95 protein-coding genes and 1 pseudogene (1 of these 96 running past the window's edge) are annotated in these 115343 nt (G+C 61.4%); 64 read left to right on the forward strand and 32 right to left on the reverse strand.

Annotated features, from left to right (window positions below; genetic code table 11):
- Positions 1-280 (forward strand): annotated as a pseudogene (locus IVB01_RS31305) (IS5/IS1182 family transposase); the annotation flags it as partial.
- 120 nt (positions 281-400) lie between these two features.
- Here IVB01_RS31305 and IVB01_RS31310 read toward each other — a convergent pair.
- Positions 401-1138: a metallophosphoesterase family protein gene (locus IVB01_RS31310; protein WP_247279672.1), complete on the reverse strand. Its 738-nt coding sequence runs from the start codon at positions 1136-1138 to the stop codon at positions 401-403.
- Positions 1139-1732: 594 nt separating this feature from the next.
- On the opposite strand from IVB01_RS31310, the gene IVB01_RS31315 reads away from it, so the two are divergent.
- Both IVB01_RS31315 and IVB01_RS31320 read left to right on the forward strand, forming a co-directional pair.
- Entirely contained in the window at positions 1733-3163 is a 1431-nt protein-coding gene (locus IVB01_RS31315) for an undecaprenyl-phosphate glucose phosphotransferase (protein WP_247450068.1), read from the forward strand.
- A 721-nt stretch (positions 3164-3884) separates the two neighbouring features.
- A complete protein-coding gene (locus IVB01_RS31320) occupies positions 3885-4091 on the forward strand; it encodes a hypothetical protein (protein ID WP_247279493.1) in 207 nt (68 codons plus the stop codon).
- Positions 4092-4202: 111 nt separating this feature from the next.
- Here the strand turns inward: IVB01_RS31320 and IVB01_RS31325 are convergent, their stop codons facing one another.
- The 6 genes from IVB01_RS31325 to IVB01_RS31350 all read right to left on the reverse strand — a co-directional run bounded on the left by IVB01_RS31325 (position 4203) and on the right by IVB01_RS31350 (position 11854).
- Positions 4203-4829: a hypothetical protein gene (locus IVB01_RS31325; protein ID WP_247279494.1), complete on the reverse strand. Its 627-nt coding sequence runs from the start codon at positions 4827-4829 to the stop codon at positions 4203-4205.
- A gap of 55 nt (positions 4830-4884) precedes the next feature.
- On the reverse strand, positions 4885-6210 hold the full coding sequence (locus IVB01_RS31330) for a hypothetical protein (protein WP_247459405.1): 1326 nt from the start codon (positions 6208-6210) through the stop codon (positions 4885-4887).
- A 222-nt stretch (positions 6211-6432) separates the two neighbouring features.
- Complete coding sequence (locus IVB01_RS31335; protein ID WP_247279496.1) at positions 6433-7074, reverse strand: hypothetical protein; 642 nt, start codon at positions 7072-7074, stop codon at positions 6433-6435.
- Positions 7075-7142: 68 nt separating this feature from the next.
- Complete coding sequence (locus tag IVB01_RS31340) at positions 7143-9560, reverse strand: polysaccharide biosynthesis tyrosine autokinase (protein WP_247279497.1); 2418 nt, start codon at positions 9558-9560, stop codon at positions 7143-7145.
- Between the two features lie 643 nt (positions 9561-10203).
- A complete protein-coding gene (locus tag IVB01_RS31345) occupies positions 10204-11187 on the reverse strand; it encodes an NAD(P)-dependent oxidoreductase (RefSeq protein ID WP_247279498.1) in 984 nt (327 codons plus the stop codon).
- A 388-nt stretch (positions 11188-11575) separates the two neighbouring features.
- Positions 11576-11854: a hypothetical protein gene (locus tag IVB01_RS31350; protein WP_247279499.1), complete on the reverse strand. Its 279-nt coding sequence runs from the start codon at positions 11852-11854 to the stop codon at positions 11576-11578.
- 473 nt (positions 11855-12327) lie between these two features.
- On the opposite strand from IVB01_RS31350, the gene IVB01_RS31355 reads away from it, so the two are divergent.
- On the forward strand, positions 12328-13398 hold the full coding sequence (locus IVB01_RS31355) for a glycosyltransferase family 2 protein (protein ID WP_247279500.1): 1071 nt from the start codon (positions 12328-12330) through the stop codon (positions 13396-13398).
- Between the two features lie 26 nt (positions 13399-13424).
- On the opposite strand, the gene IVB01_RS31360 is transcribed toward IVB01_RS31355, so the two are convergent.
- Positions 13425-14705 carry a hypothetical protein gene (locus tag IVB01_RS31360; RefSeq protein ID WP_247279501.1) on the reverse strand — a complete coding sequence of 427 codons (1281 nt, stop codon included), beginning with the start codon at positions 14703-14705 and terminating at the stop codon, positions 13425-13427.
- Positions 14706-14836: 131 nt separating this feature from the next.
- Here IVB01_RS31360 and IVB01_RS31365 point away from each other — a divergent pair, with 131 nt between their 5' ends.
- The 6 genes from IVB01_RS31365 (at position 14837) to IVB01_RS31390 (ending at position 22389) form a co-directional block, all read left to right on the forward strand.
- On the forward strand, positions 14837-16030 hold the full coding sequence (locus IVB01_RS31365; protein WP_247279502.1) for an acyltransferase: 1194 nt from the start codon (positions 14837-14839) through the stop codon (positions 16028-16030).
- A gap of 148 nt (positions 16031-16178) precedes the next feature.
- Positions 16179-17525: a glycoside hydrolase family 16 protein gene (locus IVB01_RS31370; RefSeq protein ID WP_247495167.1), complete on the forward strand. Its 1347-nt coding sequence runs from the start codon at positions 16179-16181 to the stop codon at positions 17523-17525.
- A 177-nt stretch (positions 17526-17702) separates the two neighbouring features.
- Positions 17703-18803, forward strand: a complete 1101-nt coding sequence (locus tag IVB01_RS31375) for a glycosyltransferase family 61 protein (RefSeq protein ID WP_247279504.1) — start codon at positions 17703-17705, stop codon at positions 18801-18803.
- Between the two features lie 13 nt (positions 18804-18816).
- Positions 18817-20364 carry a lipopolysaccharide biosynthesis protein gene (locus IVB01_RS31380; protein ID WP_247279505.1) on the forward strand — a complete coding sequence of 516 codons (1548 nt, stop codon included), beginning with the start codon at positions 18817-18819 and terminating at the stop codon, positions 20362-20364.
- A 5-nt stretch (positions 20365-20369) separates the two neighbouring features.
- Complete coding sequence (gene gmd, locus IVB01_RS31385) at positions 20370-21452, forward strand: GDP-mannose 4,6-dehydratase (protein WP_247279506.1); 1083 nt, start codon at positions 20370-20372, stop codon at positions 21450-21452.
- Complete coding sequence (locus IVB01_RS31390; RefSeq protein WP_275974791.1) at positions 21433-22389, forward strand: GDP-L-fucose synthase; 957 nt, start codon at positions 21433-21435, stop codon at positions 22387-22389. Before gmd ends, IVB01_RS31390 begins: the two co-directional genes overlap by 20 nt.
- A gap of 94 nt (positions 22390-22483) precedes the next feature.
- Here IVB01_RS31390 and IVB01_RS31395 read toward each other — a convergent pair whose 3' ends face one another.
- Positions 22484-23284, reverse strand: a complete 801-nt coding sequence (locus IVB01_RS31395; RefSeq protein WP_247279507.1) for an FkbM family methyltransferase — start codon at positions 23282-23284, stop codon at positions 22484-22486.
- 412 nt (positions 23285-23696) lie between these two features.
- On the opposite strand from IVB01_RS31395, the gene IVB01_RS31400 reads away from it, so the two are divergent.
- On the forward strand, positions 23697-24824 hold the full coding sequence (locus IVB01_RS31400) for a polysaccharide pyruvyl transferase family protein (protein WP_247279508.1): 1128 nt from the start codon (positions 23697-23699) through the stop codon (positions 24822-24824).
- 10 nt (positions 24825-24834) lie between these two features.
- On the opposite strand, the gene IVB01_RS31405 is transcribed toward IVB01_RS31400, so the two are convergent.
- The gene (locus IVB01_RS31405) at positions 24835-26499 is read right to left on the reverse strand and encodes a putative Ig domain-containing protein (RefSeq protein WP_247279509.1); all 1665 of its coding nucleotides are present in this window, start codon (positions 26497-26499) and stop codon (positions 24835-24837) included.
- 292 nt (positions 26500-26791) lie between these two features.
- On the opposite strand from IVB01_RS31405, the gene IVB01_RS31410 reads away from it, so the two are divergent.
- Positions 26792-27610 (forward strand): glycosyltransferase family 25 protein, encoded by an 819-nt coding sequence (locus IVB01_RS31410; RefSeq protein WP_247279510.1) that lies wholly within the window; start codon positions 26792-26794, stop codon positions 27608-27610.
- Positions 27611-27667: 57 nt separating this feature from the next.
- On the opposite strand, the gene IVB01_RS31415 is transcribed toward IVB01_RS31410, so the two are convergent.
- A complete protein-coding gene (locus IVB01_RS31415) occupies positions 27668-28717 on the reverse strand; it encodes a glycosyltransferase (protein ID WP_247279511.1) in 1050 nt (349 codons plus the stop codon).
- A 108-nt stretch (positions 28718-28825) separates the two neighbouring features.
- Between IVB01_RS31415 and IVB01_RS31420 the strand changes: the two genes are divergently transcribed.
- On the forward strand, positions 28826-30022 hold the full coding sequence (locus tag IVB01_RS31420; RefSeq protein ID WP_247279512.1) for a glycosyltransferase: 1197 nt from the start codon (positions 28826-28828) through the stop codon (positions 30020-30022).
- Here the strand turns inward: IVB01_RS31420 and IVB01_RS31425 are convergent.
- Positions 30011-31009, reverse strand: coding sequence for a glycosyltransferase family 2 protein (locus IVB01_RS31425; RefSeq protein WP_247279513.1), 999 nt, complete (start codon positions 31007-31009; stop codon positions 30011-30013). The genes IVB01_RS31420 and IVB01_RS31425 overlap by 12 nt on opposite strands.
- A 927-nt stretch (positions 31010-31936) precedes the next feature.
- Here IVB01_RS31425 and galE point away from each other — a divergent pair.
- From galE to IVB01_RS31455, 6 genes are all read left to right on the forward strand, one after another.
- A complete protein-coding gene (gene galE / locus IVB01_RS31430) occupies positions 31937-32935 on the forward strand; it encodes a UDP-glucose 4-epimerase GalE (protein WP_247279514.1) in 999 nt (332 codons plus the stop codon).
- Positions 32936-32973: 38 nt separating this feature from the next.
- On the forward strand, positions 32974-34092 hold the full coding sequence (locus IVB01_RS31435) for a glycosyltransferase (protein WP_247450075.1): 1119 nt from the start codon (positions 32974-32976) through the stop codon (positions 34090-34092).
- A complete protein-coding gene (locus tag IVB01_RS31440) occupies positions 34089-37019 on the forward strand; it encodes a trifunctional glycosyltransferase/class I SAM-dependent methyltransferase/polysaccharide deacetylase (RefSeq protein WP_247495168.1) in 2931 nt (976 codons plus the stop codon). Before IVB01_RS31435 ends, IVB01_RS31440 begins: the two co-directional genes overlap by 4 nt.
- Entirely contained in the window at positions 37016-38011 is a 996-nt protein-coding gene (locus tag IVB01_RS31445) for a glycosyltransferase family 2 protein (protein ID WP_247279517.1), read from the forward strand. Before IVB01_RS31440 ends, IVB01_RS31445 begins: the two co-directional genes overlap by 4 nt.
- Before the next feature lie 59 nt (positions 38012-38070).
- Positions 38071-39855 carry an ABC transporter ATP-binding protein gene (locus tag IVB01_RS31450; protein ID WP_247279518.1) on the forward strand — a complete coding sequence of 595 codons (1785 nt, stop codon included), beginning with the start codon at positions 38071-38073 and terminating at the stop codon, positions 39853-39855.
- 230 nt (positions 39856-40085) lie between these two features.
- Positions 40086-45323, forward strand: coding sequence for an Ig-like domain-containing protein (locus IVB01_RS31455; protein WP_247279519.1), 5238 nt, complete (start codon positions 40086-40088; stop codon positions 45321-45323).
- Here IVB01_RS31455 and IVB01_RS31460 read toward each other — a convergent pair.
- A complete protein-coding gene (locus IVB01_RS31460) occupies positions 45310-46779 on the reverse strand; it encodes a lipopolysaccharide biosynthesis protein (RefSeq protein WP_247279520.1) in 1470 nt (489 codons plus the stop codon). The genes IVB01_RS31455 and IVB01_RS31460 overlap by 14 nt on opposite strands.
- 401 nt (positions 46780-47180) lie before the next feature.
- Here IVB01_RS31460 and IVB01_RS31465 point away from each other — a divergent pair, with 401 nt between their 5' ends.
- Entirely contained in the window at positions 47181-48821 is a 1641-nt protein-coding gene (locus IVB01_RS31465) for a hypothetical protein (protein WP_247279521.1), read from the forward strand.
- Positions 48811-49269, forward strand: a complete 459-nt coding sequence (locus IVB01_RS31470) for a DCC1-like thiol-disulfide oxidoreductase family protein (protein WP_247279522.1) — start codon at positions 48811-48813, stop codon at positions 49267-49269. Before IVB01_RS31465 ends, IVB01_RS31470 begins: the two co-directional genes overlap by 11 nt.
- Before the next feature lie 45 nt (positions 49270-49314).
- Here the strand turns inward: IVB01_RS31470 and IVB01_RS31475 are convergent, their stop codons facing one another.
- Entirely contained in the window at positions 49315-50478 is a 1164-nt protein-coding gene (locus IVB01_RS31475; protein WP_247279523.1) for a glycosyltransferase family 2 protein, read from the reverse strand.
- 615 nt (positions 50479-51093) lie between these two features.
- The gene (locus tag IVB01_RS31480) at positions 51094-51384 is read right to left on the reverse strand and encodes a hypothetical protein (protein WP_130211929.1); all 291 of its coding nucleotides are present in this window, start codon (positions 51382-51384) and stop codon (positions 51094-51096) included.
- Between the two features lie 991 nt (positions 51385-52375).
- Here IVB01_RS31480 and IVB01_RS31485 point away from each other — a divergent pair.
- Both IVB01_RS31485 and IVB01_RS31490 read left to right on the forward strand, forming a co-directional pair.
- Complete coding sequence (locus IVB01_RS31485; RefSeq protein WP_247279524.1) at positions 52376-53671, forward strand: acyltransferase; 1296 nt, start codon at positions 52376-52378, stop codon at positions 53669-53671.
- Positions 53672-54019: 348 nt separating this feature from the next.
- The gene (locus tag IVB01_RS31490) at positions 54020-54910 is read left to right on the forward strand and encodes an aldose 1-epimerase family protein (RefSeq protein ID WP_247279525.1); all 891 of its coding nucleotides are present in this window, start codon (positions 54020-54022) and stop codon (positions 54908-54910) included.
- An 8-nt stretch (positions 54911-54918) separates the two neighbouring features.
- Here the strand turns inward: IVB01_RS31490 and IVB01_RS31495 are convergent, their stop codons facing one another.
- Positions 54919-55767: an MBL fold metallo-hydrolase gene (locus IVB01_RS31495; RefSeq protein ID WP_247279526.1), complete on the reverse strand. Its 849-nt coding sequence runs from the start codon at positions 55765-55767 to the stop codon at positions 54919-54921.
- 271 nt (positions 55768-56038) lie between these two features.
- Between IVB01_RS31495 and pgm the strand changes: the two genes are divergently transcribed.
- From pgm to IVB01_RS31515, 4 genes are all read left to right on the forward strand, one after another.
- Positions 56039-57685, forward strand: coding sequence for a phosphoglucomutase (alpha-D-glucose-1,6-bisphosphate-dependent) (pgm, locus tag IVB01_RS31500; protein WP_247279527.1), 1647 nt, complete (start codon positions 56039-56041; stop codon positions 57683-57685).
- A 354-nt stretch (positions 57686-58039) separates the two neighbouring features.
- Positions 58040-59089, forward strand: coding sequence for an aromatic ring-hydroxylating dioxygenase subunit alpha (locus IVB01_RS31505; protein WP_247279528.1), 1050 nt, complete (start codon positions 58040-58042; stop codon positions 59087-59089).
- A gap of 5 nt (positions 59090-59094) precedes the next feature.
- Positions 59095-59847: a GntR family transcriptional regulator gene (locus tag IVB01_RS31510; protein ID WP_247279529.1), complete on the forward strand. Its 753-nt coding sequence runs from the start codon at positions 59095-59097 to the stop codon at positions 59845-59847.
- 10 nt (positions 59848-59857) lie between these two features.
- Positions 59858-60838 (forward strand): PDR/VanB family oxidoreductase, encoded by a 981-nt coding sequence (locus tag IVB01_RS31515; RefSeq protein ID WP_247279530.1) that lies wholly within the window; start codon positions 59858-59860, stop codon positions 60836-60838.
- Between the two features lie 214 nt (positions 60839-61052).
- On the opposite strand, the gene IVB01_RS31520 is transcribed toward IVB01_RS31515, so the two are convergent.
- Both IVB01_RS31520 and IVB01_RS31525 read right to left on the reverse strand, forming a co-directional pair.
- Positions 61053-63014 (reverse strand): EAL domain-containing protein, encoded by a 1962-nt coding sequence (locus IVB01_RS31520; RefSeq protein ID WP_247279531.1) that lies wholly within the window; start codon positions 63012-63014, stop codon positions 61053-61055.
- A gap of 303 nt (positions 63015-63317) precedes the next feature.
- Positions 63318-63683 carry a nuclear transport factor 2 family protein gene (locus tag IVB01_RS31525; protein WP_247279532.1) on the reverse strand — a complete coding sequence of 122 codons (366 nt, stop codon included), beginning with the start codon at positions 63681-63683 and terminating at the stop codon, positions 63318-63320.
- Between the two features lie 170 nt (positions 63684-63853).
- Between IVB01_RS31525 and IVB01_RS31530 the strand changes: the two genes are divergently transcribed.
- From IVB01_RS31530 to hemC, 3 genes are read left to right on the forward strand one after another with little or no spacing between them, the layout of a single operon-like run.
- Positions 63854-64444, forward strand: coding sequence for a TetR/AcrR family transcriptional regulator (locus tag IVB01_RS31530; protein ID WP_247279533.1), 591 nt, complete (start codon positions 63854-63856; stop codon positions 64442-64444).
- 55 nt (positions 64445-64499) lie between these two features.
- Complete coding sequence (locus IVB01_RS31535; RefSeq protein ID WP_247279534.1) at positions 64500-66125, forward strand: choline dehydrogenase; 1626 nt, start codon at positions 64500-64502, stop codon at positions 66123-66125.
- 26 nt (positions 66126-66151) lie between these two features.
- A complete protein-coding gene (hemC, locus tag IVB01_RS31540) occupies positions 66152-67132 on the forward strand; it encodes a hydroxymethylbilane synthase (protein ID WP_247279535.1) in 981 nt (326 codons plus the stop codon).
- A 169-nt stretch (positions 67133-67301) separates the two neighbouring features.
- Here the strand turns inward: hemC and hemE are convergent, their stop codons facing one another.
- Positions 67302-68336 carry a uroporphyrinogen decarboxylase gene (gene hemE / locus IVB01_RS31545; protein WP_247279536.1) on the reverse strand — a complete coding sequence of 345 codons (1035 nt, stop codon included), beginning with the start codon at positions 68334-68336 and terminating at the stop codon, positions 67302-67304.
- Between the two features lie 106 nt (positions 68337-68442).
- On the opposite strand from hemE, the gene IVB01_RS31550 reads away from it, so the two are divergent.
- Positions 68443-68658, forward strand: coding sequence for a hypothetical protein (locus tag IVB01_RS31550; RefSeq protein ID WP_247279537.1), 216 nt, complete (start codon positions 68443-68445; stop codon positions 68656-68658).
- A 171-nt stretch (positions 68659-68829) separates the two neighbouring features.
- Positions 68830-70734: a diguanylate cyclase gene (locus tag IVB01_RS31555; protein ID WP_247495169.1), complete on the forward strand. Its 1905-nt coding sequence runs from the start codon at positions 68830-68832 to the stop codon at positions 70732-70734.
- Positions 70735-70743: 9 nt separating this feature from the next.
- On the opposite strand, the gene IVB01_RS31560 is transcribed toward IVB01_RS31555, so the two are convergent.
- Together IVB01_RS31560 and IVB01_RS31565 are read right to left on the reverse strand one after the other, a co-directional pair.
- On the reverse strand, positions 70744-70962 hold the full coding sequence (locus IVB01_RS31560; protein WP_346015457.1) for a SlyX family protein: 219 nt from the start codon (positions 70960-70962) through the stop codon (positions 70744-70746).
- Positions 70952-71704, reverse strand: a complete 753-nt coding sequence (locus IVB01_RS31565) for a rhodanese-related sulfurtransferase (RefSeq protein ID WP_247279539.1) — start codon at positions 71702-71704, stop codon at positions 70952-70954. The genes IVB01_RS31560 and IVB01_RS31565 overlap by 11 nt, the downstream gene beginning before the upstream one ends.
- A gap of 200 nt (positions 71705-71904) precedes the next feature.
- Between IVB01_RS31565 and ggt the strand changes: the two genes are divergently transcribed.
- The 5 genes from ggt (at position 71905) to IVB01_RS31590 (ending at position 78105) form a co-directional block, all read left to right on the forward strand.
- Positions 71905-73491: a gamma-glutamyltransferase gene (ggt, locus tag IVB01_RS31570; RefSeq protein WP_247279540.1), complete on the forward strand. Its 1587-nt coding sequence runs from the start codon at positions 71905-71907 to the stop codon at positions 73489-73491.
- A 160-nt stretch (positions 73492-73651) separates the two neighbouring features.
- Complete coding sequence (locus tag IVB01_RS31575) at positions 73652-74266, forward strand: (2Fe-2S)-binding protein (protein ID WP_247279541.1); 615 nt, start codon at positions 73652-73654, stop codon at positions 74264-74266.
- Between the two features lie 4 nt (positions 74267-74270).
- Positions 74271-75287, forward strand: a complete 1017-nt coding sequence (locus IVB01_RS31580; RefSeq protein WP_247279542.1) for a xanthine dehydrogenase family protein subunit M — start codon at positions 74271-74273, stop codon at positions 75285-75287.
- Positions 75288-75289: 2 nt separating this feature from the next.
- Positions 75290-77581, forward strand: coding sequence for a xanthine dehydrogenase family protein molybdopterin-binding subunit (locus tag IVB01_RS31585; RefSeq protein ID WP_247279543.1), 2292 nt, complete (start codon positions 75290-75292; stop codon positions 77579-77581).
- A 59-nt stretch (positions 77582-77640) separates the two neighbouring features.
- A complete protein-coding gene (locus IVB01_RS31590; RefSeq protein ID WP_247279544.1) occupies positions 77641-78105 on the forward strand; it encodes an FKBP-type peptidyl-prolyl cis-trans isomerase in 465 nt (154 codons plus the stop codon).
- A 151-nt stretch (positions 78106-78256) separates the two neighbouring features.
- Here IVB01_RS31590 and IVB01_RS31595 read toward each other — a convergent pair whose 3' ends face one another.
- Positions 78257-78475, reverse strand: coding sequence for a CsbD family protein (locus IVB01_RS31595; protein ID WP_247279545.1), 219 nt, complete (start codon positions 78473-78475; stop codon positions 78257-78259).
- Between the two features lie 129 nt (positions 78476-78604).
- On the opposite strand from IVB01_RS31595, the gene IVB01_RS31600 reads away from it, so the two are divergent.
- From IVB01_RS31600 to IVB01_RS31610, 3 genes are all read left to right on the forward strand, one after another.
- A complete protein-coding gene (locus IVB01_RS31600) occupies positions 78605-79117 on the forward strand; it encodes a cupin domain-containing protein (RefSeq protein ID WP_247279546.1) in 513 nt (170 codons plus the stop codon).
- A 129-nt stretch (positions 79118-79246) separates the two neighbouring features.
- Positions 79247-79675: a VOC family protein gene (locus IVB01_RS31605; protein WP_247279547.1), complete on the forward strand. Its 429-nt coding sequence runs from the start codon at positions 79247-79249 to the stop codon at positions 79673-79675.
- Positions 79676-79709: 34 nt separating this feature from the next.
- Positions 79710-80198 (forward strand): VOC family protein, encoded by a 489-nt coding sequence (locus IVB01_RS31610; protein ID WP_247279548.1) that lies wholly within the window; start codon positions 79710-79712, stop codon positions 80196-80198.
- A 118-nt stretch (positions 80199-80316) separates the two neighbouring features.
- Here the strand turns inward: IVB01_RS31610 and IVB01_RS31615 are convergent, their stop codons facing one another.
- The gene (locus tag IVB01_RS31615) at positions 80317-81495 is read right to left on the reverse strand and encodes a hypothetical protein (protein ID WP_247279549.1); all 1179 of its coding nucleotides are present in this window, start codon (positions 81493-81495) and stop codon (positions 80317-80319) included.
- A gap of 2 nt (positions 81496-81497) precedes the next feature.
- Positions 81498-82199, reverse strand: a complete 702-nt coding sequence (locus IVB01_RS31620) for a FecR family protein (protein WP_249797227.1) — start codon at positions 82197-82199, stop codon at positions 81498-81500.
- Between the two features lie 198 nt (positions 82200-82397).
- Here IVB01_RS31620 and IVB01_RS31625 point away from each other — a divergent pair, with 198 nt between their 5' ends.
- Entirely contained in the window at positions 82398-83678 is a 1281-nt protein-coding gene (locus IVB01_RS31625; protein WP_247450094.1) for a phospholipid carrier-dependent glycosyltransferase, read from the forward strand.
- Between the two features lie 57 nt (positions 83679-83735).
- On the opposite strand, the gene IVB01_RS31630 is transcribed toward IVB01_RS31625, so the two are convergent.
- Positions 83736-84377: an OmpA family protein gene (locus tag IVB01_RS31630; RefSeq protein ID WP_247279552.1), complete on the reverse strand. Its 642-nt coding sequence runs from the start codon at positions 84375-84377 to the stop codon at positions 83736-83738.
- Positions 84378-84748: 371 nt separating this feature from the next.
- On the opposite strand from IVB01_RS31630, the gene IVB01_RS31635 reads away from it, so the two are divergent.
- The 3 genes from IVB01_RS31635 to IVB01_RS31645 all read left to right on the forward strand — a co-directional run bounded on the left by IVB01_RS31635 (position 84749) and on the right by IVB01_RS31645 (position 86621).
- Positions 84749-84985: a hypothetical protein gene (locus IVB01_RS31635; RefSeq protein ID WP_247279553.1), complete on the forward strand. Its 237-nt coding sequence runs from the start codon at positions 84749-84751 to the stop codon at positions 84983-84985.
- Between the two features lie 119 nt (positions 84986-85104).
- Positions 85105-85350, forward strand: coding sequence for a hypothetical protein (locus IVB01_RS31640; RefSeq protein WP_247279554.1), 246 nt, complete (start codon positions 85105-85107; stop codon positions 85348-85350).
- Between the two features lie 104 nt (positions 85351-85454).
- Positions 85455-86621, forward strand: a complete 1167-nt coding sequence (locus IVB01_RS31645; protein ID WP_247279555.1) for a crosslink repair DNA glycosylase YcaQ family protein — start codon at positions 85455-85457, stop codon at positions 86619-86621.
- Positions 86622-86624: 3 nt separating this feature from the next.
- Here the strand turns inward: IVB01_RS31645 and IVB01_RS31650 are convergent, their stop codons facing one another.
- Both IVB01_RS31650 and IVB01_RS31655 read right to left on the reverse strand, forming a co-directional pair.
- On the reverse strand, positions 86625-86789 hold the full coding sequence (locus IVB01_RS31650; RefSeq protein WP_247279556.1) for a zinc-binding dehydrogenase: 165 nt from the start codon (positions 86787-86789) through the stop codon (positions 86625-86627).
- A gap of 137 nt (positions 86790-86926) precedes the next feature.
- Positions 86927-87778 (reverse strand): oxidoreductase, encoded by an 852-nt coding sequence (locus tag IVB01_RS31655; RefSeq protein ID WP_247279557.1) that lies wholly within the window; start codon positions 87776-87778, stop codon positions 86927-86929.
- A 116-nt stretch (positions 87779-87894) separates the two neighbouring features.
- Here IVB01_RS31655 and IVB01_RS31660 point away from each other — a divergent pair, with 116 nt between their 5' ends.
- Positions 87895-88446 (forward strand): TetR/AcrR family transcriptional regulator, encoded by a 552-nt coding sequence (locus IVB01_RS31660; protein WP_247279558.1) that lies wholly within the window; start codon positions 87895-87897, stop codon positions 88444-88446.
- Here the strand turns inward: IVB01_RS31660 and IVB01_RS31665 are convergent.
- The gene (locus IVB01_RS31665) at positions 88443-88877 is read right to left on the reverse strand and encodes a DUF2809 domain-containing protein (RefSeq protein ID WP_247279675.1); all 435 of its coding nucleotides are present in this window, start codon (positions 88875-88877) and stop codon (positions 88443-88445) included. The genes IVB01_RS31660 and IVB01_RS31665 overlap by 4 nt on opposite strands.
- A 77-nt stretch (positions 88878-88954) precedes the next feature.
- Between IVB01_RS31665 and IVB01_RS31670 the strand changes: the two genes are divergently transcribed.
- The 10 genes from IVB01_RS31670 (at position 88955) to IVB01_RS31715 (ending at position 103208) form a co-directional block, all read left to right on the forward strand.
- Positions 88955-90277: an MFS transporter gene (locus IVB01_RS31670; protein WP_247495170.1), complete on the forward strand. Its 1323-nt coding sequence runs from the start codon at positions 88955-88957 to the stop codon at positions 90275-90277.
- 276 nt (positions 90278-90553) lie between these two features.
- Positions 90554-91660, forward strand: a complete 1107-nt coding sequence (locus IVB01_RS31675) for an efflux RND transporter periplasmic adaptor subunit (RefSeq protein ID WP_247279560.1) — start codon at positions 90554-90556, stop codon at positions 91658-91660.
- 179 nt (positions 91661-91839) lie between these two features.
- Complete coding sequence (locus IVB01_RS31680; RefSeq protein WP_247279561.1) at positions 91840-94977, forward strand: efflux RND transporter permease subunit; 3138 nt, start codon at positions 91840-91842, stop codon at positions 94975-94977.
- Positions 94978-95011: 34 nt separating this feature from the next.
- The gene (locus IVB01_RS31685; RefSeq protein WP_247279562.1) at positions 95012-95611 is read left to right on the forward strand and encodes a TetR/AcrR family transcriptional regulator; all 600 of its coding nucleotides are present in this window, start codon (positions 95012-95014) and stop codon (positions 95609-95611) included.
- Positions 95612-95785: 174 nt separating this feature from the next.
- Positions 95786-96409: a flavin reductase family protein gene (locus IVB01_RS31690; RefSeq protein WP_247279563.1), complete on the forward strand. Its 624-nt coding sequence runs from the start codon at positions 95786-95788 to the stop codon at positions 96407-96409.
- A 318-nt stretch (positions 96410-96727) separates the two neighbouring features.
- Positions 96728-98995, forward strand: coding sequence for an acyl-CoA dehydrogenase (locus IVB01_RS31695; RefSeq protein WP_247279564.1), 2268 nt, complete (start codon positions 96728-96730; stop codon positions 98993-98995).
- On the forward strand, positions 98995-100278 hold the full coding sequence (locus IVB01_RS31700; RefSeq protein ID WP_247450098.1) for an acetyl-CoA C-acetyltransferase: 1284 nt from the start codon (positions 98995-98997) through the stop codon (positions 100276-100278). Before IVB01_RS31695 ends, IVB01_RS31700 begins: the two co-directional genes overlap by 1 nt.
- Positions 100279-100280: 2 nt before the next feature.
- Complete coding sequence (locus IVB01_RS31705; protein WP_247279566.1) at positions 100281-102377, forward strand: 3-hydroxyacyl-CoA dehydrogenase NAD-binding domain-containing protein; 2097 nt, start codon at positions 100281-100283, stop codon at positions 102375-102377.
- A 7-nt stretch (positions 102378-102384) separates the two neighbouring features.
- On the forward strand, positions 102385-102795 hold the full coding sequence (locus IVB01_RS31710) for an acyl-CoA thioesterase (protein WP_247279567.1): 411 nt from the start codon (positions 102385-102387) through the stop codon (positions 102793-102795).
- A gap of 221 nt (positions 102796-103016) precedes the next feature.
- The gene (locus IVB01_RS31715; protein ID WP_247279568.1) at positions 103017-103208 is read left to right on the forward strand and encodes a hypothetical protein; all 192 of its coding nucleotides are present in this window, start codon (positions 103017-103019) and stop codon (positions 103206-103208) included.
- A 230-nt stretch (positions 103209-103438) separates the two neighbouring features.
- Here the strand turns inward: IVB01_RS31715 and IVB01_RS31720 are convergent, their stop codons facing one another.
- Positions 103439-103891 carry a nuclear transport factor 2 family protein gene (locus IVB01_RS31720; protein WP_247279569.1) on the reverse strand — a complete coding sequence of 151 codons (453 nt, stop codon included), beginning with the start codon at positions 103889-103891 and terminating at the stop codon, positions 103439-103441.
- A gap of 153 nt (positions 103892-104044) precedes the next feature.
- On the opposite strand from IVB01_RS31720, the gene IVB01_RS31725 reads away from it, so the two are divergent.
- On the forward strand, positions 104045-104731 hold the full coding sequence (locus IVB01_RS31725; RefSeq protein WP_247415708.1) for an HAD-IA family hydrolase: 687 nt from the start codon (positions 104045-104047) through the stop codon (positions 104729-104731).
- An 87-nt stretch (positions 104732-104818) separates the two neighbouring features.
- The gene (locus tag IVB01_RS31730) at positions 104819-105667 is read left to right on the forward strand and encodes a DeoR/GlpR family DNA-binding transcription regulator (protein ID WP_247279571.1); all 849 of its coding nucleotides are present in this window, start codon (positions 104819-104821) and stop codon (positions 105665-105667) included.
- Here the strand turns inward: IVB01_RS31730 and IVB01_RS31735 are convergent.
- Together IVB01_RS31735 and IVB01_RS31740 are read right to left on the reverse strand one after the other, a co-directional pair.
- Positions 105664-106086, reverse strand: coding sequence for a type II toxin-antitoxin system VapC family toxin (locus tag IVB01_RS31735; protein ID WP_247279572.1), 423 nt, complete (start codon positions 106084-106086; stop codon positions 105664-105666). The two genes, IVB01_RS31730 and IVB01_RS31735, sit on opposite strands and share 4 nt — an antisense overlap.
- Positions 106086-106340, reverse strand: coding sequence for a type II toxin-antitoxin system Phd/YefM family antitoxin (locus IVB01_RS31740; RefSeq protein ID WP_247279573.1), 255 nt, complete (start codon positions 106338-106340; stop codon positions 106086-106088). The genes IVB01_RS31735 and IVB01_RS31740 overlap by 1 nt, the downstream gene beginning before the upstream one ends.
- A 284-nt stretch (positions 106341-106624) precedes the next feature.
- Here IVB01_RS31740 and glpD point away from each other — a divergent pair, with 284 nt between their 5' ends.
- The 7 genes from glpD to IVB01_RS31775 all read left to right on the forward strand — a co-directional run bounded on the left by glpD (position 106625) and on the right by IVB01_RS31775 (position 114402).
- The gene (gene glpD, locus IVB01_RS31745; RefSeq protein ID WP_247279574.1) at positions 106625-108175 is read left to right on the forward strand and encodes a glycerol-3-phosphate dehydrogenase; all 1551 of its coding nucleotides are present in this window, start codon (positions 106625-106627) and stop codon (positions 108173-108175) included.
- Entirely contained in the window at positions 108172-109311 is a 1140-nt protein-coding gene (locus tag IVB01_RS31750; RefSeq protein WP_247450104.1) for an ABC transporter ATP-binding protein, read from the forward strand. Before glpD ends, IVB01_RS31750 begins: the two co-directional genes overlap by 4 nt.
- 12 nt (positions 109312-109323) lie before the next feature.
- Positions 109324-110409 carry an ABC transporter ATP-binding protein gene (locus tag IVB01_RS31755; protein WP_247279576.1) on the forward strand — a complete coding sequence of 362 codons (1086 nt, stop codon included), beginning with the start codon at positions 109324-109326 and terminating at the stop codon, positions 110407-110409.
- Positions 110409-111383 (forward strand): sugar ABC transporter permease, encoded by a 975-nt coding sequence (locus tag IVB01_RS31760; protein WP_247279577.1) that lies wholly within the window; start codon positions 110409-110411, stop codon positions 111381-111383. Before IVB01_RS31755 ends, IVB01_RS31760 begins: the two co-directional genes overlap by 1 nt.
- Positions 111383-112189 (forward strand): carbohydrate ABC transporter permease, encoded by an 807-nt coding sequence (locus tag IVB01_RS31765; RefSeq protein WP_247279578.1) that lies wholly within the window; start codon positions 111383-111385, stop codon positions 112187-112189. The genes IVB01_RS31760 and IVB01_RS31765 overlap by 1 nt, the downstream gene beginning before the upstream one ends.
- 10 nt (positions 112190-112199) lie before the next feature.
- On the forward strand, positions 112200-112529 hold the full coding sequence (locus tag IVB01_RS31770; RefSeq protein ID WP_247279579.1) for a DUF2160 domain-containing protein: 330 nt from the start codon (positions 112200-112202) through the stop codon (positions 112527-112529).
- A 130-nt stretch (positions 112530-112659) separates the two neighbouring features.
- Positions 112660-114402: an ABC transporter substrate-binding protein gene (locus tag IVB01_RS31775; protein WP_247279676.1), complete on the forward strand. Its 1743-nt coding sequence runs from the start codon at positions 112660-112662 to the stop codon at positions 114400-114402.
- Between the two features lie 224 nt (positions 114403-114626).
- Here the strand turns inward: IVB01_RS31775 and IVB01_RS31780 are convergent, their stop codons facing one another.
- Positions 114627-115343 carry the 3' portion of an alkene reductase gene (locus tag IVB01_RS31780; RefSeq protein ID WP_247279580.1) on the reverse strand. The gene runs 384 nt beyond the window's last position, so the window shows 717 of its 1101 coding nt (coding positions 385-1101); its start codon lies beyond the right edge, outside the window; its stop codon occupies positions 114627-114629.

The raw sequence follows: 115343 nt of genomic DNA on the forward strand, positions 1-115343 counted from the left end.
TTACAAGTTCAGGGTGTTCACGTCAGGGCAGAAGCGGCGGGTGACGCCACAGATCACGCGCGAGCTGCGAAGGCGGTCCGCCGTCGAACCGGTCATCGGCCATCTCAAATCCGAGCATCGAATGGGCCGCAATTATCTCTGGCATCGCGAGGGCGATGCCAGCAACGCCGTCCTCGCCGCCGTCGGCTACAACTTCCGCCGCCTGATCTGCTGGCTCAGGCTCTCGTTGTGGCAAATCCTGGCCATCCTCTTCGCCCGACCCCAAATCAATCCAGCCTGAATTCAGGGTTCTTCACGGACGACCAACTAGGCCAGGCGCTTCACCTCTGAGCGCCGAAGCCCATTCGACGCTCGCCGCGGAAGGGCTTTGACAGGCAGATGGCAAGCGGTTGGGACCATGTCACACCGCGAGCATGCGACTTCCCTGGATGCTCATCAGGGTGAGATTGCCGGTCGCATAGGCGCCGGTATCGATGTTGGCACGGTTATTTCGCACGTCGGCGTTCCGCACGGGCGTGTGACCGTGCACGATATATTTGCCGAAATTCTTTTTGCTCTCCAGGAACTCCTCGCGAATCCACAAAAGATCGTTCTCCTGCTGTTCGGATAACGCCACGCCCGGTCGAACGCCCGCATGCACGAAGAAGAAATCCCCGCACGTAAAGCTCAGCCGCAAATTGTCCAGGAATTCCAGATGCTCAGTCGGCATTGCGCGAATCAAATCGCGCAAGATCGATGTCGGCTCGTCGCGCTTCAGATCCGGCGGGGCGAGCCCGTAAGACATCAATGTCTGGGTCCCCCCGACGGCAATCCAATCCTCGAACAGCGAAGGATCTTCGAACACGCTCACCAGAAATGCCTCGTGATTACCCTTGAGGAAGACCGCATTGCCCCGGCGACTACGCTCGACCAGGATGTCGAGGGTGGCGCGCGTATCCGGGCCGCGATCGATGTAATCGCCCATGAAAACCTCGATCGCGTAGCGCGGGCGACTGCGAGCCACGTCGGCGTCGATCACCCGCAACATCGGCTGGAGCAGATGCGCACAACCATGAATATCCGAGATCGCATAGATGCGAACTCCCTCCGGCAGGTGCGGCTTATGGATTGGCCGACGTGGTCGGGCGAAAGATATCATGGCGCACAATCGATCAGGTGGTCGAGAAACTTCCCCAAGTCGCCGGCACCTGAGAACTCCCCATCTGATGCGAACAACGTGCGGTGGATGGAGTAGCGGTCCTCGTTCTCCGGCTTGATCACGCCAAAAGAAGGGCGGAACTTCTTGCCTCCTCTGTTTGCGACGGGTTCCACCGGTCCGGGGAAATTGCAACGCTGAGCTGGATACCGTGGCAAAGATGCATGGCTCATTGCAAATTTCGTGATGCATCCACAGATAGAAATTCATCCATGTTCCCGCAACTGACTCCTCGCGCTCTCGCGACAGGATGGGCGCCTGAAAGATGAGCGAAGACGCGCTCGCGTGACCGTTAAAGCATCGCGGAAGATATGGAACTTGATCCAAAATACGGCAGCGCCGTCGCTGATATGTCAGCACTATGACGAGAGCGTCAGCGCTTGTCGATGCGCATTTCGACGCGACACATCATGCGTGCAAAAGTTTTGCATGCAGCGCCACAATGTCGCTGCGATCACTTAACACCCTCCGTTTGGGAAGCGGTAAATCTTCAGCATCATAATGACCGCCAGGCACTCTCCACACGTAGAGGATCGAATGGCTGTTGCCACTTATAGCTCTGATAGCACCTATGCGATGTCCTCCGCACGGGGCACGGCTCTTCAGAAGCCTTTTCAGCTTCTCGTGATCGCGGCCGACCTCTTGCTGATCTTGCTCTGCTACGCGATGGCGTCGGAACTTTATAGCGTCGCCACGCCGTCCTCTGGAGACGGAGCGCCCATCGGCGCCGGACTGATCGTCAGCGCAGTGTTCGTTGCAATCGCCTATTTTCAGGGTGTCTATGCAACGCACCGTTTGCTGAGTCTGGTCTGGCAATTGCGCAAAGCGATGATCATTTGGCTGGTGTCATTGACAATCCTTGCGGTCGCGGCGTTTCTATTGAAATCGTCGGACAATCTGTCCCGCGGCACGTTCCTGATCTTCACCGGAGTTGGCGGCGTTGGGTTGCTCAGCCTGCGCTTTGCGTGGCAGTGGGCGCTCGGCACGAGCTTTGCCAAGGGCCGATTGGTCGATCGCAAGGTTGCCCTGCTCAGCCTGAAGCCGCTTGATTTCACCTCGAGCCGTTTCAAGGACCTGCGCAAGAACGGATTCGACGTGGTTCGCCATTTCGTGCTTCCCGCTAACAACCATGGGACCGGCTGGGAGAGGCAAATCCGGGATGTTATTCGCCAATCCCGTGCAGCAGATGTCGAGGAGTACCTGTTGGCGGTTGATTGGAACGAGCTGCCGTTGTTGCAGCAACTCGAACTGCACTTGCGCGCTGTACCTCAGCCGATCCGTCTCTTGCCGGATAATTCGATCGCTGATCTGGTATCGCGCCCGTTTTTGCCGGTCAGCGGCACGGTGGCAATTGAGATTCAGCGACCACCGCTCAGCGTGTTTGAACGTCTCCAGAAGCGCTGCCTCGACGTCGGTCTGGCGTTGTTTTCGCTAGTGGCCCTAGCGCCAGTGCTGATCACCGTCTCCATTCTGATCAAGCTGGATTCGCCTGGGAGCGTGATCTTTCGACAGTCGCGCCGCGGCTTCAACGGCAAGCCGTTCGACATCTGGAAATTTCGCAGCATGTATGTGTGCGAGAATGGTCACTCGATTACTCAGGCAACCAAGAGGGACGCACGCGTCACGAGGATCGGGCGCTTCCTCCGCATGACCAGCATTGACGAGTTGCCCCAGCTCTGGAACGTGCTGCGCGGCGACATGTCGTTGGTCGGACCACGCCCACATGCGCTTGCCCATGACAACTATTATGACGAGATCATCAGCAACTACGTATACCGCCACCACATGAAGCCGGGCCTCACGGGCTGGGCTCAAGTTAACGGTTTCCGGGGCGAAACGCCGACCATCGACCTGATGGAAAAGCGGGTAGAATATGACGTTTGGTATGTAAGGAATTGGAGCATTTGGCTCGACCTGAAAATCATGGCGCGCACGGCGGCTACCGTCATTTCCCAGGAGGCGTACTAGGTCAGTGCAGGCTGCCTTGGCGGCGCGGCGCGGACTCATAGGCGCTGAGCTAGATGCGGATTGAAGCGAGAGCTCCCTTTGGAGCCTTTGAATCAGGCGTCGCGCCAATCACCAAGCTTCAGGTCTTATGCCTACGCGTCCTGTTCCACAGCCGCACAATGGCCTCACGTATTGCGACCAGCCGGGCCATCAAGACGAAAAAGACTCCCGTTGCGAGTGATCCGAGAGCGTGGCGAAGGGAGAATTGTTCGTTGTGATCGAGCCGGTCTTGATGCTTTTCGATCGGGACCGGCACAAGGATTGTTCCTGACCTGTTCAGCCGCGATCGCGACCCGCGGGAAGGAACCACGATGAGCACGAATAAAACGTTGAGCAACAGCCAGATGCTTAATATGGCAAGTACCGTCATCCAGTCCCACCGAAATGCAAGATCAAGTATCGGGTTAAATTAACCGTCGGAACCTCAGAAGGAAAGGGTGCACGACGCGGTTGAGGCGTCGGCTGACTCCTTCCAGCCGACGAGTTCCAGAGATACTCTATCTCGATCATCTCAGCCCGCCTTCATCAATCCGTCCAAATCGGCTACGACAATGATCGTCGTTTGTGGACTCCGTACGATTACGGTCGGCGCTGGAACCATGGATCGCGCGAGCGCTAAGCCGCAGGAAGCGCTTTGCGTAGGATCCTTCGGCGTTCGGGGCGCAGCGGATGAGCCGGAACGATGTTCGAGCTGCTCGGAGCCCCTACGCACCGCGCTCAGCTTGCGCACAGCCGCGAACCCGTCTGGATCAAATGTGACAAGAAGCCGTTTCGGGCTGCGGTGGCAATCGCCATGTCTAGCGCACGAGAATTGATTGTAAAGGAAAACGCGCAGTGGTGCGCCAAGCACGACGATTTGCCTGAACGATCGAAGACCCGAATCCCGTGACGAAGCGGTAAACTCCGGCATCACCACGTATCGATCTGGTCAGGTTGAGAAGGCCTGGCTCAACTAGGCCCGGGCGACGGCAGCGAAGCGCGCCCACTAAACGCCACGAGGTCAACCGCGCAGTGTCGCCAGAAAGGACGGGTCAATCGATTCAACTGCATCTTCCAGGAAGGCCTTGCCCAGTTTTGATGCCCTGCGATAAGCGGACACGAGTGCCGATCTCGACCCAGGTCGGCGTATCAGGATGAGCCGAACGTCATTGCGTACGAGGTCCTTGACATCGGGAAGGGCAAGCGCATCGAAGCGGGTCGCAATGTCGATCCGCGCCGGCATCAATCGCGCGTCGTTTGGTGCGACGAAATATGCCATCTTCAAGGCCTCGACCACGACCGGATCGTGCGGGTCGCGCTGGACCTGAAGCAGCGCCAGCGCCAGCCATAGTTCAGGATTGTAAGGAGAGGTCGAGAGCGTCCGCCTGAGGCGGCCGAGAGCGTCGGTATGCGCTATTGATCGCAGGATCGTGGGCCTTTGCTGGCCAGACTCAATTGTCTGCAGCGCGGCGACCGATCCATGATTACCTTCCAGCTCTGATCCAAACGGCGAGCGCGTTCCCAACAATGTGGGCGCGTCTTCAGTCCACCGCGCCCCAATCTCGGCCGCATCTGCGGAAAATGTTGTCCGGCTCAGCGCCGGCACCTCCGCTATGGCCGACACAATCGCATAGGATCCGACCGCCAAGGCCAACGCCACCAGAAGAACGCGAAATCTGCTCGATGAACTCATTGTCGATGCATTAGTTCAACATACGGCGCGCGGAAGCCGCCGAGTGGTTGGCGCCACTGGTCCGTCCCACTGATTGTGCAAGTCCAACTCCGACCATCACCGCCACGATTGCTTGAATCGCGGGGTTTGAGAGGCTTGAGTCAAGAAAGCTCTCGCAGAGTACAACGACAACGGCGGCGGCCGCGGCGGCCGCGAAAAAGGAATCACGTCCTCGCCGAACGGCGCCGCGAAAGCTAACGAGGAAAAACTGGACGGCGAAGGCTGCTAGGATGGCGCTCGCCAATCGTCCCGCCTCGACAGCCATCAAGACTGCGGTGGAGGGAGGGGCTGCCAGCGCAGCGCCGAACTCCTGATAGGCTCTCGAAATCAGCCTAAAGGTTCCGAGACCATGCCCCCACGTCGGTGCATCAGAGAGCAGGTGCTTTGCCGGCGCAACTGCTTCCGGGGGGAGGCTGACGAATCCAAGGAGGCCCAAGCCTCCGGACCGAGAGTGCGACGCAGCCATCGCGCTGGCGATCGCTGCAAGGACCAAGAACAATAGCGCCGAAGGCCAAGACCGAAATCCCAAGCGCCGGACAGCGGCAATGAACACGAGGACCATCAATCCGCAGCCAGTAACCGCCGCCAATGCGCGTTGTTCGAGGGCGGCAAGTGCGGCGAATGCAACGACAATTCCTAACAGACCGCAGGAAACGCCGACCCACAGTAGGGGCGAGGCCAGATTGTGGATGTTCTGCTGGTGCAGGTGGCGTTCGAGTGCCCGGGCGACGAGCGCGCCATTTGTCAATATCGCAAGAGCGGCTGCTGCCGGAAACAGATTCGTAGCTACGCCGGACTGGGGAATGATTCCGGCGAATAAATCGAGCCGGCCGAGTAGGAACTCGACTGACATGAGGGTCGTCACTGCGCTCAATACGAACAGGATCGTTTCGGCCATACGGCGATCCCTGGTGATGACGACGGTCGACACCAGGAGCGACACGTCGACCAGATAGAGGAACAGGCTGTGCAACGTTGCGCTCGTATCAACGCTGATGCGGGCCGGCAGCGATGGCTGATTCAATGCGATCGAAGTCGCCGACCAGATCGGGTTCGCAAGCGAAGACATCGGAAAGATTTGCAACGTCATCCAGACGACCGGAAGCAAGAATATGAGGAGAAATTGCTTCAGCAACTGCGCGGCAGACGCGATTTGCGCCTCCGGACCTCTTGTTGCCATTGCCATCATCAACGCAGTAGCAAGTGAAATCACATGCTGTGCGAAGGAGCCGCTTGTGAGCGCCAAGATCGGAGTCGCGGCGAGCAATGTGATTAAAAGCCAGGAAGCGATGAGCACTCGGAGAACCGTGAGACGTGGAAGCGGGAATGGAATGCAGCATTGCACAAGTGGGACATTGATACGCGTCGCATAGCCGAGCTTGGGACGCCACCGTCGTCTCGGTGATGGATGGCCGGATAGAAGCCACCATGACGCATCATCACAACGCGGCCTGCCAACTGGTCACATGCATTCGGTTTGCGGAATTCGCTCTGCATGACAGTTCCGTGACCGGCTAAATTATCGAGCATGGCAGTACTGCGACAAGTAACGGAGAGCCGTCGCCAGTCCAGCCATCGGCACCGAACCGCGGATCCCGGTCGGTGTGGTCCCAATTTCAACCTCAAGCTCGTTTGCGGTTTGCCAGTCGCTAGCAGCAAGCTTCGAGGCGTCGGCGGGTAGTAGGAGCGCGACGCCGCCCTGGATCACAGATGCCTGGAACTCTGCGCGCTTCTCTCCCGCTATGAGGGCTACGTTCGGTCGCGCCGAGCGGGACAGTGGCTCGAGTACAATGAGTACAATTTCGATGCCACCTTTCCCGCATTGCAGGCTCAGGCCAGCAAGGCGCGTATCCGACTTGGCACTATCGACGACATGCATCACTGAAATGGCATCGGCGCCGCCGTCTGGATTTTTGCTCTTCACCAGTCGCCATCCGCCCTCAAGCTGTGTCGATTGGCTGCCGGACTCGATCTGCTTGAACGCCTCTTCGTCACAACGTCGACGCTGCTCGGCGCTGGTCCCAGACCCGCAGTTCAGAATGCCCGGACGCACCGCCTCGGCTCGACCGGGAGCCGTCGTCATCAAGAGACCAGCACCGAGCAGGACTGAGCGCACCATCAGAAGCGCCGACCTAACATGCGCTAGCGCCAAATCATTCATGTTGTATCCAAGGGCCCTGTCAAAAATCGGGCAAGCGCTGCCCGCCGCTCCGGATCAAGCATCTGACGTCAATCGACGTAACCATACCTCTTGTAGTATCGATTGCGATAGTAGGCTGCGCCATACGTATCGTATCGGCTCATCACCGACACGTTCACCTTGTTAAGAACCGCACCGAGCATCCGCTCGCGCACAACCGGCGTTTCGCCTAGCACGCGCTCGACGATATCGATTTTCGATTTCGCCCATTCGATGACAAGGATATAGGAATCAGCCAACCCCCCGGTCGCCCGAACGTCGACGACCGGCGCCAGCGGGCTAAGATCGAGAACGATGCGATCAAAGTGCTGCCGTAGTTGCTGGAACAGGTCGTCCATCTGTTGCGAGGCCAGCAGGTCGCTCGAATTCGAGAAGCGCGATGTGATGGCACAAGGAAGAAAATGTAGATTCGTCTGCGGGTCTATCCAGACCACGTCCCTCCAGTCGGCTTGGCCGATGACGACATGGATCAAGCCGTCCTGCGCAGCCGGAGTAAGCCTTGCGGTGAGGCTTGGGTTGCGGATGTCGCCATCGATCAGCAGCGTACGGCAGCCGCTTTGCGCCAAGGTCTGCGCCAGCGCTTCGCTGATGGTTGACTTTCCCTCGTTCGGAAGAGCGGAGGTAATCCCCAGGACCTTGTTGGACCCTGCACCGAAATTTGCGAAATCGCTGGCGAGCTTGATCGACCGAAATCCCTCCGCGAAGCGTGAAAACGGGGCATTGATCACGTGCCGCCCGACGCTCTCCTCGGTTGAAAGCAGACGGTCGCGATGCGACTGTTGGTGGCTGAACGCGGGCGCGGGCCCGTGGAGTGGCAAGGTCGTGCCGGATCCCCCGTGATTCGGTGATGCCTGCTGCGGTTTGGGCTTGTCGCGTTTGCCGAATCGCCAGGCCGCTTTGCCCGATTGAGCGGAATTCGCCTTGATGGCACCCTGCTCTATGACCGGAATCGAAGCGAGACATCGGGTATCCACGAACTTCTCGACCTGCGAAACGGTACGGAAGACGCGATCCATCATATCAAGCAGGATTGCCACGAGAGCTGCGAGAATCGACCCACCCACGATCGCCGCAAGCAGGATGAGTGTCGTTCTTGGCGACGTCTTGTTGGGAAGAGTCGACGCGGCCTGGCTGATCACCCTCGCTTCGGTAATGGGAAACGACTGCTGCTGAACCGAGACCATGTACAGTTGCAGGAAGTTGTCAGACAATGCGCGAGCGCTCTGAGCGTTGCTTTCCAGATCTCTCAGGATGATCTGGGCCTGGCTGGTATTATTCGAGACCGCGATCGTATCGTTCAAGCTCTTCTGGCTGGACTCTTCGCGCGCCTTGGCAATTTCAAGGTCACTCTTGTAGACCTCGGCCGTGCGTCGCAGTTCGTCAATGATCGAGCGTCGGATTTCACGCATCTGATTGCGTAAATTGACAACCGCCAGATGTGTCGATCCATACCGGTTCGACCAATCGGCCTGCTTGGCCGCGTACTCGAGATAGGTCTGGCGCAATTTGGTGATGACCGGGTTGGCCATCGTCTCGCTCACAGTCGCCAAATCATTCAGAATGACCTTCGAATCGTCGCCGTCTGCATTCAATATCGCGGTGATGCGTTCGAGCTTAGCTTGTGCCTCCGCACGCTGGCTACGCGCAGTCGTCAGCGAAGTATTGATTTCAGCGAGTTGCTGCTCGGTGAGCAGTCGCCCGCCGGCGTCGACGATGTTGTTCTTGGCCTTGAAATCCGCAACGGTGCGTTCGGCGGAAGACGCCTGCGAGCGCAATTCCTTCAATCGGTCCTGCAGCCAGACCGCCGCCCGTCTCGATGCCTGATATTTCGATTCCAACGAATCCACGATATAGCCGTCGGCGACTGCGTTGGCGATCCGCGCTGCCAACTCCTGCGACAATGCCTGAAAGGAGATCTCGATAACATAGCTCACGCCGACGCGCTTGATGCTGAGGCCGCTCGCAAAGCGAGCGAGTGCTGCGCGCAGTATTTGCTCTTCCGTGGGCGGGGTCGACTCGGAGAATATTCCGGTAATCGCGCTACTGATGCTGCTGAGCAATCCGCCGCCGTCGCTCATGAAGTCTGCCGACTCCGCAAGTTTCAGATCCTTGATGACTTTGGAGGCGATCGCTTCGGACTTGAGAAGTTCGACCTGACTGTCGACCATCGCCGAGTCGATCGGGTTGTCTGCGCCGCTCGCGGGCGCTTGCGTCTGCAGGCCCTGCATCTTGCGGCTGTCGATCATCAGGATCGCCGTTCCGGTATATCGCTTCGGTGCCGTGAACACGTAGACGCCGGCAAGACAGATGCACAGGAGCAGCGTGAAAATCATCACTGGATACTGGCGGCTCATCAACGCAAGCGCAGAGGAGATGGTCTGCTCCAGCGATGGGGCCTCCCGCGCCGTGTTTTCGATCTCGCGAGATGTGATCTTTGTTTGAAGCATCCGGCCCGCCCTACTTAGATCTCTGTGAATGCGGCATCAGGCTGGCCTTGCCGCGCTGAATTCGTGCAAAAAGTGCCGCGTAGAAGATCCCTGTTGGTCGAATTCGACATGACGGATGCGGTGATCGACGCGCGGCGCTCGAGAATTGGCTAGTGCCACCGAGGCTCTCTTGTCAAAGCACCTAGTCGGTTCGTGCGACACGTTATTGGTCAGAGAAGTTTCGGCAACGCTGCAGGGCCACCGTAGGTACCGCTTGCCGCAAAATCGTCATAATGCCCATCTCCGTCAACTTTGCCAAAAAAAGCGACTTTCAAGATCGAGACAATTCACGCCGCCTGAGAAGATCATGGTTCGCCCACGAATTGGGCAGGATTCCACGAATGCTACGTGCCGACCCGGTGGACAGCGTCCGACCGGTCTCGAATTCTGCGATGCAATATCGACCTGAGTGTGACGGACAAGCATGAGATCTTGCAACTGCCACAGGCAAGGCGAATCGGGTCTCGCGGTTACGACCGAGCACGCGACGCCGGAATCCGAACGGGTCTGGTTTCGGATCCGCTATGGTGGCGAGAATCGGCCTTGAAGTTCCACCGGTGAATCTCCGATCTCCGGACACTTGAAGGATCCAGCCAACAAAACCTCAATCAAAATCCTTGATGGAGGATTCCCGATTCCAATCCACAAGCGAGCTTGCCAGATCGTACTCGAATTTGAACCCGCTTGCGATCAGATGCTTCGGCAGAATGTTCGTAGAAAACCACAACTTCTTGATCCGGTCACGATTGATGCCGGTCTTGATGCCGACAGCCTGCAGCACCTCGAATGGAAGCACGGCGAGATTCATTAGCCATACCGGAATCGTTATCGTCGGCTTGGGGTAAGCGGCAGTTCGAGAGAAGGCGGAGCAAATCTCGCTGATGGTATAACGGTCCTCATAGCAGAAATTGTAGATCGACAGACCGTCGTTGCGAGACGCCATGAAGAACATCGACGAGACCAGGTCCTTCACGTAGCCGCACGACTTGATGGTGTCGGTTCGGCCGGGATAGATGAAGGTCCGCCTTTCGAGAAGCCTCGACAATCGCGTGAAATTGCCTCGCTCGTAGCGCCCATAGATGACGGCGGGGCGCACGATGGTCAGCCGCCTGTCCGGGTCCTCCGATTGCCATAGACGATGGATCGCTTCGGCCGAGAGTTTGGAGCGTCCATAGGCACTGACTGGGACCGGCGTCGCATCTTCGGTAAGTGGGGTCTCGGTCGGACCGTAGACCGATATCGAGCTGGTAAAGATGACATTCCGGCTGCCAGTGTCTCTCGCAAATCGGCAGACGTGCACCGCACCCAGCACGTTTGTATAATAATAGTCGCCGTCCGGATGACCTGGGGTGACATGGACTGCAGCCAGGTTGAAGATGTCGGCAGGCAGTCCGCCTGCGAGCTTCGGGTCGATTGGCTCACGGACATCATGATGGACATACTCGACGCCTTCGACGTGCGCCCTAGGCTTCCCGATATCCACTGAGACGATTCGGTCGTAGCGGCCGGAAGCGAGCATCCGCGTCATCAGATGTGTACCGATGAAGCCTGCGCCTCCGAATACAATAGCCTGGGTGGGATTGGACATGTGCGCGATGGTCAACTTGAGTGAAGGTGCTGAGTCAACGGCGACAAATTTCGGTCAAGGCTCCCTGACAATCGAGCGCACGCATTGGAAAGCGGCACGCCCTGCCGTTGCAAGGGTTGTGCCCAGAAAGAACAAGATTGCTTGATGTGCAGTGCGCCCGCTCGCGACCGCGAGCGCTTATGCTGCTCGACATCAGTGAAGCGGGCAATTTGGGGCAGCAATTGGTCAGTCATGCGTTTCTCATGTAGCGATAACAAGATCGTTACCGACAGCGCGTGTGACATGCTCGGAATCATCGGTTCCATCTGGGCGATCCCCAATGCGGTGGCGCTGACTCAAGCGGCAACGCGAATAGATGGGAGGACGGACTGCTCGTCTGAACAACGACTCAATAGAGCTCGCGATACTCAAATTGGAAGTTCGTTGATCCCGCCGCGATCCCCAATAATCTTTGCAGCTTCTGGTAACCTGCGAGCGGAACGACGATGCAATCGGAACTTCCCGCGTAGCAAACCCGAACCCGGATCGATTGACCGCAGATGTTTTGAACCAGCACAATCTGCTCGATGATCTTGGGGTTGTTGGCTTGAGGGTGCGTCACCGGATTGACTGATATGCAAAGCTTTCCGTCCACTGTCGTGTGATTTGGAGCGAAGGTACCTTCCATCGGTCGAATCGAACTCGAAGGCCGAGTGGAAATGCCGGAGCCGCCATACATCGGAGGAGATGTGCGACCGAAGCCGGAAATTTGAGCAACGGCCGTCGTTGTGAGGAGCGATGAAGCGATAGCTACACATACCGCCACATAACCGTCTGAGCGCCTAGATCGGTTATCATGCATCTTCACTGCTCTGCACATCCATGATGGTTGGGGCCAGCTCTCGAAAGAAGCCGCGGTTGTCGGCGGCAGGATAGAGTTGCAGTTGCGGCAACAGAATGACAGGTAAAATAGTTCCCGGGATTGCAGGCGGGAATCTTGCCTCTTCCTTGCGCTTGAAAACACGTGCTAGAGGCTGCACCTTCCTGGGGTAAGTGTCTGACGCCCGTCGACTGTGATGTTCTGTCGGCCGTCATGCGACGTACTTGCAACGCGAGTATTCTAGGCGGCGAATGTTGAAGGAGATACCAGGACACGCTGTGTTGCCGGAAGTCGAACCGGCGACCCTGCCGCGCCTCTCGGTCGTCATTCCGAACCACAATTACGCAGCTTATGTGGGATCCGCGATCCGCAGCGCGCTGGACATACGATGGCCAAACGTCGAAGTGATCGTCGTCGATGACGGGTCGACGGACCATTCACTCGACGTCATCAACGAATTTGCAGACGAAGTCACAATCATCAGCCAGTTGAACGCCGGGCAGATGATGTCATGTGTGAACGGCTTTCGCAGGTCTTCCGGCGATATCATCATATTTCTCGACTCGGACGATGCCTTGCATCCTGATGTCATGACGGAGATCGTATCCGTCTGGTCCAAAGCCGCGAGCAAATATCAGTTTCAGATGCGCGTGATCGATGCCGAGGGGCAGCCGACCGGAAACGTCCTGCCGCAGTACTTCTCCTGTCCGTCCTCGGAGGACGTCCGCAAGTGGATGGCAACCACCGGCGCCTATCCGACGCCGCCCGGGTCGGGAAATGCCTACCCGAAATGGTTTGTCGAGCGTGTCTTCGGCTTTGAATCCGACTTCGTTGATCGGGCTCCGGACAGTTATCTTTTGGCGGCCGCTCCTGCATGTGGCGAGATCGTAACGATCACCAAGCCGTTGGCAGACTACCGCGTGCACGGCCTCAATCACGGGGCTTTCCTTCAACTCGACGATACCCGCTTTGCGAGAGAAATCGACCTCACGCGGAGGCGATACAAATTCTTTTCCGAGATCGCGCGCGCGGAGAAGCTGCCGGTTGCGCCCGATGCGCTCAAGAGCAATTTGATATTTCTTTGTTTGCGGATAGCGTCGTTCAAGCTGCGGCCGGACCTTCATCCAATCGCGGCGGATAGTTCATTGAGCATCGCTGTCGATGCGCTTGGAGCGGCTGCGTCGCCGCAAGGTTTCTCAAGATCGCAGCGCATATCGCTGCTGGCTTGGATCTTCTGCACCCTGATCAGTCCGCAATACTTCCGTCGTGCCCTGGTGAGTTTGCGCTACGTGCCCGCCCAGCGGCCGAAATGGTTGCGCGCTTTGCTCGGTCGATTCCGCATCATTCGATGATCGGGCGCAGGGCTGGGACACTTCGGTCAGACGGCAGCTTTGGGACGGATCGACCTCAGGCCGGCGCCTGGCGGCTGCGACCATACGCACAGCATTGCCATCATGATCAGAAATGGAGCCATGGCGAGGTTGCCGCCGCCGAGCTGATAGCAGGCCAGCATTGTCAATGCGAGCATCGAGTTGTCTTTCCTGAATATCGAGAGGATGAGATAGAACAGGAAAATCAGTAGCCCGATAATTCCGTAATCCGCGACGAGCTTGAGAACGGGATTTCCGCTGCCGCCAAAGTAGGCAGGCGACCGTTCCAATCCGCCAGGCCCCGAGCCGATGAGCACTCTATCGGTCCGAAAGAGATAGTCCCAAGTCTGTAGTTGTGCGACGTAGCGAGCATAGCCGCTCGACTTGGTTGAACTGAATTCATCAAGTCTACTAACGATGGGATCAAAAGGTTCCGGTGCAACGAGGTACGTTGTGCCAATCGTCAAGGCAACGGCCGCCCCGATGGCGATTACCCGCAGTGATTTGAGCGGAGCAATCAGGGGATAGGCACCAAGGGACACGACGAGCACCAGGAGGCCCGATCCGGACCGAGTGAGCACGTACGAGATCGCGTACAACGGAAGATAGGCAAGTCGCCGCAAAATGAACACATCGACGACCACACCTATAGCGAGCAATTGGGACAGCGCTCCCGGCTCCATCGGGAAAAAACCGTTCGCGCGCCGATTCAACGACCCATAAAATTCCACCGCATTTTGATTGTAGGCGGACTCGACGAGGACCGGATCGAGCGCCGGGATTGCATCCTTGAACGAGAAGATGCGTATTCCGCCGAATTGAAGAACGATCTGGACGATTGCCAGAACGGCGCACAGCCGAACATAGAACAGGAAGACGGGAAGGACCGCCTCGTTCGAGAATTTCGTCGAGGGTCCGAACAGGAAGATCGAATTCGTGACAAGAACCATCGCAAGTGATGCCGGGCTGGTCTCGACACCGCGATCGGGAGATTCGGCTGCGGCGACCGCGCTGAAGAGAAACCAGACGACGACGAGTCCGAATGCGAGAGTCTGCGGCCCGCGAATGCTCACCAGACCAACCCACCATCCCCACGCCACGAGCGCGAAGAATCCGAACAGCGAAAAGAAGATCTGTCCGGTCCCGATGAGGAGCCCGAAGCGCTGCATGCAAATGCACAGAATGAAGGCGATATGCGCGAAAATGACGCTGTTGGTCTCGTCGCTTGACGCTGCTGCAGCGCGCTTGTTAGACGAGGTTCTGGCTGGGAATGTGTCGAGGCTCACCATGTTGGGACTCGTCGATTACTGTCTCTTGGCGCCTTGGTTGCGTCTGGGCACAGGGTAACGATCGCGATCGACCTTGGTCTCTCTCGTGAGGCTGTTCACCCTCTATACTCGAGCCTGTAGCGACTTCCCACATGGAACACAACGCGAGCGCAAGATTTAACCCTTACGTTCATGGTGCCAGAGGTTTGTTTTGCCTCATGGTATTCGTCTATCACGTCGTTCATTCCGGACTGCCCACGTTCGATCTGTTTGCCAGGGGGCCGTTGGGAGAAGCGCTGCAGACCGGGAAATTCGGTGTCGAGTTCTTCTTCGGCATCAGTGGAATCGTGATTCTGCCAAGCCTGTATCGGGCATCCTCGGTCGTGACCTTTATTCTTGATCGCTATGCGAGGATTCTTCCTGTGCTCTGGGCGACCGTGATCGCGATCGCGAGTTTTGGCTGGCTTTCAGGAAGGGGTCCAAGTCTGCTGCTGGTTGGTGCAAATCTGTTGGCGCCGCCTCCATTCATTGACATCATCCAGATCAATCCCGCCGCGTGGTCGCTCGGATACGAATTCCTGTTCTATGGAGTATGTGCCGCCGTCTTCCTGATCAGCGGCGTCAGTCGGCCGCTGGCCCTGGCATTAGCCGTCAGTTCGCTGATCTTGCTCGTGTACTATCCCCGCGCGCTCCTGATGATTGGTGGCGTGCTCATTGCGGAGAAGTACCTATCGTCGACCTTGTTGCAATCCTTGGCGAAGTACCCGGCGATCTTCTTTGTGCTATTCCTGGCTGTCTGGAGAGGCCTCGAGCTTGCCAGCGCAACAGACTACGTTGGCTTTGTGACGCCGGCACATTTGTCATTCCATGACTGGATCTCTGCTTTTCCATTTCTTGTTCTTGGTGGCGTCTTCGGGACTATTTTCCTGCTTGGCGTGTCCGGAGGAAACGGTCTGTTCGGAAGAATGCTGCGTTGGCAGGTGATGCAATGGCTGGGAACGATCAGCTTCAGTTTTTATCTCTGGCCGCCGATCGTCATGGCTGGGGTCAAGCTGATCATGTATCGAACGGGCATGGTCGATGCATTGGGGAGCGGATCGCAACTTTTTTTCCTCCTGGTCTCGCTTCCGCCGTCGCTTATCGTTGCGACGGTCAGCCATCGCTTCCTTGAAGTGATGGTGACGGGACAGATTCGAAAACGGCTCGATAGGGGCTCGGAAGAGAAACCGGCAGTCCGGCCGATCAATCAAGCACTCGACGGCACTCAAGGAGGGAACCTGATCGGGGAACAGTCAAATGTTCTTGATTGTTCGACAAGTCACCGCCCCAAAACGATCGCAAGTTAACTGTCTATTTGGGAAAAAGCCGCAGAGCCGTGCGCTCGATTGTGCCGGTTTGCGACGTGGCAGCGTTACCGCTGCCATCGTCTTTGCGCATTGGGCCGGCACAGCGTTTCCCAGCCGGACTAAGAGCCGAACCGAAAGGATCTCGTTGATGATCGCAGCCGTGCGCACGCAAGTCCTTTGTGTCGCCTCGATAGTCGTTGCACTCGGATCCGCGACGCCGGCCTGGTGCGCTGGCTGGGAGCTAGTTTTTTCGGATGAGTTCAACGGCGACAAGCTTGATCGGACCAAATGGGCCACCCGATACATCTACAACAACGAAACGATGGATCGTTTCAACGATGAAAAGCAGCGTTACCGCGACAACCACGTGATGTCCGAGGGTGCGCTGAATCTGATTGCAAACAAGAATGAAGGGGCGGACACGTTCGATTCCGCGATGATCCGGAGCCATCAGACATTCTACTACGGCTACTATGAAGCGCGGGTCTTTCTTCCGAATGCGCGGGGATCGTGGCCGGCATTCTGGCTCGAAGCCGACTACGACATCGATGGAAAGTTCTGGCATCCGCCGGAGATCGACATTTTCGAGTACGTCATCAATGGCGTGGAAGACAAGCCGAACATGCTGCACTCGAATGCCATGAGTAAAGATAAGTGGACGCCGCAGTCCTATACGTATGTGGACAGCTCGTTCGTGCTCAGGTTTCAGGACATGGTCAGCAAGGAGGATCTGAACAAGGACTGGCATATTGCCGGCTTCGTTTGGGCTCCTGACCGCATTTCGTTCTTCTGGGACGGTCGTCTCGTCTACACGCGCATGTACCAGTGGCTCAGGAAGGACGGCCAACTGGGGCCGCCGGCGCACATCGATCTCAATTTCGCTGTCGGCGGAGCAGCGTGGGCCGGTCGGCACGGGATCGATGATGCGGCTTTCCCGCAAACGTTCAAGATCGACTACGTTCGCGTCTGCCAGTTCACGTCCTCTGAGCGGGGAAGCCGAAAATGCGGTCCGAGCGACGTGACACCGGATCCGAATGATTTTGGATATAAGGCAGCGCTCAACGACATGCCCAAGCCGACATTTCTCAACGTTACGAATGTGGTGGCGGATAAGAAGCCGAATGCGGGGGTGTTGTCACTGAGCACAACCGACCCGCTCAAGATCGAAATTCCGGTCAAGATTCCGGACGACTATCCGACAAATCGAACGATTCATGCGTACGTCTTCGATGCAACAACCGGCGCGATGGTCGCATCGGCAAAGAAGCCGCTACAACAGGTCTCTCGCAAGGACGCGGAAGATGGCGTCAGTGTGATCGAATTTGCGCTGCCGGCCGTACCGCGTGAAGGGAACTATCTGCTGGGCAGCAAACTGACGGCTGAAGTCGCGGGCGAGGTCGGCCCCAAAGAAGTCCCAGTTGCTTGCGACACCACGGTGATCCAACCAAAAAAGGCCAGATCTTGCCGTCTATTGTCGCTGCATGTGCGCCGCTGATCGGAGGGGTGCATCCAGCGTGAGCACAACTCCGTGGATCTGGATCAAGCCGAGCACCACTGATTGCGATCGGCACGCTGTCCGAAGATCGGTCTGAATTTTGCTTTGGCTGTGGCAGGTGAGGCCTCATGCGGGCTTGCCTGTCACGATCAGTGTCTCTTGCATGGGTAGTCGTCCATGAACTCAAAGGTTCGCGCCGTCAGGCAAATCCTCCGTGGTGCATTGCGCGGCAGCCCGAGCCGGCTTTGTGATCATCGCACGTGGCGAAGTGAACATCCGCATACCTGGCTGACTGCCGTCGAGGAAGAGGTACTGGCGCGGAAGGCGCCGGTTCGATTCGGCAGCCGCGACGCAGGTTTCGGTGAAAGCGTTGACAACAGAATGCCCGAGCTGGGCATTCTCCGCCTGGACAAGGCCCGAATCCTCGGTCCCGACGGCTGGCTCGTGACGGAGGATGGATCGCTGCTCTACGAGAGCACCTGGTACGGATCGTCGTTCTCGCGCCATCCGCGATCAGTTGCCTACGGGACGCCGCTGCCGCTAAGTGGCACCTGTCTCTCGCTGGCGAGTGATTTCGCCGGAGGAAACTATGGGCACTTCCTGCTCGATTGCCTGGGACGCTTGGCGCTGTTTCAGAAAAGTGGCCTGTCGCTCGATGATGTCGATTATGTCTATTTGCCCAAGCCTGCGTCCGAAACGGCAGCCAAACTCGTTCGCCAGCTTGGAATTCCAATGCGCAAGTGCGTGTGGGCAGGCCAGGAGGATATCCAGGCCGATCTCGTGATTGGCACTTCGTTTCCAGGCTTGCGACGGAATTATGCGCCTTGGCTTACGGAGTTCTTCCGCTTGCAGCTAGCCAAGTCGCCGCTTCGTCACGACAGGCGCGTATACGTTCCGCGCAAAGGACAGAGGAAGGTTGCTAACGAAGAAGAGCTGATGCCTGCACTGAAAAAGTTCGGCTTCCAGATCTACGAATTTGACCACGTCGAGGATGAAGCGGCGTTTTTCGCGGAATGCTCGATTGTCGTTGGCCCACATGGTGCAGGGCTGACCAATCTCGTATTCTGCTCGCCTGGAACGCAAGTCCTGGAGCTGATTCCCTCAGACCACGTGCATCCCTACTACTACACGATCGCAACGTCCGCCGGCGCGGACTATTCCTACATCGTGGGAGACAGCAAGGGGACGCGCCCGCAGGGCGCGTTTGGGCCCAGTCCATTCGATTTCGAGGTTGCGCCTGACATCTTCGAGCGCGCACTGGAAACCATATGCCAATGAACGAGCATTGAAAATGGTCGCTCTTGGTGCGCGTACGCCGCTCCCTTTGTCGAAAAATTCAATCGCCATCGGAGCTGCCTGGATCGGCGTGAGCCGGCTGGTGGTTGCCAGTCTCGGCTTCCTGAACACGCTCGTATTGGCTAGAATGCTCACGCCGGAAGATTTCGGCCTGGTTGCTGTCGCGACGGCCATCATTGCTGTTCTGACATCTATGACTGAACTGTCCCTGGCATCGGCCCTCATTCACCACAAGGATCCAAGTGAAGATCAATTCCACGCCGCGTGGACGTTGGGCCTGGCTCGTGCCTGCTTGCTCGCACTCCTGCTGTCGTTGCTTGCTTATCCGGTGGCATTGTCCTACGGCGATGGCCGCTTGATTCCAATCCTGTTGGTCCTGAGCTGTTCGATTGTAATATCCGGCCTTCGAAACCCGATGCTAGCGATGATGCAGCGTCAACTCGTCTTCTGGCAGGAATTTGTGACGAGCAGTAGCCGGGCGCTCGCAACCATCCTCGTCTCCTCCGGGATCGCCATTTGCTTCAGTAGCTACTGGGCGCTGATCGCCGGGGCCGTCGTCGCCAACTTCATCGATGTGGTTGCCTCTTATTTGATCCAGCCGTTTCGGCCGAAATTCCGGATAAAGGGTAGCCGCTCCCTATTCTCGTTCTCTGTGTGGCTATCGCTCGGACAGGCCGTCAGCACGCTGAACTGGCGTTTCGACCAGATCATCATCGGATATTTTCTTGGGAAATCCACCCTGGGTGGATATGTGCTGGGCAGCGACCTGGCCGCCACGCCGACAAGAGAAGCAACAAATCCGCTCGCCGGGACGCTGTTTCCCGCGTTCGTGAGGCTGAGGGACGACAAAGCCGCCCTTCAACGAGCTTATCTGTCGGCGCAATCAATGCTGTGTGTGATCGCCTTTCCGGCCGGGTTCGGCTTCGCGTTGATCGCCGATCAATTCGTTCCGCTCGCGCTGGGTGAGGCCTGGGCAGGCGCGACAATCGTGATCCAGCTCCTCGGTGGTGCAATTGCGTTGCATACGCTCAGCGCGACCGTCCAACCCCTTGGTCTCGCGCTTGGGCAGACGCGCAGGTTATTTCATCGCGACGTTGCGATCCTAATCGTGAGGCTGCCTGTCATTGTTGCCGGCTTGTGGGTAGGGGGGTTACTTGGCCTGCTGGTCGCTCGCGTGGCGGTTACGCTCGGCGGTGTCGTCTACAACATGGTCCTGGTCCGCGAACTGATTGACGCTTCTGTCTCCCGGCAATTTCTCGTGAATCTGAGGACCGCTTTGTCCACCTGCACGATGATCATTGTCGGTCTTCTGACCAATTGGGCTTTCATTACATTTCTTGGCCATGAGTCTCACGTCTATGCTCGGTTGATTGCCGTTGTTCTCGTGAGCGCTCTTGCCTATGTCGGGTCACTTTTTGGAGTCTGGCGAGCGACAGGCTCGCCGGCCGGGCCCGAGCGTGAGATCCTGCGAATCCTGGGCGCAATCGCCGACAGGTTTGGAAAAACTGGGAAAGTCATCGATGAGAATCGAGTGGTCGGGTGAGCAATATGAATGAAAGATCGAAGCGCTGCGTCGCGCTGATTACGGGCGTCACGGGTCAGGACGGTGCCTATCTCGCCGAGTACCTGGTCGGCCTGGGCTACGCCGTTCACGGCATCAAGCGGCGATCGTCCTCATTCAACACCGCCCGTGTCGATCATCTTTATCAGGATCCGCATGCCGGCAATGTGCCGTTCCTGATGCATTACGGCGATATGACGGATTCGACAAACCTGATCCGTCTAATGCAGCAGATCCGGCCAACAGAGATCTATAATCTGGCTGCACAGAGCCATGTGGCGGTCAGTTTCGAGAGCCCGGAATATACCGCGAACGCGGATGCGATTGGAACGCTGCGGCTATTGGAAGCGATCCGCATTCTCGGCATGGAGAGGGAGACGCGGTTCTATCAGGCGTCCACCTCCGAGCTCTACGGCCTCGTGCAGGAAGTGCCGCAGAAGGAAACGACCCCCTTTTACCCGCGCTCCCCTTACGCGGTGGCGAAGCTCTATGCCTATTGGATCACGGTGAACTACCGCGAGGCCTACGGCATGTTTGCCTCGAACGGCATTCTCTTCAACCACGAGAGCCCGATCCGCGGCGAAACCTTCGTCACCCGCAAGATCACGCGTGCCGTTGCCCGCATCGAGACGGGTCTCGAAGAGACGCTGTATCTCGGAAATCTCGAGGCCAAGCGCGACTGGGGCCACGCCAGGGATTATGTCGAAGGCATGCACATGATCCTGCAGGCCGAGCGGCCTGACGATTTCGTGCTGGCAACCGGGGAGACACGCTCGGTGCGCGAATTCGTGGAACTCGCCTTTGCCGAAGTCGGCCGCAAAATCGAATGGCGGGGCAAGGGCGTCGAGGAATCCGGTATTGACATGAAGTCAGGCAGGATCGTCGTGCGGGTCGACCCGACCTATTTCCGTCCCACCGAGGTCGATCTCCTGATTGGCGATCCCAGCAAAGTGCGCGAGAAGCTCGGCTGGAAATCCAGGACCCCTTTCGCGCAACTGGTCAAGGAAATGGTGGCGTCCGATTTGCTCGAGGCCAAGCGAGAGGTTGCCAATGGCAAGCGCTCTATTTGAGCTGGCAGGCAAGACCGTCTTCGTCGCCGGCCATCGCGGCATGGTTGGCTCCGCGTTGGTGCGACGGCTCGCGGAGGAAAATGTCGAGTTGCTGACGGTGTCGCGGAGCGAGGTAGACCTGCGTGACCAGGCCGCCGTCGATAGATGGTTCGCTGCAAGGCGTCCGCAAGCAGTGTTCCTTGCTGCCGCCAAGGTCGGTGGCATCGTCGCCAACAATACGTTACGCGCCGAGTTCCTCTACGACAATCTCGCGATCGCGACCAACGTCATGCACGCCGCTCATGTTAATCGATGCGAGAAGCTGATGTTCTTTGGCTCCTCATGCATCTACCCCAAACTCGCAGTCCAGCCGCTGCGCGAAGAGTCGATGCTGACTGGTCCGCTGGAGCCGACCAACGAACCCTACGCGATCGCCAAGATCGCCGGCATCAAGATGGTCGAGGCCTATCGTAGCCAGTACGGTTCAAATTTCATCAGTGTGATGCCGACCAACCTCTATGGGCGCGGCGACAATTATCATCCAGAATACAGCCACGTCGTCGCGGCGTTGATCCGCCGCTTCCATGAGGCCAAGACGTCGGGAGCGAAGAACGTCGTGGTGTGGGGCACCGGCACGCCGCGGCGCGAATTCCTCTTTGTCGACGATCTGGCAGACGCCTGCATCCACCTGATGAAGACCTATTCGAGCGGCGAGCTCGTCAACATCGGCACCGGCGTGGACATTGAGATCGCCGAATTCGCCCGCCTGGTCGCGGAGACCGTCGGCTATTCCGGCGAGGTCAGCTTTGACACCTCGCGCCCCGACGGCACCCCGCGCAAATTGCTCGACGTCAACCGGTTGGCGAAACTGGGTTGGCGAGCCAAGACCCCGCTCGAGGATGGGCTCAAGCTGGCCTATCAGGCATATCTCGGCGAGAACCGGCAGGCGGGAGAGTAGGCAGCGCACTTCTGCCATTGCGAGCTAACGGTCGCGCATCCGCGCGCCCGTTGTCCGCAGCTGGCGCGATGCATCGGCGCGGCCACGGAGGCGATCACTCCGGAGCGAACCAGCATTTCGGCAGCACGACATCATCCCTGTTGGCGACGTTTCTCCTGTCGAGGTCGTGAGGAAATCTTCTCGCAGGCGTTCGGCGAGAGACGTGATCCTTGCGCAAGAACGAGAATTCCATGATCGGCGGGACCTTGAACTCCCTGTATTCGATGGGTTTGAAGTAATTATTCGGGTGAATGTGTACGACGTCGAAGTGCTTGGTGATCTTCTTGAAGACAGCGCCGATCAGCTTGAGACCGATGGGATTGAGAATTCTATTCATGGAATGGAATTCGATGATCATGATCCTGAAGCGCTTCAGGTCGTCGCAGCTCGTTTCGATGAGAACCTCGTATTCGCCGCCTTCAATGTCCATCTGGAGGATGAGATCGCCGGTCCGAGGGCCCTTTCTCGACATCCAGTTCTCTAAAGTCATGAACTTGGCGTTGTTTTCGTTTCCGAGGAATTTCTTTTCGAAATCGAGTAGGTCATTGCGGATCGCGGGTGCATCCACCGAGAAGTCAGCGAGGAAACATGGGATGCCGCGTTCGGCAAGGCCGAGCTCGAAGTCAGAGACGTTGTAGACGCCCGGCGAAAAGCAACCGACGCAGCCATCGAGGTCGTCCGGAACCAAATAGCCGCCATCAGCCGATCCGCCCAGTCGAATCAATTTCTTGTCCGTCACGACAGGGAAAAGGTCCCGGAAGAATTCCCTGAGATCCTCCTCCTTTGAGGTGCCGGATATCATAAAGTCGTTATCAAGCAGGCGGGCCTTTACGTAGTCTTTCCACAAACCGATCATGCGGTTGACTCCGAGCTCGCTAGCGCATCTGGGTGCAGGCTTGCTGCAACAAGCGGCATTCCCGCAGGCTCGCTGCCTATGTTCGTTGCGATCAACACATTTGCCTGCCTTAAGACTTCAATAGATTCGATTCTTGTCATGAATATGTGCGGTGTTGTCGCTAATCGGCAGCGGTGCCGAGACTTGCCTTTTGGCTGCTAAGCCGATCTATTCCGTGCTCTGGAACCCGGTCAGCTTCCGCATCGGCGAGGGGACACCGAGAGAGGCACGAGAGCGTGAGCGCGAAAGATCGAATGACTGACCGGGGAAGCTCGCAGCGCAGCCGTCCGGCGTTCTCGCTGGCGGCACGCAGATGCGTCGTTCGCACAACCATAGCGGGTACCTGGCGCAATGGCAGAAGTGGATTAGTCGAATGGGAAGTTTTGCCGATGCATCTAAAGCCGTTCGATGCTGTGATGCGACCGACGGGACCGAACTCAGGACGATGGCCGAAATTCCCATGAAGGACTCCCGTACACTGATTGCAGAAATGCAGGATGAGATCGAAAAGGTCATCGGGCCTCATCTGGAGGGTGTCGAGGATTTTGCGCTGGTGGATTTCCCCAACCACTCGAATGTGGGCGACAGCGCCATATGGTTGGGTGAAGAGACCTATCTGCAGAGGAAGCTAGGCCGAGCCCCGTCCTACGTCTGCACCTATGACACCTGGTCAAAGGAAGAGTTTGAAAGAGCCGTTCCTGTCGGACCGATCCTTATCCATGGTGGAGGCAATTTCGGCGACCTGTGGCCCAGCCATCAGGAGTTTCGGCTCAGGCTTCTGTCGGAGTTTCCGGATCGCCAGATCATTCAGTTGCCGCAAACCATACACTTCTCCTCGAAGGCAAGTCTCAACCGCGCCGCGGAGATCATCAACTCGCATAAAAAATTCCGGATTCTGGTCCGCGACGTGCAAAGTTTGAATATCGCGACAACGGAATTTACTGCGCCCGCCGATCTCTGTCCGGACATGGCGTTCTGCCTGGGGGCGCAGAGTTCGCCAGCGGCAGTAACCAGGAAATTGTTGCTGCTGCTCCGAACAGATCACGAGAAGGTGGAGCAAAAGCGTTTTCCGCCGCTCCCGAATTTTGCGGTTGTCGAGGACTGGCTCATCGAACAACGAGGCTTGGGAAAGTGGTTGTTTGTCAAGGCGCTGCTCGAGACGGCGCTCCTCTTGCTCAAGGGCAGGACGCCGTCGGAGCTCGACGTGCGCATTCGGTGGTTTCACCTGCTCGCGTCGAACCGTGTAGCCCGTGGAATGAGGCAGGTTGGATCGTCGGCCTACGTGATCACGGACCGGCTTCACACGCACATCTTTTGCGTGTTGCTGAATGTGCCGCACTCGCTCCTTGACAACAATTATGGGAAAATCAGCACGTTCGTCGATGCGTGGAGCAAGCCCTTCGAAAAGTTGAGCCGGCCGCTGAGCACGAGTGTGGACGACGCCCTCGCAAACTTTCTGAATATCGGCCAGGGCAGTTCGGCCCCCACGGATCAAGGTTGACGGTCGAGCATCATCCTCCGTACGGGCGGTTCGCCGGATCGTGCGCGTGGACGGTGAAAGTTGTCGTTCTCTTTGTTGTCTGGCCCGCATTGTTTGCGCAGGAGATTGTCAGGTTGCTGACCCCCGTCGCCGTTGGAGCGCCATTGATCAGTCCGGTGGAACGGTCAAAGGCGAGCCCTTGCGGCAGTCCTTTGACGGACAAGGTCTTGGGCATCATGGCTCCGACATCGCACTCCGCATAGATATCGTGGCGGTAGCTGTCGCCTGCGGCGGCTGAAAGGGGGCGCGTCGTCACACGCGGGCCGCGATTGATCGAGAATCGCAGGGGCTCCATCGTTGAACCGTCAGGTTTGTAGCCATAAACGACGACATGAGACCGCCCGGCATTGCCTTCGGCCGTGAAGTCCGCCTTGATCGTGCGCGACGCCGGATCGTAGGAAATTCCTTCTGGGAATTGCGTAAACGTCGTCTGCTCCGTCATACCCGGTTCGGAGCTGTCATAGGGTACGACCTGGACGAATTCGGTAACGCTCGCATCGCCCCAAAGGGCCTTGGCGCTCGGCAGCACAATCTTGCCGTTGCCGTCGTAATCGACATTGAGATCTGCGACCGAAACCAGCGGCTTCCAATGCTTGACGCCTGTCGTCCGCCAGCCGCGGATCCAGTCGACATCGAGATAGGCGCCGGTCGCCGAGCTGGCCCACGCTGCGGCGTCATACGCCTCGCCCGCGAACGTGTTGTTGAATACGTGTGACGTCAACAGCACAAATGAGGGCATATTCTTGGTATTGGAATCCACGGCAAACTGGGATCGAAGGGCGCCATCGACGTAGAGTTGGGTGTTTGCGCCGTTTCGAAAGACAAAGCTGAAGACGTGGAACGCGCCGTCCATATAGTCGAAGGGTCCGGCGCTGTTGTCGGTCGAGATCGCCCCCGAGGTATGGACGATATTACTGAAGTGCATCCCTTGGGAGTTGCACTCCAGATCCCACTCGTTGCCGGTTGGATTGAGCACGGGTGCGACCGAATAGGTCCAGAACGCGGGGTGAAAGCCGGCCGGATTTGTAAGCCTGGGGCTGAACCGGCCACGTATCTCGACGATGACGGCGTTGGCGGTCGGGTAGTATGCAAACGCCCCGGCAGTATGGATCATCGCAGAGAGGTGCGGCCGCACGCCTCCATTGATGGACCGGTCGGTCGGCGTAAGGAATTCCTCCTCGCGCGCTGTTGCCTTGCGCGCTCCGAGGCGCAGCACCGAGCCGGAGATCAACATGTTGTCGAAGCCAACCGCGACGCCGCGGTTGCGGTCCTTGTAGCCTGTGGTCAGCGGGTCGGCATCAAAAGCTGTCCCGAGCGACGTGGTATTGCCGCGGATGCCTGGATGATAGGCGCCAGTCGGAAAGAACTTGCCGCGAGGGTTTGCCGGACCCACGATATCGAGAGTGTTGAATTCATCACCCCACGACAGGGTATAACCCGCATACAACCCACTGCCATTCTGGCCGACGACGGCGCCGCCGACGACCTGGCTGCGTTCCTTAAACAGCGGGATGAACTGCAGGCGCTGTCGCAAACCATCATTGATAGCGGCAAGATAAAGGACTGAGGCACTGACAACCAATGATGCGACGAACAATGCTGCAATGGTGCTGGTGAATCGATGCTTTGATGGCATTCGCGCCTCTTTGCCTGAGACCGTCGCGACTTTCGCGAGGTACATAGTCACACGTTTGTGAGGAGCCGTTGGTTCGATCCAAGGCCTCCGAATGCGGACCGCTTTAGGTATAGCCGCTCAACGTATAGCCGCGGATTTCGCCGTGCTTTTACGAAACAAAAATATGAAATGGCCACCAGCATGGCAGCGGCCGGGCAGGTGCCGCTCCTTGTCAGCACAGACAGGTTCGCGGTAATCGTTTGGAGATCACGTGCAAAACGGTTCCCAATCAAGATGTCGGACTGATCGATCAATGGGCAGCAATCTCAGAATTGTGGCGATTAGTTTGGCCGGTTCCGTGCGCCGCGAGCGCGCGCGTGCAAATCTGGAGTCGCTTGAGATTCCATGGACCTTCTTTGATGCACTGCGTGTGCCCGCCAAGGGGCTCCCGCAATATGATGAGGCGCTGGCCATCCGCTTTTGGGGCAGGGGCCTTTCACGTGCCGAGATCGGCTGCGCGGCGAGTCATATGAGCATCATGGCGCAACTCGCAGCGTCAGACACCGACAATTCATGGACACTTGTGATCGAAGACGACGTCATCCTCGATGCCGGCTTCAGCTTTCGATCGCTTCCTGACATCTGCAAGGCTGCCGAGATCGGCTATCTCCGGCTGTATGGGCGACACATGGCGCCGTGCAAGCACGTGGCCTGGCTGGATCAGCGGGAATTGGTGCGGTTTGAGCGTGCACCAATGGGAACGCAGGCTTATCTGATTTCCGGCCGTGCCGCGCGTCGATTTATCGACAGTGTGACAACGATCCATCGGCCAATCGACTGGGAGATGGACCGCTTCTGGGCAAATGGCCTCCACAATTATGCCTTGTTTCCTTTTCCGTGTCTTGAGCTGACGCTGACATCTTCGATCGTAAAGGCGGCGGAGTCGGTTCACGGGCCTACTGCGCTCGATAGAGCGGCTCGGTTTGCGTGGAAATCAAAGGAATATGTTCTGCGCCTGACGGAAAATCTCCGTCTTCGCCAGTCCGACAGGCGGATTCGCGCCCGCCTCGCTGGCGCATCCAGTCTTTCCGGACCAATGCCGGAGACAATTCGTACGATTGAAAGCGTGTGATCGACGAGGCGTGGGACGAGATCTGACGAGGCGGGTTGCCTTTGCGCCGTTGCCCACTCAGGCGGGCTTGCGCCGGATGACACTTCCGAACCTGACGAGCGGCCGCAGGAGTTCTGCCCTGTTGAAGCGGAGCATGATCAGCCGGTACGCAAGCCAGGAAGGGCTCAAGAACAGCCCTGTGAACCAGACGATATGAGAGGCGGCTGCGCGCCAATCTGTTGTCGTGGTCAGCGCAAGCCATATCCCACGGCGCAGAAGTGAACTCGACGTGTCCGCGTCCTGCCCAACATAGCGCAGTCCCAATTTACGCGACGCGAGGCGATAGTTGACAAAGACGATCTCGTTATCGATCGGCCTTGCCGCTTGCACGTGCATGGACTTCTTGTCGCAATGTGCTTTCAGGATATCGAACTCTGCGACGCGGAATCCGATCTGTCTAGGAAAATCCGGAAAGCGCTGCGCCCGCCCCTTCGCGTCATTTCGGCTGATATTTCTGCCATGGAGCCGATATTGCCCCAGGATTTCCTGCACCGTGACCACGTCTCCGTAAAGAGGCGCTATCGTATTGAGGGCGCCGTCATATCCCACGGGCGGATTGAGCGGGACGACCTGTCGAAGAAACGCTCGGGAGTACGCATTTCCTGACATGACTGGCCAGATGTACGTTCCCGATCGTGTAAATTCTGCGTGCACATCGTCTGGCGCGTAGGATTTAGGAAACGCACAAAACGAGCGCCCAAGTCGCCTGCCGGCCCCGTCGATGATGTCCAGATTGAACTGAACTTTCGAAACACCTTCACGCCAGTGAGCAGCGACGTTTTCGACCGCCGTCGGCATCAGGATGTCATCCGCATCAAGGAACAGCAATACATCGCCTGTCGCTGCGCGATACCCAACTTCGAATGCTGCGATGTTGCCCTGATTTGCCTGAAATATGGCTCGAATCCTGTCACCATAGCCGGCGATGATCTGGCGGGAACCGTCGATCGATCCGTCGTCGACGACGACGATCTCGTCCGCCGGACGGGTCTGATTCAACGCGCTGTCGATTGCCAATCCGACATACCGTTCGTAATTGTAGACTGTTATGACGATGCTGATCTTCAACGCGTGTCGCTCACAATTTTGCAAGTGGCAGAAGAAGCTATCAATCCATGCCTTGATGAGCCAGAAGTAATTTCACGGTCCGCAAATCATCGTTGGTGAGGCAATCGCATGAAAATCGCTCTGATCGATCCGTCACTGTTTACTTGGCCATATGATCTTAAATTAGCCAAAGGATTGACCGATATTGGGCATGCGGCCAGCATTGTCGGGCGCCAGATTGGGCAGAAGCCTTCCGTTGATGAGGACCTCTTTCTTGACCGGCATTTTTATCCGGGATTGCAGTCGCGCTTTTTCAAGAAACTTCCACGCAATGTGCAGCTGGGGCTGAAGGGCCTCAGTCACGCTGAATCAATGACACGGCTGATCAGGCGCTTCAGGAGGATGCCGCCTGATGTGATCCATTTCCAATGGGCACCGCTGGCGATCGTCGACAGCCAGTTCATTCCCATGTTCAGAAGGGTCGCGCCAACGGTTCTGACGGTTCATGATTCGAATCCGTTCAATAACAATCCGAGCTCGCGGATCCAGCGGATTGGCGCGTTCAGCATTCTGCACTGCTTCGACCATCTTATCGTTCATACGACCGTTGCACGCGATCGCCTGCTGCGCGTTGGTATCCCGGACGAGAAGATATCCGTTATCGCGCACGGATTGCTGACGGATCATATCACCCGACCGGCCGACGAGCCCTCGGCCGGAGATGGGCGCGTTCAAATACTCCTGTTCGGCAAGATAAAGCCCTACAAGGGAGTCGACGTCATGCTTCGCGCGCTTGCGCTGCTTCCCCGAGAGGTCAGGGCGAATTGCGTGGTGAAGGTCGTGGGCTGGCCGGAAATGGCGATGGAGCCGCTGTTTGCGATGGTGAAGGATTTGCAGCTCGAAGATAATGTCGAATTCGACCTGCGTTTCGTTCCGGAAGATGAAGTGACCTCTCTGGTCGCGCGCGCCGACATCCTGGCTTTTCCGTATCGGGATATCGACGCATCCGGCGTGCTGATGCTGGCGATCGCGGGGGGACGTCCGATTGTCGCGTCGAACCTTGGAACGTTTTCAGAATGGCTGAGCGATCGGGCAGAGGGGACGCTCGTTCCTCCAGGTGATCCCGCCGCATTGTCCCGGACGCTCGAGCGCTTGATCAGCGACCCTGATTATCGAAACCGCAAGAGTCAAGGAATGTTGGAGCTGCGAGACTCCGTGCCGACGTGGACCTCGATTGCACGCCTGACCGAGGCCGCCTACGCGAAGGCGGGCCGGCGTGTGGGCACGCCGGCCAGTGCCCAGGTTCTGCAGCGTTCAGGAAACTGAAGGGGTCATCTGCCAGGTGGTCTGGCGGATCCACAGGATACCCCAGAAAAAGCCAAGTGCCCACGCGAAGTGCATCACGACGGCGGCCGGCAGTGCAAGCAGCCCGCAAATTGAGCGATGTTTTACTGCAATCATCATTGCGGTCAGCGCCAGTATCGCCAGATAGACCGCCGGAAATGTCAACAGCAGCGGTGCAGCCGGCGCCAGCACGATGGCGCCCAGCATCAATGCAACATGAGTGGGCACCAGGAATTGACGCAGTCGCAACGATCCTGGATGCCGTCTCACCGTTCTCGATCGACCACGACCGTAGTTGAAGTACTGCTTCGCCAGGCTCAGAAAACTCGATCGCGGTCGATATGAAAGGCGGATGTCCGAATCCAGAAATATCCGGCCGCCGAGTGCACGCAGCCTGCAGTCAAACTCTGCGTCTTCATTATGAGCGAAGGTCTCGTCGTAACCACCAGCCCTGCGGAACGCGTCGATGGTCATCGCCGCATGATGCCCGTGATCGACAAAGCCGCTTTGCTTTCCGCCGCGATGTGCCGATCCGCCCGAACCGACCTTGGTGTCCGAGACCCATGCGACGGCCTTTTGCAGGCAGCCGTCACCACGCGAGTCCATGGGGACCACGACCGAGTCGGCTTGGCGCTCGTCCAAGGTCTTGAGGAGGCGCGAAACATAGTCGGCCGGATATTCGCAATGGGCGTCACACCGCACCAGGACCTGCGCCGCAGCACCATAGACCTGTACGGCTAAATTGACCCCGGCACTCTGCAGCCGCTGGGGATTGCGCAACAGATGGAGGCCGCCAATCTCGTTGGCGAGCTGGCGGACAATGTCAGGCGTCCCATCGGTGCTGCCGCCATCTGCAACCACTATTGTGCGATCTTCGTGGAGATTGTCCTGGGCCAGGTTACGGACAACGGTCTCGATATGGGAAGCCTCGTTCAAAACAGGTATGACGATCAGGACGTTTCTGGACACGGTTTAGCTGCCACTTGCCATTGTTTGCTTAATCCATTGGCAGGCGCGAGAATGTTCCTTGATGCACGCCAAAGGAGGCGTGGACGGTCCGCTAAAAGAATGGCCAACTCGTGACTGCTTCTTTGATGCATCGTCAGAAAGTGGGCTTACCGATGGTGCCTTAAAATGGGCGATCTATTCTGCGTGAATCGTGAATAGTGCGTGCCCGATCGCTCGAAGATCGGAAGCGAACCTGACCGGAGTGATATGTGAGAGTTGTTGTTGCTGCCCTCGCTTTGTTGCTGGCGTTGTGTCATCCTGCATCGGCCGATCCGATGACGTTGGATTTTTCATGGCGCGGGGCGCGCGGCTGTATCACGCTGTTCCCAAATCCGGAGATGCGTCTGCGTAACATTCCCGCTGGTGCCACTTCGATGACGCTCACACTTGCGCAAGGTACTCGCGAAATGGGAGGCCAGGACGTTCCGGTTCCCGGAAATGGCCTTGTGCCGTCGGGGACGATACGGACATTTGGTCCTTGCAAGCCGGGTCTGTATGAATGGACCGCCCTCGTGAAGTCATCGACGGGACAGGTTCTATCGGAAGCGCATCAGGCGCGATTCTATCCCGCGGACGAGACCGCAGCGAAGCAATAATTTCGCAACGTCAATCCTCGTGTTGCACCGTTTCGGGTCTTTGCAACTGCGCGTGGCAGCTCCACGCGTCTGCGCGCAGCCGATTGATCGTACGAATGAAGCCACAATCCATCTAGATAAGAATTGACTGGAATTTGGAATATTGGAGATCAAGAACGAGATCGTGCTTCGGGACAAGGAGTTGAGTGTTGTTGGCGCGAAGGTTGATGAAGACGCGTAACGATGTCGCCGGTCCGACAAATCTCGGTAGTCCCCCACCTCCGATCGATGTGGGGCGCGCGGACGCGGCGAGATGAAAAAGACCGTTCTGGTCACCGGCGGTGCGGGCTACGTCGGCTCGCATTGCTGCAAGGCGTTTGCGATGGCGGGCTGGAACGTCGTGACGCTCGACAATCTTTCCCGGGGCTGGCGCGATGCGGTGCGCTGGGGACCCTTGGTCGAGTGCGATATTCGCAATTCAGCCGGCGTGCGCGCAGTGCTGGAAACCTACAAGCCGGACCTCGTCGCGCACTTTGCGGCGCTGGCTTATGTCGGCGAATCCGTGGCCGATCCCGCCATCTATTACGACAATAACACGAGAGGAACGCTTGCCCTCCTGGAGGCAATGCGAGCGGCCGGCTGTTTGCGCGTGCTCTTTTCCAGCACGTGTGCCAGTTACGGAGTACCCAAGCACACCCCCATAGACGAAACACATCCGCAGGCGCCGATTAATCCCTATGGTTGGTCCAAGATGATCATCGAGCGTATGCTGGAGGACTTTGGTCGTGCGTACGAGATGTCGTCGGTTTCGCTGCGCTATTTCAACGCGGCGGGCTGTGATCCTGACGGCGAGATCGGTGAGCGCCACGAACCGGAGACGCATGCCATTCCGCTGGCGATCGAAGCGGTGCGCCGACCCGATCGGCCTTTCACCATTCTGGGAACGGACTTTCCGACGCCGGATGGAAGTGCGATCAGGGACTATATCCACGTCAATGACCTAGCGCAGGCGCACCTTCTCGCAGGTGACATGCTGGTGGCTCGAGGCGGTACTCATGTCTTCAATCTCGGTACGGGGGTCGGCACGAGTGTGCTCGAACTAGTAGAGGCCGTGAAGCGTGTCTCCGGAAAAGACCCGGTCGTCAGTCGCGGCCCACGCCGCGCGGGGGACCCGCCCATGCTCGTTGCCTCCTTTGCCAAAGCCAAGCGGGAGCTCGGTTGGAGCCCGCGGCAATCCGAGATCGATTTCATTATCGAGACTGCACTGAGGTGGAGCGATAGCAATCCGTCGGCATATTTCGCACGAAGATGATCGATACCCCATTCGCAGGAATTGGATTGGGAAGGGGCGTGACGCATCTCTCCGTGACGTCGGCGTCCGATGTTGCGGAAACGACGTTGAGCGATGGCATGACGGTGTTCTGGCGCGCCAACCAGCCGATCGGCCATGTGCTGATGCATGAAGGCCAAATTGCGGACGCCAGGATCGATCACATCGACGACGGCTTTCTGTCAGCCGTCGACTCCAAGGTGCGAACTCCGACAGAAATGAGACTCTCGGCGAGCGTGGTGATCTGCACGCGCGACCGTCCGGACGAGCTGAGCAAATGCTTGTCGTCGCTGCCGAGGCAGACCCATCCTCCAAGAGAAATCATTGTGGTGGACAATGCATCGCGGGATCGGCGGACGCGGGATGTCGCGTTGGCCGCGGCAGCAACTTATATTCGCGAGGATCGACCCGGTCTGGATATTGCTCGCAATACCGGCGCGCTCCAGGCGACCGGAGATATTGTCGCCTATACGGACGACGATGTGCTGCTTCACCCGGGTTGGCTGGAGCAACTGACATGTGCGTTTGACTCTCCCCAGATCGGTGCGGTGACGGGACTGGTGCTTCCGGCCGAGCTCGCGACCGAGGCGCAACGGCACTTCGAGACGTATTGGGGATTTAACAAAGGCTATCGCGAACAGGATTACGACAGCGCGGCCTTCCGATCGCATCGCGGTCGGGTCCTTCCCGCGTGGGACATCGGCGCCGGAGCAAGCATGGCATTCCGGCGCGAGGTGTTTCAGGCCGTCGGACTTTTCGATGAGCGACTGGACGTCGGTCAGGCCGGCTGCTCGGGGGACTCGGAATACTGGTATCGATTGCTCGCGGGCGGCTACACCTGTCGTTATACTCCGGCGTCGGTCGCATTCCATTTTCACCGCAGGACGATGGACGGCCTGGCCAGCCAGATCTATCACTACATGCGTGGTCATGCGGCAGCGCTTCTGGTGCAGTATGAGCGAACGGGTATCTCGGCGAACCGGCGTCTGGCCTACTATTACAAGCCGCGTTGGTACCTCTCTCGGCTGCTCCGGAAAGTAATGGAAGGAGACAGCATTCGCGACCGCTTCCTGAAGGAGGAGGTGACCGGATATCTCGCCGGATTGCTGTTCTATCATCGCCGAAGGCTTCGCAGATGACGGCCCATCCGCGTACGTCTGTCGTGATCGCCGCACGTGATGCTGCAGAGACCATTGCTGAAACGCTTGACAGCCTGCTCGCGCAGAGCGCCCCTTACTGGGAGGCGCTTGTCGTGGATGACGGTTCGATCGATGCCACGGCCGCGATCGTTGCTGAATATGCGGCGCGGGATTCCCGCTTTCGTGTTCTGCAGTCTGGCGGAGGAGGCGCTTCAGGTGCCCGCAACAAGGGAATTGCAAGCGCGCGCGGCGAACGAATACTGTTCCTTGACAGTGACGATTGGATTGATCGGTCCTTCCTTGCCCGGATGAATGCTGCGCTGGATCTGGATCCTTCGGCGGTGGCCGCCTATTGCAACTGTTGCCGGGTTATGCCTGACGGCAGTGAAACTCCCGTGCGCTGCGATCCGGCTATCCATGACAACGCGTTCGAGCGTTTCGCTCGGACGTGTGCCACGTTCATCCATGGCGTGCTTGTCCTAAAGAGCGCTGTTGCAAAGGTCGGTGGCTTTGAGACCAGCCTCCGCACGTGCGAAGATTGGGACCTGTGGCAACGGATCGCACGCTGCGGCGGCAGGTGGATCCATGTCGACGAGAAATTGAGCTATTACCGGACAAGCGACCGTTCACTGACGCAAGATGTGAAACGGATGCTGGCCGACGCGCGGGTGGTCATTGCCCGCGGATTTTCGAGTGATGACCGCGTCAGCGGGCCGGCACCCGAACATAGGGCGGGAGCGTCAACTGCATATGGCAGCGCCGAGGCAGCGTATGCGTATTTCATGCTCTGGTGTGCCGGATTTGATTGCGGCCGCAGGAATGCCAGCGATCCAACGCTGGAAACGCTGAGCGACATTCCAAAGACCGAGACAACGGCGGACTTCATTGCCGCTGTTCTGCTCGATGCCGTGATGGTCGGGGCAAGAACGGTACCCGCCAAGCTGGCGGAACGGTGGCCGCAATACGGGGAGGGCGTAACCAACCTCATTTCAGCGATCGGTCGCGCATGGAACGATCCGGCGGCAGGGCGAAAGTGCCAATACCGTTTTGAGCGCAAAGTGCTCGACTATGACGATCTTTCGGCGCCCAGGGTCCTCACGTTGACGTTCGGCACGCGCGTTGACCTTCGCCGTATCGGCACCATCAAGCCGATCGGGACTATTGATCGATTGTACGTCTATCTCTGTGACGGGCCTCGCATCCTGACGCTGCTCGATATTGGTGCCCTCGGCACTGTCGACAGCCGCTTCTGGATCGCGCTGGCCGCCGATGGCCTCGTTCACTTGCAGGTCAAAGACCAGATCGGAAGGCTGGTTCGGGCAAAAATCGCACTTCACAAGCGGACCGCACGACTTCAAACTTTCATGCGAGACGGCCGAGATACTCACCGGGGGCGGCTACGCGAGTTGGCCTCGCGGGCTTCATGTGAGGCGCGGTCGCGAGCCATCTCAGGCATCTCCGCTTCCAGCAGTCCTATGCGATGTGCCAGGCGATCTCGAGACACCGCACGCAAGCAATTTTGGGAGGAGTTCTTCGAGCAAGAGGATCCCTGGAACTACGGTTCGTCGTATGAACAGGAAAAGTACACTCGGCAGCTCGAGCTTCTGCCAGACCAGCCAATAGATCGCGCGCTCGAGCTCGCGTGCGCGGAAGGACACTTCACGCGCCAATTGGCCCGCAGGGTCAGACGCCTGTGTGCCGCCGATATTTCAACCAAGGCGCTCGGTCGCGCTCGTGTCCGATGCAATGGGCGTCAGAACATCGAATTCTCTCAATTGGATTTATCCGCCGATCCGCTCCCACAGGACGTCGATCTGATCGTCTGCTCCGAGGTCCTTTACTACCTTAATGACGAGGCCGAACTAGAATCGGTCGCGAGGCGACTGGTGCAGGCGCTGCGTCCTGGCGGTTACCTTGTGGCGGCCCATACCTTTGTCCTGAAGGACAACATGTCGCGAACGGGGCTCGACTGGGAGAGCCCGTATGGGGCGGAGACCATCACGCGGATTATCCAGGGCGTACCCGGACTCGCCCTGGAGACATCGATCGAGACGGAACTGTACCGTATCGATCGGTTCAGGCGGTTACTCCCGGGCGAAGCCGCCGCTGACATACAGGTGAAATACGCGGCTATCGAGGCGCCGATTGAGGTCGAGGTTGCGCGGTCCATCGTGTGGGGTGGGGCTGTGGCGCGCAGGTTTGACGTCACCCAATCCGAAAGACGCACGCACGCCCCGGTCCTGATGTACCACCGAGTTGCGGTTGAAGGACCAGGTGAACTGGCCCGCTACCGCCTGTCTCCCGATGCGTTCCGGCAACAGATGCTGTGGCTTCGCCGCAATGGCTATCACACGATCAATTCGGATCAGCTCGCCTGGTTCGTGGCAAGCAATCATCCGTTCGTCGGCAGGCCGGTGCTGATCACCTTCGACGATGGGTACGACGATTTTGCCGAGCATGCATGGCCGATCTTGCAAGCAAACGACTTCTCGGCAGAAGTCTTCGTTGCGACCGATTTCGTGGGAAAGCGGGCGGAGTGGGATGCTCCGTTTGGAGAGTCCGCTTCGCTGCTTGGGCCGACGAGGATCGCTGCGCTTGCCGCCAAGGGCATATCCTTTGGCAGCCATTTGGCGAGTCACCCGCGCAGCGAGCAACTTGCGACCCGGACTCTCGCCGAGGAATTGACGCGATCTCGCGCCCAGTTGGAACAGTGGCTTGGGCGATCGATAACGTCGCTTGCCGCGCCTTTTGGCTCTACCGATCAGCGGCTTGAAATTCTCGCCGCCGAATGTGGTTACAAAACTCTGTTCAACACGGTCGGACGGGCCGTAACACTGAAGGACAATCTGTTGGATCTGCCGCGAATTGAGGTCAGAGGCGATTTTACGCTGGACACATTCGCTCGTTGCCTGGAGCAGTACCAATGAATACGGGGGCGCTCCTGGTCAGCGTGGTTATTCCCGCCTTCAACGCCAGTGCAACGATCGACGAGACGCTTCGCAGCGTCAGATCCCAGTCGCACCGGGAGCTGGAAATCATTGTCGTGGACGACGGCTCCACAGACAACACGGTCGCAGTTGTCCAGCTGCATACGGCTCAGGATTCGCGAATAACAATCATAGAACAGCGTAATGCGGGGGTCGCTGCCGCCCGGAATGCGGGCTGGCAGGCGGCGGGCGCGGACTTCGTCGCGTTCATTGATGCCGATGATCTCTGGACGCCCCGCAAGATTGAGCAACAGCTTCAAGCCTTGCTTGATGCAGGAGAGCGGACCGGTCTTGTCTACAGCTGGTATGACTGGATCGATGCCGATAGTCGCGTAAGTGCCAGGTCCGATCCCGTCTTTCATGCGGGCGAGGTGCTGGACTATCTCTGTCAGGGAAATTTCATCGGCAACGGCAGCTCGGCGCTGGTCCGCCGGGAAGCCCTCATAGCTGCGAAAGGTTTCGAGAGCGGACTCAGGGCATCGGGGGCGGAAGGCTGCGAAGATCTGCTGTTCTATTGCCGTGTCGCGGAGGCGTACCACTTCGCGGTCGTGCCCAAGTATCAGATTGGCTATCGGTACCTCCCGAACAACATGTCAAGCAACAAGACCCGAATGTTCCGGTCGTGGATGCTGGTCGCGGATGAGATCATGACGCGACACCCTGAGCGCACGGCGCTCCTAGACCTGGGCCTCAGAAACTATGCGCGTTGGCTGCTTCGGAGAGCTCTGACGGGCGGTCAGTTGTGGTACTTCGCTTCAATCTTTGGACTCCTTTTCAAACGGAATCCCTTGCTCGCGCTCAGGGTCGCCGCGCACGATGTGCCGCGTGATACCGTCTCGGAAATCCGGTGGAAATGGCGCCATGAGCGTCGCAGGGCGGTTCGACCTTCGGCGTCGTTGTTTGCCATCGGCGATCCAACTCAATCGCTATGACAGAGCACGCGAACAACATACGAAGACCGAGAGCTGCTCGCCACGCTGCATTGGTCGAATTGTTCAAGCTGCTCAAGCTTGCTCCACTGCCCGGTTGGGTGACGCCCGCGCTGATTGTGCTTGGCCTCGCGACATCGTTGGCGGAGACGGTCGGGATTACTCTCGTGCTCCTGTTCTTCTATTTCGCCATGGGTCAGGTGGAACTTGCAACGTCGACCAGTGGCCTCCTAGGCGAAGCGCTCCGATATGCGGCGAACTGGTTTCACAGCTCGACCGAAACTGCTGTCGTGCTGCTCCTTCTCATCATTGCTCGCGGTGCTCTTTCCTTTATCAACACACTAATCAGTGCGCGTGTTGGAGAGAAGATCAATGAAGTCGCGCGCAACCGTGTCCATCTGCAATATCTGTCAACTTCGTATTCGTTCTTCCAACGCCATGACGAAGCATATCTCATGGAGGTGTTGGGAACCGAGACTTGGGTGATCTCCGGAGCATACGCCAGTCTTACCCGCATTATCGTGAGTTCGTGTTCGGTTTTTCTCTTCGCGTCCTTTCTGTTGGCGCTCTCGATCAAAGTCACGGTCCTCGCCCTCGTCGCCTTGATGATTGTATCGGCCGGATTGCGCCATCTTTCGTTGCCCATGCAGCAGTTGGGTGCCGGCGTAAAGCTGGTTCATCAAAAGCTGGGTGAGCATATGCTGATGACACTCCAGGGTATGCGCACGATCCGCGCGTATGGCCAGGAGGAGATTCACCAGAAACGCTTCGAGCAGGCTTCGACGCAGGCCCGACAAGTCGCGCTGCGCCTTGCGCGCCTATCCGCCCTGGTCTCGCCTCTGACGGAGGTGGGGTATCTTGTCGTGCTGTTTCTCGTCGTCGCGTTCGCTGATTTATTGGGAATCGGCTTCGCGACGAGCCTGACCGCGGTCGCGTTGCTCTATCGATTGCAGCCGCATATGCGAGATCTGGAAGGGAACTTGCTGTATATGGCGCAGCTCGAGCCGCAGCTTCGGTCCATCAGACATATGCTCTCGATAGATGACAAGGAGTACCCGAACGCCGGGCACGTTGCCGTGGCTAAACTGGAGAACGGCATCTCATTTCGCAACGTGACATTCCGCTATGATGCCGGTACGGAGCCCGCTCTTTTGGATGCTTCGTTTGACATTCCTGCGGGGAAGACCACTGCGCTCATTGGAGCCAGTGGGGCGGGCAAGACCACGATCGTAAATTTGTTGTTGCGACTCTATTCGGCCAACAAGGGTGTCATACGGGTTGATGGGCGATCCATCGAAGACGTTCGTCGAACCGATTGGCTCGGCATGCTCGCGATTGCGGGCCAGGATGTCGACCTGGTCGAAGGCACGGTGATCGAGAACGTTCGGATGGCCAAGAATGACGCCTCCGAGGAAGAGGTTCGGCAGGCGCTGCGGGTCGCGGGCATTTCAGAGGTCGTCGAGGCCTTACCGGACAAATACGACACCTGGATAGGACAGCATGGCCTGCGCTTCTCGGGCGGTCAGCGGCAGCGTCTTGGTCTTGCACGAGCGATTGTGCGCAATCCGAAGTTCCTCATCCTCGACGAAGCGATGAGCGCGCTCGATCTGACACTCGAGGACAGCATTCGACGCGCGATCCAGCTACAATTCAAGAACCGAACCTTGTTGCTGATAACACATCGCCTGGATTCAGTGCGTGATGCGGACCACGTGGTGTGCATTGAAAACGGCCGCGTTCGCGCTGAGGGCCCTCCCGCGAAGGTCCTGGCGAGTCGAGGAGCGTGCGTAACAGGAACTTCGCAAGATGATGTGCTCACTTACCGGATGCGGAATACGGTTCCCTAATCGGAACCCAGCGTGTTCGGCGCTCGCCCGATGAATGACGGCCCCTGCACTGAGCCTGCTTGATGCAGGCAGCGCGGACTTCACATGAGCCCGTAGCATTACGGTGTCTCCGCAGAAATCTCCAGCCGTCAGCTGATTCTCTCGGCATGCGTCAAATTGCGTCGAATCCATAAGGCTCTTTTGAACGCGTGCATAGTTGTGTGCCACCTAAAAGGAGCACGCAATCCATCATGACCATTATCACTGGAAGCGCCGGTGCTGACGTTCTGTTTGGCGGTACCGGAAATGATGTTCTGACCGGAGGAGCAGGCAGCGATACTTTCATCGTCTCGAAGGGCTATGGCTCCGATACCGTCACTGATTTTCAGGCGGGCTTCGGCGGCGATGTGTTGCGATTGCAGAACTACGGCTTTGCGACGTTCGCCAGTTTCCTGGCAGCGGCCACCCAAGTGGGCTCCGATACGGTTGTAACGCTGTCGTCGACCGAAACTCTGACGCTGCAGAATGTCGCGCTTTCGACCTTGGTTGCAAGCAATGTCGCGCTGGACAATCCGCTGCCAGCGAGCGGAACGGCATGGAATTGGGCGGGTACCGTCCCTGCGGGCGGCACGCTGGCGACCGGAGCGACAAATGATGGCATGGAGGCCGGCGGCACGGGCGTCACGCTGATCGGCGGAGCAGGGGACGACACCTACTATGTCTATGACCACAACACTAAGGTCGTCGAGCAGGCCGGAGAGGGCATCGATACGATCCGCGTCTGGAACATCAACGGATACAGCCTTGTCAATGCGCCGAACGTCGAAAACCTTGTCCTGACAGATAGCGTTCCGTCTCCCGCCACCGGCAATGATCTCAACAACATCATTGTCGGCAATGCCGGCGACAACATGATCGACGGCGGACGGGGGAACGATGTGCTGACCGGTGGGGCCGGTCGCGACACCTTTGTCGTGAGAGCGGGCAACGGCAACGACATCGTCACCGACTTTCAGGCGGGTGCGGGCGGGGACATCCTGCAGCTCAACAACACCGGATTCAAGACGTTCGCCGATGTCACGGCGGCCATGAAGCAGGTGGGCACAGACCTTGTCCTGACAATCGCTGGCGGCGAAACGATAACGCTTGAAAACACCAGTCTCCAGAATCTCACGGCCGGCAATATAAACATCGTCAGTCCCCTGACCGGATTGGTCCAGACCTTCAACAACGACTTCAACACGCTGTCCGCGGGGCAGGATCCCAGCCTGACCTGGCGCACGAGTTATGCCTGGAGCGGAGCGGCAGGCTACGGGCTGGCCGGCGAACAGGAAGTGTATGTCGATCCCAGCTTTTCCGGGCTGCCGGCAACTCAGGCGTCAACGTCGCTTGGGCTTAATCCGTTCTCGATTCAGGACGGCCACCTTGTCATCACGGCACAGCCCTTGCCTGCGAGCGCCACGCCTTATACAGGCAGCGCCATTTTCTCGTCGGGCATGATCTCGACCCAGAACAGCTTTACCCAGACCTACGGCTATTTCGAGATGACGGCCACGCTGCCCAGCACAAGTGGCGCGTGGCCGGCGTTCTGGATGCTGCCCAGCACTGCCAATAACCTCAACACGGAAATCGATGTGCTCGAAGCATTTGGTCAAGATCCTGACCAGGCGCATTGGGCCATTCACTCACCCTACGCGCCCGCGACGAATGGGGGTTGGGCCAATACGGCCAACCTGACGACCGGAGAACACACGTTTGCGCTCAAATGGACGCCTTACGACCTGACGTTTTTCGTGGACGGGAAGGAGGTCGCGCAGCAGGCCACGCCCGCCGACATGAATACGGCGATGTACATGATCGCCAACCTAGCGATGGGCGGGAGCTGGCCGGGCAACGCCGCTCCAGGATCGACGCCGACGATGACCATCGATTCAATCAAAGCCTATCAATTGCCGGAGTACACGCTTGCGAACTACACCCTGCTCACGAGTGGCGGGTCGACCAACACGATCGTGGGAAGCGCAGCTGTAGACACGCTGACCGGCACGTCCGGCAATGACCTGATCGGTGGTGCAGGAGGCGCGGATGTCATGACTGGCGGCGCCGGCGATGACACTTATGTCGTGACCGATGCCGGTGCGAAGATTGTCGAGGCCTATGGCGGAGGCATCGACACGGTCAACTCCTCGGTGACGTATACGCTTTCGAGCTACGTCGAGAATCTGACGCTCACCGGTTCGGCGGCCATCAGCGCCATCGGAAATATTCAATCCAACATCATCATCGGAAATTCCGCGTCTAACGTGATCACCGGCGGGCTCGGCAATGATATCCTGACCGGCGGCGGCGGTATGGATACTTTCGTATTCAACTCCGGCGATGGTTCGGACATCATCACCGACTTTTCTCCGGGATCGGGCGCCGCTCACGACGTCGTCCAGCTCAACGGCTTTGCCTTCACCTCATTCGCCGACGTGCAGGCGGCGATGACCCAGGTCGGAAGCGACGTCTATCTGAAGTTGACCAGCCAGGACACCTTGGTGTTCCGCAACACGACGGTCTCGGCATTCACCAGCGACGATTTCCAATTGCCAGCAACGCTCCCGGTCGGCGGGACGATCACGTCCTGGATTAGCGGGAAGGCGAGCAGCCGCATGGTGTACGGCACCGCGGCGAACGACAAGCTCTCGGCGGTCAATAGCGATGACACGCTCGTCGGGGGGAACGGCGACGATACCTACGTCATCGGAAGCGCGAACCAGAAAATCATCGAGAATCCCGGCGGCGGCATTGACAGCGTGGAGGCGTGGACGTCGTACACACTGACGGCGAACGTCGAAAACTTGACGTTGATGATGGGCGGGCTCGCGGGCGTCGGTAACCAATTGGCAAACCGTATGGTCGGCTCGAGCGGTGACGACGTCCTGGATGGCGCCGGCGGGAATGACTGGCTCTCTGGAGGATCCGGGAACGATACGTTCATTCACTCTGCAGGCAGCGGCAACGATACGATCGCGGATTTCCACGTCTTCACGAGCGCGACCGCTGAACACGACAAGCTGATTCTGAAAGGTTACGACAGCGGCGCCTATTTGACCCATGTGAACGACGTGTGGACCGTTCGCTACGCGGGTGGAGCAGATACGCTGCGCATTGCGGGCGTCACCAGCTTGACGTCGGCCGACTATTCATTCGTTTCCGCGACGAATTCGCCGATGGCGATGACATTTATCGCCGTGCCGACGATCTCGGCGGTCAACGACAGCGGCTCGATCGTATCGGGCCTGATCAATACAAATCATCTGGTCCTCACGGGTCGCGCGCAGGCAGGTGTAACCGTCAAGGTTTTCGACGGGACAACTCAGATCGGCACGGCGACAGCCGATGGCAATGGTAGCTGGAGCATGGCGACCGCATTGCTGGCCGAAGGCGGCCACACCTTTGCCGCCGCAGCGATGGACGGCGTCGGCAATCTCACCGCGCTCTCAGCCGGGGTGAATGTCACCATCGATACGGTCGCCCCGAACGTGCCCAAGCTCGCGTCGTTCTCGCCAGACAGCAACGTTGCCGGCGATGGCGTCACCAATGTCAACCACGTGAATTTGACTGGAACCGCGGACGCCGGGAGCACGGTGCAGGTCTTCGACGGCGCGACGATGATCGGAACGGCGATCGCCGATACCAGCGGAGCATGGTCCATTGCCACCGCAACGTTGGCGGACGGTAATCACACGTTTACCGGCAAGACTGCCGACGCCGCCGGCAACGTCAGCGCTTCCTCCGGTGCGTTGAACGTCACGGTCGACACGCGTGCCCCGGTTGCACCTATCCTGACCTCGGGCGCACCTGGAGCTTCTAGCGCAATAATCGTGTCCGGCACGGCAGAAGCCGGAAGCACTGTCCGGCTGTACGAGGGCGCGACCTTGCTCGGCACGGGCGTCGCGGCGACGAGTGGGGCCTGGAGCGTCACCACCGGATCGCTCACGGCAGGGCAACACAGCTTCACCGCCACCGCCACCGACATCGCCGGAAATTTGAGCCAGGTTTCGAATGCTTTCAGCTCCGCCGTCGGTACGGTGATCGAAGCGGCCGGAACGACATCGCTTATCAAGTCGGGAAGTAACTTCTACCTTTCGACGGCCAGCTCATCGGTGATCTTGAAGAATGGCGGAACGGCGGTTGTCGCGGGGCAGCTGGGCTCGTGGGTGCCAGTAGCTGCGGAAGCGTCGTCGAACGGCTATCTCGTCGCGTGGAAGATCCCCTCGACCGGTCAGTTCGCGGTCTGGAGCACCGACAGCAACGGCAATTTCGTATCCAACTATCTGAACAAGGTGTCCGGCACCGACCCGGCTCTTGAGTCGAGCGAGACCCTCTTTCACCAGGATCTCAACGGTGATGGCCTGATTGGTCTTCCACCAACGCCCCAGAAGGTTTCAGGCACGACAATCGAGGCGTCCGGCTCAACCAGCCTGGTTCTGGTCGGCTCGAATTACTTGCTCGACGCGATGACCAGCGGCGTGGGGCCGACCTTGAGGTACGGTGGCGTAGCGGTTGTGTCGGGACAGTTCGGCGCTTGGACGCCGGTGGGCGTGGAGCAAACAACCAGCGGCTATGATGTGGCCTGGAAGATTCCGGCCACCGGCGAACTTTGTGTGTGGACCACGGACAGCAATGGCAACTATGTATCGAACCTCCTGAACAAGGTGTCCCCGACCGACCCTGCTCTTAAAGCGGTCGAGACGACTTTTTATCAGGATCTCAATGGCGATGGTGTAATCAATACGTCATCGACCATCCTCAAGATCTCCGGAAATGTCGTATTGAATCTGGGCAATATGTCACAGGCCGCGACGGTCGACCCCGGCGCCACGCTCGAATTGTCCGGCGCCGCTTCGGGGTCGATCACCTTCAAGACGTCGACCGGCAATCTGGTGTTGGACCACGCGTCGCAATTTACGGGAACGCTCATCGGTCTGACGGGTGACGGCACCGCGTTCAATTCCAACCATATCGATCTGAAGGACATCGCGTACGGAGCGGGGACGTCGGCGTCCTTTTCCGGCAACACAGCCGGCGGTACGTTGACCGTGGTCGATGCCCAGAATCACACGGCAAATATTTCGCTTGTTGGTGACTACACCAGATCGACCTTCAACCTCTCGAGCGACGGAATGGGCGGCACGCTGGTGATCGATCCTCCGAAAACCAGCGTTGATTTGTCGGCGGTTGCCTCGTTACAGCCTCCTGCGACCGCACCGGCCGTCGGCCTCGCGGGCCTGGAAGATGGCGGGTTCGTGTTCGAGCAGTCCGCTACCTCCAATGCATATGACTTGATCAACGAGGCGTCTCGCGAATCTGCCAAGGCAGTGCTCCTCGCGGCGATCACTTCCCCAGATGTTGACACAGGCCTTCATCAGGTCGACGCCGTTCACGCGGTCGCCCCGGTCGATATTCATCTGGCGGAATTGCATGGCTTCATCGTTCGCTGAAGGTCTTTGCCTTTCGAAAGACGTTGCGCAATACGCGTTTTGCAAGTGCCCGTTTCTGCGCGAAGAAGGACATGGCGAGGAGATATGATGCATAGGCAAGCGCCAGCAGCGTAACCAGCCCAGCGAATGAGTTTCCATCCAGCAATGAGATGATCGAAATCCTTGTGACGGTCGCCGCAACGGCACAACCGATCCAATGCGGGACAGTCGTCTTGATCAGGTTCCTTGTCGTCACAGGGCCATGACGACCGATCGATATCGCATAAAGCGGCAGCACGACGGTGCAGTTCACCAGCGTATACGCTGCGGCGATTCCAAGCGCGCCCCAGGGAAGACCGGCGAGGAATGAGGTCACGTTGATCAGGGCGGTCCAAACGCCGAGCCTGAAGTACTCCTGGCCACGGCCTTCACTGAGGAACAGCCAAGCTGCCGTCGCGGTCGCGACCTGGATCAAGCCCGCAACGCCAAGCCAGGAAAAAATCGGGGCTGCACCCACCCAATGCTCGCCGAGGAGAACTCTGAAGAGCGGCTCCGAGAGCAGGATGGCGAAGACGATGCCCGGCTGACATATGAGCATAACCATGGACAGGGCATCGTTGTAGGTGCTCAGATATCTCTCCTTATCGAAACGAAGTCGCGAAAGCAGCGGGACAATCACCTGGCCGATGGGGTTATGTAATTGGACGATCGGCAGCAGCAACAGCTTATAGGCCCGATCGTACATTCCGAGTTCGTCGCCGCCTCGAAATTTGCCGATGAGAATGTTGTCCGCATTTCTCGAGAGATAGTTGACCAGATTGAACCCTGACACGTGCAGGCCAAATCGCGCCATGTGTCGCGTCTCGCTGTCCAGATGGGGATATCCAGGGCGATAGCCAGAATAGGCCCAGATCCCGACTGTCGAAATGAGCGTGAGAACGAGCGTGGACAGATAAAGTGCCCAATAGTCTCTCAAGATGATTACGGCGACGATCCCCGCGACAACGGAAGCGGTTGTCGCGGCGACATCCAGGATTGCCAGAGCCTTGAACCGGGACTCTCTGGCAAGTAGCGCCGCCGGAACGGTCGCAAGGCCGGCAATGAAGCTTAGGCCGGCAATTGCGATCATGAGCTGTTGAAGCCTCGTATCGTCGTAAAACAGCGCAACCGGATGCGCGCTCAACGCCAGAACGAGAGCAGATGCCGCGGAAGCGAGCACCGACAACCAGAACAGCGCATCGATCTGACCCTTGGCGATCTCCGTGCGTTGAATGATGGCCTGTCCAACGCCGACGTCCTTGAGGAGTCCGAGGAACGTTGCAGCGGTCGCAGACATGGCCAGCACGCCGAAGTCGGACGGGGCAAGATTTCGCGTCGAGAATATCGTCAAGACAAAACCGGCCGAGAGTTTCCAGGCCTGGGATCCGCCCGTTATGAGGATGTTGGTTACGGCCCGTGACTTGCTGTCTTTGTCCAACGAGCTCACCCTGCGATCTCAAACAGTCTTGCGCGGTCTTGCGCCTGCCAGCAAGTGCCTCGGGAAATCCAGTGCGCTGAACGATGGCGGTTCCGATCGTCTCCGGCTTTTAGCTTGGCCCTGACATGAACGGAAGACGTGATCGGGCGATGTGGGATCAGCGGAGCTGGGTCGAAACTGTTTTCAAACGATGGTCTGACCGTCACCAATGTCGACGTGGACACTTGTGGTCACATCAATGCCCGCAGTTTGTCATATTCAATTCGCAGTGTTGAGGTTCCCGCGGGATGATTTCGTTGGCACTCGCACCCGGAGAAGGACGAGCTGCGCTTGCGATGCTTGCAGATGGCTAGTGATTCTATAATGTTCGGTTGGGCGAAGCTCCGGAGGTCCCAGACGGGATGGCGTTGTATACCGTTGCATCACAGCAAGGAGCGCGGTCTAGCGTCTCGTCGCTCGCGGGACCTCTCTTCCTTCTTGCAGTAGCCGTCATTCTTTCTGCGATTTCGCGGCGGGCCGTCACGCACCTGGCGCGCTGGTCTGACATTTACGCTTTGGTGCTGGTTTGCTTGGCATTTGCCGGCGCGCTCGCCTTCAGCTCCATTCGCTATCGTGATTTCTCGCCGCCATTGCGTATCACCGCCCTCGCGATCGGAATGACGATTTTCGTGCAGTTGCTGTTCGATTCATTGGGGCCTTTCGCAGGGCCCCCCAACATCCTGTTCGGTTCGAGCGACAAAATTCTGTTCTTCCGCTACGGTGCAGTGCTTGCGGTTGTGGCAGGAATAGCCGCGATCTGGCGTCCTTCATTTCTGGTGCCGCTGTTCTATTTTTACCATGCATGGCGCGAAATGGTGAGCGTCGTGTCCGGCATCTTCGTGACCGAGACCGATTATCTCGGGATGCTCGACGTCGGTAACTTCGCCGTCCTTGGCGTGCTCGGCACGATCGTCCTCACCAGCGCCTGGGTGATGGATCGCGTGCCGTGGCTGCGAACTCTGTTCGCTTCTGCAGATAACGTGAAGCAGCTTCGCGATCGCGCCTATGGCTTGATTTGGGCGTGCGCCGTCGGGGCGCATCTCGGCAGCTATTTCTGGTCGGGAATCGCAAAGCTGCAGGCTGGTGGCGAGAAGCCATGGACCTGGCTGCTCGCAAATCCCACGCAAACCTCAATCCTGATGGGTCTCGAACGCGGCGACGCCCCGCTCGGCCTATGGCCGGGCGCGTTGCAGACTATCTGGGACGCGATCGTGAGCAACCAGCTGATCTTCAACGTCTTCGTGCTGGGTGCCCAGCTCCTGTCGCCCTTGGCTGCGATCTCGACGCGCGCGCTGTCGTTTTTCTGCCTGCTGTTCGACATCTTCCACATCGGCGTGTACTTCACACTGGGGGCTCTGTTCTTCTTCTGGATTGCGCTCAACCTGTTCATCGTAGCCGCGGCACGCACGCTGCCGCGCGATGGGTTCACCCCGGCGATGAAGGTTGTGATGGTCGTGACCGTCATTTGTGGCCGGTTCTTCTTCTACACCAATTACCTTGGATGGCTGGACGGGCCGAAGCTGGCAAGCCCGCGGCTTTTCGTCGAGACCCGCGATGGTCGCCAGGTTCTCGCGCCTTCCACGTATTTCGGCATCTACTCGTACATGATCGGGACCGGAACCATGTACATCCCTGAGAATCATTTCCGGGCTCGCGTTGGCGGCAACAACCACGATCTTGCGACTTGGCACGACGCGACCACCTGCGGCCCGGAGATCCTTCCGCGTCAGGACACAGGCGTAGCCATGGAGGCCGTGGAAAAAATGGTCCGCGAGACGGATCGCTTTTTCCGTGTCTATCCCTGGGTGAAGGATAACAACAGTTTTTATGCCTATCCGCACCACATGCTGTCCAATCCATGGCTGTACGGCGAATTCAACAAGCTGACCATGGACGATATTGTCGCCTATCACTATGTGGTGGACTCAGTATGCCTCGGCCTGGCGGAGGGCAAGCTTGTGCGCGACGTTCGGAAGCGAACGGACTATCGAATTGACCCATAGTGATGACGATATCTGGGTGGTCTATGACGGCGAATGCCCGTTATGCAGCCGCTATGTTCTGCTGTACCAGTTGCGGGAGCGTGGGCAGCGCATTCACCTGATCGACGCGCGTTCGGAGCATCCAATCGTGCGCGATATCCGCGCGCGCAACCTCGATCTCAATGAAGGCATGGTGGTTCGCTGGCGTGGGCGGCACTACTATGGGGCCGCTGCAATGCATCTGCTGGCAACGCTTGCCGGGGAGGCGACCGTCTTCAATCGCCTCAATCGGCTCGTGTTCTCCCGGCCCCGCCTCGCAAGGGCAATTTATCCAGTGCTGGTGCGCGGAAGGAAGCTTCTCCTTCGGCTTCTCGGCCGCAAGCGGATCGATGAAATCAATGCTCCAGAACAGCAGATATCGGTCGGTCCTTCCGACGAACACATCAAGCACAACGACGGGGTCCGGTAACGATTGGAGGAAGGCTCCAGCGCGCCTCCTGTGCAGAAAGCGGTGTCAGGGTTGTCGCGTCGCGGCCTGGTAGGCCGGGGAGAGACGCATCAGACCGCAACGGACAAGATCGTCTGATGATTGGTAGATCAGGCTATTGGGATAGATGAGCTCGAATGACGGATTCTGATCGAGCCGCTCCGCGTAGCGTTGATACTCGACCGAGCCGAGATAGTAGTTCCCCTCACGGACCGCGATTGCGACCTTATCGGTGAAGTCGTGAAGAAATTTGAAATGGAGCAGGGCGCCTGTGACGTCGCTTGCCTTGCCTGGTGGGGCCATCAGGTGACCGGCGGCGATATAGCGACGGCCGGGCGACCATCGGGCGAGCGGCACTTTAGTGAGCAGCGGTGGCTGCCAGCGCGTTATGTTAACTGCAGGCAGCAGCCGCGCCAGCCCGTATGGCTCAAGCAACTGTACAAGTGCGTCGTAAAGAGCGATCTTTGGCGGCATCGGTTCGTCATAAAACAGCCTCGCTCGCGCACCACCCACCAGGTAGTTGGTCGGAAAGCCGCGCCGACGGCGCTTCACATAGGTGTCGGAATCGAAGTAGGGGGAGAAAGCGATGAGGCTCTCGCCGGCATGGTAGCGCTCCGGACCGCCGAGCCAGCGTGGATACATATCGACCATTTCCGCGGTCATGCAATCAGCGCCGGTGCTCTCCAGATAACGGCACAACCATCGAAGATCAAAACGTTCGCAGCCGGGGTAGACGAAGAGTTCGTCTGCGTCGAGCGTCAGCGCCCACCGTCCTGGCGCGAATTGGTCGAGCACGGCGCTGGTCCAACGCGCACCACCACTTGATTCTGCAAAAGGCTCCCGAATCTCGAACACGTGAACATCCGGCTGATCGAGCAGGAATGCTCGCGTGCCGTCGTCCGAACGGTCATCGATCGCGAGGAAACGTCCGACTCCGAGCCGGCGATGATGGCGCAGGAAATCGGGTAATCGCAGCATCTCGTTGCGGAGCTTGCCGACAGCTACGATCTCATCGACGCCGAAGTCGAGGGGCCGGGTATCAATCCGGTGAATGACCGGATCGGGGCGCTGCTTGGTCCGTGATCGCGTTGGCGTCAAAAGTGCGACAGCCGCTTGACCCGTTACGATCGACTCTTGTAACGCGTTCTGCGCGCCATTGCCGCCCGCCGCTGCTCTCGCCGGCAATTCCATTTTAGATTTTCCAGCCAACCGATCACATCTGCATTATCTACGATAAAGACGGCGAATATAGGTGCTATGGACGGTCACGTTGTCTCAGCGGGTTGATCTAGCCTCATAAGTGCGTGGCGAGCTACAAATAGGCGCTTCTTCTTTGCAAGAGGAATATCGGCCGGCGGCGTCGCGTCGGTTCCAAATTGATTGCATTGCCCTTCATTCCCAAACGTCTTGAGCATACTTGATGTGTCGCTCCAGCTTGTCGCGCGTCGTGTCGTGCAAAGGCATTTTGCCCGGTCGGCTTTGTGCAACACAGCTATTCCGCGGAAGTTTCAAGGAGCCGAAATCAAAGTCAAAGAAGAAGCCTCCGCCACGCGTATTCAATTTGGTGCAGGAGATCTTTCGAGCCATTGAGCAGATTAGAGCTGTGGCCAACGGTTTCTGCGGAGCAGAACGCGTGCACGGGATCAATGCCGCGTAAATGAAGCGCTCACAAGCACACCGGCGGGAATGCGGCCCCGCGGGATGAACTGCATGGCAATTAAGCAGGTGCGGAGCTTCTACAGAAGGATGTAACAATGTACGACCATGCGACAACATTCTCGCTGGCCGCTCATGATAGGGGGCTGACTAGACTGCGATTTGCGATTCAGGCATCTGCGGTGATGCCTCCGACTGCACCTGGTCGAGCACCGAGAGGTTCGCGATGAGCAGATAGATCAGCAGGCTCGCGCAATAGACGACTTGCAAAATTACCGCGCTGGCGACGAAGGCTATCGCGCCCGTGGCGAAACCCTGCTCAAGGCCCAAATACCACGCTGCAACCAGGATCAGCATCGTTGCGGGAATAAGAGCGTATGCGCGAAGAAAACGCCCCAGAAGAACACCCGCCACGGCGCTTGCGATCATCAGCACGACCAAAATCTGCCCTCCTGCTCTTGCACCAGAGATGTTCCGGACGCATGACGGGCCGTATTGTAGCCACAGAGGCGCTAAAAACATACCACTTTTGTACGGCCATCGCCAGTCTTTGGTGCGGCTGCCGCTGCGCTGCGGGCGGGCGGCTCTGTTCTGGAACGTGCTCGGTCGTCGGCGCGATCCCCTGGATTCCGGAGTTCTCCTGCTGACAACTTGGTGCTTTCGGTTCCAGGGGTTTACTTTCCCCCGGTGTGCTCGACCTCCGCAACTGGCGGACTCGCAAATGCGGCAAGAGGCTTGTGAGCAAGGCGCCCCGGAGGAGACCGGTCCTAGCCCCCCTGCTTTTTACGCAGCAGGAGCCCGACTAGTTCTTCGAGGCTCTGCTCAATGTCCACGGACTGCAAAGATCCGGTATCGGGCTCAGAGGAATGCGGCTCGATCAGACGCAAGCTTGCGCCGGCAGGCGCGGATTTCGCTGGCTTCGGCTCCCGAATGGATACGGGTTTAAGCGACTGAGGCATGTCATAGTTCGTCTGCTCAGTCATTGTGGGTTGAGGTGTGGCGTATCGCGTCCTGGTGCTTTCATCCGAAGATGGTCGCCTGGTTCTGAGCTCGGGCGAAACGTAGGGCTGCAAGTTCAGGTACTCGGCGTGCCGCTTACGAGAGATCAGCTCACGCGTGCCGTAGCCGGCCGCGAAGCCAATCGCGAGCAGAACAAATATGATGAGGAGCCCAACCATCAAACTATACGCGCCCACTCATAATTCTGCCTCAGAGTTAACCTGCTACCGTCCATATCCCGTAGTTGATAGATGCCGTAATTGACGATTTGAAGGCACGTCGTTCGGCGTGTCCGGGTGAGGCTGCGCTCGCCTGAGGATCGCTTCCAACGAGTGGTGAGGTGTTCGCGATACGAGATATTCGCTGTGATCCGCCGAGGCGCCAAGTTGCTGGTTAACGCGCCCCCAGTTTGGCATCGCACGCGTCGAGAGTGATGCGACAGCCATCGATTGACAGGTCGCTCAACGTAGCGAGCATCGCAACAGGCAACCAGAATACCGAGATCGCCATCTTGTCGTTACAATCCCCAGGTTCCACCATCATAGCCGGTAGTCGCGCGCAGAAGATCGGGGCGGTCAACGGTTTTCGCGGACTCGCCATCCTGATGGTGATCCTCTTTCACTTGCTTGTTCCGTTTACATCCAGCGCGCCGGCGTTTCCCGGCGAACTTGATCCGAATGGTCTCCTGGCCATTGTCGCAAAGCACGGCTTCTTGGGCGTAAATATTTTTTTTGTGCTCTCCGGATTCGTTCTGTACCTGCCCTATCGCACCAAGAAGCGGGCCATCGATCGGCTTGCCGACTTCCCGCATTTCTATTGGCATCGCGCAGCCCGATTGCTTCCACTTTACTATACGGTTGTCCTCGTGACGGTTGCACTCCATGCCAAGTCACCCGCTGGGTCGCACGCGTGGTATCTGGAGCTCGGCGGACTGCTATCTACGCTCTTCATTTTTGTGCCGCACGGGTTTATGCCCCCCTCCAATCCCGTATTGTGGTCCGTAGGCGTTGAAATCTGGTTCAGCCTTTTATTTCCGCTGCTGATTCTTCTGATCGCGCGCTTCGGCCTTCGAAGGCTGTTGCTGTTGAGCGTCGTCATCTGCTCAGCTTTTGTGATGGCTGGGCATCTTATCGCGGTGGATCGGATTGGGATGTTTCGCCCGTTTGTGGGCGGAATATTTGGGTCGTGTTACCAGTTCATTTTCGGAATGCTGGTTTGCGATCTCTACGTCAAGTCCAGGGACAGCGTTTCACTTAGGAGATTTCAGTCGCGGGGGCTGCTGCCCGGACTGCTGCTGATGATCGCCGCCATATATCTCAAGGATAACGGCCCCTGGGCTGTGAGCATTCTCTACGCCACGATCTTTTGCGCCGGGTTTGCCATGGTGCTGCTGGCGGTGTTGTGCGGGGCATGGTCCGCAAATCGCTTGTTCGAGGCATGGCCCATTCAAATCGTCGGATGCATGTGCTACAGCATCTATGCGTGGCATTCGATCATCATGGTTGAAATGATCCCGCCCGATACGTCTCCGTTCCAAGACACGCTTCGACTTTCATTTCCGTATCTTGCAATAACGATCCTGCTAAGTGCCCTGAGCTATCGCTATATCGAATTCGGGCATCAGGGGGACTGGAGGTCGTTGTTCCTGTTGCGCAACTCCAATTCCGACGAGCTCACCGGCGCTGGGGTATCCCGTCGTGCTGAGTCTAAACCGGTCGCATCGTCCTAAGAGGACTCCCTGCTGGGACATCTGGGACTGCGGGTCAAAGGTGTGTTCGGTGCTCGAGTTCGCGGCTGCGCCTCAGTCCTGTGGCAAAGTCGAGGGCGTTGCGGACCTCGGCGGCTTACTTTTGTATCCCGCCTAGCGCGACGGCTCTGAAGGTCCGACGGCGTGACAACCCAGGCGCTGATCATGCGATTTGCTGCGCGTCGCCGCGCTGTCGAGCGATGGTCCACAGAACGAACCAAAATTTTCTTTTACATTTCAACGCTCTGCGCAAGCAAGCGCCATCGATGACCGTCACACCTCTGCCGGCGCCGCCTTGCTGCATATGAGATCGCGGTGTAGATGTCGCACATGAGCGATGATGCCCACACCGTTCGGAGCGGCCGGCTCAGCGCGACCGTCAAGGCGCATGGCGCCGAACTGTGCTCGCTCAAGGACGGCGGCGGCATCGAATTCGTCTGGCAAGCGGGGCCAGAATGGCCGCGCCATGCGCCGCTGTTGTTTCCGATCGTCGGGCGCCTCGCCAACGACGAATTGCGGCACCGGGGCAAGACCTATCGGATGACCCAGCACGGCTTTGCACGCGACAGCCGTTTCGCGTGGACAGAACGCGGCGAGGGCCGCTGCACGCTGGTGCTCGAAGACAGCGAGGCGACGCGCGCGCTCTATCCGTTCGCATTCCGGCTCACCGCTGCCTATGCGATCGACGATTCCGGCCTTGATCTGACGTTCACGATCGCCAATACCGGCAAGGAGACATTGCCGGCTTCGCTCGGTGGCCATCCCGCCTTCAACTGGCCGCTCCAAGCCGGACGAGCGAAGGAGAGCTACGCGCTGACCTTTGCAAACGCGGAATCGGCTCCCGTCCGCCGTCTCGACGGCGGCTTGCTGCGCGCGGCAACGGAGCCGAGCCCGGTCAAGAATAGAGCGCTGCGCCTGTCCGAAGCCCTGTTCGTGGATGACGCCATCATCTTCGACCGCATCGAGAGCAATTCGGTCCGCTATGGCGCCGGGCAGGGCGCAGCAACCGGGCCCTGCCTGAAAATGTCCTGGCGCGGCTTTCGCGAACTCGGCGTCTGGTCGAAACCGTCGGGCGCGCCGTTCCTCTGCATCGAGCCCTGGCGCGGCCATGCCAGCCCCACCGGCTTCGACGGCGAGTTCACCGAAAAGCCCGGCCTGATGCATATCGCGCCGGGTGCGCAAGAGTGCTTGTCGTTTCGGATCGAAGCCGGATCGTCCTGAGACCGCGCTCAGAGCTCGATCCGCGTGAGGTCCTCGCCGAGCACGACAGGACCTGAGTAGTCCTGCCGGACATCGTTGAGCAGCGCGCTCAGCATGGCATCGTCAGTGCGCGGCCGGTGATGGGTCAGCGCGAGCTTCTTGACGCCGGCCTTGGCTGCGACTTTTCCGACCGTATCGCCGCAGGCGATCGTGAATTTCGCAAGCCGGCGCAGGTGCTCGTTGCTGATCTCCGGCGTTGCGAGGAAGCAGCACTGAACGAGCAGGTCGGCTCCCTCCGCCAATCGCTCGAGGCCGGGGCAGGGGACGGTGTCGCCGGAAATCGCAATGACCTTGCCTTCCGCCTCGAAGCGGTAGCCGACGCACATCCAGCGTTGGAGGAAGCCAGGCGGCATGTCGAGACCGTCGCCATGCGAGACGAGTTCGGCGCTGATCTTCCAGCGGCCGGTGTCGAGAACCGGACCCGGCACGATGTCCGTTGCGACCACCGGTTTCCAGCCGCCGAAGGTCGGCTCGCCCCGATCCCGCCAGATGATGTCCTTGTCGTAGACCTGCGTGATCAGCGTGTTGACCAGTCGTTCGGTATCCGGCGGGCCATAGATGCGCAGCTCGTCCTTGCGTCCATGCATCCACGAATTCAGCATCACGTCGTAGAGATCGCCGATGTGGTCGAAATGGTGATGGGTGAGGAAGACCGTGTTGATGGCGCCGAGCGGCACGCCAGCCTTGCTGAGCTGCACCATAACGCCGCGGCCGGCGTCGATCAGGATGTTTTGGTCGCCGAGCCTGATCAGCGTGGTCGTCGCCATCCGGCGCGGATCGGGGCGTGGGCCGCCGGTGCCGAGCAGTATGACCTCCATGGCGCTCCTCCAGATACAGCCTCTTGCGACGCACACTAGATGCGAAACTCGCGGCGGGGCAAGCTGCGAGGTGATTAGGTTGGCTGGCCTTCCGTCACCGAGATGCGCAGATGGCGTCGTTCTATGGGCCGGTTTCACCAGAACGACACCCGAATGTGAGGCGCAGCCGGCGGAAGGAACGCCCCCTCCTTCGCGCGTGTTGTGCCCTTGGCGGGGTGCCGGTCGGTGCTATTGTATCCCGCGATCGCTTGCGACAGGACGAGGTATTTCAGTGGCTAATGTTGATCCCGCGGCGGGCAAGCAGGCCTCGCCGGACGCGCTCACCAATATTCCGCGGCTGGTGACCGCCTATTTCGCCGGCAAGCCCGACGCGGCCGACCCCGCGCAACGGGTCGCGTTCGGCACCTCGGGTCATCGCGGCACATCGTTCAAGAACACCTTCAACGAGGGCCACATCGTCGCGACCACGCAGGCGATTTGTGATTACCGCCGAGAAAAGGGGCTGACGGGCCCGCTCTTCATCGGCATCGATACCCATGCGCTGGCAGAGCCCGCGCTCACGAGCGCCGTCGAGGTGTTCGCGGCCAACGATGTCGATGTCATGATCGACAAGGACGGCGGCTACACGCCGACGCCGGTGATCTCGCACGCGATCCTGACCTACAACATGGGGCGTACGAGCGGCCTCGCCGATGGCGTCGTGATCACGCCCTCGCACAATCCCCCGGAAGACGGCGGCTACAAATACAACCCGCCGCATGGCGGCCCCGCCGACGCCGACGTCACCGGCGTGGTCGAGAAGCGCGCCAATGCTTATCTCGCCGATGCCCTCAGGAGCGTGAAGCGCGTCGACTACGCCAAGGCGCGCAAGTCTTCGAAAGTCCACGCCTACGATTTCATCACACCTTATGTTGCCGATCTCGGCAATGTCGTCGATCTCGACGTGGTCAAGTCCGCCGGCGTCACGATCGGCATCGATCCGCTCGGCGGTGCCGCCGTGCATTACTGGCATCCGATCATCGATCGCTACGGCCTCAAGGCCACCGTCGTGAACGAGGCGATCGATCCGACCTTCCGCTTCATGACGGTGGACTGGGACGGCAAGATTCGTATGGACTGCTCCTCGCCTTATGCGATGGCGAGCCTGATCGGGATGCGCGACCGCTTCGACGTCGCCTTTGCCAACGACACCGACGCGGATCGCCACGGCATCGTGACGCGGACCGGCGGCCTGATGAATCCGAACCATTATCTTGCGACCGCGATCTCCTATCTGTTCGCGCACCGTCCGGACTGGGGCAAGGATGCCGCGATCGGCAAGACCGTGGTGTCGAGCTCGATTATCGATCGCGTTGCGAAAAAGCTCGGCCGCAAGCTGATCGAGACGCCGGTCGGCTTCAAATGGTTCGTCGACGGCCTCCTCACCGGCGGCTTCGGCTTCGGCGGCGAGGAGAGCGCGGGGGCCTCGTTCCTGCGCCGGGACGGCACGGTCTGGACCACCGACAAGGACGGCGTCATTCTCGGTCTGCTTGCTGCCGAGATCATGGCCCGGACCGGCCGTGACCCCAGCCAGCTCTTTGGCGACCTCACCGCCGAGTTCGGCGTGCCCCATTACGCGCGTACCGACGTCGCGGCCACCGGGCCGCAGAAGACCATCCTGAAATCGGTCACGCCCGAGCAACTTGGCCTGAAAGATCTCGCCGGCGACCCCGTCCGGGCCACCCTGAGCAAGGCGCCCGGCAACGGCCAGCCGTTCGGTGGCATCAAGGTCGAGACCGATTTCGGCTGGTTCGCAGCAAGGCCCTCGGGGACGGAGGACGTCTACAAGATCTACGCCGAGAGCTTCCGCAGCACCGCGCACCTGACGCGGATTCAGGAGGAGGCTAGGGCCGGCCTGGCGAGGGTGTTCGAGACGTAAGGCATCTTGTGGCGGCGGACGCTCTCTTACCCTCCCCTGGAGGGGGAGGGTCGATCGCGCGTAGCGCGAGCGGGGTGGGGTGATCTTTCCTCTTGGGTAGTGCCCGTGTGGAGAGATCATCCCACCCCGCTCCGCATTCCGCTTCGCTCCATGCGAAGCGACCCTCCCCTCCAAGGGGAGGGTAAGAGGGCGCCTCACGCGGTTATTGCTCTCTTCGCGGAAAATAGACCTCCGGCCAGATATGTATACAGCTTCACTGATAAAGGTATTATAGTAGGTTAGTTTTAGCTTGAACGTTTCTGGTCGACTGCTATTGTATACATAACGTATTCATGAGCCGTGGGAGTGAGACCGATGACAAAGCCCTTCCCGATGAACGCCTGGTACGCTGCGGCATGGGATGCCGAGGTGAAGCCGGCGCTGTTGCCGCGCACGATCTGCGGCAAGCATGTCGTGATGTACCGTAAGGCCGACGGCTCGGTGGCCGCGCTGGAGGATGCCTGCTGGCATCGCCTGGTGCCGCTGTCCAAGGGACGGCTCGAAGGCGACACCGTCATCTGCGGCTATCACGGCCTGAAGTACAACGCGCAAGGGCGCTGCACCTTCATGCCCTCGCAGGAGACCATCAATCCGTCCGCCTGTGTCCGGGCCTATCCGGTGGTCGAGCGTCACCGCTACATCTGGCTCTGGATGGGTGATCCCGCGCTGGCCGATCCCGCGCTGGTTCCGGACATGCACTGGAATCACGATCCGGCCTGGGCTGGCGACGGCAAGACCATCCACGTCAAATGCGACTACCGCCTCGTGCTCGACAATCTCATGGATCTCACCCACGAGACTTTTGTGCACGGCTCTTCCATCGGTAACGATGCGGTGGCTGAGGCGCCGTTCGACGTCACCCATGGCGAGAAGACGGTGACCGTGACGCGCTGGATGCGCGGCATCGAGCCGCCGCCGTTCTGGGCCAAGCAACTCGGCAAGCCCGGTCTCGTCGACCGCTGGCAGATCATCCGCTTCGAAGCCCCGTGCACCATCGCCATCGACGTCGGCGTGGCGCCGACCGGCACCGGCGCGCCGGAAGGCGACCGCTCACAGGGCGTCAACGGTTTCGTGCTCAACACCATCACGCCGGAAACTGAGAAGACCTGCCATTATTTCTGGGCGTTCGTGCGCAACTATCGCATCAGTGAGCAGCGCATCACCACCGAGATCCGCGAGGGCGTCTCCGGCATCTTTCACGAGGACGAGCTGATCCTCGAAGCGCAGCAGCGCGCGATGGACGAGAACCCGGATCGTATCTTCTACAATCTCAACATCGATGCGGGCGCGATGTGGACGCGCAAGCTGATCGATCGCATGGTGGCGAAGGAAAACGCGCCGCAGCATCTCCAGGCCGCGGAATAGCCGACATGGCCGAACGTGAGGTCGACCGCTCCGTCTCGCAGACCGTGAAGGCGCAGCTCGCGCTGCGCGACCAGATCCTGTCGGGCGTGTTGCGTCCGGGCGAACGCATCTCCGAGCTCCAGGCGGTGGAGACCACCGGCGCCTCGCGCACGCCGGTGCGCATGGCGCTGGTGCGACTGGAGGAGGAGGGCCTCTTGGAGGCGATCCCCTCCGGCGGCTTCATGGTGAAGGCGTTCTCGGAGCGCGACATCTCCGACTCCATCGAGCTGCGCGGCACGCTGGAAGGCCTCGCCGCACGTTTCGCCGCCGAGCGCGGCGTCTCCGCGCGCGAGCTCGAGCCGCTGAAGGAGTGCCTCGCCGCGATCGACGAATTGCTGCGCCAGGTGCCGATCTCGGTCGATTCCTTCTCGTCCTATGTCACGCTGAATGCGCGCTTTCATGCGCTGCTCACGGAATTGTCGCGCAGCCCGCCGTTGATTCGGCAGATCGACCGCGCCTCCGCGCTGCCGTTCGCCTCGCCCAGCGGCTTCGTGATGGCGCAATCGGCGCTGCCCGAGGCGCAGCAGATCCTCATCATCGGGCAAGAGCATCATCGCGTCGTGATTGACGCGATCGAGAATCGCGAAGGCGCGCGCGCCGAGGCCGTCATGCGCGAGCATGCGCGGCTCGCGGTGCGCAACCTGCGGCTCGCGCTGCGCAACCGGACCCATCTCGACCTCTTGCCGGCGCTCGCGCTGATCAAGACCGCAACCGATTGAGTGCACAGCCATGCGCTTCATCGAAACCTGGATACCGGCAACGCTCGTCTCGACTCGCGATCTCGCACCGAGCATCCGGGAATTCCTGATCCGGCCGGATCAGTTCGATGGCGCCGCCTACCCGGTCGGCAGCCACATCAATGTCAACGTCACCATCGACGGCCTGCCGGAGGCGCGGTCCTATTCGCTGGTCGGCGAAGCCACCTCGGCTGGTTTCAAGATCGCGGTGCGCCGCGCTGATGATTCCCGCGGCGGCTCGCGCTATATGTGGTCATTGCAGCCAGGCGCGCGGCTCGACATCACCCAGCCCGCCTCGCTGCTTGCGGTGGATTGGACGCGGGAAAACTATTGCCTGATCGCCGGTGGCATCGGCATCACGCCGATCTTTGGCGCCGCGCAGGCGCTGGCCCGCCGCGGCGCTGACCTCACGCTGCACTACGCCGTGCGCGCGCGCGGCGAAGCGGCCTATCTCGATGATCTCGCCGCGCTGCTCGGCGATCGCCTGGTCGTTCATGCCAGCGACGAAGGCAACCGGCTCGATCTCGACGCCCTGTTCGCGTCGGCGCCCAAGGGCGCGCTCGCGCTGTTCTGCGGCCCGATGCGCATGCTCGATGCCGCGCGCCATGCCTGGATCGGCGCCGGCCATCCGCTTCCGGATCTCCGCTACGAGACCTTTGGCTCCAGCGGCACGCTGCCGACCGAGACGTTCCGGGTGCGTCTGAAGGACTCAAATGTCGAGCTCGAAATCCCGCGCGAACGCTCGATGCTGGACGTGCTCAACGCCAGCGGCCACGACGTGATGTATGATTGCAAGCGCGGCGAATGCGGCTTGTGCGCCATCGACGTGGTCGCGGTCGACGGCGAGATCGACCATCGCGACGTCTTCTTCAGCGACCAGCAGAAGCAAAGCAACCAGAAGATCTGTGCCTGCGTCTCCCGCGCGAGGGGCACGATCACCGTGGATACACTGCTGCGGGCGGACGCGATTTGAAATAGCGTCCAGCGAGATCTGTTTTGGCGGAATGGACGGAGCCACGGACTCCACCTCTCCCGCGTGCGGGAGAGGTCGCGCCGAAGGCGCGGGTGAGGGTTCTCTCCTCTGGGGAACTCCCTCTGTGGAGACACCCTCTCCCCAACCCTCCCCCGCAAGCGGGGGAGGGAGCGCACCTCTTTCGTAGCGGCACCGATCTTAAGCCGATCGAGTCCTACGCCGCAAAGGTCGCCCGATGTTTCTTGCTGTCCAGCAGCGCCAGCACGGCATCGGCCGCCACCGGCCGGCTGATCAGATAGCCCTGCACCTCGTCGCAGCTGATCTGGCGCAGATATTCGAGTTGGTCGGAGGTCTCGACGCCTTCAGCGACGACACCGATGCGCAGGTCCCGCGCGAGCGAGACCACCGACTTCACGATTGCAGCGCAGTCCGGCTGCACCAGCATGTCGCGGATGAAGGACTGGTCGATCTTGATACGGCTGAACGGCAGCTTGCGTAAATAGGTGAGCGAGGAGAAGCCCGTCCCGAAATCATCGAGCGCCACGGTGACGCCGAGTTCCAGCAGCGCATTCAGGACCGATGCGGCCGAGCCGTATTTCGACAGCAGCATCGATTCCGTGATCTCGATCTCGAGCCGCCTGGGAGAGACCTTCGCGTCGGCAAGCGCCTGCACGATGGTCTGGAGGATGCCGGTGTTGTGAAATTGTGCCGCGGAGAAGTTCACGGCGACCCTGATCTGTTCGGGCCATTGCGCCACCGTCGTGCAGGCGCGGCGAATGACCCATTCGCCGATCTCGTGGATCAGCCCGGTCTCCTCCGCGATCGGTATGAATTCGCTCGGCGGCACCAGTCCGCGTACCGGATGCTGCCAGCGCAGCAGCGCCTCGAAGCCGGTGATGCGGTTGTCGCCCAGACCGAGGAACGGCTGGAACACCAGGAACAGCTCGTCCCTCGCGATCGCGCCCGCGAGGTCCGATTGCAGCGCCTTGCGGTCGCGGGACACCTTGTCGTCGCTGGTCTCGAAGAAGCAGACCATGCCGGCTCCCGCCTTCTTGGCGCGATAAAGCGCGGCGTCGGCATTCTTCATGAGGTCGAACGGCGTGTTGCCGTCGCGCGGCGCCAGCACGATGCCGACGCTGGTCGCGCCGACGATCTGGCGGCGCTCGATCTGGAACGATTCGGTGAAGGCCGCGACGAAGCGCTCGGCGATCTCGAGCACATCTTCCGGCCGCGCCACATTGTTCATGACCAGCGCGAATTCGTCGCCGCCGATGCGCGCGACATGCTCGGCCGCGCGCGTGCAACGCTGCAGGCGGCTTGCAACCTGGACCAGGAATTCGTCGCCGGCGGGATGGCCAAACTGGTCGTTGACCTCCTTGAAGCGATCGAGGTCGAGCAGCAGCACCGCGAATTCCTCGCCTGATAACGCCAGCCGTTTGAGCGCGGCATCGAGCGTTTCGTTGAAGGCGACGCGGTTAGGCAAATGGGTGAGGGGATCCTGCCGCACCGTGCGCTCCGCCTCGAGCTGCTGCATCACGCGACGCGCGAACGAGAACGAATTGACGAACACGCCGCGGAGCAGCACGCTTCCGTAGACCACGACGAGGAATGCGATCAGCAGGAAGGCGAGATCGCCTTTTCGGCCCAGGCAGATGGCGATGCCGAGGAAGATGGGCGCCGTGAAAGCGATGGCCGCGATCGGGATCGTCGCGAAGGCCAGCGCGCCGCCCGCCAGCATGCCCGAGCACAGGCAGGTGATGACGAGTTGGCCGCCAGTCGAAGCGTCGGAGAAGAACGCGACCGGGACGATGCCCCAGGCCGTGCCAAGGATGAAGGCGTTGCGCACCAGCCGGTGCATGGCACGGCGCGAGACGAATTGCGGCTTGGTGATGCGGCGTGTGGCGTGGGATTGCAGGCCGAATGCGATCGCAGCGGCGGCCACGGCGACCGCCCAGATCAGGGCCGGCATCCGGTCCGGCGACTGCCACAGCGCGATGGCCAGCACGATGGCGTTGCAGGCATTGGCCAGCATGATGCCGACGGAATAGCCGAGCACCAGCGACATCTGTTCGGCCCGAATATGACCGGCGACGGCCTCGTCGGTTGCAGGACCGCCTAACGCCGACAGATCGCCGGCGAACAGCCGTGCGAAATAGCTGGTCGTTTGAGTCCGCATTCGAGAGCCTGGCAGCATCGGCCGTTGGTCCGGCTAGACGCTGAGAATTCGCTACAAACCTTTGACGAACTATGAATTATGCTCGGCTGCGACCGCCGTCGTGACCACTTCTGCGTGTTCGAAACGAGGGTATCGATAACAAATCGATACAAATGCGCGATGGCAGGGGATGTTCGCCCCTAACTCCGCTGTCATGCCCCGGCTTGACCGGGCATCCAGTACGCCGCGGCCTATCGATTGACTATTGGCGTCTCGGCGTACTGGATGCCCGGTCAAGCCGGGCGATGACACCGGTGTCCGCAATCATCGCCCCAACTGCTTCGGGTCGTAATAGAACCTCTCCTCGATCAGCTGATCGCCCCGCCAGGTCTGCCAGGCGACCTCGTCGAGCGTCCGGGTGATCCCATCGGCGTTGGTGAAGCTGAAGCACCAGCGGGTCGCGACATGGTCGCCCTCGATCAGGCTCGGCCCAATGCGCACGGCCTTGACCTCCTTCGAGGCCGCCAGCACGCCGCGCTCCTTGGCGATGAGCTTATCACGGCCAACCGTCGGAGCACCGCTGTTCTCGTAGGTGACGGCATCGGGCGCGCAGAACTGTTCAATGGCGCCGATGAAGTCTCCTGCTTCCAGCCGCTGCGCAAACGCTTCGACAATGTCACGACTCGGCAATGGCACACCTCACGACTAAACCGACTTATGGTCGGTAAATACCGACCGGTGGTCGAAAAGTCAACTGGCCGCCTGCGCCGAACTCGACTAAAGCGAGAGTGAGTTGAACCGGTGCGAGCCGAGAACTCACGTCTCCCGAAGGGAGAGTATTCTGAACCCAGACGAGACACATGGCGAAACAGGCGGAGCGGCGGGCGGCGACCACGGAAGCGATCCTGACGGCGGCGCGCCGCCTGTTCGGGACACAAGGCTTCGCCGCCACCACCATGGACGAGATCGCGGAGGGGGCCCGCATCGCCAAGGGCGCGGTCTATCATCACTTCAAGACCAAGGAGGCGGTGTTCGAAGCCGTGTTCGACCAGGTCTCGCGCGACCTCGTTGTCGAGATCGACAGCGCCGCGCGCGCCGAGAAGGACGTGCTCGCCGCTATGGTTGCCGGTACCCAGCATTACTTTGCGGCGACGGCAAAGGGCCCCACCGGCCAGATCATCCTGCGCGACGGGCCAGCCGTGCTCGGCTGGGAACGTTGGCGCGAGATCGACGCCAAGCACTTCGGTGGCAAGCTGCCGCGCACCCTTGCGGCGGCGATGGAGACCGGCCTGATCGCGCGACAGCCGGTCGAGCCGCTGGCGCGGCTGCTGCTCGGCGCAGTCACGGAGGCCGCGGTCGCCTGCGCCGGGCGCGCTGATATCGCAAGGGCGGGCGCGGAATATGCCCGTGCGTTCAGGTCGCTGGTCGAGGCGCTGCGCCTGCATGCATGATTGTGCTAAGTGACGAAGCTGGAAACGCCAACACCAACAAAAAGAACAGTAGCGCATGAACGCAAATTCCTCCCACGCGCCGTCCGATCCCGAATTCGACTACATCATCGTCGGTGCCGGCTCAGCCGGCTGCGTGCTCGCCAACCGGCTCTCGGCGAATGGCAAGCACCGCGTGCTGCTGCTCGAAGCCGGGCCGAAGGATTCCAACATCTGGATCCACGTGCCGCTCGGCTACGGCAAGCTGTTTAAGGAAAAGTCCGTCAACTGGATGTACCAGACCGAGCCGGAGCCCGAGCTGAAGGGGCGCCACGTCTTCCAGCCGCGCGGCAAGACGCTGGGCGGCTCCAGTTCGATCAACGGCCTGCTCTATGTCCGCGGTCAGCACGAGGACTACGACCGCTGGCGCCAGCTCGGCAACACCGGCTGGGGTTATGACGACGTGCTGCCCTACTTCAAGAAGGCCGAGAACCAGTCGCGCGGTGCCGACCAATATCACGGCAGCGGCGGCCCGCTGCCGGTGTCCGACATGATCGTGACCGATCCGCTGTCGAAGGCGTTCATCGACGCCGCGGTCGAGACCGGTCTGCCCTACAATCCGGATTTTAATGGCGCCACGCAGGAAGGCGTCGGCCTATTCCAGACCACGACGCGCAATGGCCGCCGCGCTTCCACGGCGGTGGCCTATCTCGGCCCCGCCAAGTCGCGCAGCAATCTCAAGATCGAGACCTCCGCACACGCTCAGCGCGTCCTGTTCGAAGGGCGGCGGGCGGTCGGCGTCGAATACCGGCAAGGCGCGGCCTTGCGCCGTGCGCGGGCCCGCAAGGAAATCGTGCTGTCGAGCGGGGCCTACAACTCGCCGCAACTGCTTCAGCTCTCCGGCGTCGGCCCGGCCGATCTCCTCCGCACGCATGGTATCGACCTCGTGCTGGAGGCGCCGGGTGTCGGCCACGATCTTCAGGACCACATGCAGGTCCGCATCGTGATGCGCTGCTCGCAGAAGATCACGCTCAACGACACCATCAATCATCCGCTGCGCCGCACGATGGCGGGCGCACGTTACGCGCTGTTCCGGAAGGGCTGGCTGACGATCGCGGCCGGCACAGCGGGCGCGTTCTTCAAGACTAGCCCGCGGCTCGCTTCGCCCGACATCCAGGTGCACTTCCTGCCGTTCTCGACCGACAAGATGGGCGAGAAGCTGCACGATTTCTCCGGCTTCACCGCCTCCGTATGCCAGCTTCGGCCCGAAAGCCGCGGGACCTTGCGCATCAAAAGTGCCGACCCGACCGTGCCGCCGGAGATCCGCATCAACTACATGTCGACCGAGACCGATCGCACCACCAACGTCGAAGGCCTGAAGATCCTGCGCAAGATCCTGAGCGCGCCGGCGCTGAAGCCGTTCGTCGCTGGCGAGGTCGATCCCGGCACGAAAGTATCCACGGATGCGGAGCTGCTGGATTTCTGCCGCGAGCGCGGCAGCACCATCTACCATCCGACCTCGACCTGTCGTATGGGCAACGACGCGCTCGCGGTGGTCGACCAACGGCTGAAGGTGAGGGGGCTTGACGCCCTCCGCGTCGTTGACGGCTCGATCATGCCGGACCTGGTGTCGGGGAACACCAACGCGCCCATCATCATGATCGCCGAAAAGGCCTCCGACATGATATTGGAGGATGCGCGCTAACCCGCGCGCTTCGAGAGGACAAAGACTTGGCTACGCGATTCAAGATCGGCACCCGCAAGAGCGCGATGGCGCTGGCACAGACGGAAGAGATTGTGCGCTGCCTGACCGCCGCCGTGCCCCATCTCGACGTCGAGATCGTCAAATTCGACACGACGGGCGATCTCGACCAGACCAGCAAGCTCCTGCCCCACGGCGGCAAGGGCGGCGCCTTCGTGGCGCAGATCCGCGCCGCCGTGCTCTCGGGCGAATTGCAGGCGGCGATGCACTCGCTTAAGGACATGCCGGGCAACGAGGACACGCCCGGCCTCGTGATCGGCGCCACGCTGTCGCGCGATCCGCCCAGTGACGCGCTGGTGCTGCGTTATGGCGTGACGCTGGAGACGTTTCGGCAAGCGCGCGGCCGAGGCTTCAAGATCGGCACCAATGCCGTACGGCGCGCAGCCTATGCGCGTCGGCTCTTTCCGGAGGCAGAGATCATTCATTTTCGCGGTGCGGCCGACACGCGTGTGCGCAAGCTCGACAACAAGACGAAGCAGCGTCTGCCCGATGGCGGCGAGGTGGGTCCCGCGGATGCGCTGATCATGGCGCGCTCCGGCCTTGATCGCGTCGGCCTTTCCCATCGCATCGCTTACGAATTCACGCCGGCGGAGATGCTGCCGGCCGCAGGCCAGGGCATCGTCGCCGTTGAATGCGCGGCGCAAGATTGGCAGACGCGGCAAATCCTTGCATCGATCGACGATCCCGCCGCGCACGCCTGTGCCAACGCGGAGCGCGAAGTGCTATGGGTGCTCAACGGCCACTGCAATTCGCCGGTGGCGAGCTTTTCGACCAGCGCCGGCGATCGGATGTCGCTGACGGCGTCCGTGCTCGACCTCTCCGGCAACACCATCATCGAGGCCTCGCGTTCAGGCCCCGCCAACCGCCCGCGCGAACTCGGTCGTGCGGTGGGTCTGGATCTGCTGGCCAAGGGTGCCGCCGAGATCATCGAGCGCAGCCGGCCGCGCTAGCCTGCCTGCGAGATCATAATCCGCGATGATGTCATCGTGCCCCTGTTTTGCCCGACGTGTCAAACGCGCCGGGTGAGTCATGCTGGCTTAGATTTTTCAATGACTTGTCTACTGTGCATGGGGTTGTTTTCGCGCTTTTTGTTTTGCCGCGTCCCACCTGCGAAATAAATCAGCCCCGCACGCGCTTCAGCATCTGCTCGACATGGGCGATCGGCGTTTCCGGCTGGATGCCGTGCCCGAGATTGAAGATCAGCCGCCCTTGCCCAAAATTCGCCAGCACGTCGTCGATGGCCCGGTCGAGGGCGGTACCCCCAGTGATCAACACCAGCGGATCGAGATTACCCTGAACGGCGACCTTGCTCTGCACGCGCTCGCGGATGAAGGCCGGCTCCGCGGTCCAGTCAATGCTCACCGCGTTCACGCTGGTCGTCTCGACATAGCCAGGCAACTGCGCGCCGGCGCCGCGCGGGAAGCCGATGATCTTCGCATCCGGCACCTTGGCGCGCACGCCTTCGACGATGCGCCGCGTCGGTTCGATCGACCAGCGCGCGAACTCTGCCGGCGGCAGCACGCCGGCCCAGGTGTCGAAGATCTGCAAGGCGTCGGCGCCAGCGGTGAGCTGCGCCAGCAGATATTCGACCGAGTTGTCGACCAGCACGTCGATAATCTCTGCAAACGCCTCCGGATGCTGGTAGGCCATCAGGCGCGCTGGTGCCTGGTCGGGCGTGCCCTGGCCGGCGACCATGTAGGTCGCTACCGTCCATGGCGCGCCGCAGAAGCCGATCAGCGCGATCTCGGGAGCGAGCGCGCCGCGCACGATCCGCAGCGCCTCGAACACGGGTGCGAGCTTGGAGAAGTCGGCGCGCGCGGCCAGCGTCGCAATCTTCGCCGGGTCATCCAGCGGTTCGAGCCGCGGGCCTTCGCCGACCTCGAAACGCACGGAGCGGCCGAGCGCATAGGGGATCACCAGGATGTCCGAGAAGATGATCGCGGCATCGAAGCCGAATCGCCGGATGGGTTGCAGCGTCACCTCCGCGGCAAGCTCCGGATTGAAGCAGAGATCGAGGAAGCCGCCCGCCTTGGCGCGCACCTCGCGATATTCCGGCAAGTAGCGGCCGGCCTGCCGCATCATCCACATGGGCGGGATGGCCTGGCGCTGGCCGGAGAGCACGTCGATGAAGGGCTTTGACGCAGACTGGGGCACGAATGGTCCTGAAGAGAGTTATGGCTCCTGATACACTGCCGCGGCCCCCAGCGGAACAGGGGAACCAGCGCAATCGGGCCGCGTTGACCAGCCAATGGAGGAGATCATGGCTGAGAGATTCAACCCTGCGCCGCACGACAAGCATGCCGATGACCTGCGCGAGGCGCTCGCCGCCGATCGCAACGCCAAGCTCGACGGCGGTCTGAAGGATACGTTTCCGGCCTCCGATCCCGTCAGCGTCGCGCAACCGACACCCTCGAAGGCGGATGCGGATGCCGAGCACCCCACGCTCTGGGAGAAAGTCAAGGCCATCTTCAGCTAGCGGGCGGGAGTCGTTCCCGAGAGGCGCGGTAATGTTCTGTTAGCAATGCGCTGATGCTTGCGTCCGTACGACTACGGGAAAGAGCGCATATCGCCGCGCATTACCGCGGTTATTTCAGAGTTCACTGGCAGAAGCGGCAGAGTTTCCGAAAAGATCGGAGAATTCTGCCGCATGAGTGCTGCGACCCAAAAAGCCGGATGGAGCCGTCTGCCGCTGCGCGCGGCGGCGTTCGTCGTGCTGACCTGCGTGACCATTCTCGGGGTCAGCGGCTGGCGCGAGTGGGCCGCGCGCGATGCGGTGCTCAAGAGTGCCGAGACCGAAATGGCGAACGTTGCCCGTTCGCTGACACAGCATGCAGAGGACAGCCTCGATCTGCTGGATTCGGGCGTCGTCGGCGTCGTCAGCCGGCTAGAGATGGACGGCGCCGGCCCGGCCACGATCGCGAAGCTGCGCACCCTGCTGGAAGCGCGCAAGAGGGCCGTTGAGCGCATTCACAGCCTCGCCATCATCGACGATCAGGGCAATTGGCTGACCTTGCCCGGCACGATCGGCTCGACCTTCAGCGACGACGCGTTCTTCCGTCATCATCAGCTCTCTGCGAAACGAGAGGCCCATGTCGGCCGCCCCGTGAAGAGCCTACTGGACGGCGAATGGGTCGTCACCCTGTCGCGTCGCTTCAACAAGCCGGACGGCAGCTTCGGCGGCGTGGTGCTCGCGACCATCAGCTCGGAATATCTTTCGCATTTCTACGAGCAGTTCGAGATCGGCCGCAACAGTTCGGTGGCGCTGACGCATGGCGACGGTCTGATCGTTGCGCGCAACCCGAGTAACGACAAATTCGTGGCCCGCAACGTCGGCGACACACCGCTGTTCCGCGACGCCAGCCTGCAGCAGCCGGGCGGCGCCTATCATTTCAAGTCGCCGCTGGACGGCGCCCAGCGCGTCAGCTTCTTCAAGCGCAGCAGCCGTTACCCCTTGGTCCTGCTCGCCACCGTCGATAAGGACGAACTGCTGGCGCCCTGGCGCGCAGCCGCGATCTCCCGCATGCTTTACGTGGTCGCCCTGGTGATGCTGATCGCGGTCATCGGTGCCGTACTGGTGCGGCAGCTGCAACGGGGCCAGCGCATGGCCGCAGCCCTGATCGAAAAGGAGGCTCACTTCCGCCTGCTCGCGGAAGGCTCTAGCGATATGGTGACCCGCATCGGGCTCGACGAGCGGCTGCGCTATGTCTCGCCCTCGTCGGTGCGCCTCGTCGGCTGGCGCGCCAATCAACTGATCGGCACGCCCGCGCTCGCGGGCGTCAATCCGGAGGATCGGCCGCAGGTTCAGGCGATCGTCGACGCCATGAAGCGTGGCGAGAAGGAGGAGGCGCGCCTCGTCTATCGCAACTCGCACCGGGAGAACGGCGAAGTCTGGCTCGAATCGACCATGCGGGTGACACGCAAGGCCAACGGTAACATCGACGGCGTGGTGGCGATCTCGCGCGACATCACCGAACACAAGAAGCTGGAGACCAGGCTTGAGACGCTCGCGATCGAGGACAGCCTCACCGGCCTTGCCAACCGCCGCCGCTTCGACGAACGTCTGAAGGACGAGTGGGCGCGCGCCTATCGCGACCGCTCCAGCCTCGCCTTGCTGATGGTCGACGTCGACCACTTCAAGGCCTACAACGACGAATACGGCCATCCTGCCGGCGATGCCTGCCTCCGCCGGGTGGCGCAGGTCATCGCGGCCGAGATGCAGCGTCCCGGCGATCTGGCGGCGCGCTATGGCGGCGAGGAGTTCGCCATCCTGCTGCCGAACACCGATGCCGAGGGCTGCGCCCGGATCGGCGACCGGATTCGACGGGCGATCCGCGAGGCGGGCCTCGTCCACACCAGCAACTGTGCCACCGGTTGCGTTACCGCTTCGCTCGGAGGCGCAGCCTGCCGGCCGGTGCTGGAGCGCACGGCGGGCGTGGCCTCGCTCGTCGAGGCGGCCGATCAGGCGCTCTACGCCGCGAAAGAGGCCGGGCGCAACCGGTTGATGATGTCGGGCGAGGTGGCCAGCCTGATGCTCAAGGCGTCCGGTCAGTAGCTCATCGTTTCAATAATGCGGCGGGCGCTCGTTGGCAGGCCCCGGCGCATTCGCCTCGGCATCCTGGAGCCGTTCACTGAGCTGCGCAATGTGCCGCGTCAGCGCATCGATCTGCTTCCACTGTGCGGTGATAGTCTGGTTCAGCGTTTCGATGGTGTCGTCCTGATAGCTGAGGCGCATCTCCAATGCGTCGATGCGCTCGCTCAGCGTCTTGATCTCATTCGCCACGGCTGTGCCCCTTGTCGAGTTCGCGCAAAGCGTGGCCGAGCGCGACGCGCTCGTCGAATACGAAACACTCGCCGCGCCAGCGGCTCTGCGTCTCCGGCACCTCTTCCAGATATCTCAGGATGCCGCCCTTGAGGTGATAGACCTCGGCAAAGCCGCGCGCGAGCAGATGCGCGCTGGCCTTCTCGCAGCGAATGCCGCCGGTGCAGAACATCGCGATCCTGCGGTGCTTTGCCGGATCGAGCTGATCGGCGGCAAAGTCCTTGAACTGGCCAAAACTCTTGATGCCGGGATCGACCGCGCCCTCGAACGTGCCCATCGCCACCTCGAAGGCGTTGCGGGTGTCGAGCAGCAGCGTGTCGGGTGCCGCGATCAAGGCATTCCATTCTGCGGCGTCGACATACGTGCCGACGTTCTTGGTCGGATCGGCGGCCGCATCGCCGAGCGTGACGATCTCCTTTTTCAGCCGCACCTTGAGCCGGCGGAACGGCATCGCCGCCGCGGTCGAGAATTTGAGCTCGAGATTGTCCAGCCTGCCGCCGAACATGTCGCCGTGCGCGAGCTCGTCAGTGAAAGCGTCGATCGCCTCCGGCGCGCCCGCGACAGTGCCGTTGACCCCCTCCTGGGCCAGCAGCACGCTGCCCTTCAGGGCCAGGCCAGCACAGAATGCACGCAACGGCTCGCGCAGCTCCCGGTGATCCGGGAGGGCGGCGAATTGGTAGAAGGCGGCGACCTTGTAAGTCATGGCGGCTCGTTTAGCAGGCGACGGCCGCCCGGAAAACCCGCTATGGCTGAAGCCGCGATCCGTCCATATACGCCCAGCGGATGGCAGCCATTTCATTGGTATGCCAGCATTGCTCCGGCTGGCCGGAATATGCCATGTAGGCCGGGTTTTTCCGAGATGGCGCGCCGTCGCGCCGGACGTCCAAGAAAGCAAGAATTCGCATGAGAAACTTCCATTTCCCCGGCAGATCCACGGTCCACGCCACCAACGCGATGGTGGCGACCTCGCATCCGCTGGCCTCGCTCGCCGCGATCGAGGTGCTGCGCGAGGGCGGCACGGCGGTGGACGCTGCGGTCGCCGGCTCGGCCGTGCTTGGCGTGATCGAGCCGCAATCGACCGGCATCGGCGGCGACTGCTTTGCGCTGATCCAACCGCGGGGCGAGGGCAAGATCATCGCCTATAACGGCTCCGGCCGCGCGCCGAAAGCGGCGAACGCCGACTGGTATCTCGAGCGCAAAATCACTTCCGTGCCGCTGACCTCGGCGCATGCGGTGTCGATTCCCGGCGTGGTCGACGCCTTCGCCACCGTGTTGCGCGATCACGGCAAGTTCGGTTTCGACCGGCTGCTCCAGCCAGCGATCAAGGCGGCCGAAGAAGGCTATGTCGTCGCGCCGCGCATCGCCTTCGACTGGAAGAACCAATTCGAGAAGCTGAAGGGTGGCACCAACACCGTGCGTTACCTGTTGCCGGGCGGAAAGCCGCCGGTGGCCGGCGACCTCATCCGCCAGCCGGAGCTCGGCAAGACGCTACGCGCGATCGCCAGGGATGGTCGCGACGCCTTCTATAAGGGCCCGATCGCGGAAGACATGGTCGACACCCTCAGGGGCATCGGCGGCCTGCACACGCTCGACGATTTCGCCGCGCATACGACGGAAGTGACCACGCCGATCGGCACCATGTACAAGGGCTATGACGTCTGGCAGTGCCCGCCGAACGGACCCGGCCTCACTATGCTGCTGATGCTCAACATCCTGTCGCGGTTTGACCTGAAGAAATATGCACCGCTCAGCGTCGAGCGTTTCCATCTCGAGGCGGAAGCCGCGCGCATCGCCTACATGCATCGCGAGTTGCATGTCGCCGATCCCGACCACATGCAGATCGAAGTCGCCAAGATCCTCGCCAAGGAATTCTGCGACGAGCACATCGCCAAGATCCGCATGGACGGCATGCTCGACCTGCCCAACGTCGCACCGCCGATGAATCCCTCGACCATCTACATCACGGTGGTGGACAAGGACCGCAACGTCTGCTCGTTCATCAACTCGATCGCGCATTCCTTCGGCTCGGCGATCGTCTCGAACAAGACCGGCGTCTTGTTCCAGAACCGTGCCGGCGGCTTCCGCATCCAGCCGGGCCATCCCAACTGCATCGCGGGCGGCAAACGGCCGCTGCACACGATCATGCCGAGCCTGCTCACCAAGGGCGGCCGGTCCGTGATGCCGTTCGCGGTGATGGGCGGACAATATCAGCCGGTCGGCCAGACCCATGTGCTGACCAACATCCTCGACTATGGCTGCGACGTGCAGGAGGCGATCGACATGCCGCGCGGCCTGCACTACGAGGGCCAATATCAGCTCGAGGACAGCGTGCCAGCCGCGATCGTCGAAGGCCTGAAGAAGCTCGGCCACAAGACCACCAGCGTGGTCGGTCCGCTCGGCGGCGCCCAGGCGATCTGGATCGATTGGGACAGGGGCACGCTCACCGGCGGTTCCGATCCACGCAAGGACGGTTGTGCGCTGGGCTATTGAGGCGCCCGCGCGGTTCCCCCGCAAGATCAGGAAAAGTTGACAAAGGGCGGCGCGGCATTTGCTGCGTCGCCCTTTCTGGAACGGAGCTCATGGCTTCAGGTTAAGGGGCGATGAGCGGTGCAGGCGTGTGCTGCTTGGTTCGAAGCAGTGGAGGCCGTCCATGTCCGATAAATCAAGTTCCAAAGCATCCGCATTCGATCGGCGCGCCTTTATGGTGGGCGCTGCCGGCAGTGCGCTTGTTCCGATCACGGCGCGCGCAGCCGCGGGGGATACGAGCGCGTCAGTCGCACAAGATCCGGCGCTTCCTGTCGAGGTCACCCTCCACGTCAACGGCAAGGACAAGCGCCTGAGCATCGATCCCCGCACCACGGTGCTCGACGCGCTGCGCGAACACCTCAAGCTCACCGGCAGCAAGAAGGGCTGCGATCACGGCCAGTGCGGTGCCTGCACGGTGCTGATCGACGACCGGCGCGTGGTGTCGTGCCTGACGCTTGCGCTCGCCGCCGAGGGGCAGGAGATCACGACGATCGAAGGGCTTGCCACCGACGACCGTCTGCATCCGATGCAGCAGGCCTTCATCGACAACGACGCATTCCAGTGCGGCTATTGCACGCCCGGCCAGATCATGTCCGCTGTGGCCTGCGTCAAGGAGGGCCATGCAAACAGCGAGGCGGATATACGCGAGTATATGAGCGGCAATATCTGTCGCTGTGCCGCTTATCCCAATATCGTCGCCGCCGTGAAGCAGGCCGCGCCCGAGATCATGAAAGGCTAGGCGCATGCGACCGTTTTCGTATCAGAGGGCAACAGACCCTGACATGGCCGTGCAGGCGCTCAGCGCCGCCGCGGCCGCGAACAATCCGCTGACCCAGGCCGCTGCGCAGCCGCTCGCCGGCGGCACCACGCTGATCGACCTGATGAAGCTGGATGTGATGCGGCCGGCCGCGATCGTCGACATCAATCCGCTTGCGCACGGCTGGTCGGTGATCGAGCCAAATGGCGACAATTTGCGGCTCGGCGCGCTCGCAAAGATGTCCGACGTCGCCGCGCATGACGGCATCCAGCGCAACTACCCGGTGATCGCCAATTCGCTGAAGCTCGCCGCCAGCGCCCAGCTGCGCAACATGGCGACGCTCGGCGGTAACGTGATGCAGCGGACGCGTTGCAGCTATTTCCGCGATGTCTCCTACGAGAATTGCAACAAGCGCCATCCCGGCTCCGGTTGCGCCGCGATGGACGGCGTCAATCGCATGCATGCCGTGCTCGGAATCTCCGACCAGTGCATCGCGACCTATCCGGGCGATTTCGCCCAGGCGCTGATCGCGCTCGACGCCACGGTCGAGATCACGGGCAAGGCCGGCACGCGCAGCATGCCGTTCGCCCAGCTTCACAAGGCGCCGGGCAGCACGCCAGACATCGAAACCACGCTTCAGCCCGGCGAGCTGATCTCGGCCTTTGCGGTGTCCGGACGCTGGCCGCGATCGGTGTATCTGAAGGCGCGCGACCGCCAATCCTACGAGTTCGCGCTGTCTTCGGCTGCGGTGGCGCTCGACGTGCAGGACGGCACGATCAAGGATGCGCGCGTCGCGCTTGGCGGTGTCGCAACCGTGCCCTGGCGAGCGCGCGAGGCAGAGGCGCTGCTCAAGGGACAAAAATTCGACGAAGCCCTCGCACAACGCGCCGCCGATGCTGCGTTCGCAGACGCGAGAGGGCGGCGGCACAACAGCTTCAAGATCGCGCTCGGCAAGCGCGTGGTGGCACGCGCGCTCCAGCAGGCCGTAACGATGGAGATCTGATCATGACTGCTGCTGCTCCCGAGCCGAAGATCAACATGGGCCAGCCCGTGCCGCGCTATGACGCCGTCGTGAAGGTGACGGGACGCGCCACCTATGCGTCGGACATGCCGCTCGCCGATCCCGCCTATGCGTTTCTCGTCACCAGCGCCATCGCCAAGGGGCGAATCGATCGCTTCGACCTCGATGACGCCAGGCGTGTCCGGGGCGTTATCGACATCGTCACGCACGAGAATGGGCCGAAGCTGAAGGAGTCGAAGCTCTTCAGCAATGGCGGCTATGCAGGCACGACGATCCAGCCGCTGAAATCGGCCGACATTGCCCATGATGGCCAGATCATCGCGGTGGTCATTGCCGAAAGCTACGAGGCGGCGCGCGAGGCGGCCAACCGCGTCAAGGTCAGCTACACAGCCGCCGCGCCGAGCGCGACCTTCGACTCGCCCGGAACGACCATTGCGGCCGCGAAGGGACAGAATGCCCAATTCAAGGAAGACCCGAAGGTCGGCAACTTCGCAAAGGCGTTCGAGGAGGCCGAGGTCAAGCTGACCGCGTCCTACGACACCCCGACGCAGCATCACAATCCGATGGAGCTGTTCTCCACCAGCTGCGCCTGGATGGGCGACGAACTCGTCATCTACGAGCCGAGCCAATTCGTCTACGGCCTGAAATATGGCGTCGCCGAACAGCTTGGCATCGACGCCGACAAGGTCCGCGTGGTCAATCCCTATGTCGGCGGCGGCTTCGGCTCGCGCGGCTCGATGACACCGCGCACCGCCATCATCGCCAGCATCGCAAAGCGCCTGAGCCGGCCGATCAAGCTGGTCCCGACCCGCGACCAGGGCTTTACCATCACCACCTATCGCGCCGAGACCCGCCACGAGATCAAGCTGGGGGCGAGCCGTGATGGCAAGCTGCTGGCCTTAAAGCATGAGGGCGCCGAAATCTCTTCGCGCCCCGACGCCTATTGCGTCGGCGGCACCAAGACCACGACGCGGCTCTATGCCTGTCCGAATGTCGACAGCCTCGTCTCGATCGTGCGCGCGGACCGCAACACGCCCGGCTTCATGCGTTCTCCACCGGAGGTGCCGTATCTGTTTGCGCTGGAGAGCGCGATGGACGAGCTTGCGGTGAAATTGAACATGGATCCGGTCGAGCTCCGCCGTATCAATGATACCACCGTTGAGCCGATTGGCGGCAAGCCCTACACGTCGCGCTCGCTGATGGCCTGTTTCGACGAGGCCGCCAAGGCGTTCGGCTGGGCGCAACGCTCGCCGCAGCCGAAATCGATGTCGGATGGCGACTGGCTGATCGGCTATGGCTGTGCCGCCACCTGCTACCCGACCCAGATGGGCCCGGCGGCCGCGCGCGTGCGCCTCCAGCGCGACGGCCGCACCCGGGTCGAGATCGCCGGCCACGAGATCGGGACCGGCGCCTACACCGTGGTCGCCCAGACCGCCGCCGAGCGGCTCGGCGTGCCGCTCGAGAAGGTTGCGGTCTTCATCGGCGACAGCGATCTGCCGCCGGCGCCTGTTGCCGGGGGCTCGAATTCGACGGCCAGCACCTGCTCCGTGGTGATGATGGTGTGCGATCAGATCCGCCAGCGCCTGTTCAAGGCGGCGATGCCGAGCCAGAGCCTGACGGACAAGGCCAAGGAGACCGTGGGCATCGGCCAGACACCGGCCACACAGGCGGCGAAAGGTGACCGCCCGCTCGACCTCGAGAAGGCGTTCGACGCACTCGGTGTCGGCGTCGTCGAGGAGTATGGCGAGTGGAAGCCGGAGGGCGCGCCGCTGGATTCCTTCCGCGCCATGCACAGCGGGCAGGTGCGGCTCGTCGGCGGTCACGCCATGAAAGACCAGATCGCCTATGCCTTCGGTGCGGAGTTCGTCGAGGTCCGCGTCAACCGCTTCACGCATGAGATCCGCTGTCCCCGTCTGGTTGGCGCGTTCGCGGCAGGCCGCATCATGAATCCGCGCACCGCGCGCAGCCAGCTGATGGGCGGGCTGATCTGGGGCATGTCGTCGGCGCTGCTCGAGGCCACCGACATCGACGAGCGCAACGCGCGCTACGTCAACGACAACTTCGCCGACTACCTCGTGCCCGTGAATGCGGACGTGCCCGGCGTTGAGGTCATCCTGCTCTCCGAGCAGGACGATCACATCAACCCGGCAGGCGTGAAGGGTCTCGGTGAGCTCGCCAATGTCGGCACCAATGCGGCGATCTGCAACGCGATCTATCACGCCACCGGCCAGCGCATCCGCAAGCTCCCGGTCCGGCTGGAAAATATCGAGGTGTAGGGGTGGAAACCTCATCGGCGTTGCGCTAGACACCTCCCGCCTCAAACGGAAGGTGCCTCATGCAGCGTTTCCAACGCGCGCTCCTCGCCCTGATGTCGGCACTCGCGATCACCGTGATTGCCAGCGTGTCGCATTTCGTTTCCACCACGGCCTCGGCCCAGACCGCAGGAAAGACCATGACCACAGCTTCAGGCTTGCAGATCATCGACAGCGTCGCCGGCACTGGCGCTTCGCCCAAGGCGGGCCAGATCTGCGTGATGCACTATACCGGCTGGCTCTACGAGAACGGCCAGAAGGGCAAGAAATTCGACTCGTCCGTCGACCGCAACGAGCCATTCGAATTCCCGATCGGCAAGGGCCGCGTCATCGCCGGCTGGGACGAGGGCGTCGCTTCGATGAAAGTCGGCGGCAAGCGCACGCTGATCATCCCGCCGCAACTCGGCTACGGCGCCCGCGGTGCCGGCGGCGTGATCCCGCCGAACGCGACGCTGATGTTCGACGTGGAATTGCTCGCGGTAAAGTGACGGCGCAGCCGTCATTCCGGGATGGTCCGAAGGAGCAGACCCGGAATCTCGAGATCTCGGGTTCGATGCTGCGGATCGCCCGGATGGCTGAGCAAGACAAACAAAAAGACCGGCCTTCCGGCCGGTCTTTTCGCTTTTGGCGATGCGCGCGCTACTCCGCGGCGCGCTTTGCCGCAGCGGCGGCACGATCCATTGCCTCCTTCGCGGCGTCCTTGGCATCGCCCATGGCCTGCTGGCCCTTGCCCTTCACTTCCTGGACTGCGCCTTCGCCCTTCATACGTTCCGAGCCGGTGGCTTCGCCGATGCCCTGCTTGGCCTTGCCGATTGCCTCGTTGGCATTGCCCTTGATCTTGTCGGTCGTGCTGCCCATGAAACTCTCTCCTTCGGGTTCGCTCGCGAAGACAACGTCTCATGACTACGAGGGTTCCGAATTTGCTGTGGCTCGCGGGCGTGGCTTTGGGTTAGTTTGCCGCGCAAGGAACCAACAGAAAGCAGTCCCATGACCGGCCATGACCACACGCATTCGCACCATGCACAGGATCACGAGGATCGCTGGAAACATGACGGCGTACGCGTCATCCCGGGCAACCAGCTCGATACGAATGTGCCATCGACGGCAGGTATGGACCGCGCGGCCGCGATCAATTTCGCGCGGGTCGGCGCCCAGAAATTGTGGGCGGGCACGGTGAGCATCAAGCCCGACGCCAAGACCGGCGCGCATCACCACGGTCATCTCGAAAGCGTCATCTATGTGGTGAAGGGCAAGGCCCGGATGCGCTGGGGCGAGCGTCTGCAATTCACCGCGGAGGCAGGCCCTGGCGATTTTATTTTCGTCCCGCCTTACGTCCCGCATCAGGAGATCAACGCCAGTCCCGACGAGGTGCTGGAATGCGTGCTGGTGCGCAGCGACGGCGAGGCGGTCGCAATCAATCTCGATATCGAGCCGGTCGAGAAGCCCGAAACCGTGCTGTGGATCGACCCCGTTCACCGCGATCCCAACGAGAAGAAGTAAGGCGTCCGAGGAGGAGCGAGGTTCGGAGCGACGGAACCTTGCAGGAGAAGGTCAAAAAATATTCGGAAGCTATGTCGGATGGCCGCCGGCTGGCCCGTCCTAGGGCGGAACCCTGCCAAGGAGCCTCCGATGCCCAAGATGATCTTCGTCAATCTGCCGGTGACCAACCTCAGGCGCGCCACTGCCTTCTACGAGGCGATCGGCGCGGTCAAGAATCCGCAATTCTGCGATGAGACAGCGAGCTGCATGGTCTTTTCCGAGACCATTTTCGCCATGCTGCTGACCCACGACAAATTCCGTCAGTTCACGCCGAAGCCGATCGCGGATGCCAGGACCTCGAACCAGGTCCTGTTCTGCCTATCCGCGGAGAGCCGCAGCGAGGTCGACGATATCGTCGGCAAGGCTGAGGCTGCGGGCGGGGTGGCCGATCCCGGTCCGAAGGACGAATACAGCTTCATGTACGGCCGCAGTTTCGAGGATCCGGATGGCCATATGTGGGGCGTGAACTGGATGGATCTCGCCGCGGCTCCCTTGCAGCCCGACATGGCGACTGCCTGATCCAAGCCCGCCAAGATCGAACAGGAGCATTCAAATGTCGAAGGTCACGCCCTGCCTGTGGTTCAACGGCGACGCTGAAGAAGCCGCCAATTTCTACGTCTCCCTGCTGCCCGATTCCAAGATCGTGCACGTCCAGCGCAACGTCTCCGATGGCCCCTCCGGCAAGCAGGGTTCGGTGCTCGTCGTCGAGTTCACGCTCGGCGGACAGCGCTTGGTCGCGCTGAATGGCGGAATGAAAATGGAGTACACCCACGCGCTGTCGCTGATGATCGATTGCGATGACCAGGCCCAGGTCGACAGCGTCTGGAGCGCGTTCCTGGCGCATGGGGGCAAGGAAGAGCGGTGCGGCTGGGTCAGGGATCGCTGGGGCGTGGCCTGGCAGGTGGTGCCGAAAGTGATGTTCGAATTCCTGTCGAGCCCCGACAAGGCGGCGGCCGCCCGCGCCATGCAGGCCATGATGAAGATGGTGAAGCTCGATGTCGATGTTCTCCGTCGAGCGTTCGAGGGCAAGTCGGCGGCGTGAGGGCCGGACGGATGCCGTAGGGTGGGCAAAGGCGCATTCGCGCCGTGCCCACCAGCGTTCTCAAGGCGAGAGAAAAGCGGTGGGCGCACTTCGCTTCGCCCACCCTAGAGGCTGTGCCTCAATAACTAATCCGCAGCCCCACGCCGCCGTGGATGGTATTGCCGACCGGTTGCGGGCCCAGCGTGCCGTTGGCGAACAGATCCACGATCCAGCCCTTTTGCACGCGGAAGCCGAGGCGGCCGCCATATTCGAACCAGCCCTGGTTGCCCATGGTCGGAACCACCACGCCGTTGCCGGTCACGGTCGCCACGATGCCGCTGTGGCTCGCAAAGGACTGGACCCAGCCGCCGTTGATGTTGGCCTCAATGTTGCTGCCGTAGAGATGCGTCCACTGGCCGCCGATCTTGACCAGGCTGGTGCGGTCGGTGCCGGTCGCAATCGCGGCGTCGAACGGATTGAAAGCCACTGCGCCGTCGGTGTAGCCCGATACCCGCTGCCAGAGCTGCCAGACCTCGATGGAGGCCGCGACCTCGTCGCGCGGCGACAGGCGCCTCATCCAGCCAGCACGGCCATAGACAGCGTAGTTCGAGGCGTTGGTTGAGCTGGTCACGCTCACAGGCCCGAGGCTGGTGTCGTAGCTGCGTGTGTATCGCGCCTTCTCCCAGGGCGTCAGGATCGTGCCGACGTCGAAGAACGGGCGCGACGAGCCCCAGTCGGTGAAGTCATAACGTAGCGCGAAGGCACCGATCGGTGCGCTCGTGACCTTGTAGCCGCCCTCGTTGTAGTGCGTGTAGGCTATGCCGGCGAGCAGCGACAGATTGTTGGTCAGCTCCTTGCGGCCGTGGATGCCGGCGGAGAACGAGCCGGCCGAGCCGAACGCGCTGATGCAGTCGCTGCAATTGACCTGCTCGTTGACGCCGAGCAGCACCGTGCCGAGCACACGGTTGGTGATCATCTGGTTGAAGCGCTGATTGGCGAGGCCACGAATCGAATTGCCGCTGGAATCCGCGCCGGTCGGTGTCGGGCTCGGAGCCGGATACGGGCTCGGAGCGGGCGCAGGATCGGGGCTCGGCGAGGGCGACGGATAGGGGCTCGGCGAGGGGGAGGGCGATGGTGATGGAGAATATGTGGGCGTTGGGGACGGTGAATAGGTCGGGTAAGGCGTCGGCTCACCGCATTCGGATCCGCACGCCGCCTGGGCTACAGCCGGTCGAATATCGAGCGCGACAAACGCAAGCGCAGCCAAGGTGGCCAGCGCGCCGGCGCGGACGAAGCGCTTGAAGCGGAGTTTCGCCATTGTCACCGCCCGCACAGCACGCCGTCGTCTTGGACGGCAGGTGTGATGGTCGGCCAGGCGGCGGCATATTGGTCGACCGCGCAAAGCCCGGCATTCGCGGCGCAGTTGGCGGCAAACGTCCAGGGCGGGGTGTTGGACTTGGTGATGCCGGCCTTGCCGCCGGTGGAGGTGACGATGGCGGTGTCGCCGGGCTGGGTGAGCTGCACGCACTGGGAGCTCTTCGTGCAGACGCTGGCCGCGCCGTCCTGAAGCACGACGACGGATCGGCCACGCTGCGAGAGGATGTCGAGCGTGGTGCCGCGTACGCCGATGGTTGCGAGCGGGGTCGTGATCTTGTAGGCGGTCTTGTCGGAGTGTCCGGTGACGAAGCGGAATGCGCCGGTGGTCATGCGGATCGCGACGTCGCGATAGCTGTGCTCGTCGTTGAAGACGGTGCGGTCGAGCTTCAGCGTCGCGCTCGGGCCCAGTGACAGATTGGTGCTGTCGGCCATGACGAAGCGCGCCGCGCTGCCGGCGCCGGTGCGCACGGTCTCGTCGCGCAGCATGCTGTCGCCGACATTGATCGGCGTGGTGCTCGCGGCCACGCGCGCCACTTCGTTCTGGATCACGACGGCCTCGCCGACGCGCGTCTGCGCCCGAGCGCCAGGACCAGCGCACAATGCGGCTGACAACAGAGAGAGGAAAAGCCAGAAGCGCAAATTCATTTCGCAACCGATCGATGTGTCCCTGATCGTACCGGATCGCGCGCGCTTAAGATGTGGCGGAATTATCACAAGCGGCGTGGACCTGCGTTATGCTTAGTGACAGTTGCGGCAGAATGCGTTCAATGAAACTGCGATCTCTTTTTTGTCCGCGGTGACGCCAATTTGCCACGCACAACATCTCCACAGCCGACGCTCGAATTGTCCGCGGTTCCAAAGGTGTCGCGGAGCGCAGTGATTGCTGTCGCGATTTTCCTGGTTGCTCATCTGGCGCTGCTGATCGGTCTTTCGACGCCGGAGAAGTTCGTCTTCGACGAAGTGCATTATGTGCCGGCGGCGCGGCAGATGCTGACGCCTGCGATGTCGCAGCCGATGCTCAATCCGATGCACCCGCCGCTGGCGAAGGAGCTGATCGCAGCATCGATCGCAGCCTTCGGCGACAACGCGTTTGGCTGGCGCTATCCGGCGACCTTGTTCGGCGCGCTCGCGGTGGTCGCGATCTATCTGTGCGGCCTTGCGCTGTTCTCCGCGCAGGGGCCGGCGATCGCAGCCGCGCTGATCACTGGCAGCAACCAGATGCTCTACGTGCAGGCGCGCATCGCCATGCTCGACATCTTTGCGCTCGGCTTCGGCCTGCTCGCGACCGCCGCCTTCATGCATGGTTTTCGAAGAGAGCGGCCGCATGCGCTGTTCGCACTCGCGGGCGGCCTGTTCGGCTGTGCTGCGGCCTGCAAATGGAGCGGCCTGTTTCCACTGGCCGTCTGCGTTATGATCGTTGCGGTGATTCGCCTGATGCAGGGCTGGCACACGCAGTTCGCCGACGCCAAGCCGAGCGACTGGTATCGGCCCGATCTCTGGCGCGGCTTTCGGGTACAGCATGCCGCGCTCTGCTTCGCCCTTCTGCCCGCGTTGACGTATCTTGCCGCTTTCGTTCCGCTGTACGGATTGTCGTTGCCGGATTTGGTCGAGGCGCAGCGGCGAATCTTCGCCGACAACACCACAACGGCGATCGCCGGCCACACCTATATGAGCGCATGGCCATCCTGGCCGTTGCTCGCCCGCCCGGTCTGGTTCCTGTTCGACAAGACGGCGGAGGACAACGTCGCCGCGATCGTCTTCCTCGGCAATCCGCTGGTGTTGTGGCCGGCGCTGCTCGCGCTCGCGGTCGTGCTGCGCGATTTCATCGTGGCGCGGCGCTGGGATGCGTTCCTGATCGCGGCGTTCTATTTCGGCCCTTGGCTCGCCTGGGCGCTGCTGCCACGCACGCTGGGCTTCATTTACTACTATCTGCCGGCCGCGACCGCGGCGTCGCTTGCGCTGGTCTATGTTCTGCGCCGGGACGGACTGCCGCGCTGGCTGCTGTGGGCCTATGTCGGCATCGCCGCCGCCGGCTTTGCAGTCCTGCTGCCGATCTCCGCGGCCTTTGTCGGCAGCTCAATGCGAACCTTCGGCCGGTTGATGCTGTTCCAGAGCTGGATATGACATCGCCGCCTGCCGGGTTACAGCAGGCGGCGCGTTTCGTCACGCGTAACTAGGAGATCATTTCGACGCGGTCTTGGTGTCCATGTTCACGACCTGGACGCGGCGGTTGACTGGGTCGGCGCCGTTGGCGGCATCCTTCAGCTTGGTCTCGCCGTAACCGACAGTGACGAGATCAGCGCCGTTCAGGCCGTAGTTCTGCACCAGGTACTTCTTGATGGTGTCGGCGCGCCGCTCGGAGAGCCCTTGATTGTACTCCTCGCCACCGGTCGCGTCGGTGTGGCCTGCGACCACGAAGGTCGAACCCTTGAGCGCCGGATCGGACAGCGCTTTGCCGAGCGCCTGCACCGAGGCCACCGAGGTCTTGGCGATCTCGGCCGAGTTGTAGTCGAACTGGATCTCCAGATCGATCTTCGGTTTGGCGGCCGCGAGCTCGGCGATCTGCTCGCGCTCGCCGGTCGAGAGCGACCGGGTCGAGCGGTTGCGCACGGTGTTGAGGAACGTCGATTCCTTGGCCTGCGCGGTGGTATCGGCCGGTGGCCCAACGGACAGGCCGCGGGTCACCGGCTTCGGCTTCAATGCATCCAGGATCTGGCCCGCGGAGACGTTGTTGTCGCCGGCCAGCGCAAGGTTCGCCGTCATCGACAGGGCCGCCGAGAGAGTAATCGCCTTCAGTCCAAAAAATTTATCGAAACGGGTCATTGTCGTATCCTCGCTGTTACGCCTGATGGCGATTTGATGCTGCGAGCATAGGGAAGGTTCAAAGGCCCTGATGTGATCCTTGTCACATTCGAAATCACGAGCCGGAGGTCACAGTGTTCGTTCCGGCTTGCTCCGAACGAGCTCTCTGGCCGCCCCGGACATCCGCGTTTCGCCGATCGTCGCAAAGGCGTCGCCCCAAGGCCCGCCCACGAACAAGAATTCGTCCATATGCGCGCCTAGCAGGCTTTGTCATCCAACAATTCGTCCGCGAGGGAGGCGAGTTCCGTCCAGTGCCGAGGCCAAGTGACTACCAGCGTGACTACCAGTTCTATCGCAGCGGCCCGCCGGATCGGACAGTGTCCCTGAGCTCAATGCCAATCTATATCGGCGCGGCGATGATCGCGGTGGCGATCCTGCTGTCGACATTGATCACGGGGCTGACCTCCCGCTATGTCGGCCTGGAAGCGCCGACCGACGATAACATGTGGCTGGTCGATCGTCTCACTGGCAGCGTCTATCGCTGCCAGTCGGAGGGGCGCGGCAAGGCGTCCTGCGAGCCGGATACTGCTACAGGCAGCCTCGGGGAGCGCCCAAAAGCCGCACGCTAAGGGGGGCTATCGCTGCGGCGCAGCAACGAAAATGTCTTCTCCCTGAAAACTTGTCGCTGAAGAATGGCTCTTGCGTTGGCCGGCACGACGCCGGTTTTGTTCTACGGAGGAGACACTCGATGAAGATGTTGCTTTCGGCTGTTGTGCTCGCGGTGTTCGCGGCCTCGCCGGCTTCTGCGGCAAAGATGCAACCCTGTACAGGCGAGGCTATCGGCAAATCGATGACCGCAATGGGAACCGTCGATTCGCCCGCCAAACAGGCGATGGCCAAGGAAATGGCTGCGGCCAACACCGAGATGAGCAAAGGCAATATGCGCGGCGCCTGCATGCATTACATGAAGGCGCAGAAGATGGGCGCGAAATAGTTTGAGCAGTTCGCTGACAGATCGCGCTGTCAGCAGATGGCAGCGCGGTTTTCTTTGCCTGTCTTGTTTGCCTCAGCGCGAATCCCGCTACATTGCATCCTGCAATGTCCCGCGCTCCCAAGCCTCTCCCTCTCTCGACGACACAGGCCCGGCAGATCTGGCTGCATGCCCAGCGGCTGGACGAGCGTACCCCGTTCGGCGAAGGCGCGCAGGCCGTCGCGCACGCGGTCGCTCATCTCGGCTATGTGCAGATCGACACCATCAACGTGATCGAGCGCTGCCACCACCACATCCTGTTCAGCCGCATCCCGTCCTACCGCCGCGCTGATCTTCGCCATGCCCAGAGCGTCGACCGAAGTGTGTTCGAATACTGGACGCATGCGCTGTCCTACGTGCCGGCGAGCGACTTCCGCTTCTTCCTGCCGGCGATGCGCGAGCACCGGCGCGAAGGGCACAAATGGTTCGACTCGGTGAAGCCGGCCGACACGCGCAAGGTAATGCGGCTGCTGCGCGCCGGTCCGCTCACGATCCGCGACATCGAGGACGACGTGCTCGTCGAGAAGGAACATTTGTGGCAGAGCCGCAAGCCGTCGAAGCGGGCCTTGCAACTTGCCTTCTATACCGGGGCTGTGACCATCAGCGAGCGCCAGGGCATGCTCAAGACCTATGAGCTGACGACGCGCCATTTTGGCTGGGACAAGCTGCCGAAGCCGGCCTCGCCCAAGGAGATCACGGCCTATCTGCTCGACCGCGCGCTGCGCTCACAGGGTGTGGTCAGTCTGGATTCGGTCTGCCATCTCGATGCGCCGCGCAAGAAGGCGGTGGCGGGGCTGATCGCCTCGCGCGTGCGCCGCGGCGAGCTCGTGCCTGTCGCGATCGACGGCGCGGGCAAGCAGGAGCATTGGGCGGTGCCTGCGGTGCTCGAGTCCACCGGCGCGGCGGCGTCGCCCGATCTCGTCCATATCCTGTCGCCGTTCGATCCGCTGATCATCCAGCGCAAGCGCACCAATCTCATCTTCGGCTACAACCATCTGTTCGAAGCCTATGTGCCGAAGGCCAAGCGCAAGCTCGGCTATTTCGCGCTGCCCGTGCTGGTCGGCCACGAGATCGTCGCCGCGCTTGATCTCAAGACGGACCGGCAGGCCAAGAAGCTCTTGATGCAGAAATGGACCTGGGTTGGCGAGGGCAAGAAGACTGCAGGCCGCAAGGAGCTCAAGCGCAAGATCGAGGACGAGCTCGACCGGTTCGAGCGATTTCAGCTTGCGGAGTGAGCCTCACCTCATCTGGACAATGACTTTCCCCTTGGCCCTGCCCTTCGCAAGATAGCCAAGGGCGTCCTTTGCCCGCGCGAACGGAAATACCTTGTCGATCACCGGCCGAATGTGACCCGCCGTGAGAATGTCCGAGATCTGCGAGAGCTGCCCCCCGTCCGGATGCACAAACAGGAATGAATATTCGACGCCGCGTTTTTCCAGCGCCGCGAATGATCTTGCGGCTCAGCAGGCCGAACACCATGAAGAAGTTCATGCCGCGAGCACGGGCGAATGCAGCGCCGGGAGCGGCGGCGCGCGCGCCGTCAAAAAGCTCGTGGGAGACGAGCGGACCGTGACGGCTGAGCCGCATCAAGCCGGAGGTCCTTTCGAATCCCGGCATCGACCAGGCCGGCGGGCGCAAACCTGCGTAGAAGTCGCAGGCGGTTCGCGAGCTTGCCGGCTGTGTATCGAATTTTCGGATGCGTCGCGTTTGCCGCCTTCAATACGGTGTCGGCGACCACATCCGGCGATTCGGCGGTTGCCATGACCTCGTTCACCCGCCTGCTCACGGCCGCGCGTGCTTCGCGATACTCGTCGAGCTTGACGTCCGGCTCGATGAAGTTCGCGTCGAACGGTGTCTTCGTGTAGGCGGGTTCGATGGTGGAGACCCTGATACCCCGCGTGCGCAGCTCGTGGTCAAGCGATTCCGAATAGCCTTCCACGGCGTGCTTGGTCGCCGCATAGAGCGCTCCATAGGGCATCGGCAGAAAGCCAAGGACGGAGCTGATGTTGATGATGCGGCCGCTGCCCTGACCGCGCATCTGCGGCAGGACGGCGCGCGTCACCCGGATCAGCCCAAAGAAGTTCGTCTCGAAAATCGAGCGGGCCTGCTCGATCGAGCTCTCCTCGGCGCCGGCGGGGGCAACGCCGAATCCGGCGTTGTTCACGAGTAGATCGATGCGACCCTCGCGCCCGATCACCTCGCTGACGGCCGCTGTGACGGATTCGTCGCTGGTCACGTCGAGGGCCAGCATCTCGAAAGGCCGCTTGCCTGCCTGAACTCCGCGTCGGCTGGTGCCGTAAACTCTATAACCGGCTGTTGCGAGCCGCTGCGCGGTGGCTTCGCCGATGCCCGACGAGGCGCCTGTCACGAGAGCAATCTTTACCTTGGCCATGACTTTCTCCTGGTGATCGTCGCTGCGCCCGTCAGATTTTGATGACGATCGTAATGTTTGAATTAGATGACGATCGTAATTATAATTGTCAAGACCTCTGATTCGGGACTTCCGACATGCGCGTTTCCAAGGAGAAGGCGGCCGACAACCGCGAGCGAATTCTAACGGCGGCCTCACGCCTGATCCGGGAGCGCGGGATCTCCGGCGTCAGCGTCGACGCGCTGACCGAAGCCGCCGGCATGACGCATGGCGGCCTTTACAGCCAATTTGGCTCCAAGGAGCGGCTAATCGAAGAGGCGGTCGCCGAAGCGATCGTCTCCAAAGGACGCGAACTCCGTGAAACCACCACGGTCGGCGATTATGTTTCCGAATATCTCTCGGTGGCGCACCGGGATGAACCGGGAAGCGGCTGCCCCTTTGCTGCCCTGTGCTCTGAAATGCACCGCCAGAGCCAAGGCGCGCGAGAGCGATTTACCGCCGGCGTGAGTGGCATGATCGGATGGCTCAGCGCCCGCATGGGAGCGGGGGCCGGCCAACGCAAGCGCGATGGGGACGCGATCGTGACTCTGGCCTCTCTGGTCGGAGCGGTTGTACTCGCCCGCGCCGTGAGCGATTCCAAATTGTCAGACGAGATTCTCCGCGCCACCAGGAAGAGGCTGGCTGGCTAGCCGTTGCCTAGGCTGCGCGTTTCCACAAGCCGATCCAGCCAGACGCCGAACACAATGCCGATCACGTAAGCCACCAAATTCCATAACGAGAAGATGCGCCCGAGCAGCAGCGCGCCCGCGGTGGTCAGGCGGAACGCGTCAAGCCAAGGGGTATGCACCAGGCGGGAGAATTCCACGACGACCGCGATCACGACCGCGATAGCTGCCATCTGCATCCGCGTCAGCCGCGGCAGCAAAAGACCGACCAGCAGAAACACCATCGTCGCCCACAACAGCGAGCCGCCGTACTTCACGGCGAAGGCGGGCAGGCCGAGCGGAAAGCCGTACCAGCGCAGAGACAGCCCGCAGACGATCACCGCAAACGCGAGGCCGGCGCGGATCAGCGATGTCCGCAGCAGCGCAACGCGTTTATCCGGCTGCGCTCCGTGCATTGCTCGCTCCATTGACTCTTTGCCCGCGATGCTCAAAACCGCCTCTTAGCTACAAAAGCAACAACACGGGGGAAGCCATGAGCCAGACCACGACCTATGCCGGTTCCGTCGGCGCAGCCAAGTCGGAAATCGAGACCTCGACTATCCGCACTATCTCATGGCGCCTGATTCCGTTCCTGGTGCTGGCCTACTTCTTCTCCTATCTCGATCGCGTCAATCTCGGTTTCGCCGCGCTGACCATGAATGCGGAGCTGAAGTTCACACCGCTGATCTTCTCCTGGGGCGCCGGCATCTTCTTCATCGGCTACTTCATCTTCGAGGTGCCGAGCAACCTCGCGCTGGAAAAATTCGGTGCCAGCCGCTGGATCGCCCGCATCATGGTGACCTGGGGCATCATCTCTGCGCTGATGGCGGCGGTCAGCGGCGTCACGAGCTTCTACGTCCTGCGCTTCCTGCTCGGCGTCGCCGAGGCCGGCTTCTTCCCGGGCATCATCCTCTATCTCACCTATTGGTATCCGGCCGAATATCGCGCCCGCTTTCTCGCGGCCTTCGCCATCGCCGTTCCGGTCTCGACCGTGATCGGCGCGCCGGTCTCGGGCCTCCTGCTCGGGCTCGACGGCCTGATGGGGCTGAAGGGCTGGCAATGGCTTTTCATCATCGAAGGCATTCCTTCCGTGCTGCTCGGCATCGTCACCTGGTTCTATCTCACCGACAGGCCGGAGAAGGCGAATTGGCTCTCGGCCGAGCAGAAGGCCTGGCTCAAGGCCAAGCTCGATTCTGAGATCGCAATCAAGCAGGCGGTGAAGCATCCATCGCTCGGCCAAGCGTTGTCGTCGCCGAAGGTGATCGCGCTCAGCCTGATCTATTTCGGCTTCGTCGGCGCGCTCTATGGCATGCAGTTCTGGCTGCCGCAGATCGTCAAGGCGTTCGGCCTCACCAACGCGCAGACCGGCTTCGTCACCGCGATTCCCTATCTGTTCGGCACCATCGCGATGGTGCTGTGGGCGCGGCATTCGGATGCGACACGCGAGCGCGTGATGCATGTCGGCGCGCCGCTGCTGCTCACCGCGGTTGCGCTCGGCATCTCCTCTTATCTCACCGATCCAGCCCTCACGATGGTTGTGCTGACGGTGGCGGCCATTGGGGTGTTCTGCTGCTTCGGCGTGTTCTGGACCTTGCCGACCGCCTGGCTGTCCGGCACCGCGGCGCCCGGCGCGATCGCCCTGATCAACTCGGTCGGCAACCTCGCCGGCTTCGGCGGGCCCTATCTGATCGGTTGGGTCAAGGAAGCAACTGGCCAAACCTCAAGCGGCCTGCTCGTGCTCGCCGTCTTGCCGCTGATCGCCGGCCTCCTGGTCTTCGTCGGCGGCCATGACAGCAAGCACGAGTTCGCCGAATAGGAACGGCGAGGGAGCACCTGCAGTGGGCCAAGGCGTGCTCTTCGCACGCGGTGCCCATCTCCCCGCTTGTGACTGTCGAGGTGGCACGCGTCCGCCTTCGCTCTTCGAGCTAGGGCGGACATCTCGCGTTGTCCGCCCTACCATCGCACCTTCCTGACAACGGGGACAATCCTTACCAGCCCTTAACGATCACGGATTCCTGATGACTGACGATTATTGACTTTTGTCAGTGATTAATCGACATTCCTCTCATTCGAGATGCAGGAGTGTCCTTCGATGTTCGTCCGGTCGGTTTTGTCCAGCTATTCCAGGCTGTTGGCGGGTGTGTCGCTGGCCCTGATGGCCGCCGCACTGGCTGGGTGCAATGACACCATCGCCGAAAAGGCCGAGCCGCCGCGGCCGGTTCTGGTCGCAACGGCCCATTATGACGCCGAGACGCCCGAGCGGAGCTTCGTCGGGACCATTCGGCCGCGGATCGAGAGCGATCTCGGTTTTCGCGTCGCCGGCAAGGTCGCAAAGCGCCTGGTCGAGGTCGGCCAGACCGTCGAAATCGGACAGCCGCTGGCGACTCTCGACGAGATCGATCTGAAGCTCCAGGCCGAGCAGGCCGTTGCCGAGTTGACTGCCGCGACCGGCGTGCTGGCCCAGGCCGCCGCTGCCGAGCAGCGCGCCAAGGACCTAAAGGCCAAGGGCTGGACCACCGATGCCCAGCTCGACCAGAGTCGTGCCGCCGCTGACGAGGCCCGTGCGCGCCTGAATCGGGCCGAGCGCTCGGTCGAGCTGACCAAGAATTCCCTTTCCTACGCGACGCTCAACGCCGACGCCCGTGGCGTCGTCACCGCAACGCTGATTGAGCCCGGCCAGGTGGTCGCCGCGGGCCAGGCCTCGATCCGTGTCGCCCGCTTTGCCGAAAAGGAAGCGGTCGTCGCCATCCCTGAGACGCTGGTCGGACGCGCCAAGTCGGGCGCCGCCAGCGTCACTCTTTGGTCCGAGCCGAACAAGAAGTACACGGCCAAGCTGCGCGAGATCGCGCCGGCGGCCGATCCGGCAACCCGCACCTATCTGGCAAAATTCTCGCTGCCCGAAGCCGACGACAAGGTCGCGCTCGGCATGACCGCGACGCTCACGCTGTCGGACGCCGCCACCGAGCGCGTCGCCCGGCTGCCGCTGTCGGCGTTGTTCAACGAAGGCGGCAAGCCGTCCTTCTACGTCGTCGACGACAACGGCGCGATTACGCTGAGGCCGGTGACGGTGAAGTCCTACGAGAGCAACGACGTCGTCATCACCGGTGGTGTCGAAGAGGGCGCCAAGATCGTCGCCCTCGGCGTGCAGAAGCTCGATCCGAGCCAGAGGGTGCGGATCGTCTCGTCGCTGTCCTTCTAACGAACGTTTACGAGTTCCTCATTGCGAGGTGAGTTTCGGCCCGAGCGCAAATGCAAGGGCTGAAGCGGCGAAGCGATCCAGAACCTGCCCAGCCCCCTGGATTGCTTCGCTGCCTCGCGATGAGGCCTTCAATAGAGCGGCTGTCGTTTTTGCAACTGGATCGTCTTTCGGAGAGTGCGATGAAGCGCTTCAACCTTTCGGCCTGGGCCGTCAGCCATCCGACGCTGGTGCTCTTCCTGATGATCGTGCTCGGCGTCGCCGGCTTCTTCTCCTATGAGAAGCTCGGCCGTGCCGAGGATCCGTTCTTCACGGTGAAGGTGGTCAACGTCTCCGTGATGTGGCCGGGAGCGACCGCGCAGGAGATGCAGACCCAGGTCGCCGATCCCATCGAGAAGAAGATCCAGGAGCTGCCCTATTTCGAGAAGGTGCAGACCTATTCCAAGCCCGCCTTCACCGCGCTCCAGGTGACGTTCCGCGACAGCACCCCGCCGAAGGACGTGCCCTATCTCTTCTACCTCCTTCGCAAGAAGCTGGTCGACGTGCAGGGTCAGCTGCCGTCCGGCATCCTCGGGCCCGTCGTCAACGACGAATTCTCCGACGTCGATTCCATCCTCTACATGATGACCGGCGACGGCGCCGACTATGCTCAGCTCAAGAAGGTCTCGGAAGGATTCCGTCAGCGCCTCCTGAAGGTGCCCGGCGTGACCAAGGTCGACGTCTACGGCAATCAGGACGAACGCATCTTCGTCGAGTTCAGCCACGCCAAGCTCGCCACCCTCGGCATCACGCCGCAAGCGCTGTTCGATTCGCTCGCCAAGCAGAACAACGTGACGCCGGCCGGCACAGTCGAGACCTCGTCGCAGCGCGTGCCGCTGCGCGTCACCGGCGCGCTCGACGGCGCCAAGGCCGTGGCCGAGACGCCGGTCGAGAGCAACGGCCGCGTCTTCCGTCTCGGCGATATCGCCACCGTCACCCATGGCTATGTCGATCCGCCGAGCTTCGTGGTCCGCCAGGAAGGCAAGCCCGCGATCGGCATCGGCGTCGTCACCGCCAAGGGCGCCAACATCCTCGATCTCGGCAAGGAGGTCGAGAAGGCGACGAGCGAATTCATGAAGGCCGTGCCGCAGGGCATCGACGTCAGGCTGATTGCCGACCAGCCCAAGGTGGTCGAGCACGCCGTCGGCGAGTTCGTGCACTCCTTCATGGAGGCGCTCGTCATCGTGCTGTTCGTCTCATTTTTGGCACTGGGCTGGCGCACCGGCATCGTGGTCGCGCTGTCTGTGCCGCTGGTGCTCGGCATCGTCTTCATTGTCATGAACACGATGTCGCTCGACCTGCACCGCATCACGCTCGGTGCGCTGATCATCGCGCTCGGTCTGCTCGTCGACGACGCCATCATCGCAGTCGAAATGATGGTGGTGAAGATGGAGCAGGGCTGGGATCGCATGCGCGCGGCGTCCTTTGCCTGGGAATCAACTGCGTTTCCGATGCTCACGGGAACGCTGGTCACGGCCGCTGGCTTCCTCCCCATCGGCTTTGCCAATTCCGCGGTCGGCGAATATGCCGGCAGCATCTTCTGGATCGTGGCGATCGCGCTGGTCGCCTCCTGGTTCGTGGCGGTGATCTTCACGCCCTATATCGGCGCCATGCTGCTGCCGGAGACGAAGGTCCACCACAATCACGATCCGCACGCAGTCTACGAGACCCGCATGTACCGCGGCCTGCGCGCCATCGTGCAATGGTGCGTCAATCATCGCATCACCGTGGTGGTCGCGACCGTCGGAATTTTCGTCGCCTCGATCGTCGGGTTCGGCCATGTCCAGCAGCAATTCTTCCCGCTGTCGGAGCGCCCCGAGCTGTTCCTCCAGCTCCGCCTGCCGGAGGGCACCGCCTTCAACGTCACCGAGAAGGCGGTGAAGAAGGCCGAGACCCTGCTGAAGGACGACAAGGATATCGAGACCTATACCGCCTATGTCGGCCAGGGTTCGCCGCGCTTCTGGCTCGGCCTCAATCCGCAGCTGCCGAACGAGGCCTTCGCCGAGGTTGTCATCGTCGCCAAGGGCGTCGAGGCGCGCGAGCGCATCAAAGCCAAGATCGAAAACGCCGCTGCCGAGGGCTTCCTGTCCGAGGCGCGCGTGCGCGTCGACCGCTTCAATTTCGGTCCGCCGGTCGGTTTCCCGGTCCAGTTCCGTGTGATCGGCCCCGACGCCAACAAGGTGCGCGAGATCGCCTACCAGGTCCGCGACGTCATGCGGCAGAACAAGAGCGTCAAGGACGTCCAGCTCGACTGGAACGAGCAGTCGCCTTACCTCAAGCTCGTCGTCGACCAGGACCGTGCCCGCGCCATGGGCCTGACCCCGCAGGACGTCTCGCAGGCGCTGGCGATGCTGATCTCGGGCGCGCAGGTCACGACCGTGCGCGACGGCATCGAGAAGGTCGGCGTGGTCGCCCGCGCGGCGCCGTCCGAACGCCTCGATCTCGGCGGTGTCGGCGACCTGACGATTACCTCGCGCAACGGCGTTGCCGTGCCGCTGCAGCAGATCGCCAAGATCGAATATGCCCACGAGGAGCCGATCTTGTGGCGGCGCAACCGCGACATGGCGATCACCGTGCGCTCCGACGTGGTCGACGGCGTGCAGGCGCCCGACGTCACCAACCAGATCACGCCGAAGCTGAAGGCGATCAAGGACCACCTCGAGCCGGCCTACCGGATCGAGCCGGGCGGCGCCTTCGAGGAATCCGCCAAGGGCAACGCCTCGATCTTCATTCTCTTCCCGCTGATGGTGATGGTGATGCTGACGCTCTTGATGTTCCAGCTTCAGAGCTTCTCGCGCCTGATCCTGGTGTTCCTGACGGCGCCACTCGGCATCGTCGGCGCCTCTCTCGGGCTCAATGTCGCCAATGCCCCGTTCGGCTTCGTGGCGCTGCTCGGCCTGATCGCGCTTGCCGGCATGATCATGCGCAACACCGTCATCCTCGTCGACCAGATCGAGACCGACGTCTCGCACGGCCTGACCCGGCGCGAGGCGATTGTCGAGGCCACCGTCCGCCGCGCCCGACCGGTGGTGCTGACGGCGCTCGCCGCGATTCTCGCCATGATCCCGCTGTCGCGCTCGGCCTTCTGGGGCCCGATGGCGATCACCATCATGGGCGGCTTGTTCGTCGCGACCTTCCTCACGCTCTTGTACCTGCCGGGCCTCTATGCGCTTTGGTTCAGAAAGAGCCTAGATGAGGCTGGTACTCCCGAGCAGCCTGCCGCGCCGCAGCATGGGAGCGATGAGCCACGCGCAATTCCGCTTGCTGAAGCGGCTGAATAAGTGAGATGAAGTGCTGACTGACGAGTCCTGACAGATGACACTGATTACGGAACATATCGAAAGCGACACCCGGGATCGTATCCTCGAGGTGGCCGAGCGGCTGTTCCGCCAGATCGGTTACCAGAAGACCACGGTCGGAGACATCGCCAAAGAACTGCGGATGAGCCCCGCCAATGTCTATCGCTTCTTCGAATCGAAGAAGGCGATCCATCAGGCGGTGGCCCGCTCGCTGATGGGCGAGGTTGAGCTGGAGGCGCAGCGGATCGTGGCGCGGCCCGGTCCGGTGCTGGAGCGCTTCCGCGAGCTGCTCACCACCATCCATCGCATGAACACCGAGCGCTATGTCGGCGACAATAAGCTGCATGAGATGGTCGAAATCGCCATGCAGGAGGACTGGGACGTCTGCGTCACCCACATGGAATGTATCGCCGGAATGATCGGCCAGATGATCGGGCAGGGCGTCGCCGCCGGCGAGTTCGAGGCACCGGACCTGCAATTGGCCGCGCTCTGCTCCTGCACCGCAATGATGCGCTTCTTCCATCCCCAGATGATCGCCCAGTGCGCCACCAAGCCGGGCCCGACCATCGACCAGATGATCGATTTCGTCATCGCGGGATTGTCGCCGCGGCACTGACGGGGCGGTGGCTTTCCTCCTATAAGCAGCTTCGCGCCACCCTAACGGAGGGATGACGGCAAGGACGGACCAACACACTCCGTCATTGCGAGCGTAGCGAAGCAATCCAGGCTGTCTCCGCAGAGGGATTCTGCATTGCTTCGTTCCGCTCGCAAGACGGGAAGGAAACAGAGCGTGACCGCCAAAGACCCCTACTTCTACGAGCCCTCCAAGGGCCACGGCCTCAAGCACGATCCCTTCAACGCTATTATCGCGCCGCGGCCGATCGGCTGGATCTCCTCGCGCGACGCCAGGGGCCACGTCAACCTCGCACCCTACAGCTTCTTCAATGCGTTCTGTTATGTGCCGCCGATCATCGGCTTCTCCTCCACCAATTGGAAGGACACGGTCGAGAACATCCAGCAGACCGGCGAATTCGTCTGGAATCTCGCCACGATGGATCTGGCGAAGCACATGAACGCAACCGCCGCGCATGTCGCGCCCGAGGTCGACGAGTTCGAGGTCGCGGGTCTGACCGCCGTGCCCGGCAAGCTTGTCAACGTGCCGCGCGTCGGCGAGAGCCCGGTCGCCTTCGAATGCAAGGTGTCCGACATCGTTCGTCTCAAGGGCGCCAACGGCAAGGAGGCTGACGCCTGGCTGACGCTCGGCGAGGTCGTCGCCGTCCACATCGACAAGGCCATGATCAAGGACGGCGTCTACCAGACCGCCGCCGCCCGCCCTATCGTCCGCGCGGGGCGCCGCGGCGACTATTTCGAGATCAAGCCGGAAAACATGTTCGAGATGGTCCGGCCGGATTAAGCCGGGCTGCTGCTTCCACAGGTCATTCCGCGGCGTCGCCAGACGCGACCTATGATGCGCAATTGTGCATCAGAGATCCATTGGTCCACCAACGCTGCCGCACGCTCGATTCCGGGCTCGACGCTTGCACGTCGCCCGGGAATGACTGTGGCGAGGCGTTCGGCCCCATTTCCCGATCCCGGAACCGGCACCGCGGCCCGGCCGTTATGGCCCCTGGGCGGCCGCCCGGCCGCGTCAATTTCGCAGGCGAAGTGTTCGCCTCGGCCAGCCAGTTTCCGCTAAAATGCCCGATAACCGCGCCGATGCATGAGGTCAGCCATGAGCTTCCGCCGCGACACTCTGACAAAGCCGATCTTCACTCTCGCGCGCGGCGTGCTGCCGGCGATTTCCGATACCGAGCGCGAGGCGCTGGAGGCCGGTGACGTCTGGTGGGACGCCGATCTCTTCACCGGCAATCCCGATTGGTCGAAGCTGCTGAAGGTCCCGCAGGCAACGCTGACCGCGGAGGAACAGGCTTTCCTCAACGGCCCCGTCGACGAGCTCTGCGCCATGCTCGACGAGTGGAAGATCTTCTGGGAATGGCGCGACCTGCCGCAGGACGTCTGGCACTTCGTCAAGCGCGAAAAGTTCTTCGGCATGATCATTCCGAAGGAATTCGGTGGGCTCGGCTTTTCGCCGTATGCGCATTCCGAAGTCGTGCGAAAAATCTCGACCCGTTCGATCGCGGCCGCCGTCACGGTGATGGTGCCGAACTCGCTCGGCCCCGGCGAGCTCTTGATGCGCTTCGGCACCAAGGAGCAGCAGCAGCGCTGGCTGCCGCGCCTCGCCGATGGTCGCGACATTCCCTGCTTCGGCCTCACCAGCCCGGAGGCCGGCTCCGATGCCGCCTCGATGGTCGACACCGGCATCATCTGCAAGGGGGAGTTCGAGGACCGCGAGGTGATCGGCCTTCGTCTCAACTGGCACAAGCGCTACATCACGCTCGGCCCCGTCGCGACGTTGCTCGGTCTCGCCTTCAAGGCCTATGATCTCGATCACCTCGTCGGCGATCAGGAAGAGCTCGGAATCACGGTGGCGCTGATCCCGACTAATCTGCCCGGCGTCGAGATCGGTCACCGCCATCTGCCGTCGATGCAAGTGTTCCAGAATGGCCCGAACCGGGGCCGCGACGTCTTCATCCCGCTCGACTACGTCATCGGCGGCGAAGCTCGGCTGGGGCAGGGCTGGAAGATGCTGATGACCGCGCTCGCCGCCGGGCGCGGCATCTCGCTGCCGTCGCTGTCGGCCGCCGGCGCCGCCTTTGCGGCGCGCACCACCGGTGCCTATGCTCGCATCCGCGAGCAGTTCGGCATCTCCATCTCCAAGTTCGAGGGCGTCGAGGAGCCGCTCGCGCGCATCGTCGCGACCGCCTATCAGCTCGATGCGGCGCGGCGGCTGACCTGCGCGGCGCTCAATGCCGGCATTCATCCTGCCGTCATCTCCGGCATCATGAAGCTGCATGCGACCGAACGCATGCGCACTGCGATCGACGACGCCATGGACATCCACGGCGGCAAGGCCGTGATCGATGGTCCGCAGAACTATCTCGGCAATCTGCATCGCGCCGTGCCGGTCGGCATCACGGTCGAGGGCGCCAACATTCTCACGCGCAATCTCATCGTGTTCGGGCAGGGCGCCATCCGCGCCCATCCCTATCTGCTCGGCGAGATGAATGCGCTCGCCGACACCGACCGCGAGCGCGGCCTCGCCGCGTTCGACAAGGCTTTCTGGAAGCACGTCGGCCACAGCTTCCGCACACTGCTTCGCGCCTTTGGCCGAAGCTGGACGTTCGGCGCCTTCGCACCGGCGCCTGATGCGGGCGATGCCACGCCATTCTATCGCCAGCTCTCGCGCTACTCTGCCGCCTTCGCGCTCTGCGCCGATCTGGCGCTGCTGACGCTCGGCGGCGCGCTCAAGCGCAAGGAGATGCTGTCGGCGCGGTTCGGCGACATTCTGTCCGAGCTGTATCTGCTCTCGGCCGCGCTGAAGCGCTGGCAGGACGAGGGCCGTCAGAAGGAGGATTTCGCCGCGCTGGAATGGTGCATGGCGACGGGCTTCCGAACCATCGAGAACCGGCTCGCGGAAATTCTGGCCAATCTGCCGAACCGCTTCGTCGCAGCCTTCCTCAAGCTCGTGGTCCAGCCGTTCGGCGCACGCGTGCTCGGCCCGTCGGACCGCGTCGTCCATCAATGCGCAAGCCTCGTCCTGGAGCCGTCGGCGGCGCGCGAGCGTCTCACGCCCGATCTCGCCCATGTCGACGACGACGGCGGCTTTGCCCGGCTTGAGCGCGCGTTCAAGCTCGCTGCAGAAACCGATGCGATCGCTAGGCGCGTGCGCGCCGCGCAGGTCCGCGACTGGAAGGACGCGGTCGCCAAGGGTGTGATCACGCAAGCCGAGGGCGAGCAGCTCGCCGCGGCCCGCGAAGCCGTCAACGAAGTGATCGAGGTCGATGACTTTGCGCCTGAGGCGCTGTCACCGATTTACAAGAAATCCGGCGACGTGCATCAGTTCTTCCAGGAACTCGGTGAACAGAGGGCGGCGAGCTGATGGCACGACCGGTTTTCATCATCGACGGCAGTCGGACGCCGTTTCTGAAGGCGCGCTCGGGCCCCGGCCCGTTCACGCCGGTGGATCTCGCTGTGCAATGCGGCCGACCGCTGCTGGCGCGCCAGCCGTTCGCCCCGACTGACTTCGACCAGGTCATCCTCGGCTGCGTCAACGTGATCGCGGACGAGATGAACCCCGCCCGTGTCGCCGCGCTGCGGCTCGGCATGGGCGAGGACATGGTTGCCTTCACGGTACAGATCAATTGCGGCTCCGGGATGCAGTCGATCGACACTGCCTATCGCTACATCCGCGAAGGCCATGCCGACATGATCCTGGCCGGTGGAACCGAGGCGCTGAGCCACGCGCCGCTGGTCTGGCCGAATTCCGGCGTGCGCTGGTTCGCCGGGCTCGCCACCGCCAAGGGCGTTGCCGCGAAGCTCGCCGCAGCCTTCAAGCTGCGCCCAAGCTATCTCAAGCCGGTCATCGGCCTCGAGCGCGGACTGACCGATCCCGTCACCGATTTGAACATGGGCCAGACCGCCGAGGTCGTCGGTCATCTCTTTGGCATCACGCGCGCGCAGTCTGATGCCTACGCGGCCGAGAGCCATCGCCGCCTTGCGCATGCGCAGGCCGAAGGTTTTCTGAAGGGCGAGGTTGAGACCGCGTTCTCCCGGGATGGCAAGTTCTTCGACCATGACGACGGCGTACGCCCGGACTCGACGGCCGAGACGCTTGCAAAGCTCCGGCCGGTGTTCGAGCGCCCCTGGGGACAGGTGACCGCCGGCAATTCCTCGCAGATCACCGATGGCGCCTCCTGGGTGATCCTGGCCTCCGACGCCGCGGTCGCCAAGCATAAGCTCACCCCTAAAGCTGTCATCGTCGACAGCAATTGGGCCGCGCTCGATCCTAGCATCATGGGGCTCGGCCCGGTGATCTCGGCGACGCCGCTGCTCCAGCGCAACGGCCTCAGCATCAACGACGTCGAGACCTGGGAATTGAACGAGGCTTTCGCCACGCAGGTGCTCGGCTGTCTCGCCGCCTGGAACGACGATAAATTCTGTCGCGAGATTTTGGGCCTCGACGGCGCAGCCGGCGAGATCGCCCGCGAAAGACTAAACGTCGACGGTGGCGCGATCTCGCTCGGTCATCCCGTCGGCACCTCCGGCAACCGGATCGTGCTGCATCTCGTCAACGCCATGAAGCGGCTTGGCACGCGGCGCGGCGTTGCCACCGAATGCATCGGCGGCGGGCTCGGCGGCGCCATGCTGATCGAGGCGCTGTGACCATGGATTCCAAGATCATGACCGCGCTTGGCGACCGCGTGCTGGAGCTCGGGCCCAAGCCTGGGACAGACAGTCCCTACAAGCACTTCAAGCTGACGCGCGATGCCGATGGTGTCGCCTGGCTGCTGTTCGACCGCGCCGAGGCGAGCGCCAACACGCTGTCCTCGGATGTGATGGAGGAGTTCGATGCCGTGCTTGCGGCGATCGAGACCGAGCGTCCCGCCGGCCTCGTGATCCGCTCGGCAAAGCCGTCCGGCTTCATTGCCGGCGCCGACGTCAACGAATTTCGCGGCGCGTCCGATCCTGAGATGGTGGAGACACGCATCCGGTCCGCGCATGCCGTAATCGATCACCTGGAAGCCTTGAGGTTGCCGACGGTGGCGGTCATCCACGGCTTCTGCCTCGGCGGCGGGCTCGAGGTCGCGCTCGCCTGTCAGGCGCGCATCGCCATCGAGGGGGCGCGCTTCGGCTTCCCGGAGGTGATGCTCGGCCTTCATCCAGGCCTCGGCGGCACCGCGCGCTTCACCGCGCTGGTCAATCCGATCCAGTCGATGGCCCTGATGCTGACCGGCCGCACCATCGATGCGCGCCGCGCCAGATCGCTCGGCCTCGTCGACACCGTCACGCAGGAGCGCCACGTCCACAATGCCGTGAAGGATGCGCTGTTCGGACGTCTGAAGCGGGCGCGGCCGGGCTTGCTGGTTCGCGCGGCGAATGTCGGCCTCGTGCGCGGGCTGCTCGCCAGACGCATGCGCTCGCAGGCGGCGAAGGCGGCATCTCGTGAGCATTATCCGGCGCCCTACGCGCTGATCGATCTCTGGGAGACCCACGGCGGCAGCAAGGCCTCGATGCTGAAAGCCGAACAGGGCTCGTTCGCCAAGCTGATGGTGACGCCGACCGCGCAGAACCTGATCCGGGTCTTCTTCCTGCGCGAGCAGATGAAGAAGGCGGCGGGCAGCGGCAATGCCGTCAAGCATGTGCATGTCATCGGCGCCGGCGCCATGGGCGGTGACATCGCGGCCTGGTGCGCGGGCCAGGGGATGCGCGTCTCGCTGGCCGACATGAAGCCGGAGCCGATCGCCGGCGCGGCGAAGCGCGCGGCCGAACTCTACGGCAAGATCATTCGCAAGCCGACCGACGTGCGCGACGCACTCGATCGCCTCATTCCCGACATGGACGGAGAAGGCGTACGCAACGCCGATCTCATCATCGAGGCCGTGCCGGAGAAGCTCGAGCTGAAGCAGAAGGTCTATGCCGGCCTCGAGCCGCGGATGAAGCCCGGCGCGATCCTTGCGACCAACACGTCGAGCATTCCGCTACAGGACTTGCGAACAACGCTGGCGCGGCCGGATCGGCTGGTCGGCCTGCATTTCTTCAATCCGGTGTCGCGGCTGCAACTGGTCGAGGTCGTCAGCCATGACGGCAACGACCCGCAAGTGCTGAAAGAGGCGCTCGCCTTCGTCGGCGCGATTGACCGCCTGCCGCTGCCCGTGAAGAGCTCGCCCGGCTTCCTCGTCAATCGCGCGCTGACGCCGTACATGCTGGAAGCCATGGTGATGCTGGACGAGAAGATCGACCAACGCCTGATCGACGCCGCGGCCGAGCAGTTCGGCATGCCGATGGGACCGATCGAGCTGGCCGACCAGGTCGGGCTCGACATCTGTCTCGATGTCGGCGACATGCTGCGCACCAAGTTCGGCGATCTGCTGCCGCCGACGCCGGCCTGGCTGCGCGAGAAGGTCGCCAAGGGTGAGCTCGGCCGCAAGACCGGCAAGGGCTTTTATGTCTGGAAGGAGGGCGAGGCGGAGAAGGCACAGCTTCCCGAGACCGGTCCGCGCGTCACCGACCAGATGATCGACCGCCTGGTGCTGCCGATGTCCAACGTCTGCGTCGCCGCGCTGCGCGAAGGCGTCGTCGACGACGCCGACGCGGTCGACGGCGCCCTCATCTTCGGCACCGGCTATGCACCGTTCCGTGGCGGTCCGTTGAACTATGCGCGCACGCGCGGCGTGGAAAATGTCGTATCCAGCTTGCGCGCACTGGCCGAGCGATTCGGCGAGCGCTTTGCGCCCGATCCGGGGTGGAACAGTTTCAAGTGAGAGAGATATGAGTGAACACGCCGCCACCGGACCGCGCGGGGATCTCTGTATTCGTACTCTGGCGATGCCCGCCGACACCAACGCGAATGGCGACATCTTCGGCGGCTGGCTGCTCAGCCAGATGGATGTGGGCGGCGGCGTGTTCGCCTCGAAAGTCGCGAAGTCGCGCACGGTGACCGTCGCGATCGAAGCGATGAATTTTCGCAAAGCGGTCTATGTCGGTGATCTCGTATCCGTCTACGCCAATCTCGTACGGGTGGGTCGTACCTCGCTCACCGTGCATCTGGAAGCCTGGGCGCTGCGGCGCGGTGAGGAGCATCCGTTCCTCGTCACCGATGGCAACTTTACCTACGTCTCGATCGACGAGCACGGCCGCCCGCAGGCGGTTCGCGCGACCGACACGACGATCGCGACGTAATCGCGCGACTCTCTGGCTCATCTCACGAAGACGTGGCAAGCACCGCAAACGCGGCGCGACTAAGTCATCGCGTCGCGTCTTCGCCAAGAACCAGTCATAAAACGGATGAGGTCCTAGCGTACTCAATTGCGTGTCGATTCGGGGTGGAAACGGCCTCAAATGCCCGCGGAACCTTTGGGCAGGAATGCCGTTATTTGCCCGCACTGAGGAATCCACGGGCCATGCCGGACAGCTACATCATCGAAGTCAATTCGCAGACCGCAGGTATCGTCGTTCGTTCTCAGGGAGGCTACTGTTTCTTCGCCTCATCCGACCGCTTCAACCGCCTCGAAGGTCAACTCTTCCGCAATGCCCGCGAAGCCGAGCGCGCCGCGCGCAAGCTTGTGAACGGCGAGGTGAAGGAGGCGGCGTAAGCGCCTGGCGCTGGTAATTTTGACGCGCGAAGCGTGGTCGGAAATTTTTACCGCCCACACCGCTGCTCCTCCTTTCTCCTTGCGGGAGAAGGTGGTGCGAAGCGCCGGATCAGGATCGGCTCCGCAAACGCAGAAGTGGGAGGTTCGTTTCGTGGATGGAGACCGCTCACCCGTCTCGCCGCTCCGCCGCGAACCACCCTCGCCCGCAAGGGGAGAGGGTTGGAACGTCATCACAACTTCGTCGCCGCCCGCGACAGCAGCTTCCACTCGTCGCCCTGCTTCTGCCAGTTCATCAGGATGTGGAGGTTGGTCGATACTTTCTTCCCATCGGCCGCCATCTCCTGTTCGCCGAGCCAGTGGAAGCGCACGATCGCGGCGGGACCGACGACCTTGATGGTCGGGTCCTTGTATTCGATCGAGAGGAATTTCGACTTGCCGTCGGTCGCATTGGTGATGAAGGTCGCCTTGTCCTCGACCTTGCCGCTGGAATGGCTGTAGCTGAGCTCCTCCGCGCAGAGTGCGCCGAGCGCCTTAGGATCCGCTGCGATCTGGGCGAGGCGGAAGGCCTCCACCTTCTTCGCCACGGCCTCTTCGTCCGCTGAAGCGGCCAGTGCCGGTGCCGCGAGAGCAAGCGCGGAGACGGCGAGAGTCGATAGAGCCAAATCGCGTCGGTTGATCATCATCGTTTCCTCCTTTTTGATCTTGCCACGAGTGTTGCAGCCGCGCGCGACTTTGTCGAGTGCCGCATTGTCGTGATGTGGACGCGTCATTGCGCAATCGAGGCCGTATTGATACGTCTTTCGCATTGATGCGCCACGCACTTGGGAAGTACGGAAATGATCGAGGCCAAAAGGCAAGCGATGGGCAGGGCGTTACTGTTCGACATTGACGGGACGCTGGCCGATACGGATCCGCTTCATCGCGAAGCCTTTCACCGCGTGTTCGCCCCGCGCGGCCATGTGGTGGACGATGAGCGCTTCAAGCGCGAGCTTCAGGGCTTTTCCAATGTGTCGATCGGGGAGCGATTTCTGCCGGACGAATCGCCGGAACGGCGCCTCGCAATCCTCGGCGAGAAGGAGGCGATCTTTCGTGATCTGGTGGCCGGGCAGATCGTGCCGATACCGGGGCTGATGGCGCTGCTCGACCGTGCGGATGCCGCCGGCATTCCCATGGTGGCCGTGACCAACGCGCCGCGCCTCAACGCCGAGCTGCTGCTCTCGGGCCTCGGCATCACCGAGCGGTTCAAGGCAATCGTGATCGGCGACGAGCTGCCGCACGGCAAGCCGCATCCGCTGCCCTATCAGGAAGGACTGCGTTTCGTCGGCGCCAGCGCAGAGGCGTCGATCGCGTTCGAGGACTCACGCTCCGGCGTGCAATCGGCCGCGGCGGCCGGCATCCCGACCATCGGCATGCGCACCACCCTCAGCCATGCAGACCTTGTTGCCGCGGGCGCGGTCGCGTCCGCGCGCGCCTACGACGATCCGGAGCTGCTCGCGCGCCTAGCCGCCGCGATGGCGTGTTGAGGCAGTCCGTTAACCGTGATCGTCTCCCGCATTGACCGAACGCGCGAACCGCCGCACCATGCATCGTTCTGATTTGAGGCTCTTGCCGTGACCGGACTGACCCATCGCCAAGCCGAAATCCTCAACCTCGCGCGGGCCTCAGGCCGCGTCATGGTCGAGGAACTCGCGCGCCGGTTCGAGGTGTCGGCGCAGACCATCCGCAAGGATCTCAACGATCTCTGCGAGCGGAGATCGCTGACCCGCATCCATGGCGGCGCCATCATCGCCTCGGGCGTTGAAAATCTCGCCTACGAGGCGCGCCGCTTCGTCGCCGCCGACGAGAAGAAGGCGATCGGCGCTGCTGCCGCCTCGCTGATCCCGAACGGCTGCTCGCTCTTCATCAACATCGGCACCACGACGGAGGAGGTCGCGAGCGCGCTGACCTCGCACGAGGATCTGCTCGTCATCACCAACAATCTCAACGTCGCCATGCTGCTCTACCGCCATCCCCGCATCGAGGTGGTGGTCGCCGGCGGCACGGTGCGGCGCGCCGACGGCGCGGTGGTCGGCTCGACCGCGACGCAGCTAATCGGCCAGTTCAAGGTCGATTACGCCATCATCGGGGCGTCCGCGATCGATGAAGAGGGCGCGCTGCTCGACTTCGACTATCGCGAGGTGCAGGTGGCGCAGGCGATCATCGCCAATGCTCGCAGCGTCATGCTGGTCGCCGATTCCACAAAGCTCCGCCGCAGCGCGCCGGTGCGGATCGCCCACATCAGCCAGATACAGACCTTCGTCACCGACCAGGAGCTGCCCGAGCGCCTCGCCACCATCTGTCACAGCAAGGGCATCGAGGTGGTCGAAGCCATGCCGAAGGAGGCGAGGGAGATCGATGAGACGCAGGCCGATGCGCAGGATGCCGCGCCTGAAGCAGTGCCGGTGATGCGGTTGCGCTAAGATTTAGGTGCGCTCCACGGGTTCAGCAGCGTCACGCCCGTAGGTTCGAAATCTCCCACATTGCGCGTAACGACCGTTAAGCCGTGAACAAGTGCGGTCGCAGCAATAAGGGCGTCGCGTTCGGCCGGCGGGTTCGGAACATGCAGTTGCGCGCAACGCTGCGCCACGGCCGTGTCGATCGCCAGAATCCGTCCCTCGAACCGGGCCAGAATGTGATCGTTGATCCAGGCACGCAGGACGGCACCTTGCACCGCGTCTTTGCGCTCGATCAGGCGCGCACCAAGTTCAATCTCACGAATCGAGATGGCGGACATGAAAAAATTCGCCGCAGGCACAGCATTGGCCCAGGCGAGGACATTGCGATCGGCCTTGTCCGGCCGCCTCAGTTCGGAAATGACATTGGTGTCCAGCAGAAACATCAGTCGAGATCAGCGGGCCTAGAGACGCCGCCGGTCATCCGAGGCGGTTCGAAATCGAAGTCCGCGTTCGCCTGTGCCAGAGCTTCGGCAAGGTTCATGTGCCCGCCGCTCAAGCGCAAATAGTCCTCGATGGTCAGCAGGACATGGGCCGGGCGGCCGCGATCGGTAATGAAGACAGGTCCGTGCGAGGCCGCTTTCTTGGCGCGGCTCGTATCCTGATTGAATTCCCGGCTGGTCAGGGTGGTCACGACCATCTGTGCGTCCAAGCCATTCGATGCTCTGCTCACGAGATCTATGTAGAGATGTTGCTACATTCAAGTCAATAAGCGCGTTGGTTCACGGAGCCGCACTAGCTGCTCCTTAATCGAGCTGCTTGCCCGTACATCTGTCCGTTCTCCTGCTGATTTCCCCACTGCATCGTGGTTGAAAAAGTTCCTCGTTCATTTCCTCTCGCTTCTCTTTCATCTTGCTTTCGTTTTGCGGTGTGATCTAATCAAAAACGAAAGTTGCCGCTCGATGAACGGGCGGTCGCCGGGGGATGCGTCTGTTGGAGCGTATTTTCGACCTCGCCATCATCGGAGGCGGTGTGAATGGCTGTGGCATCGCGCGCGACGCGGTGGGCCGCGGCAACACGGTTTTCCTGTGCGAAATGAACGATTTGGCGAGCGGGACGTCGTCTTGGTCGACCAAGCTGGTGCATGGCGGGCTGCGCTATCTCGAATATTACGAATTTCGCTTGGTCCGAGAGGCCTTGATCGAACGCGAGATCCTCTGGGGCATCGCGCCCCACATCATCCGCCCGCTGAGATTCGTCCTGCCGCATCACGCCGGCCTGCGCCCGGCCTGGCTGCTGCGGCTCGGCCTTTTCCTTTATGACCACATCGGCGGCCGTCACTTGCTGCCCGCGACCCGCTCGGTGGATCTCCGGCGTGACGAGGTCGGTCGCCCGCTGATCCCGAACCGCTACAGCCGCGCGTTCGAATATTCCGACTGCTTCGTCGACGACGCCCGCCTCGTCGTGCTCAATGCGCGCGATGCCGCCGACAAGGGTGCCGAGATCCGCACCCGCACCCGCGCCACCGAGATTCGTCAGTCCGACGGCGTCTGGACCGTCGGCATGATCAACACGCTGACCGGCGAGCGCTCGTCGATCCAGGCGCGCGCGCTGGTCAATGCCGGCGGTCCCTGGGTCGAGGACGTGCTCGGCCGCGGCGCCGGCCTCAATGCGAAGGCCAAGGTGCGTCTGGTGCAGGGCTCGCACATCGTGGTGAAGAAGCTCTACGACCACGACCGCGCCTACATGTTCCAGAACGCCGACGGCCGCATCATCTTCGTGATTCCGTACCAGGACGATTTCACGCTGATCGGCACCACCGACCGCGACTATGATGGCGATCCCGCTAAGGTGAAGGCGACAGCCGAGGAGATTCAATATCTCTGCACGGCGGCGAGCGAATACCTGGCTAAGCCGGTGACGTCCGACGACGTGGTCTGGACCTATTCCGGCGTACGCCCGCTCTATGACGACGGCGCCAGCGAGGCCAAGGCCGCGACCCGCGACTACGTGTTCGAGCTCGATACGCCCGGCGGCGTGCCGCTGCTGTCGATCTATGGTGGCAAGATCACGACCTACCGCCGACTCGCCGAAGAGGCGCTGGAACGGCTGGCGCCCTATCTTCGCAGCGCGAAAGCGCGCGAGGGCTGGACCGGCAAATGGCCGCTGCCCGGCGGCGACATGAACGTATCCGACATCGACGGCCTGATCGCGGAGCTCCAGCGCGGCTATCCCTTCCTCAGCCATGAGCATGCCCGGCGCCTCGCCCGCGCCTATGGCACCCGTGCCATCAAGCTGCTCGGCGATGCGAAATCGACCGCCGATCTCGGCCGGTCCTTTGGTGCGACGCTGACCGAGCGCGAGGTCCGCTATCTCATGGCGAATGAATGGGCGGTCACCGCCGAGGACGTCGTCTGGCGCCGGTCCAAGCTCGGCCTGCGACTATCTGCCGACGAGATCGCCGCGCTTGACGACTGGATCAGGGCCCACGCCGTGCCGCAAACTCCCCTGCTGGAAGCAGGAGGACGCTCATGACAGTGACGCTCGACCACGTGACCCGGACTGTCGAGGGCGTCCCGCACATCCGCGATGTCTCGCTGACGTTCGAGAGCGGTACCCTCAACGTACTGCTCGGCCCGACGCTGTCGGGCAAGACCTCGATCATGCGGCTGCTCGCCGGCCTCGACAAGCCGACCACGGGCAGGGTGCTGGTGGGCGGCAAGGACGTCACCGGCGCCGACGTGCGCCAACGCTCGGTCGCGATGGTCTATCAGCAATTCATCAATTACCCCTCGCTCACGGTTTATGAGAACATCGCCTCGCCCCTGCGCGTGCAAGGCAAGCCGCGCGACGAGATCAAGGCGCGTGTCGCGGAGGCTGCAAAGCTGCTCCGCCTCGAGCCGTTCCTGAAGCGAACTCCGCTCCAACTCTCGGGCGGCCAGCAGCAGCGTACCGCGATTGCGCGCGCGCTGGTCAAGGGCGCCGATCTCGTGCTGCTCGACGAGCCGCTCGCCAATCTCGACTACAAACTCCGCGAGGAGCTGCGCGCCGAGCTGCCGCGCATCTTCGAGGCCTCCGGCGCGATCTTCATCTACGCCACCACCGAGCCGACGGAGGCGCTGCTGCTAGGTGGCAACACCGTGTGCATGTGGGAGGGCCAGGCGCTTCAGATGGGCGAGACATCCAACGTCTACCGCCGCCCGCGGACGCTGCGCGTCGCGCAGGTGTTTTCGGATCCGCCGCTCAATCTCGTCGGTATCGAGAAGCGAAATGGCTCCGTGCAATATGCCGGCGGCACGGCCTCGCCGGCCTCGGGGCTCTATGCTGGCCTTGCCGACGGCGCCTATCGCGTCGGCTTCCGCGCGCATCAGCTCGGGCTTGCCAATGGCGAGGCCGACCGCCACGCCTTCCACGCCACGGTGACGGTGACCGAGATCACCGGTTCGGAGAGTTTCGTGCATCTGACCCGCGAGGGTTCGAACTGGGTGGCGGTCCTGCACGGCGTGCACGAGTTCGAGCCGGGCCAGACCCTGGATGCCGTGCTCGATCCCAATGATGTCTTCGTGTTCGATGCGGCCGACCGTCTGGTCGCCGCACCTGGCATAGCGTTTTCAAGCGAATTGCGTGGCGGTTCGCGTGAAGAAAACGCGTCAAACAGAAAAAGCTCCTGAGGGAGATGCGCCATGGCCCGCATTGACCTCGTCGATCTCGCGCACTCCTATGGCGGCAATAATGCGCCGCCGGAAAGCTTTGCGCTGAAGCCTGTGACCATGACCTGGCGGCAGGGCGGCGCCTATGCGCTGCTCGGCCCGTCCGGCTGCGGCAAGACCACGCTGCTCAACGTCATCTCCGGCATCATCACGCCCTCGCGCGGAAAGATCATGTTCGACGGGGTGGACATCACACCATTGTCAACCCAGAAGCGCAACATCGCCCAGGTGTTCCAGTTTCCGGTGATCTACGACACCATGACGGTGGGGCAGAACCTGGCGTTTCCGCTGAAGAACCGCGGCGTGCCGAAGGCCGAGATCGACAGGCGCGTCGCCGAGATCGGCCGCCTGCTCGATCTCGAACCCTATCTGAACCGCAAGGCGACGCGGCTCACGGCCGACGCCAAGCAGAAGATCTCGCTCGGCCGCGGCCTGGTTCGCTCGGACGTCGCCGCAGTGCTGTTCGACGAGCCGCTGACCGTGATCGATCCCGAGCTGAAATGGCAGCTCCGCTCCAAGCTGAAGGCGCTGCATCGCGAGCTCGACCTCACGATGATCTACGTCACCCATGACCAGACCGAGGCGCTGACCTTCGCCGACACTGTAGTCGTCATGCATGACGGCCGCGTGGTGCAGAGCGGCACGCCGGCCGAACTGTTCGACAAGCCTGCCCATACGTTCGTCGGCTACTTCATCGGCTCGCCTGGCATGAACATCCTGCCGGCGGAGGTGAGGGGACGCGAGGCGCGGATCGGTGGGCACGTCATCGCGCTCAACCGCAGCTACGACAATTTGCCTTCGGGCGCCAAGATCGAGATCGGCGTCCGCCCCGAATTCGTCGAGGTCGTCGCGCCCGCGCCCGGTCTGCTCACCGCAAAGATCGAGCGCATCGACGATCTCGGCCGCATCCGTTTCGCGCGGGCGCGGCTCGGCGACGCAAAGCTCGCCGCGCGCGCCCCCGGCGGATTCACCAGCCCGGACGGCAATGCGGGGCTGAAATTCGATCCGTCCCATGTCCACGTCTATGCCGACAGCCTTCTGGTGGAGGGAGCCGCCTGATGGACAAGATCGTCAACCAAAAAGCCTGGTTCCTGGTGCTGCCGGTGTTCCTGGTCGTCGCCTTCTCGGCGGTGCTGCCGCTGATGACCGTGGTGAACTATTCGATGCAGGACACCTTCGGCAACAACCAGTTCTTCTGGAACGGTGTCGGCTGGTTCAAGGAGCTGCTCGATCCCTCGACCGATCTCGGCGGCCGCTTTCTCGCTTCGCTCGGCCGCAATTTGTTTTTCTCGCTGGTGATCCTCGCCATCGAGGTGCCGCTTGGCATCGTCGTCGCGCTGTCGATGCCGCGCGAGGGCTGGACGGTTGCGGCCTGCCTCGTCATCCTCGCGCTGCCGCTGCTGATTCCGTGGAACGTGGTCGGCACGATCTGGCAGATCTTCGGCCGCCCCGACATCGGCCTGCTCGGCTATGCTCTCAACGCCGCGGGCTTCGACTACAATTACGTCTCCAACGACATCGACGCCTGGGTCACGGTCATCGTGATGGATGTCTGGCACTGGACCAGCCTCGTTGCGCTGCTCTGTTACGCCGGTCTGAAGTCGATTCCCGAAGCCTATTACCAGGCCGCCCAGATCGACGGCGCCTCGCGCTGGGCCGTTTTCAAGGCGATCCAGCTGCCGAAGATGAACCGCGTGCTCTTGATCGCGGTGCTGCTGCGCTTCATGGACAGCTTCATGATCTATACCGAGCCCTTCGTCGTCACCGGCGGCGGGCCGGGCAACTCGACGACCTTCGTGTCGATCGAGCTGGTCAAGATCGCGCTCGGCCAGTTTGACCTCGGAAAGGCCGCCGCGCTGTCGCTGGTCTACAATCTGATCATCCTGATCGTCTGCTGGATCTTCTATACCGTCATGACCAATGCCGGCGTCGAACGCAAAGTCCAGGCAGAGAGCGAGCCGGCGATTGAGTCCAAGCCGTCGGCCCGGCCCAAGCCCGTGCCCGCGCTTAAGCCAAAGGAAGGAGTGGCCTGATGCATTCGATCCCCGGCCGCCGCCTCATCATGGGGCTGTTCCTGATCTTTCTGCTGCTGCCGATCTACTGGCTCGTCAACATGAGCTTCAAGACCAACAGCGAGATCGTCTCGACAATGACGCTGTGGCCGCATACCCCGACGCTCCAGCACTACAAGCGCATCTTCACCGACGAGAGCTGGTACTCCGGCTACATCAACTCGCTGGAATACGTCGTCCTCAACACCGTCATCTCGATCGCGGTGGCGCTGCCGGCGGCCTACGCCTTCTCGCGCTACCGCTTCCTCGGCGACAAGCACCTGTTCTTCTGGCTGTTGTCGAACCGCATGGCGCCGGCCGCGGTTTATGCGCTGCCGTTCTTCAACCTCTATTCGGCGATCGGCCTGTTCGATACGCCCTGGGCGGTCGCGCTCGCGCACTGCATCTTCAACGTTCCGCTGGCGGTGTGGATCCTGGAAGGCTTCGTCTCCGGCGTGCCGCGCGAGATCGACGAGACCGCCTTCCTCGACGGCTATTCCTTCCCACGCTTCTTCATCAAGATCCTGGTGCCGCTGATTGCGAGCGGCATCGGCGTCGCCGCCTTCTTCTGCTTCATGTTCTCATGGGTCGAGCTCTTGCTCGCGCGCACGCTGACCTCGGTGCAGACCAAGCCCATCGCCGCGATCATGACGCGCACGGTGTCGGCCGCCGGCATGGACTGGGGCCTGCTGGCCGCCGCCGGCGTGCTCACCATCATTCCGGGCGCGCTCGTGATCTGGTTCGTCCGCAACTATATCGCGCGCGGTTTCGCGCTTGGCCGGGTCTAGGGAGGCTCATATGGAATCCATTGCATGGATGGCCTGGACGTTGCCGACCGCGATCTTCTTCGCAGCGCTCGCCTGCACGCTGGCGGTGATGACGTGGCTTGCCGCGGTCTATCCCGAGGCCGAGCGCGTCGGCGTGCTCAGCATTCCGACCACGCGCGGCGACCGCCTGTTCATCTCGCTGATCGCGGCCGCCGTCATTCACCTCGTGTGGATCGGCCTCGTCGGCACCGATGCGATCGCCACGCTGCCGGTCGGCGAGGAAGGTTTTGAGATTTCGAACCTGTGGCTCGCAAGTGGAATTTCGCTGGTCATGGCCGCGCTTATTTTTCGCACGGTCTGAAGCTGGCGAAGGGACGGCCAGATCCGGGACCAACCCGGGCCTGTATAAAAGTTTGTCGCTGCAACGGAGGAATAACATGCGGCAGTTTAGGAGAAGGAAAGGTCCATTGACCAGGAATAGCTTTACGACCATGTCCAGCGTCGCCGCGATTGTTGCGGTGTCGTTCGCCGTCTCGGCGCCGGTTCGCGCCGCCGATGACGCCGTAATCCAGAAGTGGATCGCGGAATTCCAGCCCTCGACGCTGTCGAAGGAAGACCAGAAGAAGGAGCTGGAGTGGTTTGCCAAGGCCGCCGAGCCCTTCAAGAACATGGAGATCAACGTCGTCTCCGAGACCATCACGACACACGAATATGAAGCGCAGACGCTGGCCAAGGCGTTCTCCGAGATCACCGGCATCAAGCTCAAGCACGACCTTATCCAGGAGGGTGACGTCGTCGAGAAGCTCCAGACCCAGATGCAGTCCGGCAAGAACGTCTATGACGGCTGGATCAACGATAGCGACCTGATCGGCACGCATTTCCGTTACGGCCAGACCATCGTGCTGTCGGACTACATGGCCGGCGAGGGCAAGGACGTCACCGATCCCATGCTCGACGTCAATGACTTCATCGGCAAGTCATTCACTACCGGGCCGGACGGCAAGCTCTATCAGCTTCCCGACCAGCAGTTCGCCAACCTCTATTGGTTCCGCTACGACTGGTTCACCAATCCCGACTACAAGGCCAAGTTCAAGGCGAAGTATGGCTACGAGCTCGGCGTGCCCGTGAACTGGTCCGCGTATGAGGACATCGCCGAGTTCTTCACCAACGACATCAAGGAGATCAACGGCGTCAAGGTCTACGGCCATATGGACTATGGCAAGAAGGACCCCTCGCTCGGATGGCGCTTCACCGACGCCTGGCTGTCTATGGCCGGCAACGGTGACAAGGGCATTCCGAACGGCCTGCCGGTCGACGAATGGGGCATCCGCATGGAAGGCTGCCGTCCGGTCGGCTCGTCGGTGGAACGTGGTGGCGACACCAACGGTCCAGCCGCGGTCTACTCGATCACCAAGTATCTCGAGTGGCTGAAGAAGTACGCGCCGCCGCAGGCGCAGGGCATGACGTTCTCCGAAGCTGGCCCGGTGCCGGCGCAGGGCAATATCGCCCAGCAGATCTTCTGGTATACCGCCTTCACCGCCGACATGGTGAAGCCGGGTCTGCCGGTCGTGAATGCGGACGGTACGCCGAAGTGGCGCATGGCTCCCTCTCCGCACGGCTCCTACTGGAAGGAAGGCATGAAGCTCGGTTACCAGGACGCCGGCTCCGCGACGCTGCTGAAGTCGACTCCGCCGGACCGCCGCAAGGCAGCCTGGCTCTATCTCCAGTTCATCGTCTCCAAGTCGGTGAGCCTGAAGAAGAGCCATGTCGGTCTCACCTTCATCCGTGAGTCCGACATCTGGGACAAGTCCTTTACGGAACGTGCGCCGAAGCTCGGCGGCCTGATCGAGTTCTACCGCTCGCCCGCCCGCGTGCAGTGGACCCCGACCGGCAACAACGTGCCCGACTATCCGAAGCTCGCGCAGCTCTGGTGGCAGAACATCGGCGATGCGTCGTCCGGTGCGAAGACGCCGCAGCAGGCGATGGATGCCCTTGCGGCCGCCCAGGACTCCGTGATGGAGCGCCTCGAAAAGTCCGGCGTGCAGGGCGCCTGCGGTCCCAAGCTGCACAAGAAGGAATCGGCCGAATACTGGTTCGCCAAGGCCCAGAAGGACGGCACGATCGCTCCGCAGCGCAAGCTCGCCAACGAGAAGCCGAAGGGCGAGACGGTCGACTACGACACCCTGATTAAGTCGTGGCCGGCCACTCCGCCCAAGCGCGCGGAAGCGAAGTAAGCAGCGTCTCATAACAACGAAGGCCGGGAGCAATCCCGGCCTTTTTCTTTTTGGTGAGTTGGGCTCACTGCCTCCGCACCGTCACTGCGAGCCACCGGGTCCGCGCGAAGCGCGGCCCGATGACAGGCTCCGCGAAGCAAGCCGGAGTCTTTCCGCGGAGGCAGTCTGGATTGCTTCGTCGCTTCGCTCCTCGCAATGATGGAGAATGGGGCTACGGCGCAGCCTTACTCCGCCAGCTCAGCCGCGAGCGTCGGATAGTCCGTGTATCCTTTCGCGCCGCCGCCGTAGAACGTGGTCTTGTCCCAGTCGTTCAGGGCCGCGCCCTGCTTCAGCCGTTCGACCAGGTCGGGGTTGGAGATGAACGGCTTGCCGAAGGCGATGAGATCGGCCGCATTCGCGTCCAGCACCTTGTTCGCGAGATCGAAGCCGTAGCCGTTATTGGCGATATAGGCGCCCGAAAAGCGCTTGCGCAAGGACGCATAGTCGAACGGTGCGAAGTCCCGCGGTCCGCCGGTGGCGCCTTCGACGACGTGGAGATAGACCAGCTTGAGCGCGCTGAGACCGTCGACGATGTGATCGAACAGAGCTTGCGGATTGCTGTCGGAGATGTCGTTGGCAGGCGTCACCGGTGAGATGCGAATGCCGGTGCGATCGCTGCCGGCTTCAGCCGCGACGGCTCTGGAGACCTCAAGCATCAACCGCGCACGTTTCTCGATGGAGCCACCATAGGGGTCGGTTCGCTTGTTGGCGCCGTCCTTGGCGAACTGATCGAGCAGATAGCCGTTGGCGCCGTGGATCTCGACGCCGTCGAAGCCGGCTTCGAGCGCATTCTTCGCGGCGCGCTTGAAGTCGTCGATGATCCCAGGAATTTCGGACAGATCGAGCGCGCGCGGCTCGGAGACGTCGGCGAAGCCGCCGTTGACGAAGGTCTTGCCCTTGGC

The organism is Bradyrhizobium sp. 164 (assembly GCF_023073715.1).
Classification (GTDB): domain Bacteria; phylum Pseudomonadota; class Alphaproteobacteria; order Rhizobiales; family Xanthobacteraceae; genus Bradyrhizobium.

Bases quoted from the DNA above. Each gene is read 5' to 3' on its own strand.
- glpD (WP_247279574.1), top strand. From the start codon at position 106,625: ATGCGTCTGTTGGAGCGTATTTTCGACCTCGCCATCATCGGAGGCGGT.
- IVB01_RS31595 (WP_247279545.1), bottom strand. From the start codon at position 78,475: ATGGGCAGCACGACCGACAAGATCAAGGGCAATGCCAACGAGGCAATC.
- IVB01_RS31695 (WP_247279564.1), top strand. From the start codon at position 96,728: ATGAGCTTCCGCCGCGACACTCTGACAAAGCCGATCTTCACTCTCGCG.
- IVB01_RS31610 (WP_247279548.1), top strand. From the start codon at position 79,710: ATGTCGAAGGTCACGCCCTGCCTGTGGTTCAACGGCGACGCTGAAGAA.
- IVB01_RS31535 (WP_247279534.1), top strand. From the start codon at position 64,500: ATGAACGCAAATTCCTCCCACGCGCCGTCCGATCCCGAATTCGACTAC.
- IVB01_RS31590 (WP_247279544.1), top strand. From the start codon at position 77,641: ATGCAGCGTTTCCAACGCGCGCTCCTCGCCCTGATGTCGGCACTCGCG.
- IVB01_RS31680 (WP_247279561.1), top strand. From the start codon at position 91,840: ATGAAGCGCTTCAACCTTTCGGCCTGGGCCGTCAGCCATCCGACGCTG.
- IVB01_RS31770 (WP_247279579.1), top strand. From the start codon at position 112,200: ATGGAATCCATTGCATGGATGGCCTGGACGTTGCCGACCGCGATCTTC.
- IVB01_RS31310 (WP_247279672.1), bottom strand. From the start codon at position 1,138: ATGATATCTTTCGCCCGACCACGTCGGCCAATCCATAAGCCGCACCTG.
- IVB01_RS31670 (WP_247495170.1), top strand. From the start codon at position 88,955: ATGAGCCAGACCACGACCTATGCCGGTTCCGTCGGCGCAGCCAAGTCG.
- IVB01_RS31520 (WP_247279531.1), bottom strand. From the start codon at position 63,014: ATGCGGACTCAAACGACCAGCTATTTCGCACGGCTGTTCGCCGGCGAT.
- IVB01_RS31335 (WP_247279496.1), bottom strand. From the start codon at position 7,074: ATGAATGATTTGGCGCTAGCGCATGTTAGGTCGGCGCTTCTGATGGTG.
- IVB01_RS31485 (WP_247279524.1), top strand. From the start codon at position 52,376: ATGCGACAGCCATCGATTGACAGGTCGCTCAACGTAGCGAGCATCGCA.
- IVB01_RS31370 (WP_247495167.1), top strand. From the start codon at position 16,179: ATGATCGCAGCCGTGCGCACGCAAGTCCTTTGTGTCGCCTCGATAGTC.
- IVB01_RS31505 (WP_247279528.1), top strand. From the start codon at position 58,040: ATGACAAAGCCCTTCCCGATGAACGCCTGGTACGCTGCGGCATGGGAT.
- IVB01_RS31400 (WP_247279508.1), top strand. From the start codon at position 23,697: ATGGGAAGTTTTGCCGATGCATCTAAAGCCGTTCGATGCTGTGATGCG.
- IVB01_RS31710 (WP_247279567.1), top strand. From the start codon at position 102,385: ATGAGTGAACACGCCGCCACCGGACCGCGCGGGGATCTCTGTATTCGT.
- IVB01_RS31775 (WP_247279676.1), top strand. From the start codon at position 112,660: ATGTCCAGCGTCGCCGCGATTGTTGCGGTGTCGTTCGCCGTCTCGGCG.
- IVB01_RS31320 (WP_247279493.1), top strand. From the start codon at position 3,885: ATGTTCGAGCTGCTCGGAGCCCCTACGCACCGCGCTCAGCTTGCGCAC.
- IVB01_RS31715 (WP_247279568.1), top strand. From the start codon at position 103,017: ATGCCGGACAGCTACATCATCGAAGTCAATTCGCAGACCGCAGGTATC.
- IVB01_RS31455 (WP_247279519.1), top strand. From the start codon at position 40,086: ATGACCATTATCACTGGAAGCGCCGGTGCTGACGTTCTGTTTGGCGGT.
- IVB01_RS31740 (WP_247279573.1), bottom strand. From the start codon at position 106,340: ATGGTCGTGACCACCCTGACCAGCCGGGAATTCAATCAGGATACGAGC.
- IVB01_RS31660 (WP_247279558.1), top strand. From the start codon at position 87,895: ATGCGCGTTTCCAAGGAGAAGGCGGCCGACAACCGCGAGCGAATTCTA.
- IVB01_RS31495 (WP_247279526.1), bottom strand. From the start codon at position 55,767: ATGGAGGTCATACTGCTCGGCACCGGCGGCCCACGCCCCGATCCGCGC.
- IVB01_RS31360 (WP_247279501.1), bottom strand. From the start codon at position 14,705: ATGGTGAGCCTCGACACATTCCCAGCCAGAACCTCGTCTAACAAGCGC.
- IVB01_RS31735 (WP_247279572.1), bottom strand. From the start codon at position 106,086: ATGTTTCTGCTGGACACCAATGTCATTTCCGAACTGAGGCGGCCGGAC.
- IVB01_RS31675 (WP_247279560.1), top strand. From the start codon at position 90,554: ATGTTCGTCCGGTCGGTTTTGTCCAGCTATTCCAGGCTGTTGGCGGGT.
- IVB01_RS31685 (WP_247279562.1), top strand. From the start codon at position 95,012: ATGACACTGATTACGGAACATATCGAAAGCGACACCCGGGATCGTATC.
- ggt (WP_247279540.1), top strand. From the start codon at position 71,905: ATGAGAAACTTCCATTTCCCCGGCAGATCCACGGTCCACGCCACCAAC.
- IVB01_RS31750 (WP_247450104.1), top strand. From the start codon at position 108,172: ATGACAGTGACGCTCGACCACGTGACCCGGACTGTCGAGGGCGTCCCG.
- IVB01_RS31420 (WP_247279512.1), top strand. From the start codon at position 28,826: ATGAAAATCGCTCTGATCGATCCGTCACTGTTTACTTGGCCATATGAT.
- IVB01_RS31390 (WP_275974791.1), top strand. From the start codon at position 21,433: ATGGCAAGCGCTCTATTTGAGCTGGCAGGCAAGACCGTCTTCGTCGCC.
- IVB01_RS31315 (WP_247450068.1), top strand. From the start codon at position 1,733: ATGGCTGTTGCCACTTATAGCTCTGATAGCACCTATGCGATGTCCTCC.
- IVB01_RS31380 (WP_247279505.1), top strand. From the start codon at position 18,817: ATGGTCGCTCTTGGTGCGCGTACGCCGCTCCCTTTGTCGAAAAATTCA.
- IVB01_RS31445 (WP_247279517.1), top strand. From the start codon at position 37,016: ATGAATACGGGGGCGCTCCTGGTCAGCGTGGTTATTCCCGCCTTCAAC.
- IVB01_RS31350 (WP_247279499.1), bottom strand. From the start codon at position 11,854: ATGGAAGGTACCTTCGCTCCAAATCACACGACAGTGGACGGAAAGCTT.
- IVB01_RS31725 (WP_247415708.1), top strand. From the start codon at position 104,045: ATGATCGAGGCCAAAAGGCAAGCGATGGGCAGGGCGTTACTGTTCGAC.
- IVB01_RS31700 (WP_247450098.1), top strand. From the start codon at position 98,995: ATGGCACGACCGGTTTTCATCATCGACGGCAGTCGGACGCCGTTTCTG.
- IVB01_RS31375 (WP_247279504.1), top strand. From the start codon at position 17,703: ATGAACTCAAAGGTTCGCGCCGTCAGGCAAATCCTCCGTGGTGCATTG.
- IVB01_RS31640 (WP_247279554.1), top strand. From the start codon at position 85,105: ATGAAGATGTTGCTTTCGGCTGTTGTGCTCGCGGTGTTCGCGGCCTCG.
- IVB01_RS31410 (WP_247279510.1), top strand. From the start codon at position 26,792: ATGGGCAGCAATCTCAGAATTGTGGCGATTAGTTTGGCCGGTTCCGTG.
- IVB01_RS31665 (WP_247279675.1), bottom strand. From the start codon at position 88,877: ATGCACGGAGCGCAGCCGGATAAACGCGTTGCGCTGCTGCGGACATCG.
- gmd (WP_247279506.1), top strand. From the start codon at position 20,370: ATGAATGAAAGATCGAAGCGCTGCGTCGCGCTGATTACGGGCGTCACG.
- IVB01_RS31365 (WP_247279502.1), top strand. From the start codon at position 14,837: ATGGAACACAACGCGAGCGCAAGATTTAACCCTTACGTTCATGGTGCC.
- IVB01_RS31550 (WP_247279537.1), top strand. From the start codon at position 68,443: ATGGCTGAGAGATTCAACCCTGCGCCGCACGACAAGCATGCCGATGAC.
- IVB01_RS31755 (WP_247279576.1), top strand. From the start codon at position 109,324: ATGGCCCGCATTGACCTCGTCGATCTCGCGCACTCCTATGGCGGCAAT.
- IVB01_RS31395 (WP_247279507.1), bottom strand. From the start codon at position 23,284: ATGATCGGTTTGTGGAAAGACTACGTAAAGGCCCGCCTGCTTGATAAC.
- IVB01_RS31465 (WP_247279521.1), top strand. From the start codon at position 47,181: ATGGCGTTGTATACCGTTGCATCACAGCAAGGAGCGCGGTCTAGCGTC.
- IVB01_RS31440 (WP_247495168.1), top strand. From the start codon at position 34,089: ATGACGGCCCATCCGCGTACGTCTGTCGTGATCGCCGCACGTGATGCT.
- IVB01_RS31530 (WP_247279533.1), top strand. From the start codon at position 63,854: ATGGCGAAACAGGCGGAGCGGCGGGCGGCGACCACGGAAGCGATCCTG.
- IVB01_RS31555 (WP_247495169.1), top strand. From the start codon at position 68,830: ATGAGTGCTGCGACCCAAAAAGCCGGATGGAGCCGTCTGCCGCTGCGC.
- IVB01_RS31705 (WP_247279566.1), top strand. From the start codon at position 100,281: ATGGATTCCAAGATCATGACCGCGCTTGGCGACCGCGTGCTGGAGCTC.
- IVB01_RS31405 (WP_247279509.1), bottom strand. From the start codon at position 26,499: ATGCCATCAAAGCATCGATTCACCAGCACCATTGCAGCATTGTTCGTC.
- IVB01_RS31515 (WP_247279530.1), top strand. From the start codon at position 59,858: ATGCGCTTCATCGAAACCTGGATACCGGCAACGCTCGTCTCGACTCGC.
- IVB01_RS31620 (WP_249797227.1), bottom strand. From the start codon at position 82,199: ATGAATTTGCGCTTCTGGCTTTTCCTCTCTCTGTTGTCAGCCGCATTG.
- IVB01_RS31345 (WP_247279498.1), bottom strand. From the start codon at position 11,187: ATGTCCAATCCCACCCAGGCTATTGTATTCGGAGGCGCAGGCTTCATC.
- IVB01_RS31615 (WP_247279549.1), bottom strand. From the start codon at position 81,495: ATGGCGAAACTCCGCTTCAAGCGCTTCGTCCGCGCCGGCGCGCTGGCC.
- IVB01_RS31630 (WP_247279552.1), bottom strand. From the start codon at position 84,377: ATGACCCGTTTCGATAAATTTTTTGGACTGAAGGCGATTACTCTCTCG.
- IVB01_RS31635 (WP_247279553.1), top strand. From the start codon at position 84,749: ATGCCAATCTATATCGGCGCGGCGATGATCGCGGTGGCGATCCTGCTG.
- IVB01_RS31580 (WP_247279542.1), top strand. From the start codon at position 74,271: ATGCGACCGTTTTCGTATCAGAGGGCAACAGACCCTGACATGGCCGTG.
- IVB01_RS31565 (WP_247279539.1), bottom strand. From the start codon at position 71,704: ATGACTTACAAGGTCGCCGCCTTCTACCAATTCGCCGCCCTCCCGGAT.
- IVB01_RS31510 (WP_247279529.1), top strand. From the start codon at position 59,095: ATGGCCGAACGTGAGGTCGACCGCTCCGTCTCGCAGACCGTGAAGGCG.
- IVB01_RS31645 (WP_247279555.1), top strand. From the start codon at position 85,455: ATGTCCCGCGCTCCCAAGCCTCTCCCTCTCTCGACGACACAGGCCCGG.
- galE (WP_247279514.1), top strand. From the start codon at position 31,937: ATGAAAAAGACCGTTCTGGTCACCGGCGGTGCGGGCTACGTCGGCTCG.
- IVB01_RS31585 (WP_247279543.1), top strand. From the start codon at position 75,290: ATGACTGCTGCTGCTCCCGAGCCGAAGATCAACATGGGCCAGCCCGTG.
- IVB01_RS31605 (WP_247279547.1), top strand. From the start codon at position 79,247: ATGCCCAAGATGATCTTCGTCAATCTGCCGGTGACCAACCTCAGGCGC.
- IVB01_RS31340 (WP_247279497.1), bottom strand. From the start codon at position 9,560: ATGCTTCAAACAAAGATCACATCTCGCGAGATCGAAAACACGGCGCGG.
- IVB01_RS31760 (WP_247279577.1), top strand. From the start codon at position 110,409: ATGGACAAGATCGTCAACCAAAAAGCCTGGTTCCTGGTGCTGCCGGTG.
- IVB01_RS31600 (WP_247279546.1), top strand. From the start codon at position 78,605: ATGACCGGCCATGACCACACGCATTCGCACCATGCACAGGATCACGAG.
- IVB01_RS31720 (WP_247279569.1), bottom strand. From the start codon at position 103,891: ATGATGATCAACCGACGCGATTTGGCTCTATCGACTCTCGCCGTCTCC.
- IVB01_RS31765 (WP_247279578.1), top strand. From the start codon at position 111,383: ATGCATTCGATCCCCGGCCGCCGCCTCATCATGGGGCTGTTCCTGATC.
- IVB01_RS31655 (WP_247279557.1), bottom strand. From the start codon at position 87,778: ATGGCCAAGGTAAAGATTGCTCTCGTGACAGGCGCCTCGTCGGGCATC.
- IVB01_RS31490 (WP_247279525.1), top strand. From the start codon at position 54,020: ATGAGCGATGATGCCCACACCGTTCGGAGCGGCCGGCTCAGCGCGACC.
- IVB01_RS31575 (WP_247279541.1), top strand. From the start codon at position 73,652: ATGTCCGATAAATCAAGTTCCAAAGCATCCGCATTCGATCGGCGCGCC.
- IVB01_RS31475 (WP_247279523.1), bottom strand. From the start codon at position 50,478: ATGGAATTGCCGGCGAGAGCAGCGGCGGGCGGCAATGGCGCGCAGAAC.